The 115,343-nt window shown below is 64.9% G+C and carries 91 protein-coding genes, 5 pseudogenes and 2 riboswitches (1 of these 98 cut by a window edge); of the genes and pseudogenes, 51 read left to right on the forward strand and 45 right to left on the reverse strand.

Features of this window, described 5'->3' with window-relative positions; genetic code table 11:
* The 4 genes from LOY51_RS13910 to LOY51_RS13925 form a co-directional block, all read left to right on the forward strand.
* Window positions 1-148 carry the 3' end of a hypothetical protein gene (locus LOY51_RS13910; RefSeq protein WP_258641665.1) on the forward strand. The gene continues 269 nt to the left of window position 1, outside the view, so the window shows 148 of its 417 coding nt (coding positions 270-417); its start codon lies beyond the left edge, outside the window; it ends in the stop codon at window positions 146-148.
* 219 nt (window positions 149-367) lie between these two features.
* A complete protein-coding gene (locus LOY51_RS13915; RefSeq protein WP_258641666.1) occupies window positions 368-895 on the forward strand; it encodes a DUF3455 domain-containing protein in 528 nt (175 codons plus the stop codon).
* A 103-nt stretch (window positions 896-998) separates the two neighbouring features.
* Entirely contained in the window at window positions 999-1,547 is a 549-nt protein-coding gene (locus LOY51_RS13920) for a sigma-70 family RNA polymerase sigma factor (protein ID WP_258641668.1), read from the forward strand.
* Window positions 1,544-2,242, forward strand: a complete 699-nt coding sequence (locus tag LOY51_RS13925) for an anti-sigma factor (protein ID WP_258641669.1) — start codon at window positions 1,544-1,546, stop codon at window positions 2,240-2,242. The genes LOY51_RS13920 and LOY51_RS13925 overlap by 4 nt, the downstream gene beginning before the upstream one ends.
* Before the next feature lie 193 nt (window positions 2,243-2,435).
* Here LOY51_RS13925 and LOY51_RS13930 read toward each other — a convergent pair whose 3' ends face one another.
* On the reverse strand, window positions 2,436-2,708 hold the full coding sequence (locus LOY51_RS13930) for a hypothetical protein (protein WP_258641670.1): 273 nt from the start codon (window positions 2,706-2,708) through the stop codon (window positions 2,436-2,438).
* 900 nt (window positions 2,709-3,608) lie between these two features.
* Here LOY51_RS13930 and LOY51_RS26985 point away from each other — a divergent pair.
* The 3 genes and pseudogenes from LOY51_RS26985 to LOY51_RS13945 all read left to right on the forward strand — a co-directional run bounded on the left by LOY51_RS26985 (window position 3,609) and on the right by LOY51_RS13945 (window position 7,056).
* Window positions 3,609-4,029 (forward strand): annotated as a pseudogene (locus LOY51_RS26985) (site-specific integrase).
* A 32-nt stretch (window positions 4,030-4,061) separates the two neighbouring features.
* Window positions 4,062-5,648, forward strand: coding sequence for an ABC-F family ATPase (locus LOY51_RS13940; protein ID WP_125464165.1), 1,587 nt, complete (start codon window positions 4,062-4,064; stop codon window positions 5,646-5,648).
* A 217-nt stretch (window positions 5,649-5,865) separates the two neighbouring features.
* On the forward strand, window positions 5,866-7,056 hold the full coding sequence (locus LOY51_RS13945; RefSeq protein WP_258641673.1) for an MFS transporter: 1,191 nt from the start codon (window positions 5,866-5,868) through the stop codon (window positions 7,054-7,056).
* Here the strand turns inward: LOY51_RS13945 and LOY51_RS13950 are convergent.
* Window positions 7,006-8,064, reverse strand: a complete 1,059-nt coding sequence (locus tag LOY51_RS13950) for an alpha/beta hydrolase family protein (protein WP_258641675.1) — start codon at window positions 8,062-8,064, stop codon at window positions 7,006-7,008. The two genes, LOY51_RS13945 and LOY51_RS13950, sit on opposite strands and share 51 nt — an antisense overlap.
* Window positions 8,065-8,199: 135 nt before the next feature.
* A complete protein-coding gene (locus LOY51_RS13955) occupies window positions 8,200-8,811 on the reverse strand; it encodes an FMN-dependent NADH-azoreductase (protein ID WP_110994519.1) in 612 nt (203 codons plus the stop codon).
* Window positions 8,812-8,943: 132 nt separating this feature from the next.
* Between LOY51_RS13955 and LOY51_RS13960 the strand changes: the two genes are divergently transcribed.
* Both LOY51_RS13960 and LOY51_RS13965 read left to right on the forward strand, forming a co-directional pair.
* Window positions 8,944-9,846 carry a LysR substrate-binding domain-containing protein gene (locus LOY51_RS13960; RefSeq protein ID WP_258641677.1) on the forward strand — a complete coding sequence of 301 codons (903 nt, stop codon included), beginning with the start codon at window positions 8,944-8,946 and terminating at the stop codon, window positions 9,844-9,846.
* On the forward strand, window positions 9,839-10,201 hold the full coding sequence (locus LOY51_RS13965; RefSeq protein WP_110994517.1) for an MmcQ/YjbR family DNA-binding protein: 363 nt from the start codon (window positions 9,839-9,841) through the stop codon (window positions 10,199-10,201). The genes LOY51_RS13960 and LOY51_RS13965 overlap by 8 nt, the downstream gene beginning before the upstream one ends.
* Window positions 10,202-10,236: 35 nt before the next feature.
* Here the strand turns inward: LOY51_RS13965 and LOY51_RS13970 are convergent, their stop codons facing one another.
* Together LOY51_RS13970 and LOY51_RS13975 are read right to left on the reverse strand one after the other, a co-directional pair.
* Window positions 10,237-10,659, reverse strand: coding sequence for a DUF1294 domain-containing protein (locus LOY51_RS13970; protein WP_258641678.1), 423 nt, complete (start codon window positions 10,657-10,659; stop codon window positions 10,237-10,239).
* Window positions 10,659-11,489 (reverse strand): undecaprenyl-diphosphate phosphatase, encoded by an 831-nt coding sequence (locus tag LOY51_RS13975; protein ID WP_125466206.1) that lies wholly within the window; start codon window positions 11,487-11,489, stop codon window positions 10,659-10,661. The genes LOY51_RS13970 and LOY51_RS13975 overlap by 1 nt, the downstream gene beginning before the upstream one ends.
* A 387-nt stretch (window positions 11,490-11,876) precedes the next feature.
* On the opposite strand from LOY51_RS13975, the pseudogene LOY51_RS27155 reads away from it, so the two are divergent.
* The 3 genes and pseudogenes from LOY51_RS27155 to LOY51_RS13985 form a co-directional block, all read left to right on the forward strand.
* Window positions 11,877-12,548 (forward strand): annotated as a pseudogene (locus tag LOY51_RS27155) (cache domain-containing protein); the annotation flags it as partial.
* Between the two features lie 138 nt (window positions 12,549-12,686).
* Entirely contained in the window at window positions 12,687-13,421 is a 735-nt protein-coding gene (locus LOY51_RS27160) for a methyl-accepting chemotaxis protein (RefSeq protein ID WP_374045888.1), read from the forward strand.
* Between the two features lie 353 nt (window positions 13,422-13,774).
* Window positions 13,775-14,465: pseudogene (locus LOY51_RS13985) on the forward strand (transposase).
* A gap of 194 nt (window positions 14,466-14,659) precedes the next feature.
* Here the strand turns inward: LOY51_RS13985 and LOY51_RS13990 are convergent.
* Window positions 14,660-15,550, reverse strand: coding sequence for a halovibrin HvnA (locus LOY51_RS13990; RefSeq protein ID WP_258641680.1), 891 nt, complete (start codon window positions 15,548-15,550; stop codon window positions 14,660-14,662).
* Window positions 15,551-15,812: 262 nt separating this feature from the next.
* Here LOY51_RS13990 and LOY51_RS13995 point away from each other — a divergent pair.
* Window positions 15,813-16,503 (forward strand): annotated as a pseudogene (locus LOY51_RS13995) (transposase).
* On the opposite strand, the gene LOY51_RS14000 reads toward LOY51_RS13995, so the two are convergent.
* Window positions 16,500-17,756, reverse strand: a complete 1,257-nt coding sequence (locus LOY51_RS14000) for a DUF2599 domain-containing protein (RefSeq protein WP_190305982.1) — start codon at window positions 17,754-17,756, stop codon at window positions 16,500-16,502. The pseudogene LOY51_RS13995 and the gene LOY51_RS14000 sit on opposite strands and share 4 nt — an antisense overlap.
* A 184-nt stretch (window positions 17,757-17,940) precedes the next feature.
* On the opposite strand from LOY51_RS14000, the gene pnuC reads away from it, so the two are divergent.
* The 9 genes from pnuC (at window position 17,941) to LOY51_RS14045 (ending at window position 27,049) form a co-directional block, all read left to right on the forward strand.
* Window positions 17,941-18,507, forward strand: coding sequence for a nicotinamide riboside transporter PnuC (gene pnuC / locus LOY51_RS14005; protein ID WP_125858758.1), 567 nt, complete (start codon window positions 17,941-17,943; stop codon window positions 18,505-18,507).
* Window positions 18,504-19,055, forward strand: a complete 552-nt coding sequence (locus LOY51_RS14010; protein ID WP_125464173.1) for an AAA family ATPase — start codon at window positions 18,504-18,506, stop codon at window positions 19,053-19,055. The genes pnuC and LOY51_RS14010 overlap by 4 nt, the downstream gene beginning before the upstream one ends.
* 297 nt (window positions 19,056-19,352) lie before the next feature.
* On the forward strand, window positions 19,353-19,790 hold the full coding sequence (gene fapA, locus LOY51_RS14015; protein WP_125464174.1) for a functional amyloid chaperone FapA: 438 nt from the start codon (window positions 19,353-19,355) through the stop codon (window positions 19,788-19,790).
* 1 nt (window position 19,791) lies between these two features.
* A complete protein-coding gene (fapB, locus tag LOY51_RS14020) occupies window positions 19,792-20,364 on the forward strand; it encodes a fibril amyloid subunit FapB (protein WP_125858760.1) in 573 nt (190 codons plus the stop codon).
* A 48-nt stretch (window positions 20,365-20,412) separates the two neighbouring features.
* On the forward strand, window positions 20,413-21,864 hold the full coding sequence (gene fapC, locus LOY51_RS14025; protein ID WP_110994510.1) for an amyloid-like fimbrin subunit FapC: 1,452 nt from the start codon (window positions 20,413-20,415) through the stop codon (window positions 21,862-21,864).
* Window positions 21,865-21,930: 66 nt separating this feature from the next.
* The gene (gene fapD / locus LOY51_RS14030) at window positions 21,931-22,611 is read left to right on the forward strand and encodes a fibril amyloid maturation endopeptidase FapD (protein ID WP_125858761.1); all 681 of its coding nucleotides are present in this window, start codon (window positions 21,931-21,933) and stop codon (window positions 22,609-22,611) included.
* Window positions 22,612-22,643: 32 nt separating this feature from the next.
* Complete coding sequence (gene fapE / locus LOY51_RS14035) at window positions 22,644-23,387, forward strand: fibril amyloid subunit FapE (RefSeq protein ID WP_258641682.1); 744 nt, start codon at window positions 22,644-22,646, stop codon at window positions 23,385-23,387.
* A 46-nt stretch (window positions 23,388-23,433) separates the two neighbouring features.
* Window positions 23,434-24,711 carry a fibril amyloid transporter FapF gene (fapF, locus tag LOY51_RS14040; RefSeq protein WP_125858763.1) on the forward strand — a complete coding sequence of 426 codons (1,278 nt, stop codon included), beginning with the start codon at window positions 23,434-23,436 and terminating at the stop codon, window positions 24,709-24,711.
* A gap of 136 nt (window positions 24,712-24,847) precedes the next feature.
* Complete coding sequence (locus tag LOY51_RS14045; protein ID WP_258641684.1) at window positions 24,848-27,049, forward strand: LTA synthase family protein; 2,202 nt, start codon at window positions 24,848-24,850, stop codon at window positions 27,047-27,049.
* An 18-nt stretch (window positions 27,050-27,067) separates the two neighbouring features.
* On the opposite strand, the gene ilvA is transcribed toward LOY51_RS14045, so the two are convergent.
* Window positions 27,068-28,624: a threonine ammonia-lyase, biosynthetic gene (gene ilvA, locus LOY51_RS14050; protein ID WP_258641686.1), complete on the reverse strand. Its 1,557-nt coding sequence runs from the start codon at window positions 28,622-28,624 to the stop codon at window positions 27,068-27,070.
* Between the two features lie 186 nt (window positions 28,625-28,810).
* The gene (locus tag LOY51_RS14055; protein ID WP_110994504.1) at window positions 28,811-29,248 is read right to left on the reverse strand and encodes a PACE efflux transporter; all 438 of its coding nucleotides are present in this window, start codon (window positions 29,246-29,248) and stop codon (window positions 28,811-28,813) included.
* Window positions 29,249-29,499: 251 nt separating this feature from the next.
* Here LOY51_RS14055 and wecB point away from each other — a divergent pair, with 251 nt between their 5' ends.
* The 5 genes from wecB (at window position 29,500) to LOY51_RS14080 (ending at window position 37,874) form a co-directional block, all read left to right on the forward strand.
* A complete protein-coding gene (gene wecB / locus LOY51_RS14060) occupies window positions 29,500-30,654 on the forward strand; it encodes a non-hydrolyzing UDP-N-acetylglucosamine 2-epimerase (RefSeq protein WP_258641687.1) in 1,155 nt (384 codons plus the stop codon).
* Entirely contained in the window at window positions 30,651-32,825 is a 2,175-nt protein-coding gene (gene nfrB / locus LOY51_RS14065; protein ID WP_258641688.1) for a cyclic di-3',5'-guanylate-activated glycosyltransferase NfrB, read from the forward strand. The genes wecB and nfrB overlap by 4 nt, the downstream gene beginning before the upstream one ends.
* Window positions 32,822-35,824, forward strand: coding sequence for a phage receptor (locus LOY51_RS14070; protein WP_258641689.1), 3,003 nt, complete (start codon window positions 32,822-32,824; stop codon window positions 35,822-35,824). The genes nfrB and LOY51_RS14070 overlap by 4 nt, the downstream gene beginning before the upstream one ends.
* Window positions 35,824-36,663 (forward strand): DUF4434 family protein, encoded by an 840-nt coding sequence (locus LOY51_RS14075; RefSeq protein ID WP_125858769.1) that lies wholly within the window; start codon window positions 35,824-35,826, stop codon window positions 36,661-36,663. The genes LOY51_RS14070 and LOY51_RS14075 overlap by 1 nt, the downstream gene beginning before the upstream one ends.
* 122 nt (window positions 36,664-36,785) lie before the next feature.
* The gene (locus LOY51_RS14080) at window positions 36,786-37,874 is read left to right on the forward strand and encodes a GGDEF domain-containing protein (protein WP_125858770.1); all 1,089 of its coding nucleotides are present in this window, start codon (window positions 36,786-36,788) and stop codon (window positions 37,872-37,874) included.
* 102 nt (window positions 37,875-37,976) lie between these two features.
* Here LOY51_RS14080 and LOY51_RS14085 read toward each other — a convergent pair whose 3' ends face one another.
* Window positions 37,977-39,275, reverse strand: coding sequence for an ATP-binding protein (locus LOY51_RS14085; RefSeq protein ID WP_125464188.1), 1,299 nt, complete (start codon window positions 39,273-39,275; stop codon window positions 37,977-37,979).
* A gap of 6 nt (window positions 39,276-39,281) precedes the next feature.
* On the reverse strand, window positions 39,282-39,983 hold the full coding sequence (locus LOY51_RS14090) for a response regulator (RefSeq protein WP_125464189.1): 702 nt from the start codon (window positions 39,981-39,983) through the stop codon (window positions 39,282-39,284).
* Window positions 39,984-40,141: 158 nt separating this feature from the next.
* Here LOY51_RS14090 and LOY51_RS14095 point away from each other — a divergent pair, with 158 nt between their 5' ends.
* The 3 genes from LOY51_RS14095 (at window position 40,142) to mobA (ending at window position 45,089) form a co-directional block, all read left to right on the forward strand.
* Window positions 40,142-41,317, forward strand: a complete 1,176-nt coding sequence (locus LOY51_RS14095) for an efflux RND transporter periplasmic adaptor subunit (protein WP_258641690.1) — start codon at window positions 40,142-40,144, stop codon at window positions 41,315-41,317.
* Between the two features lie 11 nt (window positions 41,318-41,328).
* Window positions 41,329-44,451 carry a multidrug efflux RND transporter permease subunit gene (locus LOY51_RS14100; protein WP_258641691.1) on the forward strand — a complete coding sequence of 1,041 codons (3,123 nt, stop codon included), beginning with the start codon at window positions 41,329-41,331 and terminating at the stop codon, window positions 44,449-44,451.
* A 62-nt stretch (window positions 44,452-44,513) separates the two neighbouring features.
* Window positions 44,514-45,089: a molybdenum cofactor guanylyltransferase MobA gene (gene mobA / locus LOY51_RS14105; RefSeq protein WP_258641692.1), complete on the forward strand. Its 576-nt coding sequence runs from the start codon at window positions 44,514-44,516 to the stop codon at window positions 45,087-45,089.
* A 125-nt stretch (window positions 45,090-45,214) separates the two neighbouring features.
* Here mobA and LOY51_RS14110 read toward each other — a convergent pair whose 3' ends face one another.
* The 5 genes from LOY51_RS14110 to peaA form a co-directional block, all read right to left on the reverse strand.
* On the reverse strand, window positions 45,215-46,888 hold the full coding sequence (locus LOY51_RS14110; protein WP_258641693.1) for a fatty acid CoA ligase family protein: 1,674 nt from the start codon (window positions 46,886-46,888) through the stop codon (window positions 45,215-45,217).
* Between the two features lie 138 nt (window positions 46,889-47,026).
* Window positions 47,027-48,148 (reverse strand): quinohemoprotein amine dehydrogenase subunit beta, encoded by a 1,122-nt coding sequence (gene peaD, locus LOY51_RS14115; RefSeq protein WP_125858775.1) that lies wholly within the window; start codon window positions 48,146-48,148, stop codon window positions 47,027-47,029.
* Window positions 48,149-48,167: 19 nt separating this feature from the next.
* Entirely contained in the window at window positions 48,168-48,491 is a 324-nt protein-coding gene (gene qhpC, locus LOY51_RS14120) for a quinohemoprotein amine dehydrogenase subunit gamma (protein WP_046855356.1), read from the reverse strand.
* Between the two features lies 1 nt (window position 48,492).
* The gene (gene peaB, locus LOY51_RS14125; protein ID WP_258641694.1) at window positions 48,493-49,923 is read right to left on the reverse strand and encodes a quinohemoprotein amine dehydrogenase maturation protein; all 1,431 of its coding nucleotides are present in this window, start codon (window positions 49,921-49,923) and stop codon (window positions 48,493-48,495) included.
* Between the two features lie 53 nt (window positions 49,924-49,976).
* Window positions 49,977-51,542, reverse strand: coding sequence for a quinohemoprotein amine dehydrogenase subunit alpha (gene peaA, locus LOY51_RS14130; RefSeq protein ID WP_125858777.1), 1,566 nt, complete (start codon window positions 51,540-51,542; stop codon window positions 49,977-49,979).
* 431 nt (window positions 51,543-51,973) lie between these two features.
* On the opposite strand from peaA, the gene LOY51_RS14135 reads away from it, so the two are divergent.
* Together LOY51_RS14135 and LOY51_RS14140 are read left to right on the forward strand one after the other, a co-directional pair.
* Window positions 51,974-53,467 (forward strand): aldehyde dehydrogenase family protein, encoded by a 1,494-nt coding sequence (locus LOY51_RS14135; RefSeq protein ID WP_125858779.1) that lies wholly within the window; start codon window positions 51,974-51,976, stop codon window positions 53,465-53,467.
* Between the two features lie 153 nt (window positions 53,468-53,620).
* The gene (locus tag LOY51_RS14140) at window positions 53,621-54,934 is read left to right on the forward strand and encodes an alginate export family protein (protein WP_258641696.1); all 1,314 of its coding nucleotides are present in this window, start codon (window positions 53,621-53,623) and stop codon (window positions 54,932-54,934) included.
* 197 nt (window positions 54,935-55,131) lie between these two features.
* Here LOY51_RS14140 and qhpG read toward each other — a convergent pair whose 3' ends face one another.
* The 6 genes from qhpG to LOY51_RS14170 all read right to left on the reverse strand — a co-directional run bounded on the left by qhpG (window position 55,132) and on the right by LOY51_RS14170 (window position 63,809).
* Window positions 55,132-56,424 (reverse strand): flavin-dependent monooxygenase QhpG, encoded by a 1,293-nt coding sequence (gene qhpG / locus LOY51_RS14145; protein WP_258641698.1) that lies wholly within the window; start codon window positions 56,422-56,424, stop codon window positions 55,132-55,134.
* Window positions 56,417-57,094: a subtilisin-like serine protease QhpE gene (gene qhpE / locus LOY51_RS14150; protein WP_125858782.1), complete on the reverse strand. Its 678-nt coding sequence runs from the start codon at window positions 57,092-57,094 to the stop codon at window positions 56,417-56,419. The genes qhpG and qhpE overlap by 8 nt, the downstream gene beginning before the upstream one ends.
* The gene (locus tag LOY51_RS14155; protein WP_258641700.1) at window positions 57,084-58,811 is read right to left on the reverse strand and encodes an ABC transporter ATP-binding protein; all 1,728 of its coding nucleotides are present in this window, start codon (window positions 58,809-58,811) and stop codon (window positions 57,084-57,086) included. The genes qhpE and LOY51_RS14155 overlap by 11 nt, the downstream gene beginning before the upstream one ends.
* A gap of 3 nt (window positions 58,812-58,814) precedes the next feature.
* Complete coding sequence (locus LOY51_RS14160; RefSeq protein WP_125858784.1) at window positions 58,815-60,728, reverse strand: sigma-54-dependent Fis family transcriptional regulator; 1,914 nt, start codon at window positions 60,726-60,728, stop codon at window positions 58,815-58,817.
* A 505-nt stretch (window positions 60,729-61,233) separates the two neighbouring features.
* A complete protein-coding gene (gene yiaY / locus LOY51_RS14165; protein WP_125858785.1) occupies window positions 61,234-62,382 on the reverse strand; it encodes an L-threonine dehydrogenase in 1,149 nt (382 codons plus the stop codon).
* 95 nt (window positions 62,383-62,477) lie between these two features.
* Window positions 62,478-63,809: a sigma-54 dependent transcriptional regulator gene (locus tag LOY51_RS14170; protein WP_125858786.1), complete on the reverse strand. Its 1,332-nt coding sequence runs from the start codon at window positions 63,807-63,809 to the stop codon at window positions 62,478-62,480.
* A 333-nt stretch (window positions 63,810-64,142) separates the two neighbouring features.
* Here LOY51_RS14170 and LOY51_RS14175 point away from each other — a divergent pair, with 333 nt between their 5' ends.
* Window positions 64,143-64,409 (forward strand): hypothetical protein, encoded by a 267-nt coding sequence (locus tag LOY51_RS14175; RefSeq protein ID WP_110994481.1) that lies wholly within the window; start codon window positions 64,143-64,145, stop codon window positions 64,407-64,409.
* Between the two features lie 106 nt (window positions 64,410-64,515).
* On the opposite strand, the gene LOY51_RS14180 is transcribed toward LOY51_RS14175, so the two are convergent.
* Genes LOY51_RS14180 through cobW form a run of 4 tightly spaced genes read right to left on the reverse strand, consistent with a single transcriptional unit; the run spans window position 64,516 to window position 71,017 of the window.
* The gene (locus tag LOY51_RS14180; RefSeq protein WP_258641701.1) at window positions 64,516-65,130 is read right to left on the reverse strand and encodes a vWA domain-containing protein; all 615 of its coding nucleotides are present in this window, start codon (window positions 65,128-65,130) and stop codon (window positions 64,516-64,518) included.
* 53 nt (window positions 65,131-65,183) lie between these two features.
* Window positions 65,184-66,182: a magnesium chelatase ATPase subunit I gene (locus LOY51_RS14185; RefSeq protein WP_125858787.1), complete on the reverse strand. Its 999-nt coding sequence runs from the start codon at window positions 66,180-66,182 to the stop codon at window positions 65,184-65,186.
* Window positions 66,183-66,184: 2 nt separating this feature from the next.
* On the reverse strand, window positions 66,185-69,946 hold the full coding sequence (cobN, locus tag LOY51_RS14190; protein WP_258641702.1) for a cobaltochelatase subunit CobN: 3,762 nt from the start codon (window positions 69,944-69,946) through the stop codon (window positions 66,185-66,187).
* 3 nt (window positions 69,947-69,949) lie between these two features.
* A complete protein-coding gene (gene cobW / locus LOY51_RS14195; protein ID WP_258641703.1) occupies window positions 69,950-71,017 on the reverse strand; it encodes a cobalamin biosynthesis protein CobW in 1,068 nt (355 codons plus the stop codon).
* A gap of 101 nt (window positions 71,018-71,118) precedes the next feature.
* Window positions 71,119-71,317, reverse strand: a riboswitch (cobalamin riboswitch).
* 60 nt (window positions 71,318-71,377) lie between these two features.
* Window positions 71,378-71,603, forward strand: a riboswitch (cobalamin riboswitch).
* 97 nt (window positions 71,604-71,700) lie between these two features.
* Between cobW and LOY51_RS14200 the strand changes: the two genes are divergently transcribed.
* The 7 genes from LOY51_RS14200 to LOY51_RS14230 all read left to right on the forward strand — a co-directional run bounded on the left by LOY51_RS14200 (window position 71,701) and on the right by LOY51_RS14230 (window position 78,202).
* Window positions 71,701-71,886, forward strand: a complete 186-nt coding sequence (locus LOY51_RS14200; protein WP_125858789.1) for a CbtB domain-containing protein — start codon at window positions 71,701-71,703, stop codon at window positions 71,884-71,886.
* Window positions 71,887-71,896: 10 nt separating this feature from the next.
* Entirely contained in the window at window positions 71,897-72,592 is a 696-nt protein-coding gene (locus LOY51_RS14205) for a CbtA family protein (protein ID WP_125858790.1), read from the forward strand.
* Window positions 72,592-73,002 carry a cobalamin biosynthesis protein gene (locus LOY51_RS14210; RefSeq protein WP_125464210.1) on the forward strand — a complete coding sequence of 137 codons (411 nt, stop codon included), beginning with the start codon at window positions 72,592-72,594 and terminating at the stop codon, window positions 73,000-73,002. The genes LOY51_RS14205 and LOY51_RS14210 overlap by 1 nt, the downstream gene beginning before the upstream one ends.
* Before the next feature lie 28 nt (window positions 73,003-73,030).
* Window positions 73,031-73,783: a precorrin-4 C(11)-methyltransferase gene (gene cobM / locus LOY51_RS14215; RefSeq protein ID WP_125858791.1), complete on the forward strand. Its 753-nt coding sequence runs from the start codon at window positions 73,031-73,033 to the stop codon at window positions 73,781-73,783.
* 62 nt (window positions 73,784-73,845) lie between these two features.
* Window positions 73,846-74,088, forward strand: coding sequence for a DUF1272 domain-containing protein (locus LOY51_RS14220; protein WP_258641704.1), 243 nt, complete (start codon window positions 73,846-73,848; stop codon window positions 74,086-74,088).
* Between the two features lie 205 nt (window positions 74,089-74,293).
* Window positions 74,294-74,908, forward strand: a complete 615-nt coding sequence (locus LOY51_RS14225; RefSeq protein WP_125464213.1) for a response regulator transcription factor — start codon at window positions 74,294-74,296, stop codon at window positions 74,906-74,908.
* 3 nt (window positions 74,909-74,911) lie between these two features.
* A complete protein-coding gene (locus LOY51_RS14230; RefSeq protein WP_125858792.1) occupies window positions 74,912-78,202 on the forward strand; it encodes a transporter substrate-binding domain-containing protein in 3,291 nt (1,096 codons plus the stop codon).
* Here LOY51_RS14230 and LOY51_RS27165 read toward each other — a convergent pair.
* Window positions 78,177-78,635, reverse strand: coding sequence for a methyl-accepting chemotaxis protein (locus LOY51_RS27165; RefSeq protein WP_374046950.1), 459 nt, complete (start codon window positions 78,633-78,635; stop codon window positions 78,177-78,179). The genes LOY51_RS14230 and LOY51_RS27165 overlap by 26 nt on opposite strands.
* Before the next feature lie 78 nt (window positions 78,636-78,713).
* Window positions 78,714-79,535, reverse strand: a pseudogene (locus tag LOY51_RS27170) (PAS domain-containing protein); the annotation flags it as partial.
* A gap of 309 nt (window positions 79,536-79,844) precedes the next feature.
* Between LOY51_RS27170 and LOY51_RS14240 the strand changes: the two are divergent.
* Window positions 79,845-80,972, forward strand: a complete 1,128-nt coding sequence (locus LOY51_RS14240) for an IS481 family transposase (protein ID WP_258641705.1) — start codon at window positions 79,845-79,847, stop codon at window positions 80,970-80,972.
* 878 nt (window positions 80,973-81,850) lie between these two features.
* Here the strand turns inward: LOY51_RS14240 and gntR are convergent.
* Window positions 81,851-82,870: an HTH-type transcriptional regulator GntR gene (gene gntR, locus LOY51_RS14245; protein ID WP_125858794.1), complete on the reverse strand. Its 1,020-nt coding sequence runs from the start codon at window positions 82,868-82,870 to the stop codon at window positions 81,851-81,853.
* 208 nt (window positions 82,871-83,078) lie between these two features.
* Between gntR and LOY51_RS14250 the strand changes: the two genes are divergently transcribed.
* From LOY51_RS14250 to LOY51_RS14260, 3 genes are all read left to right on the forward strand, one after another.
* A complete protein-coding gene (locus LOY51_RS14250) occupies window positions 83,079-83,618 on the forward strand; it encodes a gluconokinase (protein ID WP_125858795.1) in 540 nt (179 codons plus the stop codon).
* A gap of 113 nt (window positions 83,619-83,731) precedes the next feature.
* Entirely contained in the window at window positions 83,732-85,084 is a 1,353-nt protein-coding gene (locus LOY51_RS14255; RefSeq protein ID WP_125464219.1) for a GntP family permease, read from the forward strand.
* A gap of 106 nt (window positions 85,085-85,190) precedes the next feature.
* Window positions 85,191-85,484, forward strand: coding sequence for a hypothetical protein (locus LOY51_RS14260; protein ID WP_125858796.1), 294 nt, complete (start codon window positions 85,191-85,193; stop codon window positions 85,482-85,484).
* Window positions 85,485-85,495: 11 nt separating this feature from the next.
* On the opposite strand, the gene LOY51_RS14265 is transcribed toward LOY51_RS14260, so the two are convergent.
* The 4 genes from LOY51_RS14265 to LOY51_RS14280 form a co-directional block, all read right to left on the reverse strand.
* Entirely contained in the window at window positions 85,496-86,923 is a 1,428-nt protein-coding gene (locus LOY51_RS14265) for a sigma-54-dependent transcriptional regulator (protein ID WP_258641706.1), read from the reverse strand.
* On the reverse strand, window positions 86,892-88,385 hold the full coding sequence (locus LOY51_RS14270; RefSeq protein ID WP_125858798.1) for a sensor histidine kinase: 1,494 nt from the start codon (window positions 88,383-88,385) through the stop codon (window positions 86,892-86,894). The genes LOY51_RS14265 and LOY51_RS14270 overlap by 32 nt, the downstream gene beginning before the upstream one ends.
* A 280-nt stretch (window positions 88,386-88,665) precedes the next feature.
* Complete coding sequence (locus tag LOY51_RS14275; RefSeq protein WP_258641707.1) at window positions 88,666-90,114, reverse strand: sensor histidine kinase; 1,449 nt, start codon at window positions 90,112-90,114, stop codon at window positions 88,666-88,668.
* A gap of 118 nt (window positions 90,115-90,232) precedes the next feature.
* The gene (locus LOY51_RS14280; protein WP_125464224.1) at window positions 90,233-90,847 is read right to left on the reverse strand and encodes a lytic transglycosylase domain-containing protein; all 615 of its coding nucleotides are present in this window, start codon (window positions 90,845-90,847) and stop codon (window positions 90,233-90,235) included.
* 174 nt (window positions 90,848-91,021) lie between these two features.
* Between LOY51_RS14280 and gspG the strand changes: the two genes are divergently transcribed.
* From gspG to LOY51_RS14295, 3 genes are all read left to right on the forward strand, one after another.
* A complete protein-coding gene (gspG, locus tag LOY51_RS14285) occupies window positions 91,022-91,447 on the forward strand; it encodes a type II secretion system major pseudopilin GspG (protein ID WP_110994457.1) in 426 nt (141 codons plus the stop codon).
* Between the two features lie 11 nt (window positions 91,448-91,458).
* Complete coding sequence (locus LOY51_RS14290; protein ID WP_125464225.1) at window positions 91,459-92,649, forward strand: type II secretion system F family protein; 1,191 nt, start codon at window positions 91,459-91,461, stop codon at window positions 92,647-92,649.
* A gap of 64 nt (window positions 92,650-92,713) precedes the next feature.
* Complete coding sequence (locus LOY51_RS14295; protein ID WP_223811823.1) at window positions 92,714-92,944, forward strand: nucleotidyl cyclase domain-containing protein; 231 nt, start codon at window positions 92,714-92,716, stop codon at window positions 92,942-92,944.
* 194 nt (window positions 92,945-93,138) lie between these two features.
* Here LOY51_RS14295 and LOY51_RS14300 read toward each other — a convergent pair whose 3' ends face one another.
* Complete coding sequence (locus LOY51_RS14300) at window positions 93,139-94,053, reverse strand: site-specific integrase (RefSeq protein ID WP_258641708.1); 915 nt, start codon at window positions 94,051-94,053, stop codon at window positions 93,139-93,141.
* 210 nt (window positions 94,054-94,263) lie between these two features.
* Here LOY51_RS14300 and LOY51_RS14305 point away from each other — a divergent pair, with 210 nt between their 5' ends.
* The gene (locus tag LOY51_RS14305) at window positions 94,264-95,445 is read left to right on the forward strand and encodes an NnrS family protein (RefSeq protein WP_258641710.1); all 1,182 of its coding nucleotides are present in this window, start codon (window positions 94,264-94,266) and stop codon (window positions 95,443-95,445) included.
* 181 nt (window positions 95,446-95,626) lie between these two features.
* Window positions 95,627-96,274 carry a DUF1345 domain-containing protein gene (locus LOY51_RS14310; protein ID WP_258641712.1) on the forward strand — a complete coding sequence of 216 codons (648 nt, stop codon included), beginning with the start codon at window positions 95,627-95,629 and terminating at the stop codon, window positions 96,272-96,274.
* On the opposite strand, the gene LOY51_RS14315 is transcribed toward LOY51_RS14310, so the two are convergent.
* A complete protein-coding gene (locus LOY51_RS14315; protein ID WP_125858804.1) occupies window positions 96,200-97,429 on the reverse strand; it encodes a pyridoxal phosphate-dependent aminotransferase in 1,230 nt (409 codons plus the stop codon). The two genes, LOY51_RS14310 and LOY51_RS14315, sit on opposite strands and share 75 nt — an antisense overlap.
* Before the next feature lie 298 nt (window positions 97,430-97,727).
* Between LOY51_RS14315 and LOY51_RS14320 the strand changes: the two genes are divergently transcribed.
* Window positions 97,728-97,991 carry a DUF1652 domain-containing protein gene (locus LOY51_RS14320; protein ID WP_125858805.1) on the forward strand — a complete coding sequence of 88 codons (264 nt, stop codon included), beginning with the start codon at window positions 97,728-97,730 and terminating at the stop codon, window positions 97,989-97,991.
* Here LOY51_RS14320 and LOY51_RS14325 read toward each other — a convergent pair.
* Window positions 97,988-100,066: a putative bifunctional diguanylate cyclase/phosphodiesterase gene (locus LOY51_RS14325; RefSeq protein WP_125858806.1), complete on the reverse strand. Its 2,079-nt coding sequence runs from the start codon at window positions 100,064-100,066 to the stop codon at window positions 97,988-97,990. The two genes, LOY51_RS14320 and LOY51_RS14325, sit on opposite strands and share 4 nt — an antisense overlap.
* Window positions 100,067-100,390: 324 nt before the next feature.
* On the opposite strand from LOY51_RS14325, the gene LOY51_RS14330 reads away from it, so the two are divergent.
* Window positions 100,391-100,678 (forward strand): hypothetical protein, encoded by a 288-nt coding sequence (locus LOY51_RS14330; protein ID WP_125464231.1) that lies wholly within the window; start codon window positions 100,391-100,393, stop codon window positions 100,676-100,678.
* A 4-nt stretch (window positions 100,679-100,682) separates the two neighbouring features.
* Here the strand turns inward: LOY51_RS14330 and LOY51_RS14335 are convergent, their stop codons facing one another.
* The 9 genes from LOY51_RS14335 to LOY51_RS14375 form a co-directional block, all read right to left on the reverse strand.
* Window positions 100,683-101,366: an alpha/beta hydrolase gene (locus LOY51_RS14335; protein ID WP_125858807.1), complete on the reverse strand. Its 684-nt coding sequence runs from the start codon at window positions 101,364-101,366 to the stop codon at window positions 100,683-100,685.
* Between the two features lie 124 nt (window positions 101,367-101,490).
* Window positions 101,491-102,297, reverse strand: coding sequence for a substrate-binding periplasmic protein (locus tag LOY51_RS14340; protein WP_125858808.1), 807 nt, complete (start codon window positions 102,295-102,297; stop codon window positions 101,491-101,493).
* A 317-nt stretch (window positions 102,298-102,614) separates the two neighbouring features.
* On the reverse strand, window positions 102,615-104,105 hold the full coding sequence (locus LOY51_RS14345) for an efflux transporter outer membrane subunit (RefSeq protein WP_258641716.1): 1,491 nt from the start codon (window positions 104,103-104,105) through the stop codon (window positions 102,615-102,617).
* Window positions 104,102-107,212 carry a multidrug efflux RND transporter permease subunit gene (locus LOY51_RS14350; protein WP_125464235.1) on the reverse strand — a complete coding sequence of 1,037 codons (3,111 nt, stop codon included), beginning with the start codon at window positions 107,210-107,212 and terminating at the stop codon, window positions 104,102-104,104. Before LOY51_RS14350 ends, LOY51_RS14345 begins: the two co-directional genes overlap by 4 nt.
* Entirely contained in the window at window positions 107,209-110,307 is a 3,099-nt protein-coding gene (locus LOY51_RS14355; RefSeq protein WP_258641717.1) for an MdtB/MuxB family multidrug efflux RND transporter permease subunit, read from the reverse strand. The genes LOY51_RS14350 and LOY51_RS14355 overlap by 4 nt, the downstream gene beginning before the upstream one ends.
* Window positions 110,304-111,596: an MdtA/MuxA family multidrug efflux RND transporter periplasmic adaptor subunit gene (locus LOY51_RS14360; RefSeq protein WP_125858811.1), complete on the reverse strand. Its 1,293-nt coding sequence runs from the start codon at window positions 111,594-111,596 to the stop codon at window positions 110,304-110,306. Before LOY51_RS14360 ends, LOY51_RS14355 begins: the two co-directional genes overlap by 4 nt.
* A gap of 289 nt (window positions 111,597-111,885) precedes the next feature.
* Window positions 111,886-112,386, reverse strand: a complete 501-nt coding sequence (gene tpx / locus LOY51_RS14365) for a thiol peroxidase (RefSeq protein ID WP_125464238.1) — start codon at window positions 112,384-112,386, stop codon at window positions 111,886-111,888.
* A 171-nt stretch (window positions 112,387-112,557) separates the two neighbouring features.
* Window positions 112,558-113,838 carry a serine/threonine transporter gene (locus LOY51_RS14370; RefSeq protein WP_258641718.1) on the reverse strand — a complete coding sequence of 427 codons (1,281 nt, stop codon included), beginning with the start codon at window positions 113,836-113,838 and terminating at the stop codon, window positions 112,558-112,560.
* Window positions 113,839-114,106: 268 nt separating this feature from the next.
* Complete coding sequence (locus LOY51_RS14375; RefSeq protein WP_258641719.1) at window positions 114,107-115,306, reverse strand: amino acid aminotransferase; 1,200 nt, start codon at window positions 115,304-115,306, stop codon at window positions 114,107-114,109.
* Window positions 115,307-115,343: the final 37 nt, after the last annotated feature.

The raw sequence follows: 115,343 nt of genomic DNA on the forward strand, positions 1-115,343 counted from the left end.
CGGGTCGATGGTGCTCAGCGACGGCTCCGAGAAGATGATCATGGGGGTCAATCTGGGCCTTGTCGCTTACACGCTGGCCATCCTGCTGGCGGGTATTGCAGTGGCCATTGATCGACGTGCTCGAGGGGGCCGCCAACAGGCGCCATGAATGGATGCAGGCCCTTGGCCCGAACTGCTGACCTGGGCGCGCTCCTCGGCGCTGAGGATGCTGTCTGCGACCTCTCTAGCCTGCTTTGCCACCGTCGCGCGGGTGGCCACGGCGCAGTTTTATTTTTCATATCAGTGCATCCAATCCGGCCGCTGGCGGGTATTGCTCAATGGGCGGCCTTTGACTGCCCAGCCAAATGACCTGTCAGGAGCCCTGCCCATGAACCTCAAATCCTCCGCCTGCCTGCTCGCCTGCGGCCTCGCCTTGGCGCTGCAGCCCGCAAACGCCCAGTCCGCACTGCCAGACGCGGTTAAGGTCCCCGATGGCCATAGCGTCATGCTCGAGACCGTCGGCGTCGGCGAGATCACCTACGAGTGCCGTGACAAGGCCACCCCCCCCGGCCAGACCGAATGGACCTTCGTTGGCCCCAAGGCCATGCTCAATGACCGTGCCGGCAAACCGGTGGGCGACTACTTCGGCCCACCCGCCACCTGGCAGGCCAAGGATGGCTCGAAAGTCACCGGCACCCAGCTGGCAGTGGCGCCGGCGGATAAGGGCGCCCTGCCCTATCAACTGGTCAAGGCCAACCCGGCCGAAGGCAAAGGCGCCATGCAGGGAGTCAGCTATATCCAGCGCCTGGCCACCCGCGGTGGCGTGGCGCCGGCAAGCGGCTGCACGGCACAGAACAAAGGTGCCAGGCAAGTCGTCCAGTACCAGGCCGACTATGTGTTCTGGACCGCCAAGTAAAGCGCACTTGAGCAGACACCTCGCAATCGTTCATCTACGCTCGTTGGCAAGCCCCCGGCTGGATAGCCGGGGTACCTTGCATGACACAAGGAAGCCGCACACGTTGAACTCGCCTGTCGCCCCCTTCGACTTCCACCGCTGCCTGGAGGCCTGTGCACAGGGCGACCGCCGCGCCCTGCAGGCGCTCTACGATTGCGAAGGCGCACGCCTGCTGGGCGTTGCCCGGCGCATCGCGCGTGACGACGCCAGCGCCGAAGACATCGTCCACGATGCGATGATTCGCATCTGGACTCGCGCCGCCAGCTTCGACCCGGCGCGCGGCTCGGCTCGGGGCTGGATCTACAGCATCACCCGCCACCTGGCACTGAATTCGATCCGCGATACCCGCCGAGAAACCGTGCTGGACGAAGCCGATATCGATGCGGCGCCTGCATCGTATGGGGGCCTTGATGACATTGACCTCTGGTCAGGCTCGGCGAAAATCTACCATTGCCTCGAACAACTGCAGCCCGCACCGCAGCGCTGCATCCTGCACGCCTATGTGGACGGCTGCAGCCATGCCGAAATCGCCGGGCTGTTGGGTGCGCCATTGGGTACCGTCAAGGCCTGGATCAAGCGCAGCCTCAAGGCGTTGCGGGAGTGCCTGGAATGAAGCCGGATACTGCCGAAGAATTGGACACTCTTGCTGGCGAGTTCGTACTAGGGACCTTGTCGCCGGCGCAACACGCCACAATGACCGAGCGTTTGAGCCGCGATCCGTCCTTGCGCGCCGCCGTGGATGCCTGGGAGGCACGCTTGCTGGAGCTGACCGCGCTGGCTGAGCCACAACCGCCGAGTGCCCGCCTGTGGGGGCGTATCCAGCGCAGCCTGAACGAACTGGCCCCCCCTTCCACCCAACAGCGTGCCCGCGGTTGGCAACGCCTCGGCCTGTGGCAGGGGTTTAGTGCCGTGGGGCTTGCTGCAAGCGTGCTGCTGGCGTTTGCCTTGTTGACGAGACCTGCGCCCAGCACTCAATTCGTGGTGGTGCTGGTGGCGCCGAGCAGCCAGGCCGCCGGCTGGGTGGTGCAGGCCAGTGACAGCCGCATGATCGAGCTGATCCCGCTGGGCCAGGATGCGGTCCCCGAAGGCATGGCCCTGCAGTTCTGGACCAAGGGCGAGCAGTGGCGCGCACCGGTTTCGCTGGGCCTGGTCAAACCCGGTGAACCCTATCGTGTCCCGCTGCAGAGCCTGCCACCGCTGGAGGCCAACCAGTTGTTCGAGCTGACCCTGGAAAAAGCCGGCGGCTCGCCTACCGGGTTACCGACGGGGCCGGTCAAGTTCATTGGCCGCGCGGTGAAAGTGATATGACTGCGTAGCAAATGCATGTGCTTGCAGCTGCAAAGCCAGAGATGAAGCAGTTGACGGAGGAAGGAGCAATTCTCGCGATGCAAGGGCAACTCCGTCTTCGCACTTGAAGCTCGATATCCTCACCTGGGTCGCTGCCAGCAGATGGCGGTAGGGTTATCACGGTTCCAAAAGCCAAATCGTATGCGCGGCATACCTACCCCCGCCCGCCAGCAACGAACGTTTTTGCCCGGAGCACTCCCCAGACCAATGCCCCAATCATTGATTCATTGGGTCTGGAGCTATAGCTCTCTTCAACAATTCGGTCCCCGGTTTTGGAGTACACCCCGATAAAGAGCTGTGTTTTGCCTGTCCGCGAAAGTCGGGTTTGCACGTCGATACTCCTGCCGTCATCAAGGGTTTCCTCGTGATGACGAAGGTGAAGCGCTGGGTCTACCCAGGCCCGGAATTTCTCGCCGCGAAATCTCATATTTACCTCCTCTAATGACTCCAGTAGGCGCGCTAAAGAGAGAGATAGATATCCATTTCACTTAAATGCGACCGGTGGAAAATGTTCGGCGCTACTCCTTGCTGATAGAAATCAGCGGGACAGTGCCAGTAGAAAACCGAGCCCGATCACTGGGACGGAGATTGAAATAGCAAGAAGCCCAGCGCAGGGCTGAGCTTCGAGTTAGCAATCACCATGAACTGAGCCACTGCAATATTCCTTATTTCCTTATCTCGGCTGTGGAAAGCGAGGAAACAGAGATTGCCCCGGAAAATACAGGCACTCAACACCTACACAGGGCGCCCCGCCCCATCCGTTCGGGCAAATAGTTCACAGGGCGCTCTGCGGTGGTGATGACGGCGTTTGATTAGTACCGGCGATACTCGTGGCCACCACGATCCTCATCGTAGTAATGCCGGTGATGCCTTCCATCGTGCCAATACGGCCAGCATCCGCTCAATAGCACCACCGCTGACAGTATTGAGACCCAAGCAGCTTTTTGTTTCATTTGAATGTCTCCGGCCAGGCGAAGCCAGGCCTTGCATAGTTTTGACCTCCGAAAAATTGCAGGTTCAAACATTGCCGCTCCACTCATCCCCTCACACGCGACCAACCTGGAGGACGCCGTGGGCCCCTATCGCCAAGCCCTGACACCAACCTGCCGCGACCGGCGGCGTGGAGACCAACAGGAATTCAAAAAGGAAGAAGCCAGGCGATGAACACGCCGGGCAGGAACAAGCCGTTGCCCAGGAAATGGACAAGGTAACGGAGGAAAGGAAGGCTGAACTGCTGGGGATCACGCTACGAGCGCTCCAGACACGACGCCAGCGCATCATTGCCGACCGCCAACCAGCAGACCGGACGAAGACGAAATATCACCGAGTGGTGTTACTGAATGATCGAGCGCTCAATGCCATACGACAGGCGCAGCGCCTGGCCGACTTGAGGAGGATGGCTTCAAAGCCGGCCTACCCTACAAGCCCATTTGTGTTTCAGCCGAGCAAAGGTGGGCTGTGGATCAACGAACCAAGTGTTACAATCCGCCACTTCAAATCAGCGCTCAAGGCGCTGGACATCCGTGAACGCCGGCAGTACGACACCCGCCACACCTACGCAACCATGTGCCTGATGGCTGGGATGAACCGAAGCGTTCATCGCGAACCAGCTCGGCCATAGCGTCGAGATGTTGCTCTCTACCTACGCGAAATGGTTCAGCTCCTCCTCGGACTGGAGGGAGCTGGAGAAGCTGCCGCCCCGAGTCGAATTGGCCCAAGATTGGCCCAAAACTGACGAGAGGGCCTAAATACACCTCTGGAACCCCCGCAGGACAAGCACTTGATTTCTACCGCTAACATCACCATGCAATTCGGCGCCAAGCCGCTGTTCGAAAACGTCTCGGTCAAATTCAACAACGGCAACCGCTACGGCCTGATCGGCGCCAACGGCTGCGGCAAGTCGACCTTCATGAAGATCCTCGGCGGTGACCTGGATCCGTCCGGCGGCCAGGTGATGCTCGAGCCGAACACCCGCCTGGGTAAACTGCGCCAGGACCAGTTCGCCTACGAAGAATTCACCGTGATCGACACCGTGATCATGGGCCACGAGCAGCTGTGGAAGGTCAAGGCCGAGCGCGATCGCATCTACTCGCTGGCAGAAATGACCGAAGAGGACGGCATGGCCGTCGCCGAGCTGGAAACCGAATTCGCCGAGATGGACGGCTACACCGCCGAATCCCGCGCAGGCGAGCTGCTGCTGGGCCTGGGTATCCCGCTGGAACAGCACTTCGGCCCGATGAGCGAAGTGGCGCCGGGCTGGAAGCTGCGCGTGCTGCTGGCCCAGGCGCTGTTCTCGGACCCGGACGTACTGCTGCTGGACGAACCGACCAACCACCTGGACATCAACACCATCCGCTGGCTGGAAACGATCCTCACGGCGCGTAACAGCACCATGATCATCATTTCCCACGACCGTCACTTCCTCAACAGCGTCTGCACCCACATGGCCGACCTGGACTACGGTGAGCTGCGCCTGTTCCCGGGCAACTACGACGAGTACATGACTGCCGCCACTCAGTCGCGCGAGCAGCTGCTGTCGGACAACGCCAAGAAGAAAGCCCAGATCGCCGAACTGCAGAGCTTCGTCAGCCGCTTCTCGGCCAACGCCTCGAAAGCCAAGCAGGCCACCTCGCGGGCCAAGCAGATCGACAAGATCCAGCTGGCCGAGGTCAAGCCGTCGAGCCGCGTGAGCCCGTTCATCCGCTTCGATCAAACGAAGAAACTGCACCGCCAGGCGGTGATCGTCGAGAAAATGGCCAAGGCCTTCGACGACAAGGTGCTGTTCAAAGACTTCAGCTTCACCATCGAAGCCGGCGAGCGCGTGGCGATCATCGGCCCCAACGGTATCGGCAAGACCACCCTGCTGCGCACCCTGGTCGGTGAGTTGACCCCGGACAAGGGCGAAGTGAAGTGGACCGACAGCGCCGAAGTGGGCTACTACGCCCAGGACCACGCCCACGACTTCGAAGAGGACGTGAGCCTGTTCGACTGGATGGGCCAGTGGACCAGCGGTGAACAGGTGATCCGCGGCACCCTCGGCCGCATGCTGTTCTCCAACGACGAGATCCTCAAGTCGGTGAAGGTGATTTCCGGTGGTGAACAGGGCCGCATGCTGTTCGGCAAGCTGATCCTGCAAAAGCCCAACGTGCTGGTGATGGACGAGCCGACCAACCACCTGGACATGGAATCGATCGAGGCGCTGAACCTGGCGCTGGAAAACTACCCGGGCACCCTGCTGTTCGTCAGCCACGACCGTGAGTTCGTGTCGTCGCTGGCCACCCGTATCATCGAGCTGACGCCCGAAGGTACCGTGGACTTCAGCGGCACCTACGACGACTACCTGCGTAGCCAGGGAGTGGTGGTCTGAGCTGAACACCGTCAGCTGAATCATCGCGGGGCAAGTCGCAGCGGCGCACCGCCGCTCCCACGTTGGTAGCACGTGGGAGCGGCGGTGCGCCGCTGCGACTTGCCCCGCGATGTTCCTGTGCGCATCGCTCAACGAATAATTCGTTAGCCTGCTTTCTTTTCCCCCGCACAACGGCCATGATGCCGGTACGCCCAACCGCCTACCCGCGAACGTGCCCATGACCGCGCAACAGCCCGCCCCCGGCGACACCTCAAGCATCACCCTGCAAATCCTCGCCATCGTCTTCTATACCTTCATCGCCTTCCTCTGCATCGGCCTGCCGATCGCGGTGCTGCCCAGCCATGTCCACGACCAACTTGGCTACGGCGCAGTGGTCGCCGGCCTGACCATCGGCCTGCAATACCTCGCCACCCTGCTCAGCCGGCCCTTTGCCGGGCGGGTCGCCGACACCCTGGGCGGCAAGCGGGCGATTCGCTTCGGGTTGTATGGCATTGCCGGCTGCGGCGTGCTCACCCTGCTCTCGGCCTGGACCCTCTCCCTGCCCTCGCTGAGCCTGCTGTTGTTGCTCGGCGGGCGCCTGCTGCTGGGCATCGCCCAAGGCTTGATCGGGGTGGCGACCTTGAGCTGGGGGATTGGCCAGGTGGGGCCGGAGCATACCGCGCGGGTGATCTCGTGGAACGGCATCGCCTCCTACGGCGCCATCGCCATCGGTGCGCCGGTCGGTGTGCTGCTGGTGGATATGCAGGGGTTCTGGATATTGGGGCCGGCGCTGCTGGTGCTGGCACTGAGCGCGTTGCTGGCGCTGCGCAAGCGCCCGGACGTGGTGGTGGTGCGCGGCGAGCGCCTGCCCTTCTGGTCGGCGTTCGGCCGTGTGGCGCCCTGCGGCCTGGGCTTGACCCTGGCGTCGATCGGCTACGGCACCCTGACCACCTTCGTCACCCTTTATTACCTGGAGCGCGGCTGGACGGGTGCTGCGTTGTGCCTGAGCGCGTTCGGCCTGTGCTTCATCGTTTCGCGGCTGCTGTTCGTCAACGCGGTCAACCGCTTCGGTGGCTACAACGTGGCGATTGCCTGCATGGCCACCGAGGTGCTGGGGCTGGCCTTGCTGTGGCAGGCGCCGTCGCCGCTGTGGGCGATGGTCGGCGCAGGGCTGACCGGCTTCGGCCTGTCGCTGGTGTACCCGGCGCTGGGCGTCGAGGCGATCAGGCAGGTGCCCAGCAGCAGCCGAGGTGCCGGGCTGGGTGCCTATGCGGTGTTCTTCGACCTGGCGCTGGCCATTGCCGGCCCGCTGATGGGCGCGGTGGCGATACAACTGGGCTACGCCTCGATCTTCGCCGTCGCCGCCCTGCTCGCCTTGTCAGGGGTTGGCCTGACCCTGCTGCTGGCCCGACGCGCCCAGCGCGGCTGATCGCTCTGCAGGCTCGGGCGCCCCCAGTGCCTGGCTGAAGAAGGCCGTGGTTTCGCTGCGCAGCGAGCGGTGGATATGCCGGCGGTCGACACCGTCGGCATCCTTGCACAGCACCGGCATGCGCAGGTGTTGCTCGTCGTCGCACGGCGCCATGAATACGAAATGCCCGGCCCCGGCCAGCAACCGGTAGTCCGGTGTCAGCGGCAGCTTGCGCGCCAGGGCATCGGCATTGTGCTCCAGGGCCAGCAACTGGTCTGAGTCGCCGCTGTAGATCAGCGCCGGCACATGCACCCCGGCCAGGGCGTGGCGGCCGAACATCAGGCTCAGGGGCGCCATCAGCATCACCGCGCCTACCCGCGCATCGGCCCGTGGCTCCAGTTCGCTGTGGTCGGCAATCAGCACACCATGGGTCTTGCAGGCGTCGGCGTCGTTGGGGCGTTGCTGGCAATAACGGCGCAGGCGATCAAGGTCGGGTTGCGCGCCAGACAGGATCAACGCTGTCTCGCCGCCGGCCGAATAGCCGATCACCCCGACTTTGCCGTCATTCAGATAGGGGCCGACCAGTGCATCGGCGCGTGCGGCCGTAATCGCAGCGCTGACCTGCAGCGGCCGGCCATAGAGATTACTGAGCGTCCCGAGACGGCTACGATCGCGGCTGTTGTCGCCGGGGTGGATGACCGCCACCACCACGAAGCCTTGGCGTGCCAGGCCGTTGGCCAGGTCATGCAGGGCCATGGGGCTGCCGGTATTACCGTGGGAGATCACCAACAACGGGAAGCGCCCCATGGCCACAGGTGCGTCCTGGGCAACGCGGGTCTGATAGCCCTCGATACGCACAGGCCGCGCCTCGCCGTTGGAGGGGTAGAACACCAGCGCCTGCATGGGCCTGCGGTCCACTGGGTCGGCCAGGGTGAGCCGGTGCAGGCCGGCGACCCAGGTTGCCGCGTTGGCCTGGGCCAGCAGGCCAGCGAACAGGGCGATGGCCAACAGGGTACGAAACGGAGTCATGCAGGGGCGCTCCCGTGGCCGGGCAGACGTATTTCGTCAGCATAGAACCCGGCCAAGCACAGCTACATGAAAACTGAATGAAAAAAAGCCGATCGGCGCTCAAGGCGACGATCGGCTTTGTCGTGACTCGGCTGATCAGGCGGCAGCGAACAGCTCGCCGGCGATTTGCGCCTGGGCCGCATCGATGGCCTTGGCACGGTGCTCAGGGCCGTAGGCCAGGCCGTGGGCACGGACGGTCTCGACATCGGTGATGCCGATGAAGCCAAGGAAGACGTTGAGGAAATCTTCATGGCCAACACCGGTTGGCTGGCCCTGGTGCAGGCCGCCGGCGGTGGACACCAGGATCACCTTCTTGTCGCCGCACAGGCCTTCAGGGCCAGCTTCGGTGTAGCGGAAGGTCTTGCCAGCCACGGCGATGCGGTCGATCCAGGCTTTGAGCTGGGTCGGCACGCTGAAGTTGTACATCGGCGCACCGATCACCACCGCGTCGGCGGCAAGGAATTCTTCCAGGGTTTCGGCGCTCAGTTGGGCTTCGTGGGCCTGGGCGGCGTCACGCAGGTCCTGCGGGGTACCGGCAGCCACCAGGGTGGCGGCGGAGAAGTGGCTGATGGCGTCGGCAGCCAGGTCACGGTAGACCACTTCGATGCTCGGGTCGGCGGCTTTCCAGGCGTCGACCACTTCGCGGCTCAGCTGACGGGAGGCGGAATTGTCGCCCAGAATGCTCGAATCGATGTGCAACAGTTTCATGGGACTCTCCTGTGAATGAAGACCGCGGTGGTGGGCGATCACGATGGGGAGAATCCTATCGAACCAGCGAATGGCTGATAAGGCAGTAAAAATGCGTTAGTTTGTCCCACTGGTAGAACAGTGAGAATGTCCATGCAAGACCTCAACGACCTCTTCTATTTCGCCCAGGTGGTCGAAGCCGGCGGTTTCGCCGCCGCCGGTCGCCAGCTCGGCATCCCCAAGTCGCGCCTGTCACGGCGTATCGCCGAACTGGAAGAACGCCTGGGCACCCGCCTGCTGCAACGCACCACGCGGCAATTGAAGCTGACCGCTGTGGGTGAACGCTACCTGCACCATTGCCAGGCAATGCTGCTGGAGGCGGAGATGGCCGATGAAGTGGTGGCCAGCATGTCCAGCGAACCCCGTGGGCGGCTGCGGGTGTCCTGCCCGGTGGCCCTGGCCCATGCCTTCCTGCCCGAGGTGATCAGCCGTTTCCTGGCCCAGTACCCGCTGGTGCAGCTGGACATGGTGCTGCTCAACCGCCGGGTCGACCTGATTTCCGAAGGCATCGACGTGGCCTTGCGTGTGCGTGACCTGGGTGACGAAGACCCGGCCCTGGTCACCCGTCGCCTGCGCCAGGCGCAGATGCAATTGGTGGCCGCACCGGGTTTTGCCGACCATATCCGCGAGCCCGCCGAGCTTGCCAGCCTGCCAGTGCTGGGCGCCGCCGAGGCGGACCGGCTGGTGCACCTGCGCCTGCACGGGCCGGACGGCCGCCAGGAGGAGGTGGCCCTGGAGCCACGCCTGGCCATCGATGACTTCGTCGTGCGCAACGCCGCCGTGCGTGCCGGCATGGGCTTCACCGCGCTGCCGAGCATGTTCTGCGAGGAAGAGCTGGCACGTGGAGAACTGGTGCGTCTGCTGCCGGACTGGTCGCTGCCCGGCGGCTTCCTTCAGGCGGTGTATCCGCACCGACGCGGCCTGCTGCCGGCGGTGCGAGCGTGGATCGATCACCTGGCGATTTCGTTCGAGGCCTGTGGAGAGCGCTATGTCTGAGAAAAGGATGACAGAGGAACAGATCGCGCAGTTCTGCCTGGCATTGCCCGGCGCGCGCGAGGATTACAAGTGGGGCGGGATACGGGTGTTTTCGGTGGCCGGCAACAAGATGTTTGCCGTCGCCGACCTGGGCGGTGCCGGCTTGTCGTTCAAGGTGGCCGACGACCTGTTCCTGGGCTACTGCGACCGCCCGGGCATTCGCCCGGCGCCTTATCTGGCACGGGCGAAGTGGGTCAGCATGGTTGCGCCCTACCCCGTGGGCCGTGACGAGTTGTGCGACCTGCTGCGCCGCTCGCACCAGTTGGTGGTGCGGCGCTTGCCCAAGCGCACGCAGGTGGGGTTGTTGCTGGATTGATTCTGCAGCGCGGGGCAAGTCGCAGCGATGGCTACCTACAGCAACTGCCCCAGCCCGCGGCCACCCCGCAGCAGGTGATCGAACCAGAACACCTGGTGCAGCGCGACGATGCCCCAGAACACCAGCTGGTAGGACAGCTTGCGGGTCTTGTGCCGAAACAGCTGCTGGGCCAGCAGCGCCCCGGGCCAGCCACCGAGCAGCTCGCTGGCATGCAGCACTTTCTCCGGGGTGCGCCAGGCCTGGTTGCGCGCCTGCTGCTTGTCCTGCCAGTACAGCAGCAGGCTCACCAGGCTCACCAGCGGGTACAGTGCCAATGGCAGCCACGACTGCCCGCTCAAGCCCATCTGCAGGCCGCCCAATATCGGCAGCAAACAAAGCATGGCCAGAGCGAGCAGCTTCAGGCGTGGATTGCGTACGCCCTGGGCCTCGCCACGGGCAGCGGTTTGCGGGCGCGCCATCAGCCGTGCGCCGTCGACCAGTCGACCCAGCCGAACTCCCAGGTGGCCAGGATCAGCAGACCAAAGACGATGCGGTACCAGGCGAACGCGGCGTAGCTGTGATTGGCGATGAACTTGAGCAGCGCGCGCACCGCGATCATGGCGAAGATGAACGACACCACGAAGCCCAGGGCAAACACCGGCAGGTCGCCGGGCTGGAACAGCTCGCGGTACTTGTAGCCCGAATACACCGCCGCACCGACCATGGTCGGCATGGCCAGGAAGAACGAGAACTCGGTGGCCGCCTTGCGCGACAGGCCGAACAGCAGGCCGCCGATGATGGTCGAGCCGGAACGCGAGGTGCCTGGGATCATCGCCAGGCACTGGACGAAACCGATCTTAAGGGCATGGTGCCAGCTCATGTCATCGACATGGTCCACCTCGATGCGGTGCTGGCGACGTTCGGCCCAGAGCATGATCACCCCACCGACCACCAGGGCCGCAGCCACGGTAATGGGGTTGAACAGGTACTCGTGGATCAAGTCGGCGAACAGCACCCCCAGCACTACCGCCGGCATGAAGGCGATCAGCAGGTTGGCGGTGAAGCGCCGCGCCGGTGCTTGAGTGGGCAGGCCCAGCACCACGTCGAAGATCTTGCGCCGGAATTCCCAGACCACCGCAAGGATTGCGCCCAACTGGATGATGATGTTGAACGCCATGGCCCGCTCACCGCCAAAACCGATCAGGTCGGCGACAATGATCTGGTGCCCGGTGCTTGAAATCGGCAAGAACTCCGTCAGGCCCTCGACAACGCCCAAGATGATTGCCTGCAAGGCACTCCAAAAATCCATCATTCCCCCGATGCAGCACCGCTCCTGGCGGGCCGCTTGTAGTGATTTGCACGTAGTTGCCGCACGCGGCGCGGCTGTTTTACAGCGACAGCAGTGGCAACGCCAGCATAAATGCCCAGCGGCCTAAAGGTTTCATCTGGCACGGCCGAAATCCTAGCAGAGCCCTTGGTTCAAGGCTTGCGTTACCTGCAACACGGATCGCGCGCACTGCGCACTTAGCCGTTGGTCGTGTGGGGCCTGGCGGCAAAGCATGCTTGGATGCTTTCGATAAAAAGAACAAGACCGGAGTAACGCATCATGAAGACCCTGAGGTCGATGTCGATCAGCCGCCGCCTGTGGCTGATCCTGTTGGTGGCCGTGGCCATGCTGTTGGTGCTGGGGTTGCTGATGCTGCGCCAGATCCATGGCGACCTGTACCAGGCCAAGGCCGAGAAGACCCGCCATGTGGTGCAGACCGCCGCAGGGGTGCTGGCGCACTACCAGGGCCTGGAGGCCGCCGGCACACTCAGCCGCGAAGCCGCCCAGCAGCAGGCCCTGCAAGTGGTGCGCGGGCTGCGTTACGACCAGAGCGACTACTTCTGGATCAACGACCTGCAACCGAAGATGATCATGCACCCGGCCAACCCCAAGCTCGACGGCCAGGACCTCTCGGCCATCCGCGATCCCGACGGGTTTGCCGTGTTCAACGAAATGGTCAAGCTGGCCCGTGCCCAGGGCGCCGGCCCGGTCGACTACCGCTGGCCCAAGCCCGGCGCCAGCGAGCCGGTGGCCAAGACCTCCTATATACAACTGTTCGAGCCGTGGGGCTGGGTCATCGGCTCGGGCGTCTACATCGACGACGTGCAGGCCGAATTCGCCCGCCAGCTGCGCGACGCGTCCCTGGTTGGCCTGGGCATCGCCCTGTTGATGGCCCTGGTGGTAATGCTGATTGCCCGCAGCATCGCCCGCCCGCTGCAGGAGGCGGTGCAGGCCATGGGCAACATCGCCAGCGGCGAAAGCGACCTGACCCGGCGCCTGGACACCCACGGCCGCGACGAGATCACCCATCTGGGCGAGCACTTCAACCGTTTCAACGGCAAGCTGCAGGGCGTGATCGGCCAATTGCAGGGCGCCGCCCACGCCCTCGCCGAGTCGGCGGGGCATGTCGGCGACAACGCAGGTGCCGCCCAGGCGCGCAGCACCCAGCAGTCGCTGCAGATGGACCAGGTGGCCACGGCGATCAACGAAGTCAGCTACGCCGTGCACGACGTGGCCAAGCACGCCGAACAGGCTGCCAGCGAGATGCGCGACGCGCAGCAGCAGGTCGGCCATGGCCAGCAGGCGATCCACGGCAGCCTGCAGCAGATCGACCGGCTCTCGGCGACCATCGAGCAGGCGGTCCAGGTGATCCGCGAGCTGGCCAGCCACAGCACCAAGATCGGCGGCGTGCTGGAAGTGATCCGCGCCATCGCCGAGCAGACCAACCTGCTTGCCCTCAACGCCGCCATCGAGGCCGCCCGTGCCGGCGAGCAGGGCCGTGGTTTCGCCGTGGTCGCCGACGAAGTGCGCCTGCTGGCCCAACGCACCGCCCAGTCGACCGCCGAAATCCAGACCATGATCGAGCACCTGCAGGGGCAGTCCGAGGCCGCGGTCAGGGCCATCGACACCAGCAGCGAGGCCTCGCGCCAGACCGTCGACCAGGCCCGCGAGGCGGGCACCAGCCTGGATGCCATCAGCCAGGCACTGAACAACCTGGGCGCACTCAACGCCTCGATCGCCAGCGCCACCCTGCAGCAGTCCCATGTGGTGGAAGAGATCAACCGCAACGTCACCGAAACCGCCGGGCTGTCCCAGCAGACCGCCGAGGCGGCACGCCAGTCCAGCGATTCCGGCGTCGCACTGGCACGCCTGAGCAGCGATCTGGAACAACTGCTGCGCCAGTTCAGAGTCTGAACACGCCAGGGCCTCCCTACCCGGGGAGGCCCTCCCGCCCACGCTAGGCTTTGTAGGAAAAGTGCCTGCGCGACGACCATGCTGCGTTGAAAACAGGCTCAGAATGCTCATTGACTACAGTCAAGTCGAGCGCGACCCCGGCCGTTCCTCGCCTGTTTTCGCCTTGCCTGATCGCCGCTCGGCGACTTTTCATACGAACCCTAGGCTCTGTACGAAATCCCGAGAAACTGAATCGACGCCCCTCAGAAGCTGAAATTCTGTAGGGTTCCCGGCCATCTACGCAAAGGAATTCTGTGATGGCAAAGCGTTACGAACTCTCGGACGAGGCCTGAGATGCTGTCTCCGATCTCTTCATCGAAACTCAAAGCCGAGGGCGGCCACGCCTGAACGACCGCCTGATGCTCGATGGCGTGCTCTGGGTGCTCTGCTCGGGCGCTGCGTGGCGAGATATGCCGGACCGCTTCGGCCCATGGTCAACGGTGTATCAACTGTTTCGCGGCTGGCGAAATCAGGGGACATTCGATCAGATGCTCAAACGCTTACACCTGAGATTGAATGAGCAAGGCTTGATCGATCTGCAAACTTGGATGATCGACTCAACCGCGGTACGTGCAACCCGAGCCTCATCCGGCGCTCGGAAAAAGGGGGGCCTGACGAGCCTGCCGATCACGCTCTAGGCCGCAACTGCTGGACGAAGTCAGCATTCCATCGAGCCAACGTGGCCGCCCGCGCAAGCGCTGCAAGTGGCTGCTCGCCGACAAGGGCTACGACGCTGAAGCGCTGCGCCGCTACTGCGACCAGTACCGAATGCAACCCGTGATCCCATTGCGCTCAATGAAACGCAAACCCAAGCCTGGCTTACCCAGACTGTTTGACCGGCCCAAGTACCGACAGCGCAACATTATCGCGCGCATGTTTGGTTGGCTGAAAGAGAACCGCCGCATCGTGACACGCTTCGACAAGCTCGCGAAAAGCTATGCCGCAATGGTCTCACTGGCTTGTTCCATGCGGTGTTTGCGACATCTCTTTTCGTACAGAGCCTAGGCTCTGTACGAAAAATTTTGTGGGAGCGGGCTTGCCTGCGATGGAGTGCGAAGCACTCCTGTACCCAATATCAAATAGTGTCAAAGACGCCGCGGATTCTGGTTTTGCTGCCGCGTGCGGCAGATCGCGGGGTAAGTCGCATCGGCACACCGCCGCTCCCACAAAGTTGGATGGCCATACTTTTCGTACAAAACCTAGCGAACGACCTGATCAGCAGGATCATAGGAAAACAATGCCGCCCCTTGGTGATTGGCAGGTAATTTCAGCCTGACAATAGGTATCGCTTTACCGGTCGCCGCCTTGAACCGCGTTTGGTCATGGCGCACCTGCGTCAAGCCTGCCGAATTGGCTTCCAGGTAAAATAACGCCTCAATGGGCAGTTGACTGGGAATATTCTGTGCCCAGGTTCTCACCACCAACTCATTTTGATCGTTCAATGCTTCGCGCGGAATCATCTTCATCGACCTGATCATTTGATAGAAGGCCGGCCCGGCCAACGCATTCGAAGCATCACGAATATCGAAGCTGCACTGATAGAACTTTCGATGGCTGGGATTGGTTTGCTGCATGTAATGGGCATAAAACTTTTCCGCTGTCGTTATCCCCAACACACTGCAATATCGACTCTGACTCGGATAATAAGAATGGGGTCCACAGCCGCGATCCGTCCGATTGGCGGTTGCCCCATCTATCGGGAAGGCACACAGATAATCGAATCCCTTTGCGGTTTCGGGGGGGGCCTGCAGGACAGGGTAAGCGATGTAGCCTTTGACCGTTCCCGTCACCGTTGTCGTGAAGTTGGCATCCTTGCGCAGATACGAGAAGGACACCCCTCCTCTTGAAACTGAGCCGGGGCTCGGGTTCCAGAAGTCAAAGCCGGCACTGTCGCCCGTGGCTCGCAGTACAACGCCTGCGCACAAAAAGGCCGGTTTGGAATCATCACCGCAGTTCTGGCGAATATCGTTGTAGCGATTATTGAGTGTCGACGCTATGCCAGGATTAACCAGTGGGGATGACTCGTCAACATGACGCGTGCAGCCCGACACCAGCAAAACCATCAACAACAGGATATGCAGTGCTTTCATCGTTAGACTCCCGAATAGTTAACACGAGTTTTTCATCGCGCACGATCAGGAGCTTAAGCTGGAAGACTGGAGTCCAATACTGGCAAAAATAACAGGTCACACTGATTGGCTAGGCTTTGTACGAAATCCCGAGAAACTGAATCGACGCCCCTCAGAAGCTGAAATTCTGTAGGGTTCCCGGCCATCTACGCAAAGGAATTCTGTGATGGCAAAGCGTTACGAACTCTCGGACGAGGCCTGAGATGCTGTCTCCGATCTCTTCATCGAAACTCAAAGCCGAGGGCGGCCACGCCTGAACGACCGCCTGATGCTCGATGGCGTGCTCTGGGTGCTCTGCTCGGGCGCTGCGTGGCGAGATATGCCGGACCGCTTCGGCCCATGGTCAACGGTGTATCAACTGTTTCGCGGCTGGCGAAATCAGGGGACATTCGATCAGATGCTCAAACGCTTACACCTGAGATTGAATGAGCAAGGCTTGATCGATCTGCAAACTTGGATGATCGACTCAACCGCGGTACGTGCAACCCGAGCCTCATCCGGCGCTCGGAAAAAGGGGGGCCTGACGAGCCTGCCGATCACGCTCTAGGCCGCAACTGCTGGACGAAGTCAGCATTCCATCGAGCCAACGTGGCCGCCCGCGCAAGCGCTGCAAGTGGCTGCTCGCCGACAAGGGCTACGACGCTGAAGCGCTGCGCCGCTACTGCGACCAGTACCGAATGCAACCCGTGATCCCATTGCGCTCAATGAAACGCAAACCCAAGCCTGGCTTACCCAGACTGTTTGACCGGCCCAAGTACCGACAGCGCAACATTATCGCGCGCATGTTTGGTTGGCTGAAAGAGAACCGCCGCATCGTGATACGCTTCGACAAGCTCGCGAAAAGCTATGCCGCAATGGTCTCACTGGCTTGTTCCATGCGGTGTTTGCGACATCTCTTTTCGTACAGAACCTAGCCTTTGCCCTGCTCCAGGATCCGTACCGGATTGCAGCCCGCATTATCGGAGTCCTCTTGGCTCAGATCGTGCCTGAACGGTTCGAGGTTGTAGCGGTCCTTGTCTCTGGCGATGTTCAAATGGCAGACCAGTTGGCGGTACATGCCGCCGCCATCATTCTGCAGCCACTGGTAATCGTTGCCATATTTGCGGCGTATTTCGGCATACATCCTGGCGTACCCTTGCGGCGTGCTCTGCTCCCGCCCCAACGGCGTCGGTTCGAGCGACAGGGACCACTCCACACCCTCACTGCCGACATCGTTGCGCCTGATCCATTCACCTAGCTGGACGTACTCGTTGATCGGAGTCGGCGTGCCCTCGGCGATGGCCTGGTCGCTGCTTTGGCAAACGAATTGGGCCTTGGCACTGCGAGACTGCGGCAGCGTCACGGCGATGATCGGCACCCAGATATTGCTCTGCCTGAAGTAGCGATGTTGCTCGAGCCTGGCGTTGGCCAGGCCTCGCTCGTTACCCGCAATGTAGAAGAACGACTCGATGGGCAACTGCGCCACAGGGGTCGAGGCACTCCAATCCTTGATACGCAGTTCGTTCTCACGGAAGAACAGGCTGCGCTTGTTTCTCATGGCCTGGAGCGCGGCGTTGAAGTTGCTCACCGCCTGCTGGTTGAGGGCGTCATTCACGGCAAACCCACAGGCGTTGCGATTATCGCCCTGGGTGCTTTGTTCATAGTGTGTAACCCAGGCACGCCCATCCAGGATGCCTTGTGTATGGCACGACCGACCAATCGAAGGGTCCGCCGCCTGGGCGAAGGTGCCGCAGCCCGCTTCGCTGCGCTCAGCCGTGCCGCCGTCGACCGGGTATGCGCACAGCACTTCGTATCGATGTTTGGGTGCCTGGAGCTCCATGATCGGGTACAGGATGTAGCCGCTCTGATGGTCCTTGGTCAAACGCTTGAAGTTGGCGTCACTGCGCAGGAATGCGTATGACACCGCATCGTTCAAGCGTGTGGGTGCGTCGGCGTCCCAAGTGTTGTAGAGACCATCCCTGGCGGCGGGCTCCGTGCCTCTGAGCACCACGCCCGAGCAGAGAAAGCCTGGCGCCGAATCACTGCTGCAATAGGCTGGAGTCTGTGCATATCGTCGTTGCAGGTTTTCTGCCGTCTGTTCGCAGGTGGCAGCCAATGCCACTGGTTGTGCAGAATCAAAGGCTGCGAGCACAAGGGTTGTCAAAACGAGTATGGGACGCCCAAGCATGATCGTCGCTCCAAGGAAAGTCTGTCGCCTGGCCTGGCACAACCTTGGCCCGGTGCGTGACTGCATCTTGGCGTGCGCCACCTGTGCAGAAAACTGGCAAAAATGACAGGTCGCTGCATCGTTCCCAATTGCCCCCCTATTGCAGGTTACAATCGCCGCCTTCAATTCCCGTCAAGGATCGCCGATGTCCGGCCTCGAACTCTTCGCCGCCGCGCTCGGCGTCATCGCCGTCTGGCTCACTGTCCGGCAGAACCCCTGGTGCTGGCCGATCGGCCTGGTCATGGTGGTGCTGTACAGCTGGATCTTCTATGAAGTGAAGCTCTACTCGGACATGCTGCTGCAACTGGTCTATGCGGTCCTGCAACTCTACGGCTGGTGGCAATGGACCCGTCCGGACCGCGTGGAAGACGCGCGCCAGGTGTCGAGTCTGGGCCTGGCGCCAATGCTCAAAGGCCTTGGCACCGGCCTAGTCGCCAGCCTTGTGCTCGGTGCGACCATGGCCCACTACACCGATGCTGCCCAGCCTTGGCTCGATGCGGCGCTCACCGGCTTCAGCCTGGTAGCGCAGCTGTGGATGGCACAGAAGCGCCTGCAATGCTGGGTGCTGTGGATGGTGCTGGACGTAATCTTCGTTGGCCTGTTCCTGTACAAGGGCCTGTACCTCACTGCCGCACTGTACGCCCTGTTCACCCTGATTGCCGTGCGTGGCTGGCTTGAGTGGCGCCGCGACCCGGCACTGGCGGCCGCATGAAGACGCTGGTGCTGTGTGGCCCGGAATCCAGCGGCAAGAGTTGGCTCGGCGGTGAGATCCAGGCGCACTTCGGTGGCGTGCTGGTGGGTGAGTACGTGCGCCATTTCATCGAGCAGGAGCAGCGCGACACCTGCTATGCCGACATCCCCGCCATCGCCCGCGGCCAGTTGCAGTGGGAGGATCAGGCGCGCCAGCTGGCGCCGTCCCTGCTGATTCTCGACACCCACCTGCTCAGCAACATCCTCTGGAGCCGCGCGCTGTTCGCAGATTGCCCGCCCTGGATAGAGCAGGCGCTCAACGCACGCCACTACGACCTGCACCTGCTGCTGAGGCCCGAGGGTGTGGCCTGGGTGGGCGATGGCATGCGCTGCCAGCCTGAGCTTGCCCAGCGCCAGCAGTTCTTTGCCGACAGCCTGGATTGGCTACAGGCACAGCAACGACCCTATCAAGTGATCGAGGGCGATTGGCCCCAGCGCAGTGCTGCCGCCCTCGCCGCCGTGGCGCGGCTGCTCGATGGCCAGGTGCCAGCCTGTGCTACCGAATGTTAATGCACTGATACACCCCACCACCCCGCAGCCCCCGCAAATGGGGGCCGCCGCCCAGAAGTGAGGGAAGTGTGTCAGCACTGAGACACTGCCCGACAATCTCTTCACATCCCCCGTACTACGCGGCCTGCGGCACCTGTGCAGAGGGCGCTGTTTCAGCGCTGACACAGTATTCGTGGTGCTTTTCGAGCTAGCTCGAGCAAGCCTCTGATTCACAAAGGAAAACAAAAAGCGGCACAGCTTCTGCTCTCTGTACTCGCAACGCTGAACGACCAGCGCCCGATTGAGGGAGTAGCCATCGTGAGGAAATTCGACAGAGGCGTGTCTTGCCTGCTGCTGGTCGGTTTCACCCTGGGGGCAAGCCTGAGCCTCGAGGCCCAAGCCGATAACGGCCTCATCGTCATCACCCGTGATGTGCAGGTGCGCAACGCAACGCGCCTCCCGGTGATACCAGACCCGTCCCCGACCACGGCCAATGCCAACCCGTCAGCACAGATCATCAGACAGACCCATGAGCTCAGTGATGGTGACTTCGCCAGTATCAGCAGTGGCGCGGGCATCTCATCCCTGGTCAACCAACAGACCAACAACATGGGCGGCAACATCAGTACCCAGAGCCAGTTGCCCAACCTCTCCGCCGGGCGTGGCAGCGGCTCCGGCAGCGGCATCGGCAACATGGTCAACTCCAGCGTGCAGCGCGGCCTTGCGCCTCTGCAAGCCCTAACCCGAGGCCAATGACATGAGGCATTCGCTGCTGATTCTGGCCACCCTTTGCAGTGCACCGGCGTTCGCCCAATCCCCAGTAGTCGACACTGCCATCATCGACAGTTCCGCCAGCCAGTACCTGGGCAACATGGCGGTCAACCAGGCGGCCGGCGACTTCCAGCAACAAGCCAACGCCCGTGCCCTGGCCAACGGCCATTCGGCCAACGCGACGACGCAGATCCGCCAGCGCCTGCAGACCACGGTCGACCCTGCCAGGGACAGCCGCGCCAGTATCCAGGGCGATGCTTTCAGCCGTGGCAGCGGCGTACTGGGCGTGAACCAGAGCGCCGGCGCCGGTACCCAGCAAGCCAACGCACTGCGCATCAGCATCAGTGCCCAACCGCAAAGTCTCGATGACAGCGTCCTGTTGCAACAGAACGTGGCGCTGCGCAACACCTCCGATGCAACTGACTCCATACCCGGCTATCGCCAGGTCAACACCAGCGACCAGGCATTCACCGGTAGCCGTGGGGTGATTCAGTTGAATCAGAGCGCCGGGGTGGGAAACCGCATGGCCAACACCCTAAGCGTCCGGGTCGCGGAATGACCCAAAAAGGTAAGCACAACACTTAACCTAAAAAGACGGAGAAACACCATGAAACCCTCGATGGCAATCAAGCCTCTGGTTTTCGCAATTGCTGCGGTCATGGCTGTTGCTGCACAAGCGGATCAGAACAACCGGCGTGGTCACAATCACGACAGAACGGTCTACACCAACGCCACGGCCAAAGCGACCGATGTGCAAAGAAGCACTGGTAACAAGATCCTCAACGAAGGCACCATCAACAATGCCGAGATGAGCAGTTCCGCCGGTGGCGCCAGCGGTAACGTCGGCATCAACGTGGCGGCCGGTAATGGCAACCAGCAGGACAACGCAGCGGCCATCGCCAACACCGCGTCCGACAACGACTTCGTGTTCGGCACCGCAACCGCCACCGCCAAGGTCGACCAGTACAGCAACGGCAACCGCGTGTACAACTGGTCAACCCAGAACTCCGCAGTCATGAGCGGCTCGGCTGACAACACCAGCGGCAACGTGGGTATCAACGTCGCGGCCGGCGATCTGAACCAGCAGAAAAACACCATGGCCATTGCCAACAACAGTGCGCCCGTCGGCAATTCAACCGCCACTGCTTCGGCCAACCAGAATGGACCTGGCCTGACCGTCGAAAACAGAGCCGATCGCAGCTACACCATCGATACGATCACGCTCACCACCACCAAGAGTGGTTCGTCCTCTAGCAGCGGTTCGTTCGATGCCAGCATCGACAAGAGCTCCAGCTCCAGCTATAGCGCGTCTGGCTCGCAAAGCAGCAGCGCCAGCGGCTCCAACAGCAGCAGCTCGAGCGGTTCGAGCAGCATGACTGCCAGCGGTTCGAACAGCAACAGCTCCAGCGGCTCCAACAGCATGAATGCCAGCGGCTCCCACAGCTCGAATGTCAACGGCACCGCCAGCAGCAACCACAACTCGACCTCGAGCGCTTCGGTGACTGCTTCGCTGGATGCCAGCGCTGCGGGCAGTGCCTCGCAGTCGCAGACCTTCGGCAACCACACCCGCTCCAGCAGTGGTGAGTTCGATGCTTCGCTGACCGCCTCGCTCGACGCGTCGATCGACAAGGCGCACAGCTCGTCCAGCGACTCGGCCTTCGACAAGACGCGCAACTCGTCGTTCGAGAAGGCGTATGACTCCGCGTATGCCAGCAACCATGACTCGTCGTATGACAAGTCTCGCAACAACGCATACGAGAAGGCACACGAGTCGGCATGGGAAAAAGCCAACGCCTCGGCCTACGAGAAATCCGGCGAAAAAGCTTCGCAATCGTCGGACAGCATCTCGAAGAGCTGGAGCGAAGCTAGCGAGTACTCGCTGAGCAACACTGTGTCCTTCCAAGTGCTGACCCCGACCGGCTGGGCCAACCCTGTAACCAACAACGCCACCATGAGTGGTTCGTTGAACGGTGGCAGTGGCAACCTGGGCGTCAACGTGGCCGCCGGTGTGGGCAACCAGCAAAGCAACTCGCTGGCCATCTCCAACACCTCGTTCTGATCGCTGTAGCCAGGAGGCCCCCTTCGGGGGGCCTTCCTTCGAACTGGACCGATGGGGGCATCGAACATGCGAATTTTTGCCTTGGCGTTACTGCTGTGCCTGGCCAGTGTGATCGAAGCCGCCCAGATGCCATTGTCCGTCCTGCCGGGTGGCGCGGTCATCTACAAACCGATCCAGAGCATCCGCGAACGCAAGTTCGCCGACCTTGTGCAGCAGAAGACCGACTTCAGTTGCGGCGCCGCATCGCTGGCAACCATCCTGCGCCAAGCCTATTGGCTGGACGTGGATGAACAACATGTGATCGAGGGCATGCTGGCCAATGCCGACCAGGACCTGGTCCGCACCCAGGGTTTCTCGATGCTCGACATGAAGCGCTACGTGGAAAGCCTGGGCATGCGTGCCCGTGGCTACCGGGTAGCCCCCGAGTCCCTGCATGACATCCGCATCCCGGTCGTGGTGCTGATGGATATCCGTGGCTACAAGCATTTCGTGGTCATGCAGCGGGTCGACAGGGGCTGGGTCTACATCGGTGACCCGGTGCTGGGCCACAAACGCTTCAAGATCGACGATTTCGTCAAGGGCTGGAACGGCATCATCTTCGCCGTCATCGGCCAAGGCTACGACAAGGGCAATGCGCTGCTCGCGCCACCCCTTCCGCTCAGCGCCAAGAACCGCCTCAACCAATTCACCCCGGTAAAGGACGCGGAGTTGCTGGATTTCGGTTTCATCAGAAGCGACTTCTTCTAACAAATCGGGCATGACGCCCAGGGGAACCTCCCATGAAGACTCCGATCTGGCTGATTGCGGCCTGCCTGGCCGCCAGCCTGCCAACCCAGGCAGAAACGTTCAAACCCATCGAACTCAAGGACCAGGAACTGGCGAATCTACGCGGGCGTTACGTGATGCCGGGGCGGATCGTCAGTTTCGGCATCGTCATGTCCAGCACCTGGCAGAACGCCAACGGTGAAGTGATCGGCGCCACCTCCTCGATGCAGATTCAACAATCGACCATCAAGCCACAGTTCTATGTGTCGATCATCAATGAAAAAGGCACTGGCTCGTCGCAGGCCCAAAGCGCCGGTACCGGTACCGTCAGCGGGGGTGCTGGCCTCAATACCACCCAGGGGGTAACCCAAGTGGTACGCGCGGCAGGCGACTACAACAGCGCCTACAACGATGTCCAGATCACCGTTGCCAGGGGCGACCAGCCACAGGCCAGCCAACCGCAAGGCCAGGCGCTGGCTGCAGGCTCGCCGCTGACCGGGGCCAACGGTGCAGGCTCGCTGAGTGTTTCTGCGGCCGGCAACGGCGTGCAGATGAACATCATCGCCGGCAACAACCAGGGCAATACCCTGCAGCGCCTGGGCCAGGGCGGGCTGATGCAGAGCACCACCCTGCTCGGCTCCAGCAACCAGGTGCGCAATATCACCTCGCTCAATGTGGTGCTGCGCGACAACGCCACGGCCGGGCCGATGAACGCCAACCTGGACCAACTCAAAGGCCTTCGCAATCTCGGATACTGATCTACGCTCAGTCTCATCGTTTGCAGTCAGAAGGGACGGCTAATCCATGCATCGTTTGTTGACGTTCAGAACTATCGTCTGTTTGAGTACCTTGGCCCCGGCCACCTTGCTGGCAGCATCGGACCCACAAGTCGAAGCACTGAAACAGGAGCTGGTCCAACTGAAGCAACGCTATGAAGCGCAACAAAATGCCCTGATGGTGCTGGAACAACGCCTGCGGCAAGTCGAGGAAGCCCCGCCAGCACCTGCTCCGAAACGCCTGGTCAAGTCGCCCGCCGAAGGGGTCAAGGGCGCTAAAACCGTGGCCACTGGCGCGCCAGGTACGACCGGGAGCTCCTACGGCCAGTCGCTGCAGGACGACTCCCAACCCGCGCAAAGCGTCTCCAACCTGTACGACGAAGCCAGTGGTTTCTTCGGTGGCGGCAAGTTCAGCGTCGAAACCGGCCTGACCTACACCCACTACGATACCCGTGCGCTGACCCTCAACGGCTTTCTGGCGCTGGACGCGATTTTCCTTGGCAACATCAACATCGACCGCATCAAGGCGGACAACTGGACCCTGGACCTGACGGCACGCTACAACGTCGACCAGCGTTGGCAGTTCGACATCAACGCACCCATCGTGTATCGCGAATCCACCTATTCCTCCGGGGGCGCGGGTGGGGCCGCCGCGGCAAACTCCGAAGGCACTGTCACGCGCGACCCCACCCTCGGCGACGTCAACGTCGGGGTGGCCTACAAGTTTATCGATGAGTCGGAAAACTGGCCTGACGCGGTCGCCACGCTGCGCATCAAGGCACCGACCGGCAAGGACCCTTACGGGATCAAGCTCCGGCAGGACCCCGGCAACGACAACCTGGCGATCCCCGAAGACCTGCCGACCGGCAATGGCGTGTGGTCGATCACCCCGGGTATCTCGCTGGTCAAGACCTTCGACCCGGCCGTGCTGTTCGGCAGCCTGTCCTACACCTATAACGTGCAGGATTCGTTCAGTGACATCAGCCCCCAGGTCAACAGCAAGGTCAAAGGTGACGTAAAACTCGGCGACTCCTGGCAAATCGGCGGCGGTATCGCCTTCGCCCTGAACGAGCGTATGAGCATGTCGTTCTCGGTCACTGACCAGTTCGCCAGCAAAAGCAAGATCAGACCCGACGGTGGCGACTGGCAGTCGATCTCCAACAGCGACTACAACGCGGCCAACTTCAACGTCGGCCTGACCTTCGCCGCCACCGACAACCTGACCATCGTGCCGAACCTGGCCATTGGCCTGACCGAAGATGCGCCGGACTTCTCGTTCAGCCTGAAATTCCCGTACTACTTCTGAGCTTGCCAGCAGAACAGGGCTCGCCTGACGAGCCCGCGTTTTGGTAACCAGCCTTGTCCTACGGCACCTTCCTACCTCCGGCCTGATATCATCACGCACATTTGTGTGACGGTTTCATGGCAAGAGGAACGCTTACGTGAGAAACCTGCTCGGCCACCCCCGCGCCCGGCTGTTTGCCCTGGTGACACTGGTGCTGGTCATCCCCCTGGCGGTCCGTGCCCTGCTGGGCTGGTCCGACCCCCTGGGCTACCTCTCGGACCTGGCCATCGGCAGCTTGCTGGTGATGTTGCTGCGCCGCTGGCCAACCTGGTTGGCCCTGCCCGTACTGCTGGCCTGGGGCGCCCTGCTGATCGCTTCGGCCGAGCTGGTCAGCGCCGTCGGCCGCCTGCCCAACCAGACCGACCTGCACTACCTGTTCGACCCGCAGTTCATGGAGAACTCCACCGGCGGCGCCCTCGCCCACCCCTGGCTGCCCTGGCTGCTGGCCAGTGCGCTGCTGGTGCTGTTGGCCAGCAGCTGGTACAGCCGTGGCCAGCGCGGCACGCCACTGCCACGGGCAGCCTGGGCGCTGCCCGTGGTGCTGCTGGCAAGCCATTGGGGCAGCGAGCAGCTGTTCCCCTCCGACGCCGATCAGTGGCGCCAGTACAACCTGCCGCACCAGTTGCTGTCGGCTGCCACTGGCAACCTGCAGCATCGCGCACGGGTACTGGCCATGGGCGAAACCCCGGTAACGCCACTGCCCAGCGCCGGGCTGACCCAGGCCGACCTCAACGGCCAGAAGCTGCTGGCCGGCCCTGGCAGCGCCCGCAACCTGCTGGTCATCACCCTGGAAGGCATCCCCGGCGCCTACATCCGCGCCAACCGTGAGGCCATCGGCAGCCACTTCGACCAAGACCTGATGCCCAACCTCAGCCGCTGGGCCGAGCGCGGCATGAACACGCCGGACTACGTGCTGCACACCCACCAGACCATTCGCGGCCTGTACGCCATGCTCTGCGGCGACTACGACAAGCTGGCCAACGGCACGCCCAAAGGCGTCGAGCTGCTGACCCAGGACCTGCGCAACCAGGCCTGCCTGCCGGCCCAACTGCGCCAGGCCGGCTTCTCCACCCACTACCTGCAGGGTGCCGGGCTGCGTTTCATGGCCAAGGACCGGATCATGCCGCACATCGGCTTCGACGCGGTGCACGGCCTGGAATGGTTCAAGAACGACAACTACCTGGAATTCCCCTGGGGCAAGGACGACCGCGCCTTCTTCGAAGGGGCCCTGGGTTATGTCGGCGAACTGCGCAAGCAACGCCAACCCTGGATGCTCACCCTGCTCACCGTCGGCACGCACCAGCCTTATTCGGCGCCGGAGGACTACCTGCAACGCTACGACACCGCCAAGCAGGCCGCAGTTGCCTACCTCGACGATGCCCTGGGCAGCTTCCTCGACAACCTGGAACGCCAGGGTGTGCTCAAGGACACCCTGGTGGTGATCACCTCGGACGAGTCCCACGGCATCGATGGCGTGCGCCTGGCGTCATCCTGGGGCTTCAACCTGACCCTCGCCCCCGAACAGGCACAGCTGCCACGGCTCAAGCGCGGCACCTACGGCCATATCGACCTGGCCACCTCGCTGCTCGACTACTATGCCCTGCCGATACCCGCGGCCCTGGCCGGGCGCTCGCTGTACCGCGACTACGACACCGGCCGCGAGATGATCGCCTACACCAACGGCGTGCTGCGTTACCACGATGGCCAGGGCACCCTCAGCGAGTGCGACTTCCAGCAACGCTGCCGGCGTTACGCCAGCGCAGGCTTCATCGCCGAGCAGGCCAGGTTCCTTGGCCGTGGCGAGGACAGCCTCGGGCCGCAGATCAATCTGCTGGCAACCACCCTCGACCAGTCGCTGCTGCAAACCCCGCTCAACCTGCGCTACCAGTTTGGCGGGCCGGCGCCCATCGCCCTGCATGAGCGCATCCGCGACGACTGGGCCGACAACCTGATCGGCGCCCAATACCTGGAGATGCCCGAGGGTTCGCGCACCAAGGTGCGTATCAAGGTCCGCGCGCTCGACCCGCAGCACGACGCCTACATCCGCCTCAAGGCCAAGGAAAGCGAGCAGGACGTGCAGCTTGGCCTGCCTGAAGAAGTGCTGGTGACCGCAGGCCAGCCGCTGGAGATGGAGTTCGACTTCGACAACCCGACCCAGCGCAAGGCGTTTTCCTTCCACTTGCTGGGGTACGGCGGCGGTGAAGTCGAAGTCAGCGACTTCAGTGTCATCACCGCCCTGCCGGGTGAGGAGGAATCTGCGGACGAACTGGTCGAAGGGCATATCGCCCACTCCAGCTAAGCTGCAACCGCCTGGGCCTTACCCCAGGAACAGGCGGTAGGCCGGGTTGTCGGTTTCGTCCCAGTAGCGGTAGCCCATCGCGTCGAGCGCCGCCGGCAGCCCCTGCAACTCGTCATCCGGTACCTCCAGCGCGGCAAACACCCGCGCTTCGGCCGCGCCGTGATTGCGGTAATGGAACAGGCTGATGTTCCAGCGCTTGCCCAGGCGCTCGAGGAAGCCCAGCAACGCCCCCGGCCGTTCGGGGAACTCGAAGCGCAGCACCCGCTCGTTCACCCCTGGCGCGGCATGCCCGCCAACGGTGTGGCGCACGTGCAACTTGGCCAGTTCGTTGTCGGTCAGATCGAGCACCTGGTAACCCTGCCCGGCCAGGCTCGCCAGCAGTTGCTCGCGCGGGTCGTGTTGCGGGTGGGTCTGTACGCCAACGAACAGCCGCGCCTCCTTGCCCGGGTAATAGCGGTAGTTGAACTCGGTGATCTGGCGCTTGCCCAGGGCCTGGCAGAACGCCCGGAAACTGCCTGGCTGCTCGGGGATGGTCACGGCGATCACCGCCTCGCGCTGCTCACCCAGCTCAGCCCGCTCGGCCACATGGCGCAGACGATCGAAATTGACGTTGGCACCCGAGTCGATGGCCACCAGCACCTGACCCTGAACCCCTTCGCGGGCCACGTATTTCTTGATCCCGGCGACCGCCAGGGCACCGGAGGGCTCGGTGATCGAGCGGGTATCGTCGTAGATGTCCTTGATGGCCGCGCACAGCTCATCGTTGCCCACCGTCACCACCTCGTCGACGAAGTGCCGGCACAGTTCGAAGCAGTGGGCACCGATCTGCGCCACCGCGACGCCGTCGGCAAAGGTCCCCACCTGCGGCAAGATCACCCGCTCACCGGCCACCAGTGCGGCCTGCAGGCAGTTGGAGTCGGCCGGTTCCACACCGATCACCTTCACCTCCGGGCGCAAGTACTTCACATAGGCGGCAATGCCGGCGATCAGCCCGCCGCCGCCCACCGGCACGAAGATCGCGTGCAACGGGCCTGGGTGCTGGCGCAGGATTTCCATGGCCACGGTGCCTTGCCCGGCGATCACGTCCGGGTCGTCGAACGGCGGCACGAAGGTGGCGCCGTCCTGGTCGGCCAGGGCCAGCGCATGGGCCAGTGCATGGGGGAAGCTTTCGCCGTGCAGCACCACATGGCCGCCCCGCGAGCGCACGCCCTCGACCTTCAGCGAAGGCGTGGTGGTGGGCATGACGATGGTGGCCTTGATGCCCAGGTGCGAGGCCGCCATGGCCACGCCCTGGGCGTGGTTGCCCGCTGACGCGGTGATCACTCCGCGCGCACGCTGGGCGTCGGTCAGGCGTGACAGGCGGGTGTAGGCGCCGCGGATCTTGAACGAGAACGTCGGCTGCAGGTCTTCACGCTTGAGCAGTACCGAGTTGCCAAGCGCGGCCGACAGCGCCGGGGCCGGTTGCAGCGGGGTCTCGATGGCCAGGTCGTATACCGGCGCGCCAAGAATGCGGCGCACCTGCTCGGACAGCAGTTGCTGGGGCGTGGTACGGGGGCTGACGCTCAGATTGGTCATCGATGACTCCTGGTTTTCTTGATGTTGCCCAGGAGTCAGAGAGAAGAAACCCGCCTCCAGGGCGGGTTCGGTGCACGTACGCGCTAGCCCGCCAATCCGATAATGGCGGTAATAATAATGCTCGCGGTGCGCAGGTGCGGGAATGTGTTCATGGGTCGGAAACTTATCCTGCGCAGTTCTCGCAAGTCAACACCCTTTCGCGGCGTCCTGCGCCGATAGCGGCACATCGAACACCTTGTCGAACCCCCACTGGAAGACAAAGGCATACACAAAAAAGAAGGCGAACAACGCCAGGTTGGTGACCAGCGCCGCCCACAAGCTGATGCCCAGCCAGTACGCCACCAGCGGCAGCAGGATCAGTACCAGCCCGCCCTCGAAACCCAAGGCATGCAGCAGCCGGCGCAGGAAGGTGCGGCTTCGCTGGGGCTGGCGTGCTTCCCAGCGCTCGAAGGCCCAGTTGAAGGCCATGTTCCAGCTCATGGCGATCGCCGACATGAGCATCGACAACACCGCCGATTCGGCCATGCCGGCGCCGAACGCCAGCTCCAGCGCCGGCGCCACGCAGGCCACGGCGATGGCCTCGTAGAGGATGGCCTGGACGATCTTGCGGGCCTTGCCTTGCATGTGCCGCTCCCGAAATCAAAGAGCTACAACATAACAAAATAGGGGGCCTTGGAAAAAGCCTGCAATAAATTTTGAACCCTCTGCGGCCCGCACGCCTCCACAGGTTGCCGTGCAAACCCATGGCATTGACCTGGATCGCTTGCACCCACTCATCCATTGGACAACCACGCGTCCGGCTGCTTCTATCAATCATTCGCAAGGAGCGCTTTGTCCTACAACTTCGTCCAGGGAATCGAACGAGGAGTTAGACCATGGCCTACACCGTCATGATGGTATTCGGTACCCGCCCTGAAGCAATCAAGATGGCCCCACTGGCCCGTGTGCTGCGCAACTGGCCCGAAGTCGACCTGCATATCTGCTCCACCGGCCAGCACCGCGAAATGCTCGAGCAAGTGCTCACCGCCTTCGGCCTGCGGGTCGACCAGGACCTCAAGGTGATGACCCAGAACCAGACCCTCAACGGCCTGGCCCGCGACCTGCTGGACAAGCTCGACAGGGCCTATGAGCAGACCAGGCCCGACATCGTGCTGGTGCATGGCGACACCACCACCAGTTTCATCGCCTCCCTGGCCGCCTTCCACCGGCACATCCCCATCGGCCACGTCGAGGCCGGCCTGCGCACCGGCAACCTGCAGCAACCCTGGCCCGAGGAAGCCAACCGGCGCCTGACCGGAGTGCTCGCCGACCTGCACTTCACCCCCACCCGCGACTCCGACGCCAACCTGATCCGTGAGGGCGTGCCGCCGGAGCACATCGAGGTCACCGGCAACACGGTGATCGACGCCCTGCTGTGGATGCGCGACAAACTGCAGCAGCAAAACTGGCGCCCGGCCGCCGAATCGCCGCTGAACGTGCTGCGCGATGACCAGCGCATGGTGCTGATCACCGGCCATCGTCGAGAAAACTTCGGCAGCGGTTTCGAGCGCATCTGCCTGGCACTGGCCGAACTCGCCCTGCGCTACCCGGACGTACAGTTCCTGTACCCGGTGCACCTCAATCCGCAGGTGCAGCATGCCGTGTACAGCGTGCTGTCCGGCCGCGAGAACATCCACCTGGTCGCCCCCCAGGACTATCCGCACTTCGTCTGGCTGATGAACCGCGCCCACCTGATCCTTACCGACTCCGGCGGTGTGCAGGAAGAAGCCCCCGCCCTGGGCAAGCCGGTGCTGGTACTGCGCAAGGTCACCGAGCGCCCCGCCGTGCTCAAGGGCGGCACGGTGAAGCTGGTCGGCACCCTGACCGAACGCATCGTCCACGAAACCAGCCAACTGCTCGACGACCCCGACGCCTACGCGCGCATGGCCCGGGTCTACACCCCGTTCGGTGACGGCCATGCCAGCGAGCGTATTGCCGAGCGCCTGAGCCGCTGGTTCGCCGAACAACATGCCGCACGGGACAACGCATGAGCCTGGCCTTCGTCGACTTCCTTACCTACGTGCTGTTCGGCCTGAAGATCGTTGCCATCATCCTGGCCACGCTGATGTTCCTGCTGGGCCTGGACGACCTGTTCATCGACCTGTGCTACTGGGGCCGCACGCTGATCCGGCGCTTTCGCATCTACGACAAGCACGACAAGGCCGACGAAAAACGCCTGTTCGAGGTGCCGGAGAAACCCCTGGCGATCATGGTCCCGGCGTGGAACGAAGTCGGCGTGGTCGGCGAGATGGCCCGCCTGGCGGCGTCGACCATCGACTACGAGAACTACCAGATCTTCGTCGGCACCTACCCCAACGATCCGCAAACCCAAGCCGACGTCGATGCCGTGTGCCTGCACTACCCCAACGTGCACAAGGTGGTATGCGCCCGCCCCGGCCCCACCAGCAAGGCCGACTGCCTGAACAACATCATCGACGCCATCCTGCGCTTCCAGCAGGACGCGCGCATCGAGTTCGCCGGCTTCATCCTGCATGACGCCGAAGACGTCATCTCGCCCATGGAACTGCGCCTGTTCAACTACCTGCTGCCGAACAAGGACATGATCCAGATCCCGGTGTACCCCTATGCCCCGGAATGGAAAGGCTTCACCGCCGGGCACTATGTCGACGAGTTCGCCGAGAACCACGGCAAGGACGTGATCGTGCGCGAGGCGCTCACCGGCCAGGTGCCCAGCGCCGGCGTGGGCACCTGCTTCAGCCGGCGGGCAATCAGCGCCCTGCTCGAAGACGGCGACGGCATCGCCTTCGACGTGCAATCGCTGACCGAGGACTACGACATCGGTTTCCGGCTCAAGCAAAAGGGCATGAAATGCATCTTCGCCCGCTACTCCATCACCGACCCGGCCCTGGCCCTCAAGCAGGAGTGGCGCCCCGGCATGAGCCGCGCGTTCGCCCAGGTGATCTGCGTGCGCGAGCACTTTCCCCGCGACTGGCAGCATGCCATCCGGCAGAAGTCTCGGTGGATCGTCGGCATCGTGTTCCAGGGCACCAGCAACCTCGGCTGGAGCCGCACCGGCGCGCTCAACTACTTCCTCTGGCGCGATCGCCGCGGGCTGTTCGCCTACCTGCTGAGTTTTTTGGTCAACCTGTTGCTGCTGGTGCTGCTGGCCATGTGGCTGGTCACGGTGATCGCGCCGCAGGCGTGGCGTTTCATGTCGATCCTCAGCGACAGCAAGCTGCTCAGCCTGCTGCTTTGGCTCAATGGCCTGCTGCTGGTCAACCGGCTGTTCCAGCGGTTCTGGTTCGTCACCCGCTACTACGGCATCTTCGAAGGGCTGCTGTCGGCGCCACGGATGATGTGGAGCAACTTCGTCAACTTCTTCGCCAACCTGCGCGCCCTGCGCCAGGTCATGGAGATGGGCGATTCGCGGCGCGTGGCCTGGGACAAGACCACCCACGAGTTCCCTGCCATCGCCACCCCCGCACGCACGCCGCTGGGGCATCGCCTGATGGAAAAGGGTCTGATCACCGAACAGCAGCTGGAGCAGGCGATTACCAGCCCGGTGCGCCGGCGCCTGGGCCGCGAACTGTTGTTGCGCGGCTGGCTGACCAGCGAACAGTTGGTCGAGACCCTGGCCGAGCAGCTCGACCTGCCGTGGGCGCCCCTCAACCCCTTCAAGATCAACCCGCAACTGATCGACAAGCTGCCGCGCAAGCTCGCCACCCACTACGGCGTGTTACCGGTAGAGGAAGACGGCGACACCCTGGTGCTGGCCAGCGAAAGCCCGGTCAGCCAGGTCTCGCTGGGGGTGATCAGCCGCCAACTCAAGCGCCCGGTGCGTGCCCGCCTGGCCCCCCAGGGCCGGGTCACGCTCGGCCTGCGCTACCACTACCCGAGCCCCTGGCAGCAGCCTGAGACCCGCCAGATGCTCAAGGTGCTGGAGCGCCACCAGGACGATGCCGAGCTGATCGAGAAGGTCTGCACCCACCAGGTCATGCTCGGCACCCTGCTGCAAGTACGTGGCATGGTCCCAACCACCCTGTTCAACCAGGCACTGATCGACTTCGACCCCGAGCGGCAGAGCCTTGGCGAGCACCTGATCGAACGCGGGATCATCACCGAGGCGGTGTTGCAGCAGGCGCTCGACGAACAGGCCAGCGAACAGCAGGCCGCCTATGAACTGACCCGGGAGGTGGCATGACGCCGCGTTTTTCCCTGAGTGTGGCCAGCCTGTTGCTGTGCACCTCTGCCCTGGCCGCCCCCACGGCCCCCATGAGCGACTTCCAGCGGTTCACCAGCTACCCGTTCATGGAGCGTGGCTACCGTGAAGCGCAACGGGACAACTGGGCCGAGGTCGAGCGGCTTACCCGCCACGTGCTCAAGCGCGTGCCCAACAACAACGAGGCCCGCGCCCTGCTGGCCGAGGCCCTCGCCCACCAGCGCCGCTACAAGGAAGCCGAGGCCATCGCCGATGACCTCGACGACAACCCCGAACATGCCAACGCCCTGCTGGAGCTGCGCCTGACCTGGATCGAGCAGGACCCGCCGCCCGCCAGCCAGGTGGAGGGCTGGCTGGCCAGCAGCGACGCCAACCAGCGCATCCGCCTGTGGCAGGCCTACAGCCTGAGCCTGGCCAAGTTCGGTGGCGCACGCCGGGCCCTGGACTGGCTCAACCAGTTGCCGCCACGGGACGACGGCGCAGTGCTGCGCCTGGCCCGGGGCACGTTCGCCGAACAGTTGCGCAACTGGGGGGAAACCATCGAACAGTTGCAACCCTTGGCCGCCAAGGGCCAACTGCCACCGGCAGACTGGCAACGGCTGGCCAATGCCTACATCCAGCAGGTCGACGAACAGGGCCTGACCAAGCTGCTGGCCAGCGCCCCATCACCCCAGGCTGCCACCCAGGCACGCCTGGCCATGGCCGAACGAGCTATCGCCATGGGCCATAACCAGCAAGCCCAGCGCTGGTTGCAGAGCCTGCCCGCGGAACAATTGCAGCAGCCCGAACAGCGCCAGCAATTGTGGGAGCTGGCCCGCGCAGGCAACGACGCCGCACTGGTACGCAGCCTGAGCAACCAGTTGCAGCGCCCCTGCCTGGAAACCGTCGATTGGCTGTCGCGCAAGGACCCGGCGCTGGCCCGCGAGCAGCTGGGCCAATGCCAGGCCAATGACGATGAACGCGCTTACGCCATCCTCAAGCAGCGCTTGTATGGCGACCCGCCCCGCCCACCGCAACCCCACACGCCTGCGCAATGGGAGCAGCGTTACCGCCAGACCGGCGACCTTGCCGCGCTGGAACAAGCCAGTTTCATGTGGCTGGAACAAGGCCAGGCCGAGCATGCCCGGCAACTGCTCGAGCAGGCCTACGACCGCCGCCAGGGCCGCCTCACACCTGCACTGCTGCAACGCCTGGGCAACCTCTACGCCCGCAACGACGGCCCGCTGAACAGCCAACGCATGCTGGCCCTGGTGCCACGGGTGGATGCCGCCACACGCGCGCAACTGCTCGGCCGCCTGGCCGAGAACGGCCAGTGCGATGCCGTGCGCCGGGCGATCCCGGCCAACCCCAGCGAGGCCGGCCAGTACCGCGCCCTGGGCCGCTGCGCCATGCCCGACCGGCCCGGTGAAGCGGTGGTCTACTACCAGGCCGCCGAGCGCCTGGGCGACACCAGCAGCCGGCTGCCCCTGGCCTACGCCCTGGAGGCCTCGGGGGATTCCCAGGCGGCCCTGGCGATCTGGAACAGCCTGCCGGCCAGTGCCTGGACCGACAACGCCCGCCTCACCGCCGCCCGCAGCGCCTTGAATGCCGGCGACGCCAACGCCGCACGCCGCCATTGGGACGCCGCAGCGCACAACAGCGCCGACGACTGGGCACTGGGTGCTGCCATCGCCCAGCGCCAGGGCGACACCTCGCAAGCGCTGGCGTTGCAACGCGAAGCCCTGCGCCACGCGCCACGCGCCGACCACTACTACGCCGCCGCCAACACTGCCCAGCAGGCCGGCGACAACGCCCAGAGCATCGCCTGGCTCGCCGAAGCCGTGCGCCTGGCCCCGGACCAACCGCGCTACCGCGCCGACTACGGCATGCGCCTGGCCGGTTCCGCAGACAAACAACAACGCCGCCAGGCGATCCCCTACCTGGAACGCGCCACCCGCGATTTCCCCGAGGACTACCGCCTGGGCGAAACCCTGGCCCTGCGCTACGACGAAGCCGAGGACAGCGCCTCGGCCCGCCGCGAACTGCGCCGGGTGTTGGACGTCGAGCAGAACCTGGTCGACGGCGACGACGAGTACGGCAGCCTGGAGGCGCGCAAGTACCGCCAGCGCCGCGCCCACGAAACCCTGTCACGGCGCGACAGCATCACCCTGGCCAGTACCTGGTCGCCCGCCGGCACCTCGACCAACGACAAGTTCCTCGACAACGGCCAGCGCAGCGGCAGTTCGCGTCGCGCCCAGTCGCAGAACGTGCAACTGGCCATGTGGGACCACGCCCTGGGCGAGGAGCCCAGCCGCAACGGCAGCACCCTGTCGGTATACGGCCGGGTACTGTTCGGCGGCCAGAGCCGCACCGACTACGCGCAAAGCATGGGCACCGGCGTGGGCCTGCGCTACAAACCCATCGGCCAGGCCAACCTCAACCTGTACGCCGAGCTCTATCACCAGCGCCAGATCGACAGCGACCACTACAACGGCCTGAGCCTGGGCGAGCTGATCAGCCCGGCCAAGGTCGGCGGCAACTGGGGCGACCTGCGCCACCACGCCGAGTCAAGCAACGACCTGCTGCTGCGTGCCACTGCCTCGTTCCTCGACCAGGGCCGCTACCGCAACGACTGGCGTATCGACGAGGACGACTGGGACGAGCGCTTCCTCTACCTCGACGCCGCCTGGTGGACCCGTGCTGGCGACCATGCCTGGTTGTCGCGCTTCCAACAGGGCCACGCCTGGAAACTGCCCAGCCAGTCGCCGCAGACGATCATGCCCTACGGCTTTTTCGAGTTCTCCAGCCAGGACCCAAGCAACGACTGGCGCCAGGACGCTCGCGCCGGGGTGGGCGTGCGCTGGCAGTGGTGGTTCGACGACGACCGCTACAACGCCTACCGGGGCTCGCTGAAAGTACGCGCCGAGTACCAGCAGGCGCTGGGTGGCAACCTCTATGAGCGTGCCAATGGCGTGCTGGTGGGCGTGGAGATGAACTTCTGATGCGTACGCTGCTACTGGCCTGCCTGCTTGCCCTGTGCCTGCCCGCGCAGGCCGACCAGCGCCTGTTCTACCAGCCGCTCAACCGCGATGCCACGGTCACGCCAGCCCAATGGCAGCAGCTGTGGCACGCCACCGTGGCCCAAGGCGGCAAGACCCTGATCGTGCAATGGAGCGCCTATGGCGACAGCGACTTCGGCGGCACCGACGGCTGGCTCGCCAACAGCCTGCGTGAAGCCCGGGCCCAGGGCCTGCAACTGGTGCTGGGCCTGTACATGGACCCGGCCTACTATCAGCGCCTGGAAGAGCTCGACAACGAGGGCCTGAACAACTACTTCAAGGCCCAGCTGGGCCGTTCGCTCAGCCAATACCAGAAGCTGCGCAATGACTGGGCGCTGCCTGTGGAAGGCTGGTACCTGCCGCTGGAGCTGGACGACCTGCACTTTCGCGATGCCGAGCGCCGCGCGGCGCTGCATGCTCAGCTGCAGGCATTCAACCGGCAACTGGACAAGCCGCTGCACATCAGCACGTTCAGTGCCGGGCAGTTGTCGCCAGGGGTCAACGGCGCCTGGCTGGAGGAGCTCGCCGGCCTTGGACTGAGTGTGTGGTGGCAGGATGGCGCCGGCACCGGGCGCTTGCCGTCACTGGTGCGCCAAGGGTACGAACAGGCCCTGCCTTGTCGGGTAGGTATCGTGCGCGAGGCCTTCCGCCAGGTCAGTGCGCCGGGCCAGCCGTTTCGCGCCGAGCCCGCGCAGCCCATGCTGACCGGGGGATGCCATGCCGAAGCGGTGTTTGCCTTGCGTTACAGGCCGTGGGCAAAAGGCGTGCTGTCACCGAATTGAGCCACACGCCCTTTACGGCCTCATCGCTGGCAAGCCAGCTCCCACAGGTTAAGGCGCACACCCTGTGGGAGCTGGCTTGCCAGCGATGAGGCCCGGGAAGTAACAACCAACCAAGAGCCATCATGTACAAAACCCTCGAAGCCCACATCCGCCAGCAGGTCGCCCCGGCCGCCCTGCGCGCCGAGTTCCGCCAGCACGAATACGAGGCCATGCACCGCTTCTGCCTGCTGATCTTCTGCGTCGGTATCGCCATCTGGCTGGTCTTCGACCTGATCATCAGCTACCTCGGCGGCCAGGGCTTCACCTGGATTTCCGGCGCCTTCATCGCCGTGCTGTGCAGCCTCACCGTGGTGCTCGGCTTCACCCGCCGGAGCCGCCATTTCGACGTGCTGCACCTGCTGTTTCTCGGCGTGCTCACCTTGGGCATGCGCCTGGTGATCGACGGCATCCCCATCGCCCTGCGTCCGGTCTGGCTGATCCTGGTGGTGGCCACCGTGCTCTATACCGTGTCGATCCTGCCGATACGGCGCTGGTCGTTCTTCACCGCCATGGCCATCACCTGGCTGATACTCAACCCCTTCTACCACACCCACATCCAGGTCCTGGAGCTCGAAGGCGCCATGCTGCTGAGCTACGCGGTATGCCTCAGCGGCCTGGTGATCTACAGCTACCTGCGCATCCGCCAGGCCAAGCTGCACAACTTCTACCTGTCCAAGGTGCTGCTCGACCAGGCCTATGTGGATGTGCTCACCGAAATCCCCAACCGCCGCTCGTTCATGGCCAAGGCCGAACGCCAGCTGCAAATGGCCGGCCCCGGGCAGTACCTGGCGATGATCGACATCGACAACTTCAAGAAGGTCAACGACCAGTTCGGCCATGACATCGGCGACGAGGTGCTCAAACGCGTGGCCAGGCATATCCGCGCCTCGATGGGTGCCTTCGAGTTCGCCCGCCTGGGTGGCGAGGAATTCGCCATCTTCTTCCAGGGGCTGGACCAGCAGGCCGCCGAGCAACAGGTGGTCGGCCTGTGCCGCCGGGTGCGCGAAGACAGCGCCGAGTACCCAGTGACCATCAGCATCGGCCTGACCGCGGTGGCCAGTGGCGACACCCTGACCATGGCGCTGATCCGCGCGGACCAGGCGTTGTACGCGGCCAAGCACAGCGGCAAGGATAGGTTCGTATTGTGGAGCGCGCCCTTGGCAGGGCAATGACAACCTGTACCGGCCCTATCGCTGGCAAGCCAGCTCCCACAGGGAAACAATGATCCTTGTGAGAGCTGGCTTGCCGGCGATAGGGCCGGTCCGGGTAACCCATCACCCCGCCGGCAATCGAATCCTGAACTGCGCCCCACCCAGCGCCGACTGCGCCACGGTCAAGGTCCCGCCCTGCCCCTCGATGGCTCGCCGGCTGATCGCCAGCCCCAGCCCGAACCCGCCGGTATTGCGATCACGACTACGGTCCAGGCGGTAGAACGGTTGGAAGATCCGCTCGCGCTCCTCCACCGGGATGCCAATGCCGTCATCCTCCACCGTCAGCAGGCAGGCGCCGTCGTCTTCCAGGCGCAGGCGCAGCAGCAGGCTCTCGTCGCAGTAGCGCATGGCATTGCGCACCAGGTTCTGTACCGCGCGGGCGGTCAGCCTGGGGTCGAGCACGAAGCGCGGCAAGTCGCCCTCGCTGCGCACTTCCCACTGGATACCCCGGCCATCGAGCTCTTCGGCAAAACTGCCGAGCACGCTGTCGACCAGCTCCAGCAGCGACACCTCGACCCGCTCGCGGGCCTGATTGGCATTCTCCAGGCGGCTGTAGGACAGCAGTTCCAGCACCAGTTCATCCAGCTCGCGCACATGGCCGACCAGCTCCAGCAGGCGCTTGCGGCTGGCCGGCGGCACTTCGTCGTACAACAGCACCAGGCCGAAATCCAGCCGCGTCAGCGGCGTGCGCAACTCATGGGACACGGCATTGAGCAGCTCGCGCTGCTGGTTGAGGTGGCGCTCCAGGTCGCCGGCCATGGTGTCGAACACCCCGGCCAGCTCGCCGATGTTCGAACGCGGCGGGATGTGCGTGCGCTCGGCCAGGTCACCCTGGCCCAGGCGCCTCGCGGTCTCCTTCAGCCGCTCCAGGTCGCGCCAGTGCGGCCATACCCACAGCAGCAGGCAACCGAGCATGGCGGCGCCGATCAGCACCGTCACGCCCCACGACAGCACGTTGATGTCCAGCGGGTCGGGCGGTGAGTGCAGGCGCACCAGCCACTGTTTGTCCAAGGGGGCCAGCACCGTTTCGTAGTAACCCCAGTCGGCGATCCGCACCGCATGCTGGCCGTGCTCCAGGCGGCCCCGCTCTTCCTGGTCGAGGTCGGCCTGGTCCATCGTCAGCAACTGCACCTCCAACGGCGCAAAGGCTTTGGCCAGCTCCTGCTCCACCGCTGGCCACAGCTCGCGCGGCGCCTGCTGGAACTGGCGCACGATCAACGACTGCACGCCCTTGGTCTGGTCCAGGTTGTAAGCCATGAAGCGCCCGTGGAAGGCGCCGACGATGGCATCGGGGATCAGCAGCAAGGCGCCGGCATAGGCGACGATGATCACCAGGTACAGGCGCACCAGGATCTTCAGCATGGCGTATCAGCACTCCCACTCGACGCGGCTGAACAGGTAGCCCTTGCCCCACACGGTCTTGATCTTGCGCGCTTCGCCAGCGCTGTCGTCGAACTTGCGGCGCAGCTTGGAGATGGCCACGTCCACCGATCGGTCGGTGCCGTTGAACTCGATACCGCGCAGCTGCTGCAGGATGCGGTCGCGGCTGAGCACCTCGCCGGCGTTGCGCGCCAGCACCACCAGCAGGTTGTACTCGCCGCTGGACAGCTCCACCTCTTCGCCACGCCAGCTGACCGTGCGCTCGGCCAGGTCGATGTGCAGGCCGCCGATGAGGATCTGCTCGCTGTCCAGGCGTGGTTCGTGGATGCTGCTGCGGCGCAGCAGGGTGCGCACCCGGGCCAGCAGCACGCGGGGCTCGCAGGGTTTTGTCACGTAATCGTCGGCGCCCATCTCCAGGCCCAGCACCTGGTCGTGGCTGTCGTCGCGGGCGGTCAGCATCAGGATCGGCAGGCTCTGCGACTCCTGGCGCAGCAGGCGGCACACCTGCAAGCCGTCGAGGCCCGGCAGCATCAGGTCGAGGATCACCAGGTCCGGCTTGAGCTGGCGGAACGCATCCAGCACATGGTCGCCACGGGCGATCACCCGGACATGGAAGTCGTTGCGTTGCAGGTAGCTGGCGATCAGCTCGGACAGTGCGCTGTCGTCCTCGACCAAGAGAAGGTTCGGCATAAAGGGCTTTGACGAAGGAGTGAAGGGAGGCAGGATATCGAATCCTGCGCCGGGTGCCGCCGCTGCTTCACACTTTTTCACATACCCCCTACAGAGCTTAACAGCGCCCCCGCGAACGCTTGCCTTAGCATAGGCCCGATCAACCCTGGAAGATCCGTATGTCCATTCTGAGCACTTCGCGCCTGCGCCCCTTGGCGCTATTGGCGCTGTTAACCCTCTCGCTTGCCGGTTGCGATGACGCTGCCGAGCAGGAAGACCAGGCGCCTGTGTCGCAGGTGCGGGTCGAAACCCTGCAGTTGCAGGCGCTGGCCATCAGCAGCGAACTCAGCGGGCGCATCCTCGCCCCGCGCACCGCCGAGGTCCGCGCCCGGGTAGCCGGGGTGGTGCTCAAGCGGGTGTACCGCGAAGGCAGCGACGTCAAGCAGGGCGATGTGCTGTTCCTGATCGACCCGGCGCCGTTCAAGGCCGACCTCGACAGTGCCCGCGCCACCCTGGCCAAGGCCGAGGCCACGGTTTACCAGGCCCGCCTGCAAGAGCAGCGCTATCGCCAGTTGGTCGACGACAAAGCGGTCAGCCGCCAGGAGTACGACAATGCCCGCGCCAGCTTCCTGCAGGCCGACGCCGCGGTGGCCGAAGCCAAGGCCGCCCTTGAGCGCGCCCGCCTCAACCTCGGCTACGCCACCGTCACCGCGCCGATCTCCGGGCGCATTGGCCGGGCGCTGGTGACCGAAGGCGCACTGGTCGGCCAGAACGAGACCACGCCACTGGCGACCATCCAGCAGCTGAACCCGATCCACGCCGACGTCACCCAATCGACCCGCGAGCTCAATGCCCTGCGCCGCGCGCTGCGGGCCGGCGAGCTGCAACAGGTCGGCCAGGGCCAGGTCAAGGCCACCTTGATCCAGGACGACAGCAGCGCCTACCCGCTGCCCGGCAAGCTGCTGTTCTCCGACCTCAGCGTGGACCCAAGCACCAACCAGATCACCCTGCGCAGCGAGTTCCCCAACCCCGACCTCGACCTGTTGCCTGGCAGCTACGTGCGCGTGCGCCTGGACCAGGCCGTGCAACCCCAGGGCATCAGCGTGCCGCAACGGGCGATCCTGCGTGACAGCGCCGGTGTACCCAAGGTGCTGGTGGTCGACCAACAGGACCGTATCAGCGAGCGCCAGGTGCAACTGGGCAGCGCCCAGGGCGACCGCTGGATCGTCAACGACGGCCTCAAGCCGGGCGAACGCGTCGTGGTCGAAGGCCTGCAGCACGTCAAGGCCGGTGACCAGGTGCAGGTCGACGAACAACCGGACGCACTCCCCATCGTCCAGCACAACGGCCAGTGAGGGCCTGATCCATGCCGCAGTTCTTCATTGACCGCCCGGTCTTCGCCTGGGTGGTCGCGCTGTTCATCCTGCTGCTCGGCGGCCTGGCCCTACCGCAGTTGCCGGTAGCCCAGTACCCCGATGTGGCGCCGCCGCAGGTGGAAATCTACGCCGTGTACCCGGGCGCCTCAGCGGCGACCATGGACGAAAGCGTGGTCAGCATCATCGAGCAGGAGCTCAATGGCGCCGACAACCTGCTGTATTTCGCCTCGCAAAGCAGCCTGGGCAGCGCCACCATCACCGCCAGCTTCCAGCCCGGCACCAACCCGGACCTGGCCCAGGTGGACGTGCAGAACCGCCTCAAGGTGATCGAGTCGCGCCTGCCGCGCCCGGTCACCCAGCAGGGCCTGCAGGTGGAAAAGGTGTCCACCGGTTTCCTGCTGCTGGCCACCCTGACCTCCGAGGACGGCAGCCTCGACGAGATCGCCCTGTCGGACATCCTCGCGCGCAACGTGATGAACGAGATTCGCCGGGTCAAGGGCGTGGGCAAGGCGCAGCTGTATGGCTCGGAACGGGCCATGCGGATCTGGATCGACCCGGCCAAGCTGGTCGGTTTCAGCCTCACGCCCAACGATGTGGCCGAAGCCATTGCCGCGCAGAACGCCCAGGTGGCGCCGGGCAGCATCGGCGACCTGCCCGCCCGGCCGACCCAGGAAATCACCGCCAACGTGCTGGTCAAGGGCCAGCTGAGCACCCCCGAAGAGTTCGCCGCCATCGTGCTGCGGGCCAACCGCGATGGCTCGGCGGTGACCGTCGGCGATGTCGCCCGGGTCGAGATCGGCGCCCAGGAATACCAGTACGGCACCCGCCTCAATGGCAAGGCCACCAGCGCCTTCAGCGTCAAGCTGGCGCCAGGCGCCAACGCCATGGAAACCGCCACCCTGGTCAAGCAGAAGCTCGATGAGCTGTCGCGCTACTTCCCGGCCGGGGTGAAATACGACATCCCCTACGACACCTCGCCGTTCGTCAAAGTGTCGATCAAGCAAGTGATCAACACCCTGGTCGAAGCCATGGTGCTGGTGTTCGCGGTGATGTTCCTGTTCCTGCAGAACTTCCGTTACACCCTGATCCCGACACTGGTGGTGCCAGTGGCGCTGATGGGCACCTTCGCGGTGATGAACGCACTGGGCTTCTCGGTCAACGTGCTGACCCTGTTCGGCATGGTGCTGGCCATCGGCATCCTGGTGGACGACGCCATCGTGGTGGTGGAGAACGTCGAGCGGATCATGGCCGAGGAAGGCCTGCCGCCCAGGGAGGCCACGCGCAAGGCCATGGGCCAGATCAGCGGCGCCATCGTCGGCATCACCCTGGTGCTGGTGGCGGTGTTCCTGCCGATGGCCTTCATGAAAGGCTCGGTGGGGGTCATCTACCAGCAGTTCTCGGTGTCGATGGCGGTGTCGATCCTGTTCTCGGCGTTCCTCGCCCTGAGCCTCACCCCGGCGCTTTGCGCCACCCTGCTCAAGCCCATCGGCAAAGGCGAGCATCACCAACGCAAAGGCTTCTTCGGCTGGTTCAACCGCCGTTTCGACGGCATGAGCAACGGCTACCAGCGCTGGGTCACCCACGCCCTGGCGCGCAGCGCCCGCTACCTGCTGGTGTATGTCGCGCTGGTGGGAGTGCTGGTGTATGGCTTCAGTCAGTTGCCCAGCGCGTTCCTGCCCACCGAAGACCAGGGCTACACCATCACCGATATCCAACTGCCGCCGGGCGCCAGCCAGGCACGCACCATCGAAGTGGCGCGGCAGATCGAGGCGCACAACGCCGAAGAGCCGGGCGTGGCCAACACCACGCTGATCCTGGGCTTCAGTTTTTCGGGTAGCGGGCAGAACGCGGCGCTGGCCTTCACCACGCTCAAGGACTGGTCCGAGCGCGGCAGCGACGACAGCGCTCAGTCCATCGCCGACCGCGCGACCATGGCCTTCACCCAGCTCAAGGACGCCATCGCCTACTCGGTGCTGCCGCCGCCGGTCGACGGCCTGGGCGAGTCGAGCGGCTTCGAGTTCCGCCTGCAGGATCGCGGCGGCATGGGCTACAGCGAACTGATGCAGGCCCGCGACCAGCTGCTGGAACAGGCGCGCAAGAGCAAGCTGCTGGTCAACGTGCGCGAAGCCTCGCTGGCCGAAAGCCCGCAGGTGGCGCTGGAAGTGGACCGCCGCCAGGCCAACGCGCTGGGCGTATCGTTCGCCGCCATCGGCGAGGTACTCAACACCGCAGTGGGCTCCAACTACGTCAACGACTTCCCCAACCAGGGCCGCATGCAGCGGGTGGTGGTGCAGGCCGAAGGCGACCAGCGCAGCCAGGTCGAGGACCTGCTGAAGATCCATGTGCGCAACAACAGCGACAAGATGGTGCCCTTGGGCGCCTTCGTCACCGCCCACTGGCAGAGCGGCCCGGTGCAGCTGACCCGCTACAACGGCTACCCGGCGGTGTCGATCTCCGGTGAACCGGCGCCTGGCTACAGCTCGGGCGACGCCATGGCCGAGATCGAGCGCCTGGTGGCGCAACTGCCTGCCGGCGCAGGCCTTGAGTGGACCGGCCTGTCGCTGCAGGAGCGGCTGTCCGGCAGCCAGGCACCGCTGCTGATGGCGCTGTCGCTGCTGGTGGTGTTCCTGTGCCTGGCGGCGCTGTACGAAAGCTGGTCGATCCCCACCGCGGTGCTGCTGGTGGTGCCGCTGGGCGTGCTCGGCGCAGTACTGGCGGTGACCCTGCGCGGCCTGCCCAACGACGTGTTCTTCAAGGTCGGCCTGATCACCCTGATCGGCCTGTCGGCGAAGAACGCCATCCTGATCATCGAGTTCGCCAAGGAACTGGTCGATCAGGGCGTCGATGCCACCCAGGCCGCGATCCAGGCCGCCCGCCTGCGCCTGCGGCCGATCGTGATGACCTCGTTGGCGTTCATCCTCGGCGTGGTGCCCTTGGCCATCGCCAGCGGCGCCAGCTCGGCCAGCCAGCAGGCGATCGGCACCGGGGTGATCGGCGGCATGCTCAGCGCCACCTTTGCCGTGGTGTTCGTGCCGGTGTTCTTCGTGGTGGTTATGCGCCTGGCCGGGCGTGACCGGGCCAGGGTGGGCAAGCCAGTGAGCAGCGAAAGCTGACTGGACAAGCCCCTGGGTTGAATGAGAGGGTTCCCGGCATTGACTGCCCGGAACCCTTTTTCATGCCCGCTGCCCTGCCCCCCTGCTCGATCCTCATCCTCGCCGGTGGCCGTGGCCAGCGCATGGGCGGCCGTGACAAAGGCCTGCTGCCGTGGCGCGGCGAGCCGCTGGTGGCCCATGTGCAGCGTGTGGTGGGAGGGTTGTCCGACGATGTGGTGATTTCCTGCAATCGCAACCAGGAGCTGTATCGGCCCTATGCCGACCAACTGGTTGGCGATGCCGAGGCCGACTTCCCTGGGCCGCTGGCCGGGGTGGTTGCCGGGTTGCAGGTGGTTAGGCATGAGTGGGTGGTACTACTGGCGTGCGATGCGCCGTTGGTTGATCAGGTGCTGATAGAGGACCTGCTGAAGCTGGCTGTAGAGCACGACAGTGCGGCGATGGTCCGTCAGGGGGGCTATTGGCAGCCGATGTTCAGTGTGCTGCCGCGGCGGGTGCTGGCGGTGCTGGAGCAGGCCTGGGCGGCGGGTGAGCGGAGCTTGCAGAAGGCGCTGTTGGTTGAAGCTGTGCAGGGGCTGGAGTGTGCGCAGGATGATCAGCGGCTGAGCAACTTCAACAGCCCGGAACTGCTGCAGGACTGAATCATCTGCTGCCAGTGCCAGCCTCTTCGCGGGTAAACCCGCTCCCACAGGTACAGCGCCGCCCCCTGTGGGAGCGGCGGTGCGCCGGTGCGATTTACCCGCGAAGAGGCCAATGAAAGCAATGCTCAACGCCCGGACAGTTCCCCGATACTGATCTCGCGCATCCGAAACTTCTGCACCTTCCCCGTCACCGTCATCGGGAACTCATCAACAAACCGGAAGTGCCTTGGCACCTTGAAATGCGCAATGCGCGCCCTCGCCCACTCGCGCAGTTCCTCCTCGCTGGCGCTGTGCCCAGGGTGGAAACGAACCCAGGCCACGATCTCCTCGCCATACTTGCTGCACGGAACACCGATCACCTGCACATCAGCCACCGCCGGGTGAGTAAAGAAGAACTCCTCCAGCTCGCGCGGGTAGATGTTCTCGCCGCCCCTGATGATCATGTCCTTGCTGCGCCCGACGATGCGCACATAGCCCTGCTCATCCATCACCGCCAGATCACCCGTGTGCATCCAGCCCTCGCCGTCGATGCTTTCGGCACTGGCCTTGGGGTTGTTCCAGTAGCCGAGCATCACGCTGTAGCCACGGGTGCACAGCTCGCCGATCTCGCCGCGCGGCAGCGTGTTGCCCTCAGCGTCGACGATCTTGTTCTCCAGCCGTGGCTGGGTGCGGCCGACACTGGTCACCCGGCGCTCGAGGTCATCATCGGCGCCGGTCTGCAGTGACACCGGGCTGGTCTCGGTCATGCCGTAGGCAATCTGCACTTCGCCCATGTGCATCTCATCGATTACCCGGCGCATCACCTCGATCGGGCAGGTGGCGCCGGCCATGATCCCGGTGCGCAGGCTGGACAGGTCGAACTCGCCCCGGCGTGGGTGATCCAGCTCGGCGATGAACATGGTCGGCACGCCGTACAGCGCGGTGGCGCGCTCCTCGGCCACGGCCTGCAGCGTCAACAACGGGTCGAAGGCGTCGTTGGGGTAGATCAGCGTGCTGCCGTGGGTCATGCAGCCGAGGTTGGCCATGACCATGCCGAAGCAGTGGTACAGCGGCACCGGCACCACCAGGCGGTCGTGCTCGGTGAGGCCGAGGCTTTCGCCGACCATGTAGCCGTTGTTGAGGATGTTGTGGTGGCTGAGGGTGGCGCCCTTGGGGAAGCCGGTAGTGCCGGAGGTGTACTGGATGTTGATGGCGTCGTCCGGGCGCAGGCTGGCCTGACGGGCGGCCAGCTGCTCGCTGCCGACCTCCCCGGCCCTGGCCTGCAAGGCCGGCCACGGCAGGAAGCCTGCTGGCGGCGCGCTGGCCAGACTGATCACGCCACGCAGCTCGGGCAAGCGCTCGCAGGCCAGAGCACCAGGCTGGCTTTCGCCCAGGCCGGGCACCAGCCCGAGCAGCATCGCGTGGTAATCGGAGGTCTTGAAGGCATCGGCGCAGATCACCCACTGGCAACCGGACTGGCCCAGGGCGTAGTCCAGCTCGCTGCTGCGGTAGGCCGGGTTGATGTTGACCAGGATCGCGCCGACCTTGGCGCTGGCGAATTGGGTGATGCACCACTCGGCGCAGTTGGGCGCCCAGATGCCCAGGCGGTCGCCGGCCTGCACGCCAAGGGCCATCAGTGCCCGGGCGTGCTGGTCGACCGCTGCGGCCAGTTGCCGCCAGGTGTAGCGCAGTTGCTGGTGGCGGACGACCAGGGCCTCGCGGTCAGGGAAACGGGCGACGGTGGCGTCGAAGGCGTCGCCGATGCACTGGGACAGCAGAGATTTGGCCGGGTCGCCCTGGGAGTAACTTGGCTGGGTCATGGGGTATCTCTTGTTGTTCTTGTAGTGGTTGATCCGGCGCCATCGCCGGCAAGCCGGCTCCCACAGGGATCGCGCCAACCTCAAGGCCAGCGCCGTACCTGTGGGAGCCGGCTTGCCGGCGATGGCGCCGACACCGCTCTACCGGACGAACACCTGCGGCGTGGTGGTCGACATGTCACCGCCTGGCAGCTTGATGTTCTTCACCTTCTCCAGGGTATTCGGGTCGAACACCGCCAGGTCATTGAAGGTGCCGCCCAGGTACAGCTTGTCGCCCGCCTTGTCGAAGGTCACGCAGTAGTAGGTATGTTCCAGATTCGCGGCCTTGACCAGTTTCTTCTGCTTGATGTCGTAGCGCGCCAGGCGGTTGAGCACGCCGTACATCTGGTTGCCATCCTTCGGCGAGCGCAGGCCGGTGAAGTACAGCTCGGTCAGCTCGGCGAACTCCTCGGTGTGGGCCTTGCCGGTCTTCAGGTCGATGCTCAGATAGCCGTACAACGGCTCGGCGGTGGCCGGGTCCTGCTTGGCATCCTTGAACTTGGCAATGGTGTAGAGCATCGAGAACTCATGCCGCGAGCTCTGGTGCGGCCAGAAGTACAGCACGTCGGGTGCGCTGTAGCCGGGGCGGTTCCAGTTGCGCAGCGGCAAGGCGACGGTGTATTTGCCGGTCTTCACGTCCATCTTGTAGATGTCCGGCCCGGCCACGTACAGGCTGCCGTCGTCGGCGGCGCGCATCAGGTACACCTGGCGCGGCATCGGGAAGGTTCGCACCGGCTTGGCGTCCAGCCCGTCGCCGGTGCGGAACACCTCCAGGCGCGGCGGCTTGACCACGTAATGGTCGTTCAGGCGCTGGCTGGGGTTGACCGTGGCATAGACTTCCTTGCCGTCGGGGCTGATGGCGAAGGAGTACATGGCCTTGCCCACCTCGCCCGGCACGCTGGACAGGTTGGCGTGGAAGGTGGTCTTGCAGCTGTCCAGGTCGATGCCATAGATATCGGCAAAGTGGTTGTTGAGCACGTAGGCGGTGCGGTTGTCCGGCGCCATCATTGCCGTGCCCGGGCCAAACGAATCGGGCATGCGGCAGGTCTTGTACAGGGTGTCGCTGGCCACCTCGACCACATGCAGGTTGTTCGGGTAGTTGGTGGCGATCAGGTATTCGTGGCCGGCCTGCAGGGCTTTGCCTGCGTCGTCGGCCTGGGCCGCCCAGGCACAGGCCGTGGCGGCGACGCTAAGCGCGAGTTGCGCGCAGAATCCAGGTTTCATGCGGTTTCCCCTTGTCGTTCTATTTGTCTTTCGGGAATACGGTGCCGAGGTTGCGCCAGTCTTCGGCGGAGTTGGTCGCCTGGGCGTTCCAGTCCTGGTAGGTGCTCATCATGTCCGGCACCTGGGCCGGCCACCAGCAAGGGTCGGAACAGCCATACAGGTCGGCCTCCATCGGCTGGCACAGCGAGCTGACGCCACCAAAGGCGTCCACCTCCCAGCCCGGGTCGGTGGTGGCGGTGCAGCCGGCCACGGCGCTCATCGCCAGCACTTCTTCGACGCGGTCCTCGGCGGCGGCCTGTTCAAGGATGCGCGCCTTGTTGTTCAGCGGTTTGAGGTGCTTCATGTCAGTGCGCCTTCCTGGGAGTGATGTAGCGATCGATGAAGGCCGGGTTGGCGGCCATGATGCGGCTGTAGACTTCGATGCCGAAGTCGACCCAGTCGCGCATCAGCTCGCAATAGTGGTAGGTCGGGTGCTGCGGGTCGCCGTAGCGGGCGTAGCTTTCGTGGTAGCAGCCGCCGGAGCACAGGTTGCGGATGCGGCAGCTGTCGCAGCCGGTGCCACTGCGGTCCAGGCGCTGCGACAGGAAGTCATTGAGCTGTGCCTGCTTCACGCCCTGGTGCACGTTGCCGAAGGTCGGCAGGCTGGAGCCGGTGAAGCGGTGGCACAGGTTCAGCTCGCCCTCGTGGTCCACCGCCAGCATCTTCAGCCCGGCACCGCACGGCAGGGCCTTCTTGTGGCCCTCGTGGATGTCGGTGATCAACTGGTGCAAGTTGGAGAAGCCGATGTTGCGGTGCTCCAGCGCCGCCTCCAGGTAGCGCCGGCCGAGGGCCTTCATGTTGGCGAACACCTGCACCAGCTCTTCGCTGCTGAGGTTGAAGTCGGCCATGTCACCGGAGGTCACCGGGGCGAAGCCCACCTCGGCAAAGCCCATCTCGTTGAACAGGTGGTTCCAGATGGTCTCCACATCGGTGATGCCCCGGGTCAAGGTCACGCGGGCCCCCACCGGTCGGCTGTCATAGCGCGACAGCAGCATGTCGGCCTTGCGCCGCACCACGTCGTAGGTGCCCTGCCCGCCCACGGTGATGCGGTTGCGGTCGTGCACGGTCTTGGGCCCGTCGATGCTGATGGACAGCCCGAAACGGTGAGCGTTGAGCCAGTCGACGATCTCTTCGGTGAGCAGCGTGGCGTTGGTGGTCATGATGAACTCCACCTGTTTGCCGGCCTCGGCGAAACGCCGCTCGCAGTACGCCACCATGTGTTCGATCAGCGGACGGTTGGACAACGGCTCGCCGCCGAAGAACACCACGCTGTAGCGGGTTTCGTCGGGCGACTCCTTGAGCAGCATCTCCACCGACGCCTCGGCGGTGGCGGTGCTCATCTTCTTGCCGGCCGAAGGCTTGTCGAGGTCTTCCTTGTAGCAATAGGTGCAGCTGAGGTTGCAACCGGTGTTGACGTTGAGCACCACGGTGTTGAGCGCCGTGCGCTCGACCTGCTTGAGGGCGATTTCCAGGGTCAGCGGCGAGCCGTCGCTGACCACTTCCAGGGCGATCAGCTCGCGCAGGGTTTCCTGGATGTCCTGCCCGTCGAACTGCTGGCCGAGCTGCTGCATCAGCTCCTCGGCAGAGCAGCCTTGGCGGCGCAGGGTGTCGATGATGCCGCCGGTCACCGCATCGGTGGCGAACAGCGAACTGCTGGGGATATGGAACAGCATGCGGTCGGCATCCACCTGCACTTCGTGCAGGTTGCGTTCGACCAGGTTCAGTAGTGCGCCCATGGCGACCTCCCGATAATCGATTCGTCAGGTGTTTACGCGCTGTGCCCCTGCCCTCAAGGCAACGGCGGGTTGTTCCAGCGCTGCACGGTGACGATCATGTGGCCCTCGCCGGTCTGGCCGCCGTCCGCCAGGGTGGCGATAACCTTCAAGTTGCCGGCGTTGTTGGTCATCATCTTGCGTTCAGGGTTGGGCCCTGCACCGCCAGGTACGAACACGCCGTCGGCCTGCATCTGTCCGGCGAACTTGACGTCTTCGTCCTCGACCGCCCGTTCGTTGAACGGCTCGACTTTCCAGGTGGCCGGCAGGTAGCCGATGCGCAGCGGCTGGCCGCTGGCGTCCTTGCCCCAGGCCTCGGCCTCGAAACGGCCCTGGACCTTGGGCACCGAAGCGCCGTTTTCGCCGATGCGAGCGATGGAGAACGCCGGCACCACCTTGACCTCGTCGACCTTGTCATACACCGCCAGTTGCAGGCCCTTGAGCGCGCCCACCGACACCTCGCGCTGGCCGGCGGCGGCATCCTTGGCGGCACGCGCCTTGACCCGGATCAGCGTCGGTGTCGACTCCAGCACTTCGGTCACGGCCACACCCGCGCCCAGGTCCGGCTTGCCGGTCAGGTCGCTGCCCACCAGGGTGATTTCGCTGTCGCTGCCGGCCTTGATGAAGGCCGGCTGCACCGCCAGCAAACGCCCTTGGCCAGCCTTGGCGGCGCTGAAGTCCAGACCGCGCTCGTCATGTTCGGCCTCGAACATGCGGCCCTTCATCTGCCCGTCGATGGCGGCGAACACCTGGCGCAGGTTGGCCTCGCCGACCTTGACGTTGCCGCGCCACTCGTAGCCGTTGTAGAGGATCGCCGAACCGCTGCCGTTGAACGGCGTGCCGTCGGCATAAGCCCCCTTGACCTCGACCTTGAAAGTGTCGCCCTCGCCTGCGCTGACACTCATCACCCCGCGCACATCGCCCTTGGCGAGCATATGCCCGCTGAACGCCCACTGCCCCACCAGCGCGTCGGCCTTGGGCCGGGCCTTGAGCCATTCGGCCCAGGCCGGGTTGTCGAGGGGGAAGCGCTTGGCCAGGTCCGGCACCATCTGCTTGAGGGCGATGTCCAGCCAGTCGCGGTCGCGGGCCTGGGCCTGGTATTCGAGGGACGGCCACTGGCTCAGGTGGAAGTTGACCAGATGCTCCCATTCCTGGGCCGGGCGCCGCTGCAACGCAACCCGGGCACCGGAGTGGCAACGCCCGCACATCTGGCTGAGCTGATCGTCGAAGTGCTCGACGGTGTTGAGCCTGCGCTCCATGGCGTAGCGCACGCCGTCGGTCTCGCTGGGTGCCAGGCCCTGCTTGTCGGCCAGGTACTTGACCAGGGTTCGGCGGTCGTCGTCGCTGATCGAAAGGCCGTGCATCACCTGCATGCGGGCGATGCTCATCAGCCAGCCTTCGGGGGTCTTGCGCTGGTGGCTGATACGGCTGTAGCTGTCGTTGCCCTCGGGGATATGGCACCCCATGCACTTGTTCTGCAACAGGCTCGGGCCCTGCTCGGCCGCCATGGCCTGGGCGGACAGCAGTGCGGTGGCGACCAGCGCCAGTGTGCCCGCCTGCCGCCGGAGTCGAGTCGTCTTCAAGGTCAGACCTCCACGGTGTTGTTCTTATCGTTATTGCACGCTTGGGTACTGCGGTGTGCATGTGACAGTTGCGATACAGGAAGTGTGCCAGTTGCAGCAAAAATGTTTTGGATCAGTGAGTTGCCTGGGTTTTGCGAGTATGGGCCAGCGATTGAAATTGTAGGTGAACGTCCCATTTCGCGACTGGGTGTTTCACCTTGAGACACCCGCCGGGGGCTGGCAATGCCGGGGCCGCAAAGCGACCCCAAGCGCCCGTGAATCTGTGTCACATGTCGTCTCACTCGATCTCAATATGCAACAGATCAACCCTGGTTCCTTTAACTCCCAATAAGGCAAAAGCCACCGCTGGCTAGGCCTCACCCAGCATCTGAGTCCATTGGCACGGCCATTGCCCCTGCCCTGCTCACAACCATGACAAGAGGCACCGCCCCATGCATTCCGAACTGCCGATCCTCCCCGCCACACGCGATTTCCTCGCACGCAAGCTCAGGATGCGCATCGGCGCCGACTGGCAGGACGCCGTCAGCGGTCGCACCTTGACCTTTCGCAACCCGGCCAGCGGCGAAGTCCTTGGCGAGGTGCCCGCGGCCGACCCGGAGGATGTCGACCGCGCCGTGCGCGCCGCGCGCCAGGCCTTCGACGATTCGGCCTGGAGCCGCACACGCCCGCGTGAACGGCAGAACCTGCTGTGGCGCCTGGCCGACCTGATGCAGCGCGATGCCCAGCAGTTGGCCGAACTGGAATGCCTGAACAACGGCAAGAGCGCCGCCGTGGCGCAGGTGATGGACGTGCAACTGGCCATCGACTTCCTGCGCTACATGGCCGGCTGGGCCACCAAGATCGAAGGCAGCACGGTCGAGCCTTCACTGCCGCTGATGCCCAACGACCAGTTCCATGGCTTCGTGCGCCGCGAAGCCGTGGGCGTGGTCGGCGCCATCGTCGCCTGGAACTTCCCGCTGCTGCTGGCCTGCTGGAAGCTCGGCCCGGCCCTGGCCACCGGCTGCACCATGGTATTGAAGCCCGCCGACGAAACCCCGCTGACCGCGCTCAAGCTCGCCGAACTGGTGGACGAAGCCGGCTACCCGGCCGGGGTATTCAACGTGGTCACCGGCACCGGCCTGAACGCCGGCGCCGCGCTTAGCCGCCACCCGGGCGTGGACAAGTTGACCTTCACCGGCTCCACCGAGGTCGGCAAGCTGATCGGCAAGGCGGCCATGGACAACATGACCCGCGTCACCCTGGAGCTGGGCGGCAAATCGCCGACCATCGTGCTGCCCGACGCCAACCTGCAGGAGGCCGCCGCCGGTGCTGCCACGGCGATCTTCTTCAACCAGGGCCAGGTATGCTGCGCCGGCTCCCGGCTGTACGTGCACCGCAAGCATTTCGACAACGTGGTGGCCGACATCGCCGGCATCGCCAATGGCATGAAGCTCGGCAACGGCCTGGACCCGTCGGTGCAGATGGGCCCATTGATCTCGGCCAAGCAGCAGGACCGGGTCACCGGCTACATCGAGCTGGGGCGTGAACTGGGCGCCACCATCGCCTGCGGCGGCGAAGGCTTCGGCCCGGGCTACTTCGTCAAGCCGACGGTGATCGTCGATGTAGACCAGCGCCACCGCCTGGTGCAGGAGGAAATCTTCGGCCCGGTGCTGGTGGCCATGCCGTTCGATGACCTCGATGAAGTGCTGCACATGGCCAACGACAACCCCTACGGGCTGGGCGCGAGCATCTGGTCCAACGACCTGGCCGCGGTGCACCGGATGATCCCGCGCATCAAGTCCGGCTCGGTCTGGGTCAACTGCCACAGCGCCCTGGACCCGGCGCTGCCGTTCGGCGGCTACAAGCTCTCGGGCGTTGGCCGCGAGATGGGCGCGGCGGCGATCGAGCATTACACCGAGCTCAAGTCGGTGCTGATCAAGCTCTGATCATTTGCCTGTACCGGCCTCTTCGCGGGTAAACCCGCTCCCACAGGATCACCACAGGCCTGAAAACCCTGGGGGCCTTGTGGGAGTGGGTTCACCCGCGAAAGGGCCGGCACATGCCACCCCAAAAACAACAACAAAAACATGGAGCACACCATGAGGCATACACTCGCCTGCACATTGGCCCTGCTGTTGAGCGCACCCGCCACCCAGGCCTACGAGCTGTACAACCACAACGGCACCACCCTCGACGCCAACCTCGAAGCGCTGTTCGGCATCTTCCACAGCGACGAAAGCTACAACCAATTCGGCAACCGCGAGCCCGGCAGCAGCAACTGGCGCGAGGGCTACGTCAAGTACGGCCTCAGTGGCAGCCAGGCCATCGCCGACAGCGGCGCGCTCTACGGCGCGTTCAGCCTGCTCAGTTCCGCCACCTGGGGCGATGGCGACGCCGCCGGTTTCACCCTGGGCGACGAACGCCGCACCGCCGTCGAAGACCTGTACCTGGGCTGGCGCTCCGGTACCCTGTTCCCGGCGCTGGGCGAAGACGGCATCGATATCTCCGGCGGCCGCCAGTTGGTTACCCTGGGCGATGGTTTCCTGATCCAGGGCGACCCGGTCAACGCCGGCAACGTCGACCTGGGCGCCAACTTCGACCGGGGCGGCGCCTACTACCTGGCCGCGCGCAAGGCCTTCGACCGCACCGCCGTGCTGCGCCTGGGCGGCAAGCAGGGCTGGCGCGGCGACCTGATGTGGCTCAAGTCCGACAACCACTTCCAGGCCGACAGTTCCATGGCCGTGGCCAACCTTGAGCATGTGGCCGACGCCGGCACCGTCGGCCTGAGCTGGATCCACGGCCTGGACGTGGACCGGCGCTACGCCGAGATCCTCGGCCTCGAGCACCGCGATGGCATGGACACGGTGAGCCTGCGCGGGCGCGGCAACCTGGGGGTGAAGGACCTGGAGCTGGCAGCGGAATATGTCACCCAGGACCGTACCGGCGGGCGTGAAGATGCGTGGTACCTGGAGGGCAACTGGACCTTCTCCGGCCTGCCCTGGTCACCCACCGCCACCTACCGCTACAGCCGCTTCTCGGAACACTTCGACCCGTTGTTCTATGGCCTGAGCCGCGGCTACGGCACCTGGTTCCAGGGCGAAGTGGCGGCCAACTATGCCGGGCCGTTCAACAGCAACAGCCAGGTCCACCATGTGGCGCTCAAGGCCACGCCCCGCGAGGGGCTGACCGTGGGTGCGCTGTATTTCGACTTTGACCCGCTGAGCACCGACAAGAGCAATCTTGGGGGGCGCGAGCTGGACCTGTACCTGGAATGGATGGTCAACGAGCACTGGCTGATCAGCCCGTTGGTGGGGTTCTACAAACCTGAGCGCAATGCCGACAACGGCGGCGTGCAACTGGGCAGCCGGGATACCGGGACCTATCTGCAGTTGGTGGTCGGAACCTTCTTCTGACGATACTTCGGCGTTGCCTATGCCCTCGCCATCGCCGGCAAGCCGGCTCCCACCCCGACCGCGGAGTCCTGGGCCATGCGTTAACTCTGTGAGCGCTGCGGTACAAGACAGTTGCTCCCACGATTGCGCATGGCTTGGGTCGATGCGGTTGGGGTGGGAGCCGGCTTGCCGGCGATGGGGCGCAAAGCGGCCCCTGGTTATCCGCGATAACCTTGCTCGCCCAGCCACCGCCGCACCATGGCCTGCGACTCCCCGGCCAGCACCTGTTCCAGCGCGAGCCCCGCCTGCAGGCCGCGGACCACAGGCGCCAGCTCAACCCCTTGCAGGTGCCACACCCCCAACGGCTGGTCTGCCGTCACTACCACCTCGGCCTCCTCCACGAAACCATCACGCAACACCGGCCGACGCTCCACCGTCACCGCGCTCCAGGCGGCCTGGGCATGGATCGGCTGCGCATCCGGCCACCTGCGGCGCGCAGCCCAGAACGCGCCCGACGCCCTTGCCTGCTCCTGAGCGTAGAAATCCCGGCCAATGCGGGCAAAGCGCAGGAACAGCTGCTCGATACGCTCCTGATGAAAACGCTGCGCCAGCGCGGCGCTCTCAGGCCGCCGCAACAAGGTGTTGATCACCACCGGCGCCTGCAACGCCGACGACAACGACTGGAAAATCCCGTTACCCGACAGCGGGTCTACCGCCATCGCCGCATCCCCCACCCGCAGCCAATCGTCGCCTGCGCAACTGCCGGCCAGGATCGCCGTGCTGCTGCGGGCATGAACCTGGGCAGGGGCGAAGGCCTGTTGATCGAAGATTGCCCGTACCTGCGCCGAAGTACGCCGGCGTTCGGCGCAATACGCCGCCAGCTGTGCCTTGCCCGGCAGGCTGGCCGTGCCAGCATCCAATGTCACTTGCCAGTAGCAACGGCCATCGTCCAGCCGCGCCATCCACGCCCAGCCATCGTCCAGGCTCTCCACGGCCGAGGCCGCTGCCCCTGGCGTGCCCTGCCAGAGGTTCAGCAGGCTGACGGTCTCCGGCCCGCGCAGGCGCCCTTCGGCCAGCGGCGCCTGGCGGCCACGGGCCTCGACCAGAAAGTCGCCATGCACCACCTGGCCATCGTCCAGGCGCACCCGATGGCCGGCATCGCGCATCACCTCGCGCACCCGGCCTTCGATCAACTCGACCCCGGCCCGACGCAGGTCGTCACGCAAGGCCCGGTCGAAACGCTGGCGATCGAGCAAGCACTCCTGGTTCAAGCGCAGCTGTTCACCATTCCAGTGCACCTGCCGTTCAGCGGGGGTGGTGGCCTGCGCGAGTGCTGCCCCAAGCCCGGCATGCTGCAACCCGTCGAGCACGCGCTGGGAAACCCCTTCGATGGCGGCGAAGCGGCGCCAGTCGCTGACCACGGTCACGGCATAACCCAGGCGTCGCAGCCCCAGGGCCGTGGCGGCGCCGGCAGGGCCCGCGCCGAGTACCACAATGCGCGCGTCAGCCATCAGCCTGCCCCTTGCGCTCCGGGCCGGTGAACGCCGCGTGGTGCTTTAACCAGTGGACCAACGCCAGGTGTTCCAACTCGGGCCGGTTGCGCAATACGCCAGCAACCAGGCCGCTGAACGCGCCACAGGCAAGGCTGGCACCCGCCCCGCCGGTGGTGCCGACATGGGCGCCGAAATCGGCCTGGGCGGTTCCCAGCCATGACCATTCACCCGGCGCGCAGCGGGCATCACCCGTTACCCGAATCACCCCTGGGTAGCTTGCCGGATACACCGGTTCGCCCCGCGCCGGGCTTGAGGCACACAGCAGCACCCCGGCGGCCTGGGCTTCGGCGCAGGCCTGGCGCAGCACCGGGCGGTCCTGGTGCAGGCCCAGGCTCAGGTTGATCACCGCGGCGCCCTGCTCCACCAGCCACAACAGCGCGGCGGCCACTTGCAGGGCGCTGGTGCTCCATTGGCGGTCGAACACCTGGGCCAGCAGCAGCGGCATGGCACCGGCCTCAGCGCAAATACGCTCGAGCACGGCGCTGCCATGGCCAAGGGCATCGGGCAGCGCTTCGCCTTCCTGCAACACGCCGTCGGCCAGCCAGAAGCGCCGGGCATCGAGCAGCATGGCGGCCTGCCCGGGCGAGCAGCCGCTGTCGATCAGGCCAACGCGCAGTTCACTGGTCATGCCCGGCCGGCTCCTTGCTGCGCAGCAGCCCGTCGCTCAAGTGCAGGTGCACATCGGCATCGGCCAAGGTCGAGGCGCGGTGGCTGATCAAAATGCGCGTGCGCCCGGCAAACAGCTGGTCGATGGCGGCGATCACTTCGCGCTCGGTGGCTTCGTCCACCGCCGAGGTGGCTTCGTCGAGCACCAGGATCGCCGGTTGCTGCAGCAGCGCCCGAGCGATGGCGATGCGTTGTTTCTGGCCACCGGACAACTGCTGGCCACGCTCGCCGAGCATCCCGTCCAGGCCCAGCGGCAGATTGCCGACCAAGCTTTCCAGGCGGGTCAGGCGCACCACTGCTTCGAGCTGTTCACGGGTCGCTTCGGGCGTGCTGTAGGCGAGGTTCTGCGCCAGGGTGCCACGGAACAGCACGATGTCCTGGCTGACCACCGCGATGCGTCGGCGCAAGGCCTGCAAATCGAGTTGGCGCAGGTCGATGCCGTCGAGCAGGATGCGCCCGACATCGGGGTCGTAGAACCGCTGCAGCAGGTCGATCAGGGTCGATTTGCCGACGCCCGAGGCGCCGCTGATGGCGACCTTGAGCCCGCCCGGCAGGCTGGCATCAACGCCGCGCAGCACGCCGCCCTGGCGCTCATCGTGGGCAAAGTGCACCGCCTCCAGGCGCAATTCGCCGGGCCCGTCGGCGATGGGCAGCGGCGCTTCGGCTGGCTGAACCGCGACCGGCTCACGCTTGAGTTCCATCACCCGCCCCAGGCTCACGGCCATGCGCTGCACCGCCACGTACAGCCCCAGCAGGCTCTGCACTGGCCCGACCGCCATGCCCAGGTAAGTGGAAAACGCGATCAGTGCGCCGAGCTGCCAGGTGCCTTGGATCACCCACCAGCCGCCGACCAGGAAGGCACAGGCACGGCACCACGAGGTCAGGGTGCCGGGCACCGCCTGGGTGAAGAATTCGGTGAGCTGTACCTTCAGCAGCTGGCTCATGTAGCCCTGCCCCAGGCCTTCCAGGCGTTCGGCCTCGCGGCCCTGCTGGCCGGCGGCCTGGATGAACTTCATCGCCGGCAGGGTTTCGACCAGGAACGACGACACGTCCGCCGAGCGCTCGCGCAGGCTGCGCACCTCGCGCTCCACCTTGCGGCGCATCCAGCGCAGCCACAGCACTTCGAGCGGGATGAGCAGCGCCAGCAGCAACGACAGTTGCCAAGACAGCAGCAACATCAGGGCCAGCGCGCCGACCAGGCCGATCACCGCCGACACCGCCGAGAACAGCGAGTCCACGGCAAAGCGCTGGATCTCGGCGACGTCACCGTCCAGCCGCGACAGGATATCGCCGGTGCGCCTCCGCCCGTAGAAGGTCGGCGACAGCTGCTGCAGATGCCGGTACAGGTCATCGCGCAGGGCAAACAGGATGCGCCCGGACAGCCGCGTGTGCAGGTAGCGGTTCACCCCCGCCAGCACGGTGCCGAGCAGGCCGGCGCCGATCATGATCGCGGCCATGTGCCAGAGAGTCTGGTAATCCTTGGCCAGCAGGCCCTCGTCGATCAGGGTCTTGACCAGCCAGGGTTGCGCCAGGGCCAGCAACGAAGCGCCCAGCGACAACCCCAGCAATACGCCGATGGCGCGCCGTTGCGGGCGCACGAAACCGTACAGCCAGGCCAGGGCCTGGCGCATCAGCAGCGGGTCACTCGATTCGATCAAGCGTGAGAACAGTCCGCCCATGGTTCAGCCGCGCAACTGTTTGAGTTTGCGGTACAGGGTGGCGCGGCTGATGCCCAGCGCCTCGGCCGCCGCCGAGACATTGCCCTGGTGACGTGCCAGGGCGCCGCGGATCAGTTCCAGTTCGTTGTCGCGCAGGCTGCCGGAGGGCGTCGTGCCGCTGGCCAGCTCGTCGAGCAGGCAGTCGGTGAGGTGATCGAGGGTCAGCACCTGCTCGCCGTCCTCGCGCATGGCCAGGGCGGTGCGCAGCACCATTTCCAGCTGGCGGATGTTGCCCGGCCAGTCGAAGCCTTCGAGCAGGCCGGCCAGCGCCGGGTCGAGGCTCACGCCACGGGCGCCGAACTTGCCCAGCAGGGTTTCGATGATGCTGGCCAGGTCGTCGCGCTCGCGCAGCGCCGGCAGGCGCAGGGACACGCCGTTGACCCGGTAGTACAGGTCTTCGCGAAAATGCTGTTCGCTGACCAGGCGCTTGAGGTCGCGGTGGGTGGCGCAGATCAACGCCACGTCGATCTCCTGCTCGTCGCCCGCGCCCAACGGCGCCACCCGGCGTTCCTGCAGCACGCGCAACAGGCGCGCCTGCAGGGCCAGCGGCATGTCGCCGATCTCGTCGAGGAACAGCGTGCCGCCGTGAGCCTGCATCAGGCGCCCGACCATGCCGCCACGGCGCGAACCTGTGAAAGCGCCTTCGCGGTAGCCGAACAGCTCCGACTCGATCAGCCCCTCGGGGATCGCCGCACAGTTGACCGCGATGAAGGCTTTGTCGCCACGCGGGCTGGCCTGGTGCAGAGCCCGGGCGATGACTTCCTTGCCGGTGCCGGTTTCGCCCAGCAACAGCACCGGCAAGCCATTGGCCAGGCCCTGGCGGGCCATGCGCAGGCCACGGGCCAGGCGCGCATCAGCGCCGGCCAGCGCTTCCAGGGCCTGGGCCCTGGCCGGTTCTGCGGCCCTGGCGTTCGCCGTGGCGCCGTTGAGCTTGGCGTGGCGCGGTAGCTGCACGGCGCGGAAGAAGAAGTCGCCCTTGGCGGTCTGCACGCTGCTGACGCCGCCTTGCCACAGGCGAGAGATGAAGGCTGGCGAACGTTCGCCGAGCAAGTCGCTGCAGCGCCTGCCGAGCAGCGCTTGCCGGCTCAGCTGGAGCAATTGGCAGGCGTTGTCATTGGCGGCCAGCACTTCGCCATCCAGGCTCAGGGCCAGCAGGCCCTGCCAGGCACTGGCCAGGTATTGTGGGCGGCTGTGAAACGCCAGCACCAGGTGCTCGGGGTGGCACAGCCCGAACAGGCGGCACTCGATGTTGCCGGCGGCCAGCATCAGTGCGGTGAGGCTGTCCTGGGGCTGGGCCATGACCCCTTCGCGGGTCACGTCGAGCACGCCGATCACTTCGCCATGGGGGTCGCGCAGCGGTACCGAGGTACAGGAAAACGGGCTGAGGCGGTCGAGGTAATGCTCGCCGCAGTTGATCAGGGTGGGCTGGCCTTCGACCACGGCCGTGCCGATGGCGTTGGTCCCGCGCAGCGCCTCGCTCCAGCAACTGCCGGGGTGCAGGTCGCGCAGGCCCTCGCGTTCCAGCGCATGCTTGTGCCCTTCGATGGCCAGCACGTTGGCCTGGGCATCGCCAAGGATGACGATGCCGCTCTGGCCCTGGCGGCGCACCAGGTAGTCCAGCTCGGGGGTGACCGCGTCGATCAGCAGCCGGTTGTGCTCAAGCAGCGTGCGCAGGTCGAGGCCGTGACGAATGCCCAGGCCTACCTGCTCGCCCTGCAGGCAGTCCAGGCCATGGCTGAGGCTGCGCCGCCAGGAGGCGTCGATTTCGTCGCGCAGCATCCCCGAGGGCAGTTCGCCCTCGTTGGCCAGCTTCAGGCGGACCAGGCGGGATTGCTGCAGCGGGTCATGGGCGTTTGTTGTGAGTGTTTGTCGCGCCATTGCGTGCTCCAGCTGTGCCCCGCTAGATCGGGGCATCGGGCATCGGAATTTTCGGCAGTGTGCGTCAGAATTCGTCAGCCGTCATCAGGGGGGCAGGCAAAAAGGGGTGTGGGGCGGCTAGTTTGTGGCGCTCTCAAGGGGGATCGCATGTGGGCCACGAGGTGCAGGGCGACAGGTTTGCAGCGCTCTCAAGATCGAGCGCCGCCCGCGCGGCGCTTCGCGGGTAAACCCGCTCCCACAGTTTGTTTCGGGCCAGTCTCTCCTGTGCCATCACCTGGTCAGCCTTGTTGGTACGACGCGGTTTCAGTGCGGGCGTTGCCGCCGCCCCACATGGCTCAAGGCATGCACCAAGGCAGGCGCCGGTACTTTCACAGGAATAATTGGCCCGAAATAAACTGTGGGAGCGGGTTTACCCGCGAAGCGCCGCGCGGGCGGCGCTCGATCTGATAGGCGCTGCAAAAACACCGGCAAACACCTGGTGGCCCTCACGCGATCCCCCCTGCGCCTAAAACGCCGCCTTGAAGATCGCCTCGATCTCCGCCTGGCTGGCCACCCGCGGATTGGTCAACCCACAGGCATCCTTCAGCGCATTGGCCGCCAACACCGGCACATCCTCAACCTTGGCCCCTAGCTCGGCGAGCCCGGCCGGGATGCCGATCGCCGCCGCCAGGTGCTCGATGGCAGAAATCGCCGCACCAGCCCCCTGCTCCGCCTCCAACCCACACACTTTCACGCCCATGGCCTTGGCTACATCGCGCAGGCGCGCGGCGCTGACCTTGGCATTGAAGCGCTGCACATGGGGCAGCAGCACCGCGTTGCACACCCCATGGGGCAGGTCGTAGTAACCGCCCAGCTGGTGCGCCATGGCATGCACGTACCCCAGGGAGGCGTTGTTGAAGGCCATGCCGGCAAGGAACTGCGCGTAAGCCATGTTCTCCCGGGCCTGCAGGTCGCTGCCGTCGGCCACCGCCTGGCGCAGGTTGTCGCTGATCAGGCTGATGGCCTTGAGCGCGCAGGCGTCGGTGATCGGCGTGGCGGCAGTCGACACATAGGCCTCGATGGCGTGGGTCAGCGCGTCCATGCCGGTGGCGGCGGTCAGCGACTTGGGCATGCCGACCATCAGCGCCGGGTCGTTGACCGACAGGATAGGCGTGACGTTGCGGTCGACGATGGCCATTTTCACGTGGCGCGCCTCGTCGGTGATGATGCAGAAACGGGTCATCTCGCTGGCGGTGCCGGCGGTGGTGTTGATGGCGATCAGCGGCAGTTGCGGCTTGCTCGAGCGGTCCACCCCTTCGTAGTCACTGATATGCCCGCCGTTGGTGGCGCACAGCGCAATGCCCTTGGCGCAGTCATGGGGCGAGCCACCACCGAGCGAGACCACACAGTCGCAACGCTCGCGCTGCAGTATGGCCAGGCCAGCCTCGACGTTGGCGATGCTCGGGTTGGGCTTGGCGCCATCGAACACCACCGAGTCGATATCGCGCATGGCCAGCAGCCCGGCGATGCGTTCGGCCACGCCAGCGCGGGCCAGGCCCTGGTCGGTCACGATCAGCGCCTTGCGCAGGCCGTAGCCGGCGATGGCAGCCATGGCTTCGTCCAGGCAGTCGATGCCCATGATGTTCACGGCGGGGATGAAGAAGGTGCTGCTCATGGCCGGGTCCTCTCAAGCTGTCGGTAGGGCTTGAGCATCCGCCTGCAGCAGTGACCGGGTGTTGATCCAGGGCAATGGGGGCGCGGGAACGGGCCTCAGCGGATCTGATGCTTGTGCAGCAGCCGATAGAAGGTCGGCCGGGAGATCCCCAGCACCTTGGCCGCGATGCTGAGGTTGTCGCTGTGCCGGTTGAGTACGTCGCACAGGGCCTGGCGCTCGGCGCGGTGCTTGTAGTCCTCCAAGGTGCCCAACAGCGCTTCCTGTTCCACCTGGTCGTGCAGGCCCAGGTCCGGGGCTTCGATCTGCCGCCCTTCGGCCAGCACCAGGCCCCGGCGCACACGGTTGGCCAGTTCACGCACGTTGCCCGGCCAGTCGTGGCGGCCCATGGCCGCCAGCGCGCTGTCGCTGAAGGAGCGCGGCCGGCGGCCGGTCTCCAGGCTGTAGAAACGGGCGAAATGGCTGGCCAGCATCGACAGGTCGCCATGCCGGTCGCGCAGCGGCGCGGTCACCACCTGCAGCACGTTGAGCCGGTAATACAGGTCTTCACGGAAACGGCCGAGGGCGATGGCCTTTTCCAGGTCGACGTGGGTCGCCGCCAGCACCCGCACATCCACGCCGATCGGCTGGGTGCTGCCCACCCGTTCGATGTGCCGTTCCTGCAGAAAGCGCAGCAGGTTGGCCTGCAGCTCCAGCGGCAGGTCGCCGATCTCGTCGAGGAAAAGGGTGCCGCCATTGGCCGCCTCGATACGCCCGACCTTGCGCTGGTGGGCGCCGGTGAATGCACCCTTCTCGTGGCCGAACAGCTCGGACTGGATCAGGTGTTCGGGAATCGCGCCGCAGTTGATGGCGACGAACGGCTGGTCATGGCGCTGCGACAAGCGATGCAGGGTGCGCGCCACCAATTCCTTGCCGGTACCACTCTCGCCACGGATCAGCACCGGCGATTCGGTGGGTGCCAGTTTGCCGAGCAGTTTGCGCAGTTCGCGGATCGGCCGGCTCTCGCCCAGCAGTTCGTGCTCGGGCTCGGCCTCGCCATCGCGCACCGCGCCGCGGCCACGCAGGCGCGCCATGCCGAAGGCCCGGCCGAGGGTGACCTGCACCCGCGACACGTCGAACGGCAAGGTGTGGAAGTCGAAGAACCATTCGCAAACGAAATCGCCGACATTCTGCATGCGCAGCTCTTCGGCGCTGAGCACGGCGATCCATTCAGTATTGCTGCGTTTGATCATGTCCTTGACCGCGTCGGGGTGACGCAGGTGCGAGGCCTGCAGGCGCAGCAGGCCGACATCGCAGGGGTGCTCCAGGGCAACGTCCAGGCTGCAACTACGCACATCCCAGCCGACGCCGCGCAGGCCCGGTAACAATCGATGACAATCGTCGCAGGGGTCGACGATCAGCAAGCGACGTTGGGCGGCAGGCTCGAGCATGACCATTCCTTGGCGCCGGAATAGGGTTTTTTATCTATAAACAGTAAGTTGCGACGCCAAAAGTAACAGTAGCAATGAACTTGACAGCCCCCACTACCGTTGGTCAGCCCGATACGGCCGTGTTTGAGCCGTCCGGGAATTTTCGTATTTTATTGACGTCACAGACGGCACGCAGAAATACCTTGCAATGCGTCCAGATAAAAAAATTCTTGGATTGTGTGACTCATCCCCTGACCTGGAGCATCAGTACGATTAACACCGCGCTGTAACCTGTACCGGAATAACACCGCGGAAACACTTTTCGCTGTTTGGGACCATAGAGAGACCGAACCCATGAACGCCCCGCTCCGTGTCAACGAAGCACTGCTGATTGCCGACCACGCCTTCGAACCCTTCCAGTGCGTCGCCTGGGATGCACCCAACGGTACTGGCGAACTAAGCCTGGCAGTGATCGACCGGACCAGCGCCCGCATCGGCGCCAAGCAAGTCTCTTCGCGGGTCTATTCGGACCCTGCGCAGTGGGCCAGCCTGATCGAGGAAGTGCGTGCCGAACTGTGCCAGAAGGGCTATGACCTGCAACCCTGGTCGATGCCTGAATAAGCAAAGCACGGTGATTCCTGTGCGTGCCCGGCACGCACAGGTGCAACTTCAAAGTTCCCCTCGCTACAACTTTCTTTCATGCGACATCCCGTCGCAGTTATTCCATTCAATTGACGGTATCGAACTGCTCGATATGCCGATAATCGGCATGAAGTTGTTCGGCAAGTTGCCGTGCGCGGCCCACACGTACCGCAGCCAATTCCATATCCACCAGCAATGTATTGCACGGTAGCGGTTGCGCTGCTTGCCACCCCTGCAGCCGACCATCGGTCAGCAACAGGCAGCGCTGGACCTCGTGGGGCAGCCGTTTGCCCCGCGCCAGCAACCAGTGCCGTGCCTCTTCCAGGGCCGCCAGCAGCGGTGTGCCACCGCCGGCACCCAGCTGCTGCAGCCAGGGCTGGAGCGCCTGCGAAGCCTTGAGCCCGTGGCGTTGCCACTGCGGTTTGCTGCCACTGGCGGTCAACAGCGCCAACCGCGCACGCTGCCGGTAGGCCTGGTCGAACACCCCGGCCAGCAGGCCCTTGGCCTGGGCCAGCGCCTGGTGGCGACGGGTGGAGGCCGAGGCATCGACGATCACCAGCCACAGTTCTGGCGCCTGGGCCTTGCGCTGCTGCCAGCACAGGTCGCGGCGCTGGCGGGGGCGGCCTTTGAGCAGGGTTGGCAGCCAGGCGATGCGGCCATCTTCGGCTGCCCGGGCGCGGCCACGGGAAACACCGTTCAATTGGCCGACGCGGGGTCTGGCATCTGCCGCCTGGGCGTCGTGGCGGCGGATGCTCAGGGCTTTTTTGCCCAGTTCGGCACCTCGCGCCGAGCACCGCTGGCCACTGGCTGCGGCGGCAAGGCGCCCCAGTCGCCCTGCCCCTGCCCCTGGGCCTGCGACTGCTCGGCGGTACCGGACGGGGTGGCCTGCGGCTGCGCAGAGTCCTGCCGACGACGGTGACGCAGGGCAAATTCGGCGACGGCATCCACATCCTGCTCTTCGATGGCAGTGTGGCCACGCCAGGCCGCATGGGCGCGGGCGGCGCGCAGCCACACCAAGTCGGCGCGCAGACCATCGACCCCGGCGGCGAAACAGCGTTCGGTGATCCAGGCCAGCGCCTGGTCGTCCAGGGCGATCGCCGCCAGGCGCTCGCGGGCGGCCCGGCAGCGCTCGCGCAACTCTGTCTGGGCAGTGGCCCACTGGGCGCAGAAGGCTTCAGGGTCGCTGTCGAACGCCAGGCGCCGGCGAATGATCTGCTGGCGCGCCTCGGGTGCCGGCAAGCCGTCGAGGGCGACGTTCAGGCCAAAGCGGTCGAGCAATTGCGGGCGCAGCTCGCCCTCCTCCGGGTTCATGGTGCCGATCAGCACGAAACGCGCGGCGTGACGATGGGAAATGCCATCGCGCTCGATGCGGTTGGTGCCGCTGGCGGCCACATCCAGCAGCAAGTCCACCAACGGGTCGGGCAGCAGGTTGACCTCGTCCACATACAGCACGCCGCCATCGGCGTGAGCCAGCACGCCCGGGGCGAAGCGCGCCTGGCCCTGGCCCAGCGCGGCGTCCAGGTCGAGGGTGCCAACCAGTCGTTCCTCGGTGGCGCCGAGCGGCAAGGTGACGAACGGCCCATCGCCCAGCAGGTCGGCCAGGCCTCGAGCCAGGGTGCTCTTGGCCATGCCGCGCGGGCCTTCGATCAGCACACCGCCGATCTTCGGGTCGATGGCGGTCAGGCACAGGGCCAGCTTCAGTTCGTCGGCCCCCACCACGGCGGCCAGGGGGAATTGCACAGGTTCGTTCATGTTCAGCAGTCTTCCTCGCCTTCGAGCAACTGTTGCTCGAGGCTCTCGCGGTAGTCGCCCGGGTCCTGCCACAGGCCGCGCTGCTGGGCTTCCAGCAGGCGCTCGGTGAGGTCGCGCAGGGCTTCGGGGTTGTGCTCGCGCATGAAATCACGGGTCGCCGGGTCGAGCACGTAGGCGTCGGCCAGGCCTTGGTAATGATGGTCGTCGATCAGCCCGGTGGTGGCGTCGAAGGCAAACAGGTTATCGACCGTCGCCGCCAGCTCGAAGGCACCTTTATAGCCATGGCGCTTGGCGCCGTCGATCCACTTGGGGTTGAGCGCGCGGGCGCGGATCACCCGGTTGAGCTCTTCCTTCAAGGTACGGATACGCGGCCGGTCGGCCTGGCTGTGGTCACCGTGGTAGCTGGCCCGGGTGGTGCCAGCCAGGGTCTCGGCGGCGGCCAGCATGCCGCCCTGGAACTGGTAGTAGTCGTTGGAATCGAGCAGGTCGTGCTCGTGGTTGTCCTGGTTCTGCAGCACCGCCTGCACCTGGCTCAGGCGCTGGGCGAAACGTGCGCGGGCCGGGGTGCCTTCGTCGCTGGCGCCGTATGCGTAGCCGCCGTGGTTGAGGTAGACCTCGGCCAAATCGTCGCGGCTGTGCCACAGGCGACCGTCGATGGCGTTCTGCACCCCAGCGCCATAGGCGCCGGGCTTGGCGCCGAACACGCGCCAGCCGGCCTGGCGTGCCGCCAGCTCTTCATCCAGGCCGTCATCGAGCAGCGCCTGACGCTCGGCACGCACGCGGGCGGCCAGCGGGTTGAGGTCATCCGGCTCGTTGAGCGCGGCCACCGCCTGCACCGCCGCGTCGAACAGGCGAATCAGGTTACCGAAGGCATCGCGGAAGAAGCCCGAGACCCGCAGCGTGACATCGACCCGTGGGCGATCGAGCAGGCTCAGCGGCAAGATCTCGAAGTCGTCGACGCGCTGGCTGCCGGTTGCCCATACCGGGCGTACGCCCATCAGCGCCATGGCCTGGGCAATATCGTCGCCGCCGGTGCGCATGGTGGCCGTGCCCCACACCGACAGGCCCAACTGGCGCAGGTGGTCGCCGTGGTCCTGCAGGTGGCGTTCAAGAATCAGGTTGGCCGAGGCGAAGCCCAGGCGCCAGGCGGTGGTGGTGGGCAGGTTGCGTACGTCGACGGTATAGAAGTTGCGCCCGGTGGGCAGCACGTCCAGGCGGCCACGGCTCGGCGCGCCGCTGGGCCCGGCGGGGACGAAACGCCCGGCCAGGGCCGCCAGCAGGCCGTCGATTTCGGCAGCGCCGCAGGCGTCCAGGTTGGGGGCGACCTGCTCGACCAGCGCTTGCAGCACCTCGCGCACCGGTTGCCAGTCAGCCTGCCCATCAAGTGGGCAGTCGCCTTCCAGCGCCTGTTCGATCAATGTCAACGCCAGCAGTTCGAGCCGTTCACGGGTATCCCCGGCCGTGCGCCACAGCGCCGCGTCCAGCTGCTGTAGCAGCGCCGGGCGTGGACCCTCCCAGGCCTGGCCGAGGTCGCAATCGAGCGGGTCGAAGCCCAGCCCCAGCGCCCGGGCCAGGGCGCGGATCAGGCTGGCATTGCCGCCCTTGCCGTCACCGCGTTCCACCCGCAGCAGCGCCAACAGCGTGTCGCTGCGCAGCCGGCCCTGGGGCGACTGGCCGAACACATGCAGGCCATCGCGGATCTGCGATTCCTTGAGGTCGCACAGGTAGGTGTCGAGCCGCGGCAGCCACACCGCCGCGTCGTCCAGCTGGCCTTCGAGCTGCAGGTCGCGGTCGATGTGGTTGGCCTTGAGCAGTTCGAGGATGTCGCGCTGCAGCTCCTGGGCACGGCGCGGGTCAAGCAGCTGCGCTTCGTAGTATTCGTCAGCCAGCTGCTCCAGCTGGCGCAGCGGGCCATAGGTTTCGGCACGGGTCAGCGGCGGCATCAGGTGGTCGATGATCACCGCCTGGGTGCGCCGTTTGGCCTGGGCGCCCTCGCCCGGGTCGTTGACGATGAACGGGTAGATGTTCGGCAGCGGGCCGAGCAAGGCGTCTGGCCAGCATTCATTGGACAGCCCGACCCCCTTGCCCGGCAGCCACTCCAGGTTGCCGTGCTTGCCGACGTGAATCAGCGCATCGGCGGCATAGCCGTTGCGCAGCCAGAAGTGGAACGCCAGGTAGCCGTGGGGCGGCACCAGGTCGGGGTCGTGGTACACCGCGCTGTGGTCGACCTGGTAGCCGCGCGCGGGCTGGATGCCGACGAAGGTCAGGCCGTAGCGCAGGCCGGCCACCATCAAACGCCCGCTGCGGTACATCGGGTCCTGTTCGGGCGGGCCCCAACGTTCCAGCACGGCGCGCTGGTTGGCTTCGGGCAAGGCGGTGAAGGCGCTGTGGTAATCGGCCAGGCTCAGGCTCTGGGCACAGGGGCGCTGGTCGAGGTGGTCGAGGTCGTTGGTCACCCCGCCGAGCAACTGGTGGATCAGTTCGGTGCCACTGTCGGGCAGGCCGGCCACCGGGTAACCCTGCGCCTGCAAGGCCTTGAGAATGTTGAGTGCGGCGCCGGGCGTATCCAGGCCGACGCCATTGCCGATGCGTCCATCGCGGGTCGGGTAGTTGGCCAGCACCAGCGCCACGCGCTTCGCCTGGTTGTCAAGGCGCGCCAGCTCGACCCAGCGCCGCGCCAGTTCGGCGACGAAGTCCATGCGTTCAGGGTGGGCCCGGTAGCAGACCACGTCGGACTGGCTGCGCTCGCTGCGCCAGGCCAGGTCCTTGAAGCTCACGGGGCGGGTGATGATGCGCCCGTCCAGTTCCGGCAAGGCGATGTGCATGGCCAGGTCGCGAGCGCCCAAGCCCTGTTCGCTCTGCTCCCAGGCCGGTTGGTTGTCCTGGGCGCAGATCGCCTGCAGCACCGGTACATCGCGGCGCAATGGGCGCAGGTTGGGCTGTTCGGGGCTGGACAAGGCAAAGCCGGTGGTGTTGATCACCACTTCAGCCTGCACTTCATCGAGCCAGGCCTCGACCTGGTCGAGGCAGGCGCGCTCCTTGAGGCTGGCCACGGCAATGGGCAGCGGGTTCAGGCCACAGGCTTGCAGGCGTTGGCAAAACACGTCGATGAAGGCGGTGTTGGCCGCCTGCAGGTGCGAGCGATAGAACAACAGTGGCGCCACCGGCTGCTCGGGATGCCAGTCGGCGTACCAGTCCTGCAACTGGGCGCTGGCCTTGGCCGGGTGGTAAACCGCAGTACGCGGCAACGGCTGCGGTTCATCCCAGGCGTAGTCACGCCCCAACCACTGGCTGGCCAGGCAATTGAACAGGCTGACCGCGTTGGCCTTGCCACCCTGGCGCAGGTAGTGCCAGAGGCGTTCGGCCTGCTCGCCACGCACCGTGCCCAGGTCGGTCAGTTCCGGGTCGGGGCGGTCATCGCCGGGCACCAGGATCAGTTGCACGCCGCGCTGGCTGAGTTCCACCAGTTGCTCGACGCCATAGCGCCAGTAACCGACGCCGCCGTGCAGCGACACCAGGATCACCTTGGCGTGGCGCAGCACCTCGTCTACATACAGGTCGACCGAGGCGTGGTTCTGCACCTGCATGGGGTTGGCCAGGCGCACGCTGGGGAAGTCGTCCGGCAACTGCTCGGCGGTTTCGGCGAGCAGCGCCAGGTGCGAATCGCCGCTGCAGAGGATCACCAGCTCGGCGGGAGTCTGGCCGAGGTCGGCAATGCTGTCGTCCGGCACGAAGCCGCCGGGCTGGGTCCTCAGCAGGTGCATGGGTCAGGCGCCCAGGGACTGGCGCAGGCGCGCTTCCAGGTGCACGGCATCGAGGTCCTGGCCGATCAGCACCAGGCGGGTGATGCGCGGCTCGTCAGTGCGCCAGGCGCGGTCGAAGTGCTTGTCGAAGCGCGTGCCCACGCCCTGGATCAGCAGGCGCATCGGCTTGCCGGGAATGGCGGCGAAGCCTTTGGCGCGCAGGATGCCGAACTCGGTGACCAGTTGCGTCAGGGCATCGAGCAGCAGGCTTTCGTCGGCCTCTGGCAGGTCGATGGAGATCGAGTCGAAGGCGTCATGGTCGTGATCGTCGTGGTCATCGCCGTCGTGGTGCGAATCGTGGTGGGTGCGACGGCCGTCGATGTGCGCCTCGGATTCGGCACCGACGCCCAGCAGCACTTCCAGCGGCAGGCGGCCACTGCTGGCTTCGATCACTTTCACCGCTGGCGGCAGCTCTTCGGCGACTTCGGCACGAACCTTGGCCAGGCCTTCGGCGTCGATCAGGTCGGCCTTGTTCAACACCACCAGGTCGGCGCTGGCCAGCTGGTCGGCGAACAGTTCATGCAGCGGCGACTCGTGGTCCAGGTTGGGGTCGAGCTTGCGCTGGGCGTCGACCTGGTCCGGGTAGGCGGCGAAGGTGCCGGCGGCCACTGCCGGGCTGTCGACCACGGTGATAACCGCATCGACGGTGCAGGCGTTGCGGATTTCTGGCCACTGGAAGGCTTGCACCAGGGGCTTGGGCAGGGCCAGGCCGCTGGTTTCGATAAGGATGTGGTCGAGGTCGCCGCGGCGCGCCACCAGTTCGCGCATCACCGGGAAGAACTCTTCCTGCACGGTGCAGCACAGGCAGCCATTGGCCAGCTCGTAGACGCGGCCGTTGGCTTCTTCTTCAGTGCAACCAATGCTGCACTGCTTGAGGATTTCGCCATCGATGCCCAGCTCGCCGAACTCGTTGACGATCACCGCGATGCGGCGGCCCTGGGCGTTGTCGAGCATGTGGCGCAGTAAGGTGGTCTTGCCCGAGCCGAGGAAGCCGGTGACGATGGTGACGGGGAGCTTGGCCAGTGTTTTCATGTCGCGATGCCCTTGGCAGCAATGGCGCGGGCATGCGGGACGACAGCCTCGGGCGTTGCCGGCCGGGCGCGTTCGCCACCGGATCACCCCGCCCGGTTGATAGTCGAAAACGTTGCGAGGCAGGTCTCCTGGCTTGCACTGTTCCGGCAGCGGTGCCGGGGGGATGGCGCCTTCCCGCGCTTGCGCAGTGGCTGTGCCGATCCTTTTGAGTGCTTACAGTTGCGGGGGCAGCCGCGGCTTGGACCGCGTTCCCGTCTTAGCTCCGGCCTGGGCCGGAGAACCTCGAAGCGGCAAGGCTACGCATCCGCCCGACACCGGTCAACCGCTGGGGCGATTGACGCAAGCCACGCCCCATGATTTGCTAGCGCACTGCGTTCAGGTGCCCCCATTGGGGGTGAAACGGGAAACCGGTGCGTCCAGCGTCTTTAATAGACAGCGGACAAGGCCGGTGCTGCCCCCGCAACGGTAAGCGAGTGAAGCGTCTTGACCACTGTGCCGGTTCAACAGGCATGGGAAGGTGACGCCAATAGATGGAGCACCGCTCCACCTCGCCAGCCCGGAGACCGGCCTGACACCACATCAACACCCCGCGGTGGGCGGGCGCTGTCGTATTCCCTGGGCTGTCCTGCCCGGGAGCGCCGCGCCTGCCCGTTGCCCCAATAAAAGCAGCAGAGGAACGCGTCATGCCGATTACCAGCACAAAACACAGCATCTCCACCCCCGCCACACTCAGCCAGCGCATGGTCATCGCCATCGGCGCCAGCCTGCTGGGCCTGTGCCTGGTTTACTTCGCCGGCTTCTCGCACATCGAGGCGGTGCACAACGCTGCCCACGACACCCGCCACAGCGCCGCCTTCCCCTGCCACTGAGTAGCCCCGCATGATTACCCGTATTGCCCGCACTGCGGGCTTCAGTGGGCTGCTCGCCGCCCTGCTGCTGACACTGCTGCAAAGCTTCTGGGTCGCACCGCTGATTCTGCAGGCGGAGACCTATGAAAGCGCCGCCCCGGCAGCCGAGCACCATGAGCATGGCGAAGCCGCCGCCCCCCACGAGCATGAGCACAGCGCCGAAGCTTGGGCGCCGGAAGACGGCTGGCAACGCGTGCTGTCCACCACCGGTGGCAACCTGGTGGTAGCCGTCGGCTTTGCGCTGATCCTCGTCGCGCTGTATAGCCTGCGCGAGCCGGGCCGGGTCAGCACCGGCGCGCTGTGGGGCCTGGCCGGCTTTGCGGTGTTCTGCCTGGCGCCGACCCTGGGCCTGCCGCCGGAGCTGCCGGGCACCGCCGCTGCCGACCTGGGCCAACGCCAGACCTGGTGGATCGGCACCGCCGCCGCCACCGCCACTGGCCTGGCATTGCTGGTGTTCGGTCGCCACTGGCTGTTGAAGGTACTTGGCGCGGCGCTGCTGATTGTGCCCCACGTGATCGGCGCGCCACAGCCAGCGGTGCATGAAAGCCTGGCACCCGAGGCACTGGAAACCCAGTTCAAGATCGCTTCCTGGCTGACCAATGCCGCCTTCTGGGTGGCCCTGGGCCTGCTCAGCGCCTGGCTGTACCGTCGCTACAGTCAAGCCTGATGCTGGAATCTGCAAAGCCGCCGGCGCTGTATGCCGGCTTTGGGTGCCGCCGGGGTTGCCCGGTGGAGACCCTGGCGGTCCTGCTGCGCCAGACCCTGGCCGAGCATGCCCTGCCGCTCAGCGCGCTGCGCGGCATCGCCAGCATCGCGCCAAAGGCCCGGGAGCCAGGCCTGCTGGCCTTGGCCGAGCGCCTCGGGCTGCCGTTCATCTGTTTCGATGCCGGGCAACTGCTCGGCTTCGAGCCGCTGCTCAGCCAGCGCTCGGCCATCGCCTTCGCCCAGACCGGCTGCTGGGGTGTGGCCGAAAGCGCCGCATTGGCCCTGGCTGGCCGCGAATCGCTGCAGCCTGGCCTGCGCGTACCGCGCCAGCGACTCGGCGGCGCTACCCTGGCGCTGGCCATCGGCGGATAATCCGCCCTTTTACCTGCAAGGACTCCCCATGACGGTCTACTTCATCGGCGCCGGCCCCGGCGATCCGGAACTGATCACGGTCAAGGGCCAGCGTTTGATCCGCCAGTGCCCGGTGATCATCTATGCCGGCTCGCTGGTACCCGCTGCCGTGCTCGAAGGGCACCGTGCCGAGACAGTGATCAACAGTGCCGAACTGCACCTGCAGCAGATCGTCGAGGCCATGCGCCAGGCCCACGCCAACGGCCAGGACGTGGCCCGGGTACATAGCGGCGACCCCAGCCTGTATGGCGCCATCGGTGAGCAGATCCGCCAACTGCGCGAACTGGGCATCGACTACCAGATCATCCCCGGCGTGACGGCCACCGCCGCCAGCGCCGCGCTGCTGGGTTGCGAGCTGACCCTGCCAGAGGTGTCGCAAACGGTGATCCTGACCCGTTACGGCGACAGCTCACCGATGCCGGCCGGCGAACAACTGGCCGACTTGGCCCGGCATGGCAGCACCCTGGCCATCCATCTGGGCATCAAGAACCTGGCGCGGATCGTCGAGGAACTCCTGCCCCATTACGGCGCCGACTGCCCGATCGCCGTGGTCCATCGCGCCACCTGGCCCGATCAGGACTGGGCCAGGGGCACCCTGGCGGACATCGTCGAGCGCGTGGCCAGCAAGGGCTTCCGGCGCACGGCGCTGATCCTGGTCGGCCATGTGCTGGGTGATGCACCGTTCGCCGAATCGGCGCTGTACCGCGCCGGCCACGCCCACCTGTACCGCCCGGGCAACTGAAGCGATTGCCGCCAGACGTGGCGACGGCGCACACTGCCCTTCCACGTCACGGAGCCACGCCCATGCTCGAACTACGCCCCAACTGCGAGTGCTGCAACAGCGACCTGCCGGGCGACAGCCCGGACGCCTTGATCTGCTCGTTCGAATGCACCTTCTGTCGCAGCTGCAATGACCAGCACTTGCACGGCCGCTGCCCCAACTGTGGCGGCCCGCTACTCAGCCGCCCGCCCCGGGTGGGCCAGGCCCTGAAGAACAACCCCGCCTCCAGCGAGCGCATCCTCAAGGCACATCCCGCCTGCAACTGACCCGCCTGCCTCAGTACCTGTCCCGGGGCGTTCCCGCGCCCCTTTTGTAGTCCTTTTCTACAATTCCTTGTTGTCTTTTCAACGCGCCTATACTCGCCTATTACCAAGGGTTCGGAATCACCGTAATGTGCGCGCTGCCCAATTGATCCGCAGGCGTGAGCCCGACGGAAGACAGGACATGGGCTCAATCCGACAGGAGTTTCACATGACATCCGTGCTGTTGGTCGATGACCATCACATTGTTCGCCTTGCTGTACGCATGCTGCTCGAGGGGGAGCGCTTCACCGTCGTCGGCGAAACCGGTAAAGGCAAGGATGCCGCACGCCTGGCCGAGCAGACCAAGGCAGATGTGGTCATCCTCGATATCGGCCTGCCCGACCTCGATGGCATGGAAGTGATCAAACGCCTCAAGCTGCTCACCCCCTCCCCCAGGATCATGGCGTTGACCGGCCAGCCGGCCGACTTGTACGTACGCCGGTGCATGGACGCCGGCATCTCGGCCTTCGTCAACAAGGACGAAGACCTCGACGCCCTGGTCTTTGCCCTCAAGGCACTGGTCAAAGGCTATTCGACCTTCCCGCAGATGGCAGTCAACAGCAACACCCTGGAAAGCGAGGGTGACCGACTGGGCAGCCTGTCGAACCGTGAAATGGAGGTGCTGCGCCGCCTCTGCGCGGGGCAGAGCAACAAGCTGATCGGCGAGCAGATGCACCTCAGCGCCAAGACCATCAGTACCTACCGCGGCCGGATCATGGAGAAGCTCAAGGTCGAATCACTGGTGGAAATGGTCGACCTGGCCAAACGCAACAACGCGGGCTGAAGCATGAGCAAGGGCACACTGCTGTGCCTGGTGCTGACCTTGCTGGTGCCCGTGCAGGGACTGTCCCAGACCACCAGCGAGGACCGTCACCTGCTGGCCCGCGCCCAGAGCGCCGCCGCGCCACTGCCCCTTGACGACAACGACCGGCAATGGCTGCGCGAACGCCAGGTACTGACCTTGGGGGGCTCGCGCCCCGACTACCCGCCTTTCGATATCAACACCAGCCAGGACGACTACGAGGGCCTGAGCGCCGATTACGCCGGCCTGATCGCCGAGCAACTGGGGATACCCATCAAGGTACGGCGTTACCCTACCCGCGCGCAGGCCATCGCGGCCCTGCACCGAGGCGAGATCGACCTGCTGGGCACTTCCAACGCTTTCGAAGCCGCCGACGCCGAACTCGCCCTGAGCCTGCCCTATGCCGATGACCTGCCAGTACTCGTCAGCCGACAGGGCGGCGCCCTGCTGGAGGGCAGCGACCTGGCCGGCCAGCGCCTGGCCCTGGTCGATCACTACCTGCCCCTGCAGGCCGTCCAGCAGCTCTACCCCAACGCCCAGATAACCCTGTACCGCTCTACCCTGGCTGGGGTCGCGGCGGTCGCGCTGGGCCAGGCAGATACTTACCTGGGCGACGCCATCAGCAGCGACTACGTGATCAGCAGAAGCTACCAGGGTGCAGTCAAGATCGATCACCTCGTCAAACTGCCGGCCGGCACTTTCGCGTTTGCCCTGGACCGCGACAACCAGCGCCTGCGCGCACTGATCGACCGGGCCTTGGAGCGCATCGCCGACAGCGAACGGCTGAACATCCTGCGGCGCTGGACCAGTGGCAGCACCAGCATCCTGCTTGATCGCCGGCTGGACGCCCTCACCGCCGAAGAACGCGCCTGGATCACCCAGCACCGCACGGTGAAGGTGATGATCAATACTGCCCTCGCACCGCTGACATTCACCGACAGCCAGCAGCAACCACGGGGCCTGACCATGGACGTGCTGGAGCAGATCAGCCTGCGCACCGGCTTGCGTTTCGACGTGGTCGGGGCACAGTCGTTCGGCGAGATGGTCGATGCCGCGACGCAGGGCAAGGTCGACATGCTCGGCGCCATTGGCTATGACCCGCGGCTGGCCACTCGCTTGCGTTACAGCCGCCCCTACCTGGCCAGCCCGCAGGTTCTGGTGATGCGCGCCAGCTCACCGCCATTGGACCCGGCACAACCGCTGAGCGACCAGCGGGTGGCGCTGTTGCGCGGCTCTCCGCTGCTCGACGGGCTCCTGCAGCAGGCACCTCGAGTGCGCCCGGTCGAGGTGGACAATCCACTGCAACTGATGGAGTCGGTGCTCCAACGCAATGCCGATGTCGCGCTCAGCCCCTATATCAACGCCAGCTACTTCATCAGCCAGGTGTTCAAGGGCGACCTGCGGGTCGCGGCGCAACTGGGTGATGAGCCCGCGCTCGCGGCCTTCGCCGTCGACCCTGCACAGCCTCAATTGCAAGCCATCCTCGACAAGGCGTTATTGAGCATTGCGCCTGACGAGCTTGAACAACTGGTCAATCGCTGGCGTACCAGTGCGGTGGTCAGCGACAGCCCCTGGCGCAACTACCGGACCCTGGCACTCCAGGTGCTGGTGCTGGCCAGCGTCTTGCTGGCGGGCGTGGTGTTCTGGAACAGCTACCTGCGCAAACTCATCAGTCAGCGCACCGAGGCCCAGCATGCGCTGCAGGATCAACTGCAGCTCAGCCGCGGGCTGTTGGAGCAGTTGCGCCAGGCGAAAGAGGATGCCGAGCAGGCCAACCAGGCCAAAAGCACGTTTCTCGCGGTCATGAGCCATGAAATCCGCACGCCGATGAACGCGGTCATCGGCTTGCTCGAACTGGCCCTGGAGGACAGCCGTCATGGCCGCATCGATGGCCAGGCGCTGGAAACCGCTCATGGTTCGGCAACCGGACTGCTAGAGCTGATTGGCGACATTCTCGATATTTCGCGCATTGAAGCCGGGCACATGACCCTGCAACCGGTGGCCGTCGAACTGGTCGGCCTGGTGCGCGCCACACTGCGGGTATTCGAGGGCAATGCCCGGACCAAGGGCATTCACCTGCGTGCCGCGCTGCCCACCGAACACTGCTGGGTGCTGGGCGACCCACTGCGGCTCAAGCAGGTGTTGTCCAATCTGTTGAGCAACGCGATCAAATTCACTGAGGAGGGGCGGATAGACGTTGCACTGGAAGTGGCTGCGCACGGCGAGCAATCGATGGGCGTCATGCTGCAGGTGAAGGACAGCGGCGTGGGTATCAGCAGCGCTGACCAGGCGCGACTGTTCCACACCTTTGCCCAGATGGACGGACGCCAGGCCCGCCAAGGCGCAGGGCTAGGCCTGGTGATCTGCCGCGACCTGTGCGAGCTGATGGGCGGCACCCTGACCCTGCAAAGCCTCGAGGGTCTGGGCACCCAGGTGGATGTCCACCTCGATCTGCCGGTCGCCGTTGCGCCCGCGGGCCAATCACCCAAGCCTCCTGCGCCCCCGGCCGACAGCCCCGCATTGAGAGTGCTGGTGGTCGATGACTACCCTGCCAACCTGTTGCTGCTCGACAAGCAGTTGCGCACGCTGGGCCACAAGGTAGTGCTCGCCGAACAGGGCCAGGACGCGTTGGCATTGTGGCGAAAGCACCCTTTCGATGTGCTGATCACCGATTGCAACATGCCGATCATGGACGGCCACGAACTGACCCGAAGCATCCGCGCGCTGGAACGTGACCAGGGCCTGCCCGCCTGCGTGATCATCGGCGTCACCGCCAATGCCCAGGCGCAAGAACGTCAACGCTGCCTGGACGATGGCATGGACGAGTGCCTGTTCAAGCCCATTGACCTGCAAGCTCTGCGTTCAGCCCTGGCGTCGGCGAGCGTGCTCCCGGCGGCTGTCGCCACGGTTGCCACGCAGTTGCCTGGCCACAGCGGTTTTGCGCTGGAGCAATTGCGCCATCTCACCCAGGATGACGAGCAACTGACCCTGCGCCTGCTGCGGCAACTGGCCGAGAGCACTCGAGAGGACCTGCAAGCGCTGCACGAACTGGGAGCCTCGCCGCCACCTGATCCGCTCGCCATGGCCGTTCACCGCATCAAGGGCGGCGCCAAGATGCTCAAGGTGCGGGGCGTGGTGAAGGACTGCGAGGCCATTGAGCGGGCCATGGCCCTGGGCCAGCCAACCGAGCAATTGCTTGCCCGCCTGCTGGCCAGCCTGCAGAGCCTGGAGCAAGAGCTGCGCCAGGGTATCAATGCAATTGAAGGGTCGAACTGATCTGGCTGATCGCGTCCACCACGTGCCGTGAGCCCTGCTGGATCTCCATGATCACCGTGCCTGCTTCATTGGCCAGCTCCACCCCAAGCCCGGTGCGGGTCAGGCTCGACTGCATGCTGGCCACGGCATTCAATGACAGGTCATGGTTCTGCCGCACCACTTCGACGATTTCCAGCGTTGCCTTGCTGGTGCGCGCGGCCAGGCTGCGCACTTCATCGGCGACCACGGCAAAGCCACGCCCGTGCTCGCCAGCCCGAGCGGCTTCGATCGCTGCGTTGAGTGCCAGCAGGTTGGTCTGATCGGCAATGCCACGGATGGTCAGGACAATCTGGCCGATCAACTCGGACTGCTTGCTCACCGCATCGAGGCTGAGCGCGGCCTGGTTGAGCTCGGCAGAAATCTGCTCGATCACCTCGACCGTCTGCTGCACCACCTGGGTGCCCTTGCGCGCGCAGGCGTCGGTTTGTACCGAGCTTGCGTGGGCAGCATCGGCAGCGGTCTGTTGGGTGCTGACCTGGTTGGTGATGTCGCTGGCGAACTTCACCACTTTGGTCAATCGCCCCTTGTTGTCGAAGATCGGGTTGTACGAGGCCTCCAGGTACACGGTCTGGCCTTGCTTGTTGACCCGTTCGAAGCGGTGCGAGTGGTATTCGCCGCGGTTCAGCGAAGCCCAGAACTCGCGGTACTGGGCCGATTCACGTTCGTGGGCCAGGCAAAACAGGCCGTGGTGGCGGCCCACCACTTCCTCCAGGCGATAACCCATGGTGTCGAGGAAGTTCTGGTTGGCCTTGATCACTCTGCCGGCCGGGGTGAACTCGACCACCGCCATGGAGCGGCCGATGGCCTTGAGCAGGCTCTCGCTCTCGTGTTCTTCGATCACATGGCGGGTGATGTCGGATGCCACCTTGATGACGCTGGTGACCTGTTGGCGGTCGTCGATCACTGGCATGTAGCTGGCTTCGAGCCAGACTTCGCGGCCGGCCTTGTCCAAGCGTTCGAAGGTGCCGCTGATGGCCTTGCCCTGCCCCAGCTCACGCCACAGTTGCTGGTACTCGGCGCTTTTGGCGTAGGTGGGGTCACAGAACATTCGATGGTGCTTGCCGCGGATCTCGTCAGCGCTGTAGCCCATCGTCGTGCAGAAATGGTCGTTGGCTTCGAGGATGGTGCCATCGGGGGCGAACTCGATCATGGCCATGGAGCGGCTAATGGCGGCGAGCTTCGCTTCCATGGATGCCAGGGCCTGGCGGCAGCGCTGGATTTCGACGAGGTCGGACTTGCGGTGGTACTCGAACATGCGCTGGGACTCCTGTGCCCCCCGGGATGTCCTGAGCATAGATGGGCGTTATCGGCGTGCAAGCGCTTTGATATCACTTTTGGATTAGGTATTTGAGCCGTTGGTCGGGTTCGGGTTCGGGTTCGGGTTCGGGTTCGGGTTCGGGTTCGGGTTCGGGTTCGGGTTCGGGACTCAGTGTGTTTGTTTTGATGGATGTAGGCGCATTCATTTGTGATGTCGACGCTTAGTCACCTTTCCGCCCTTACGGCGGCCTACTTTGGTCTTGGTGTATGGACCGGACACATGGTGGACACGTGTGCGGAGACATGGTGGACACTTTTCGGCAAGCAATCTGCCGGGAATACGACCATGCCTTGGAACGCGAGAGATGCCATGAGCTTGAGAGAAGAGTTCGTTAACCTGGCCAATCACCCGGACGCCAACATGAGGGAGCTGTGCCGCCGGTTCGGCATTAGCCCTCAGACGGGTTACAAATGGCTCAACCGATTTCGACAGGACGGCCTGCCTGGCTTGCAGGAGCGCTCTCGAAAGCCGGCCGTCAGCCCTCGCAAGACTCAGCCTGGGCTAGAAGAGGAAGTGATTGCCATCCGTAAGGAGCACTCCACGTGGGGTGGCCGAAAGATCAGTCATCTGCTTGATCAGCGAATCTGTGCCAGCACCGTAACCAATGTCCTGCATCGGCATGGATTGATCACCGCAGAGGCCTCTGAGGCTGCTAAACCATGGACACGCTTTGAGCGCGAAGCCCCAAATGATCTGTGGCAGATCGATTTTAAAGGCTTCTTCCAAACGGCCCAGGGACCTTGTTATCCGCTGACGCTGATTGATGACCACTCTCGCTTCAACCTTGTGATACAGGCCTGCGCACATCAGCGCACAGGGTTGGTCATGGAGCACCTGACCGATCTATTCAGCCGGTATGGACTGCCTGCGCAGATCAACGCGGATAATGGCTCGCCCTGGGGAGCACCAAGAAATCCTGGAGAACTCACACCGCTAGGTATCTGGCTGGTTCGCCTGGGAATTCGACTGACTTTCAGCAGGCCAGGCCACCCACAAACCAATGGCAAGGATGAGCGATTCCATCGGACGCTCAAGGCCGAGGTACTGACAGGGCGCAGCTTTCGGGATCTGCGAGAAGCGCAGGAAGCTTTCGACCTCTGGCGGGGCATCTACAACTACAAGCGTCCTCATCAGCAACTGGACTACAAAGTGCCGGCAGATCGCTACCAGATGAGCAGGCGGGCTTTCCCAAGCCGTCTACCGACCATTGAATACGGTCCCGACGATATTCTGGTGAAGCCCTACAGCAGTCAGTTCCGCTTCAAGAAGCGCTCATTTCGGATAGCGAAGGCGCTAGCGGGCTATGTGTTAGCGCTCCGCCGTAGCGATCAAGGAGCTGACCATTTTGATGTTTACTTCTGCCAACACAAGCTGCGAACCATCGACTTCAACAACCCCGACGGTAAGCGATAATGTGTCCACCATGTCCCCGCACAGGTGTCAACGATGTCTCAAGTCCATACATCTTGGCCAAAGTAGGCAAAGCCGCCTGCTCCCATCATACGGCCCCTGCGCTGCGCTCCGGGGTCCCCTCGCTCCGGTGCCTTCCGGGCCCGCGCGGCCTACGACTTGCTGCGCAAGTCTACATCTCGCGCCTTCGGCTTACGCCGAAGGGTGCTGCGCACCAGGGCCCTACAGTCACCTCCACTCGGCCTCCTGAAGTCGCAATTTGTGTTGCCTGGACTATCGCGCGCTTAGAAGCAAAATCAAGAGCAGATCAAGAGCAGTAATGCGGCTATCTAGGTTTGGCTGTTGTTTATGTGTTGTTTATTCGGGCCCTATCGCCGGCAAGCCGGCTCCCACAGGTACAGCGCAAGTTTAAAAGTTCGCACTAACCTGTGGGAGCTGGCTTGCCAGCGATTGCAATCCTGAGCTCCCAACCCATCCAACTAGCGACAGCTAACGCCAGCCCAGGCGCCGCCCCTAACTTCGCGACTTCAGGAGGCTGAGCGTAGGCGTCTGGAGGGCCCTGGTGCGCAGCACCCTTCGGCGTAGCCGAAGGCGCGAGATGTAGACTTGCGCAGCAAGTCGGAGGCCGCGCGGGCCCGGAGGACGCCGGAGCGAAGGGACCCGGAGCGCAGCGGAGGGCCGTATGAATGGAGCGAGCGGTTTTTGGTTACTTTTTTCCAAGAAAAAAAGTAACCCGCCGTAAGGGCGGAAAGGTGACTATGCGTCGATAAATCTAATGAATGCGCATACCTTATAAAAACAAACCAATTACCAAACAAACAATTCAATATTCAATATTCAATATTCAATATTCTCGGCCCAAGTCAAAACCACACCAACGATCAAGAACTCTCCCGCTGCATCAACTCAAACCCCAGATCCTGCTGCTCAGTCACCACCCGCTTACCATCAAGCATCGCCAGCAACGCCTGCGCCGCCCCCCGCCCAACCGCCGCCCGCGGCGTACGAATCGACGTCAACGGCGGCACCATATGCGCCGAAGCCGGCAGATCGTTGAACCCGATCATCGCCACCCGCCCAGGCACCGCAACCCCCTCACGCAGCGCCTGCAGCACCGCCCCCTGCGCCAGGTCATCGTTACAGAAGAAAATCCCATCCACATCCGGCGCCTGCGCCAGCAAACGGCTGAACAACTCACCGCCCAAACCAATCGACGAAGGCTGCGGGTCAAGCATCTCCAGCTCCGGCGCCTGCAACCCAGCCTCCGCCAGGGCCTGACGGAAGCCCTCGGCACGCTGCATCACCCTCGGGTCCAGTTGCGCCGCGATGAACCCCAGCCGCCGCCGCCCACGCGCAATCAGATGCTGCGCCGCCGCACGGCCGGCCTGGTGCTGGGAGAACCCCACCGACAAGGCCCCCGCATCACCGCCCAGCTCCATCATGTGCACGCAGGGCACATGGCTGGCCGCAAGCAACTGCCGCGCCCCCTCACTGCGCTCGAAACCAGTGAGCAACATGCCGCAAGGTTGATAGGCGAGATAGTTGCGAATCAGGTTCTCTTCCTCGGCAATATCGTAGTGATAGTTGCCGATCAGCACTTCCAGGCCACGCGGGCGCATCACCTCGTGAATGGCTTCGAGGGTGTCGATGAACAGCTGGTTCGACAATGACGGAATCAGCACCACCACCGATTGGCTGCGCGCCGAGGCCAAGGCCCGCGCCGCCGGGTTGGCGACGTAGCCCAGGCTGCCTGCTGCCGCCACGACCTTGGCCACCAATTCCGGGGCGACAGTGCTCACCCCGCGCAAGGCGCGAGAAGCGGTAATAGGGGATACCCCGGAAAGCCTGGCGACTTCCGCCAGAGTGGGACGACCTGTGGTACGCGAGCCGATGCGAGACATGAATGTTGTAATTTTACTACTTGCAGGAATGGGGAACGGTCACTAAGGTAGCGCTGTCTCTGGATGCAGGCAATGCAATCTTGGTAGCAGCCATGCATGCAGCGTCCATACTGCCTAAGACAAAATCAATAACACCCGGGAGGGTGGCGCTTGCACTCTCGTTTCGCCCTGGTCGAGACAGCGCTATCTCACCCAGCAGGAGGTACCGATGAACTTTCCCCTGTCCGCGATAGTGGTGATGGGTGTGGCTGGATGCGGCAAAAGCAGCATCGGCGCCGCCATCGCTGCGCGCAGCGGCGGTCGCCTGGTCGAAGGCGATGCTTTCCACCCCGCCAGCAACATTGCCAAGATGAGCGCCGGCATCCCCCTGGACGATGACGACCGCGCCGGCTGGCTGGTGCGCCTCGGCGAAGAGCTGCAGGCCATCATCAAAGCCGGCGAACGCCCGATCCTCACCTGCTCGGCACTCAAGCGCCGCTACCGCGAAACCTTGCGCCAGGCCGTGCCCGAGCTGGGCTTCGTATTCCTCGAACTGACCCCGCAGGAAGCCGAAAAGCGCGTACTCGCCCGCCCCGGCCACTTCATGCCGGCCAGCCTGATCGACAGCCAGTTCGCCGCCCTGGAATCACCACTGGGCGAGCCACTCACCCTGGCGCTGGATGCCACCCGCCCGATCGAGACCCTCGCCGAGACCGTGCATGACTGGCTAAAGCCCTGCGGTGAGCGGCCCCTGGCGCGGACTGCCTGACCCGGCGGTTTTCCGGCTCACCAAAGATAGCGCTATCTCGCCACCTGAAAGTGGCGAACGCTCAAAACCAAGCTACGCCAAAACAACAACGACAAGACCGAGGCATACGAACCATGTTCGGACTGGCTACTGATACCTTCCTGTTGCTCGACGCGATGGTCACCATCATCGGGCTCATCCTGCTGATCACCCATTTCAAGGTCCACCCCTTCGTTGCCCTCACCCTGGCCGCAGGCTTTCTTGGCCTGACCTCCGGCATGCCGGTGGCCAAGGTGATGAAATCGTTCCAGGACGGCTTTGGCGGCGTGCTGGGCTTTGTCGGCATCGTCCTTGCGCTGGGCACCATGCTCGGCAAGTTGATGGCCGACTCCGGCGGTGCCGACCAGATCGCCCAGACGCTGATTCGCGCGTTCGGCAAGCAGAAAGTGCACTGGGCAATGATGTTCGCCGCCTTCCTGGTGGGCATCCCGCTGTTCTTTGAAATCGGCTTCGTGCTGCTGATTCCCTTGGTGTTCATCGTCGCCCGCCGCTCCGGGGTGTCGCTGGTGAAGATCGGCATCCCGCTTCTGGCCGGCCTGTCGGTGGTGCACGGCCTGGTGCCGCCGCACCCAGGGCCATTGCTGGCGATCGGCATCTTCCATGCCGACATCGGCAAGACCATCTTTTACGGCCTGCTGGTGGCCCTGCCCACCGCCGTCATCGCCGGCCCACTGTTCGGTAACTTCATCTCGCGCTACATCCCCGGCAACCCTTCCCAGGAGCTGATGGACCAGATCGCCCGTGAGTCCGACCAGAAGAACCTGCCCAGCTTCAGCGTGACCTTGATCACCGTGCTGCTGCCGGTGGTGCTGATGCTGCTCAAGACCTTCGCCGACGTGGTCCTGCCGGCCGAGCACATCGTGCGCCAGTGGATGGACCTGATCGGCCACCCGATCACCGCCCTGCTCGCCGCCCTGCTGCTGGCCTTCTATACCTTCGGCTCGGCGCGCGGTTTCAGCCGCCAGCAGATCATGAAGATGCTCGACCAGAGCCTTGCCCCCACTGCTGCGATCGTGCTGATCGTCGGCGCCGGCGGCGGCTTCAAACAGATGCTGGTGGATACCGGCGTGGGCAACGTGATCGGGCAAATGGCCGTGCAGGCCGAGATTTCACCGATCATGCTGGCCTGGCTGGTGGCGGCGGTGATCCGCATTGCCACAGGTTCAGCGACAGTCGCCACCATCACCGGCGCGGGCATCGTCGCGCCGGTGATCGACCTGGTGCCGGGCGTCAACCGCGAACTGCTGGTGCTGGCCACCGGCGCGGGTTCGCTGATCCTGTCCCACGTCAACGACGCCGGTTTCTGGCTGGTCAAACAGTACTTCAACATGACCGTGGCCGAGACCTTCAAGACCTGGAGCATGATGGAGACCATCCTGTCGGTGGTCGGCATCATCTTCATCATGTTGCTGGCCCAGGTGGTGTGACCGTTGATCAGGGCCATGGCAACTTGCTGACGAGGACGTGGCCCAAGTGAGACAGCGGCCCCGCGCAAGCGGGGCCGATCTCTTTCTGTCGCGAGGAGCTTGCCCGATGAACCGATCCTTCCTGTTCGCCGCCCTGCTTGCATCGCCCCTGGCGTTCGCCGCCGGCACCGGCGCCACCTACCCCGACGATCCGCACAACCCGGCACCACAGCCGGGCGTGGACAGCACCCTCAACCCGATCGAGAAGCCCATGCCTCGGGACACCGACCCGCGGATCAAGGGCTATGACCCTGACAGCCCTGCGGCCCGGCAGAATGTTGATCAGGATCTGCCGGGGCTGGGGGAAAGTGGCTCAGAGGGCATGGGGCGCCAAGGTGAAGGCGCCAGCGGCAAGCCCTGAGGCGCGCCGCCTCACCACTGCCGCTTGTCCGGCCGCGTCAACCCCAGTTTTTCGATCTTGTAGCGCAGCATGTCCCGCGACAGCCCCAGCAGGCGTGCCGACTTGGTGACATTCCAGTCGGTGCGGTCGAGGGTGCGGCACACCATGTCGCGCTCCATGTCCGGCAGGCTGCCAGCGGTTTCCGGTTCATGCCGAGGCAGTTCGAAGATGGCCGCCGGCACCGGTTGGGCTACGGGTTCGTCAACCAGGGTCAGGCACAGGTTCAACTGGTGCGCACCAATCACCTCGCTGGGTGCCAGCAATACGGTCTGTTCAAGCATGTTGCGCAGTTCGCGGACATTGCCCGGCCAGCTGTAGCCGAGCATCATCGCCTCGGCCTCGGCGGAGAAACGCAGCCCAGGCTTGCCGTAGCGTCGCCCGTGATGGGCGAGGAAGTGCCGCGCCAGGCGCAGGATGTCCTGGCCACGGGCATACAGCCGGGGCACCTTGAGGGCGATGATGCGCAGGCGGAAGAACAGGTCGCGACGGAACTTGCCCTGCTGCACCATCTGCTCGAGGTTGCAGTTGGTGGCGCTGATCACCCGCAAATCGACCTTGCGCTCCTTCACCGCGCCAATGCGGCGAATGCTGCGATCTTCGAGCAGCTTGAGCAGCTTGGCCTGCAGCACCAGGTCCATCTCGCCGATCTCGTCGAGGAACAGGGTGCCGCCATCGGCCGCCTCGACCAGGCCCACACGGCGCTCCTTGGCATCGGTGAAGGCGCCCTTCTCATGGCCAAACAGTTCGGCTTCCAACAAGTTGGCCGGGATCGACGCGCAGTTGAACTCGATAAAGGGCCCCTTGGCGCGGCTGCCGTCGAAATGCAGGGCACGCGCCACCAGCTCCTTGCCGGTGCCGGTTTCGCCTTCAACCAGCACAGGCGGTAGGTCGTCGCTGGCCATGCGCCGTTCGGCATCGAGCACCTGGCGCAGGGTGTGCTTGAGCTCGAGCATGACGGGTGACTCGCCGATCAGCGCCTGCAAACCGGACTTTTGTGCCTCGCGCTCCTGGTAGAACGACAGCGTACGTTCCATGCGCTCGGTGGCCAGGGCCTTGTCCAGCATCAGCTTGAGCTCGGCCAGCACCACCGGCTTGGTGAGGTAGTGGAAGGCGCCCTCCTTCATGGCCAGCACGGCGTCCTCGACGTTGCCGTAGCCGGTCATCATGATCACTTTGAGCTCCGGGGCCTGGGCCACCAGGGTGCGCAACAGGTCATGACCACTCATGCCGGGCAGCGAGTTGTCGGTGAGGACCGCGTCAGGCTGGGCCCGCTTGATCTGCTCCAGGGCCAGCTCGGCGCTGTGGCATACCGTCACCTCGAAGCCTTTGAGTTTCAGGTAGGTGCAAATGTTGTCGGCGAGGATTTCGTCATCCTCTACCACCAGGATGCTGTGATCCATGGTCCCCTCCCGCTGCAAGATTGAAAGTAAGGCTGACGCGGGTTCCTTCCTCTTCGCGGCTGCTCAGCTCGACCGAACCGCCAAAGCGCTCCATGATGCGTTTGACCAACGCAAGGCCGACACCCAGGCCGCCCTGCTTGGTGGTGAAAAAGGGTTTGAACACCATGCGTTTCTGCTGCTCGGTCATGCCTTTGCCGGTGTCGCTGAGCAACAGCTGGGCCTGCTGCCCATCCAGCGTCAGCACCTCGGCACGCAACTCGCCGCCCTGGGGCATCGCTTCCAGCGCGTTGGCGAACAGGCTGTTGAGGATCTGCGTCAGCTGCAACGGCTGGCTGGCCACCCACTGCTCGGCGGGCCCGCTGAAGCTGAAGCGCACAGCGTTACGCTGGATCTGTGGGGTGAACATCTGCCGCGCATCCTCGATGGCGGCGACCAGGTCGACGGCCTCGGGCTCGTCACTGACCGGGCGCAGCGACACCAGCAGGTCGCGTACCCAACGTGACATGCGGTCGACCTGGGTAACGATGTCACCGATATTCTTCTGCGCCGCCGGGTTGGCGATCTCCTGGGCCAGCTCGGCGCTCGAGCGTATGTTGGCCAGCGGATTGCGCAGGCTGTGGGCCAACGCCGAGGACATCTCGCCAAGGGCGGCATAGGTTTCGCTCGCCACCAGGCGATCCTGCTGGTGGTGCAGCATGCCCGCAGCCCGGCGCACGATCCAGAACAGCCCGAAGTAGATCAGCCCACCACCTGCCAGGGTCGAGCCCCAGATCAGCACATAGCCACGCTGGATGCGTCGCACCAGGTCCTGAGGCTCCTTGTAGATCTCGACCATGGCAAGCACTTGCTCGCCCTGGCTGTCGAACAAGGGAATGTAGTTCTCGATGAACAGGTGGCGCGGCTCGTGCTCGAACTTCTGCTCCTCGCGATCCTCGTCTGCCTTGTGGTAACTGGCCGAGACCGATTTGCGCGAGCGGAAGGCATGCTCGAGGTCGTCATCTTCATCGATGCGCTTGCCGATCAGTTGCACATTGGTCGACCAGATCACCGTACGGTCACGGGCATAGACGTTGGCCAACAGCGTGTCGGGCAGGTGCTCGACATGGTCGAGGAACTCCACCCGGGTCGACTCGGCGAGTTGCGGAGTGAACTGCAGGTGCTGCTGGTCGAGCCGAGGGTCGAGCAGCTCGCCCATGGTGACGCCCGGCGGCAATTGCGAATGGCGTACCTCGGCCTGGGCCATGGCCTGGATGAACTGGGCGGTGAGCATGGCATCGCGCTCGACGCTGTCACGCACCACGAAGCGTGTCGACGCATAGCCAAGGCCAATGGCCACTGAAGCGATGATCAGCAGGCTGACCAGTGAAAACCAGCGCAGCAGGTTGAAGTCGCGTAGCGGCGCAGCCTGCCCGGTCGAGGGCGCAGCGGATTTGTCGGGGGCTTCGTCCTGCAGTGTCTGCATCGCCTGATTCCCGCCTGGATACTGCCGAGGATGGCCTGCGCTACGCGCAGTAGCACATTGATGGCTGCCGACCATGATGCCGGCCTTGGCCGAAGGTTAGATGATGGAAAGCAAGATTTTGGCCAGCACTTGTCTCATTTAAATATTCATTGATAATCAGGTAGTTAGCGAATATTCATAAAGTAAGTTAGAGAAATGTTCCCCACATTTGGGTAATCTTCACCCATCATTTGCAACCCCAATGAAACCATGTGCCTGCGCAATGCCACCGGTATCCATGTCATGACTGGGCCAGGCGGAAGTTGAGCGACACCCGGGTACCGACGCCTTCATAACTGCTCAACCGCACCGAGCCGCCAAAGCGCTCCATGATCCGCTTGACCAGCATCAACCCCACCCCCAGGCCTCCCTGTTTGGTGGAGAAGAACGGCCGGAAGGCCAGGCGCTGTTGCTGCTCGCTCATCCCCCGGCCGGTGTCCGAAAGGCGCAGCGTCAGGCTGCGTCGATCGTGGCGCACCAGCTCCACCCGCAGCTCGCCGCCCTGCTCCATCGACTCCAGGGCATTGGCGATCAAACTGTTGAAAATCTGCCCGAGCAACACCGGCTGCCCAAGCACCTGCACCGCTGGCAATTCGGCCAGGCGCACCTGCACGCTGTTGCGCCGCAGCGCCGTGTCGTAGGCTTGCAGGCTGGTCTGCAGGGCCTGGCCCAGGTCCACCGGCACCGCCTCTTCACTCAACGGGCGCAGCGACTGCAACAGCTCACGCACCCAGTGCGACATTCGGTCGACCTGGTTGATGATGTCGTTCACATGCTTTTGCGCCGGGCCCTCATCGAAGGCCTGGGCCAGCTCGGCGCTGGAGCGGATGCTGGCCAGCGGATTGCGCAGGCTGTGGGCCACCGCCGAAGACACCTCGCCCAGGGCAACGAAGGTCTCGTTGCCGATCAGCCGCTTCTGCTGCACGGCCAGCAAGCGCGCGGCCCGGCGCATGATGCCGTACAGCCCGGCATAGACCAGCCCGGCGCCCACCACCACGGCCAGCCAGATCAACAGCAGGCCATGCTCGATGCGCACGATCAGGTCGTGGGGCTCCTTGTAGATCTCCACCATGGCGGTGACTTGATCGTTATCGGCATCGAACAGCGGAATGTAGTTCTCGATGAACAGCTGTTCAGGCGGGGTGACGAACTTCTGTTCACTGCGCGCTTTATCGAAGTCGTGGTAACTCGCCGACACCCGCATCTTGTACTCGAAGGCCCGGTCGAGGTCGTCGTCGCCCTCGATCAGCTTGCCCACCAGCGCCGGGTTGCTCGACCAGATCACCGTGCGGTCGGGGGCATAGATGTTGGCCAGGAGCATGTCCGGCAGGTGGGCGATATGGTCGAGAAACTCGCCTCGGGCCCTACGCCGGGCCTCGGGGTCGACATCCGGCATGCCGTGATCGGTACGCGGGTCGAGCAGCTCGCCCATGGTGCGCACATTGGGGATCGACACATGGCGCACCTCTGCGTCCGCTATCGAGGTGATGAACTGGGCGGTCAGCAACGCATCGCGCTGGACGCTCTCGTCGATGATGTAGCGGCTGGAGATCAACCCCAGCCCCACGGCCACCGAAACGATGAATGCCAGGCTGACCCAGGCATACCAGCGCAGCAGGTTGAATGGCCGGCGCGCCGTGCTGGCCTCGGCGGCAGGCATGAGTGTGTCGGGACGGGGGGCGAGGTCCATGGCGGGCTCCGCGGCTGGGCACCTGTTTGAAGGTTATAGCCCAGTGTTGGGGAAACCATGATGGTTTTACGCCACTGCCCGGTACTTTCGCGACCAAGGGACCCGCCAGCCCACCTGGCTACAGCGGCGAATCTTCGGCCAACCCCCGCAACAGGCGGTAATCACGCAGCACGTTGGGCACATAACGCCGCGTCTCGGCAAACGGCGGCACCACCTTGCCGCGGCTGAGCACCGCTTCGGGCCCGGCGTTGTAGGCGGCGACGGCCAGGGTGATGTCGTTGTCGAACAGGGTCAGCATGCGTTTGAGATAGCGTGCCCCGCCCTGCACATTGGATTTCGGGTCGAGCACGTCCTTGACCCCCATTTCCTTGGCCGTATCCGGCATCAACTGCATCAGCCCCGCCGCGCCCTTGGGCGAACGCGCCTTGGGGTTGTAGCCCGACTCGGCCTTGATCAGCGCATGCAGCAGTGCCTGGGGCACATCATTGGCCAGGGCGGCGGCGGCCACCAGATCGGCGTAGGGCCGGCCGGTGACCAGTTGGGCGTTGGCCGGCCCGCCGTCCGCCGTCGACTCACTGATCACCCGCTCGTACTGCCGGCCTGGGCGGTGCACGTTGGACAGGATGAAGCCGCCCTTGCCGTCGCTGGCGATGTACACGTCGGCTATTGCCTCCGGCATCACCACTGCCGACATCAATCCTGCTGCCAGGCCAAGAAAACTCAGTCCACGCATGTCGTTCGCCTCCCACCGTGGCCCCCGATGTGGGGGAAATGCCCCGGAAAACCCGGATGTACGGAGCACGACGCAAGCAGCGTGCCGCTTGCCATCCCGCATGGCGCAAGGCCCCGGCGCAGACGTGCACGGCTGTTGCATGGCAGCTGTGCACACGCAACGGAGGGTTTCCCCATGCAGCGCAGAATCCATGCCCAACAGGGTTTCACCCTGCTCGAACTGCTGGTGGTGCTGGTGGTACTCGGCCTGCTGGCCGGTATCGTCGCGCCCAAGTACTTCAGCCAGCTCGGCCGTTCCGAGGCCAAGGTGGCGCGAGCGCAGATCGAGGGCCTGGGCAAGGCCCTGGACCTGTACCGCCTGGAAGTCGGCCATTACCCCAGCAGCGAACAGGGCCTGCAGGCGCTGACCGTAGCCCCCAGCGGCGAGGCGCGCTGGTCCGGGCCCTACCTGCAGAAAGCCGTGCCCCAGGACCCCTGGGGCCGCCCCTACATCTACCGGCAACCCGGCGAGAACGGCGGCGAGTACGACCTGCTGTCGATGGGCAAGGACGGCCAGCCCGGCGGCGATGGCGAGAACGCCGAGATCACCAGCTGGCAATAAGGAGCCCGGCCATGCGCTATCAGCTCAAGGCCCTGGGCAGCCAGGGCGTGGTGCAACTGCAGGTGGAGGCCGAAGACCTCGAACAGGCGCGGCGCCAGGCCGAGGACCAGGGCCTGCGGGTACTCAGCGCGCGCAGCATGGGCCTTGGCCTGCGTGCCCTGCCCTGGCGTCGCGCGCCAGCGTTCGACCTGGTGCTGTTCAGCCAGGAGCTGACCACCCTGCTCAATGCTGGCCTGCCGCTGATCGACGCGCTGGAAAGCCTGGCCGAGAAATCGCCAGCAGGCGGCGCACGCAAGACCCTGGAACAGCTGGTGCGCCAGCTCTATGAAGGGCGCTCGTTGTCCCAGGCCCTGGCCCAGCAGCCACGGGTATTCCCCACGCTGTATGTGGCGCTGGTGCAGTCCAGTGAACGCACCGGGGCGCTGGGCGATGCGCTGACGCGCTACATCGGCTACCGCCAGCGCCTGGACCTGGTGCGCCAGAAGCTGGTGGGCGCCTCGGTCTACCCGCTGCTGCTGTTGCTGGTGGGCGGTGGCGTGGTGCTGTTCCTGCTCGGCTACGTGGTGCCGCGTTTCAGCCTGGTGTTCGAGGGCATGGGCACCGAGTTGCCATGGCTGTCACGGGTGCTGATGCAGATCGGCTTGTTCCTGCACGCCCAGCAACTGCCCCTGGGGCTCGGTACGCTGGGCGCCATCACGCTGCTGGTCACCCTGCGCCGCCACCCGGCCGTGCGCCGCTGGGCCAGTCGCCAGCTGCGCCGTGTCCCGGCCCTGCACCAGCGCCTGGTGATGTACGAACTGGCGCGCTTCTACCGCTCGCTGGGGATTCTGCTGCAGGGTGGTATCCCCATCCTCACCGCCCTGGGCATGGCCCGGGGGCTGCTGGGCAGCGCCGCCGCCGAGGGCCTGGAACAGGCCAGCCGTCGCGTGGCCGAAGGCTTGCCGCTGTCCGATGCACTGGAAGCCGGGCAACTGGTGACACCGGTGTCGCTGCGCCTGCTGCGGGCCGGCGAGCAGTCGGGCAACCTCGGCGAGATGCTGGAGCGCTGCGCCGACTTCCACGACCAGGAGATCGGGCGTTGGGTCGAGTGGTTCGTCAAGCTGTTCGAGCCGCTGCTGATGACCTTCATCGGCTTGTTGATCGGCCTGATCGTGATCCTGATGTACATGCCGATCTTCGAACTGGCTTCGAGCATTCACTGAGCGCAGTAGCAAATGGCCACACACCTGGCTTGGCATTCGCGGCTTATCCCCAGAGCCCCGCCACGTGCCGCTTAGCCTGCCGCCCCTGATGCTGGTCGCCGTGGCGCAACGGATCTGCGCCGGGTTTGCCGGGCTGCCGATGCTGGACTGCGGGAGGCTGGGGGTGAGCATCGGCATCGTCAGCCGGCTGGCACCGGAATGCGATCTGTCACGGCTGCTGTCGATGGCCGACCATGCGCTGTATGCGGCCAAGCAACAGGGGCGCAGCCGGGTGTTGCAATACGCCGGGGCTTGAGCGCCCCCTGCGCAAGATGATCCTGTGCAGGCGACAGTCTTGGCTTGCCTGCACTGGCCTCATCGCCGGCAAGCCGGCTCCCACACAATCAACTTGCACGCCCACTGTAGGAGCGCATAAGGGGTGGTCAGCACGGTCCAGGTGGGAGCTGGCTTGCCAGCGATGGGGCCAGCAGTTGCGCCGACCGGCACTGCTCAATAGTCGAAGCGCTCCACCGCCCGTCGCCGCTCGTTGTCATCGCGCCGGTCATAAATCGCCGTGGTCTGGATATTGGCGTGGTGCGCCAGCTTCTGGGCGATCGACAGGTCATGTTCCTCGATCACCCGGGTGATGAACGCCCGACGGAAGTCGTGGGGCATGATCTTCGCCCCCACCTGCGCCCCGCGCTGGCGGGCGATGTAGTAGATGGCGTGCTTGGTGATGCGCGCGCGGGTGATGTGGCTGCCGCGGCGGATGCGGTTGAACAGGAAACTGTCGTCACGCTCGCCGGCCGGCAGGTGCTGGCGGCGCAGCTCGAGCCAGGCCGAGAGCTTGTCGAAGGCCCAGGCCGGGGCGTACTTGAGCAACTGGCGGTTGCCCTTGCCCAGCACCTGCACGCAGCGCTCCTGGAAGTCCACCTGGGCCAGGTCGATGTCCACCGACTCCGACTTGCGCATGCCGGTGCCATACAGCAGCGCGAGGATCGCCGCATCGCGCACGCCCTGGGGCCGCGGGTCGGCGGCGCAAACCTCCATCAGCTCACGAATCAGGCTACGCCGCAGGTTGCGCCCCGGGGGCAGGCGGCTGCCGCTGGCTGGCTTGATCTCGCGGATCTTCAGCAGTTGTTCATGCTCGATCAGCCCCAGCCGCCAGGCCTCGTTCATCACCCCGCGCACGGCATTGACGTACAGCGAAGAGGTGTTTGGGGCATAGCCGTCGGCACGCAGGGCGGCAACCAGGGCGATCACATGGCCGGGCTCAAGGCGGTGCCACGGCACATCGGCGATGTCGGCATCGACAAAACCCAGGCGGTCAGCAGCGTCCTGGAGGATATAGCGCATGGTCAGCTGACTGGACGGGGCCAGGCGGGCCAGGTACTGCAGCAGCGGGTTGCGCGCGAGGTCAATCACAACGGGGATCCTGTAGCGAAGCCTTGCTCGTGGTGAAGCAAAGCGTAAAGCGAGTCGTTATGACACACGAAGATGTCAAAACGACAACAAAATAATCTGGTCAATATGACTCAGTGATGTGCCATCACCTTGATATTCAAGGGTTTGAGCGCTGGCACGGTTCGTGATGTTACCCCATTCAACCTCTGTGATCGAACCAAGGGTCCTGCCATGCTTGTCCAGCCGATTGCCGCCCGTCCGCGCCAGGCCCTCTGGGCCCTGGGTTTTCGACCATTCTTCCTCGGCGGCAGCCTGTTCGCCCTGCTCGCCCTGTTGCTATGGGCCGGCGTGCTCAGTGGCGCCCTGCACACCACCGCCCCTGGCGGCATGCTCGCCTGGCACCGACACGAAATGCTGTTCGGCTTTGCCGTGGCGATCGTCGCCGGCTTCCTGCTCACGGCAGTGCAGAACTGGAGCGGCCTGCCTGGCCTCAGCGGGCGCTGGCTGCAGGGCCTGTTCCTGCTCTGGCTGCTGGGGCGCGCCAGTTGGTTCCTGGCGCTGCCGCCAGCACTGCTGGTGGCCGTGCATGGCGCATTCCTGCCGCTGGTGGCGCTGGCCCTGGCGCGGCCGATCATCCAGCGGCGTTTGCGCAACAACTACCCGATCGTGGCGCTGGTGCTGCTGCTCGCCAGCTGCCAGTGGATCACCCTGCTCGGCTGGCTGAACCAGGACGAGGCGTGGCAACGGCGTGGCGTGCTCGCCGGGTTGTGGCTGGTGGCGGCGATGATGAGCGTGATCGGCGGGCGGGTCATCCCGTTCTTCACCTGTCGCGGCTTGGGCAACATGAGCCCCGCCCCGTCTCGGCCCCGGCTCGACCGCGCCTGCCTGCTGGGCAGCGTAGCCCTGCCGATCAGTTATGTGCTCGGCCTCAACGACACCCCACAACCCGCCATGGCGGTGCTGTTCGCTGCCCTCGCCGTGCTGCACGCGGTGCGCCTGGTGCTGTGGCACGACCGTGGCCTGTGGCGGCTGCCGCTGTTGTGGTCGCTGCACCTGGCCTATGCCTGGCTGATCCCGGCCTGCCTGGGCCTGGCCATGTGGCATGCGGGCGTTGCGTTCAACCCCAGCCTGCCAGCCCACGCGCTGACGGTAGGGGCGATGACCGGGCTGATCGTGGCGATGATGGCGCGGGTCAGCCTGGGGCATACCGGGCGGCCTTTGCAGGTGCCGCGAAGCATCGGCTGGGCGTTTGCCCTGATCCAGCTGGCCGCGGTTGCACGGGTGCTGGTGACGCCCTTCTCGTCACTGGGGCTGGGGCTTTCGGTGATGTTTGGCTGCGCGGCGTTGCTGCTGTTCGTTTGGCACTACCTGCCGATTCTGATGCGGCCCCGTGTAGATGGGATGCCGGGTTAGTCCTGCTGCTGGTTGGTCAAGCCGGATCGGGGCTGCTTCGCAGCCCTTCGCGGGCAAGCCCGCTCCCACAGGTACAGCGTACAGGTCAGGAAATACGCCTCCTGTGGGAGCGCCGAAGCGCCGCGAAGGGAGGCAGACTGGGCTACAGTTGAACGGCACTCTTCTTCAACAACGAGACCGCATGGCCCTCCACCACCTGACCCGCACCCACCCCCGTCTCACCCTCGCCACCTTGGCCGGCCTTGCCGGCGCCTGGCTGATCCCGGCCGACGACATCGTGCAGCACATCCTCGCCGGCTGGAACCTCGGGGTCTGGCTGTACCTGCTGATGGTCCTCTGGCTCAGCCTGCGGGCCACGCCCGACAGGGTGCGCAGGGTGGCCCGCATCGAGGACGAAAACGCCGGCCTGGTGCTGATCACCGTGAGCGTCGCCGCCATCGCCAGCCTCGCCGCGGTGACCCTGCAACTGGTTTCAAGCCGGGGCCTTGCGGGCAACGCCCTGGCCCTGCACTACCTGTACACCGGCCTCACCGTCGCCGGCTCGTGGCTGATGATCGGCTGCATCTTCAGCCTGCACTACGCCCGGCTGTTCTACACCGGCAACCGCCACGAACCACCGCTGCGCTTCGCCGATGGCGAGCGCGACCCGGACTACTGGGACTTCCACTATTTCTCGTTCACCATCAGCGTCGCCGTGCAGACCTCGGACGTGGGGGTCGGCGGGCGCGCCATGCGCCGGGTGGTGCTGGCCCACTCACTGGTAGGCTTCGTGTTCAACACGGCGATCCTCGGTTTCACCATCAACATCGCCGCTGGCCTGCTCGCCTAGCAGGCGCCGCGCACAGGCGGCGATCCGTCGGCATACCTGCTCCAGCACCTCGGCTTCCAGCACCAGGCCCAGGCGTACATGCCCGGCAGCGCTCGGCCCGAAGGCATCCCCCGGCAGCAGCGCCACGCCTTGCTCGTCGAGCAGGCGCTGGGCGAAGGCCTGGGCGCTGAGCCCGGTGGCGCGAATGTCCAGCATCACGAACATGCCCCCGGCCGGCCGGTGGGCCTGCACCCCAGGGCAGCCTTCGAGCACCGCGCACACCCGATCGCGCCGCTGGCGGTAAGCCTCGCGCATGCACGCCACTTCCGGCAGTTGCTGTTGCAGCGCCACGCAGGCGGCCTGCATCACGAACTCCGGCAGGCCGAACAGCATCGCCATCGCCAGGTTGGTCAGGTGCTCGGCCAGCGCCGGCGGCCCGATCACCCAGCCAATCCGCCAGCCGCTCATGGCATGGGTCTTGGACAGGCTGTCGATCACCACGCAGCGCTCGGCCATGCCCGGCAGGCCCAGCGGGCTGGTCGCCTCGCCTTCATACAGCAGGCCCCGATAGACCTCGTCGCACACCAGCCAAAGGTCATGCTTGCGGCACAATTGCGCCAGACGGCGCAGGTCTGCCGGAGGGATAACCGCACCGGTGGGGTTGTGCGGGCTGTTGAGCAGCAGCCCGCGGGTGCGCGGGGTGATGGCTCGGGCCACCGCTTCGGGATCGAGGCGAAAGCCCTGCTCCGGCTGCACGGCCACCTGCACCGCCTGCGCCCCGCAGGCACCGAGCACGCCGTGATAAGTGACATACATGGGCTCGGCGACAATCACTTCGTCACCCGCCTCGAACAGGCACTGGAAGGTTGCATACAAGGCGCATTGGGCGCCAGCGGTGACCACCACCTGGTCCGGGTGCAGCGCCAGCCGGCGCTGGCGCACGATCGCCTCGCGCAGGGCCAGGCTGCCGCGCACATCGCTGTAATGGGTGTCGCCCCGGCGCAGGCTGCTCACGGCGGCTTCAACCACCGCTGCGGGGGTATCGAAATCCGGGTCGCCCACTGACAGCAGGAAAACCTCACGGCCTTGCTTGCGCAGGGCCTGGGCCTGGTAGTGGATGTCCCAGGCGGCAGCCGCGTCGCCGGCAATACGTTGGGTGAGCGTGGCGTAACGCATGACTGTCTCCCTGTCTGCCCGGCAGCGCCGCTGGTCCGAAACGCGCTGTCGGTAAACATAGCAGAGCAAGCACCGGCGTCAGCCCCCGCCCCCGCGGGAAAACGTTTGCCCAGGCAGGCGGCCGCCAGCCGGTCGCCAACAGGCCACTGTGACGGCTGTCATGCATTAACACATTTGTCATGTTTTGCGCGGAAGGTTGCCGTGGCGACTGCTATGGTTAGATTCCGACGGCCAGGTAAGGCTCGTCTGACCTCTAGCGTCGACATCACCCCGTTCAGCAACGAACAAGGAGGCTGGCATGAACAAGATGACGTTCCCCAACGCCTGCCAGGTGATGCGCTGGCATTTCCATCCTCTGGGTTTCGAAGCCAGCATGGATGCGCCACGCAGCATGGTCGCCCGTCTTTTCGACCGTGCCAGCGGTGAAACCCTGCTGGCCATCGCTGGCATCCCCTGCGCGGCCATCATGGCCGCCACCGATGTCGAGCGCATCATCGAAGCGGTAGAGGCCGAGATGGAGACCTTCGACCTGAGCGTCAACCCGCTACGCGACGCGGTCTAGCCTACCGTCTCCCGCCGTGCGTCCAGCCCATTCATGAACTGCTCGGGCGGTACCGGCTGGCCCAGCAGGTAACCCTGCAGCGAGTCACAGCCCAACCGGGTCAGGAAATCCTGCTGACGGTCCGTTTCCACCCCCTCGGCGACGATCCGTAGCCCCAGTGCCTGGCCCAGCGCAACGATGGCCGAGACGATCGCCGCATCATCGCTGTCCTGCTCCAGGTCGCGGACGAAACCTCGGTCGATCTTCAGCTCGTTGGCCGGCAGGCGCTTGAGGTACATGAGGCTGGAATAGCCGGTGCCGAAATCATCGATGGACAGGTCCACACCCATGTCCGACAGGCGCTGCAGCACCATCAGGCTGGCATCGGCGTCACGCATGGCGGTGGTTTCGGTGATCTCCAGGGTCAGCCGGTTGGCCGGCAGGCCGTTATCGGCGAGGGCCTGGGCGACGCTGTCGACCAGCCCGGCATGGCAGAACTGGATCGCCGACAGGTTGACCGCGATACGCCAGTCCTCCCGCCCCTCGCCCAGCCATTGGCGCATCTGCCGGCAGGCCTCGCCCAGCACCCACTCGCCGATGGGGATGATCAGCCCGGTCTTCTCGGCAAGGCCGATGAAGCGGTCCGGCAGCATCAGGCCATGTTGCGGATGCTCCCAGCGCAGCAGCGCCTCGGCGCCGATGGGTTGGCGCGCGACGGCGTCGAACTTGGGCTGGTAATGCAGGCGGAACTGGCCATGCTCCAGCGCCGTGCGCAGGTCCTGCAGCAATTGCAGCTGCTGGCGTGCGTTGCTGTTCATCGACGCGTCGAAGAAGCTGTAGCCGTTCTTGCCGGCGCTCTTGGCGTGGTACATCGCCGCGTCGGCGTTGCGCAGCAGCTCATGCTGATCCAGGCCGTTGCCCGGATAGAGCACGATGCCCAGGCTGGCCGACAGCATCAGGTCATGCTCGGCCACCCGGAACGGCTTGGCCATCAGGTTGACCTGCTTGGCCGCGACGTTCATGGCATCGTCCGGCTCGCCAAGCTCGACCAACAGTACGAACTCGTCACCGCCGATACGCGCCAGGGTGTCCTGGCTGTGCAGGTGGCCGCGCAAGCGCGCCGCCACCGCCTTGAGCAGCAGGTCGCCGATATGGTGACCAAAAGCATCGTTGACCGGCTTGAAACCGTCCAAGTCGATGAACATCAGGGCAAAGCAGCCGCCCTGCTCCGCCACCCGGCCCATGGCCTGCTCGATGCGGTCGGCCAGCAGTGTGCGGTTGGGCAGCCCGGTGAGGGTGTCATGCAGGGCCAGTTGAGTCAGTTCCTGGTTGGCCAGCGTCAGCGAACGCGCCAGCTCCGCCGTGCGCGCTTCCAGGCGCGCATCCAGCACCGAGGTGAGCAGTGCCACGGCCAGTACCGCCAGGGTGGTGATCAGCACCAGGTAATCAAGGCCATCGCCGGCCAGGCCATCGGCCAGCGCGCCGCAGAAGCTGCCCTCGGGGAAGTTCGCCGCCGCCATGCCGGTGTAGTGCATGCCGACGATGGCGATACCCATCACCACCGCCGCCACACCACGCACCTGCCGTACATACGGGGTGTGCTGGCGTAGGCGGAAGGCGATCCACAGTGCCGCAGCCGATGCGCCTACCGCGATGGCCAGGGAGGCGCCAAACAGGGTCGGGTCATAGTCGATCCCAGGCTGCATGCGCAGCGCGGCCATGCCCATGTAGTGCATGCAGGCGATGCCGGTGCCCATGATCAGCGCACCGAAGCCCAGCTGCAGCCACGGCAGCTTCGGCTGGCTCACCAGCCACAGGGCAAAGCCCGACGACAGCACCGCGATCAGCAGGGACAGCGCCGTCAGCGTGGTGTCATAACCCAGGCTGATCGGCAGGCTGAAGGCGAGCATGCCGATGAAGTGCATCGACCAGATGCCGATGCCCATGGCCAGTGCCCCGCCCCCCATCCACAGATGCACCGCGCGCCCTTTGGCCGTGGCGATGCGCCCGGTCAGATCGAGGGCCGTATAAGAGGCAAGAATGGCCACGCACAGCGAGATCAACACCAGCGAGGAGGAGTAACTACCGATCAGCATTTGCACTTCCAGGAGCGGGGCGAAGGGGTGCCCGGAAAAGCCGATGATTGTACTCAAGCTTTGACGAAACGCACGGGGTTTTCGCGAGCGAGAATGGATCCAATGACTAGCCGAAAGCGACGTAATAGCTGCGCTAGAGCCTCTGGGATAGCGGATACAGGCAGATTGCCACTTGTCGTCTGTTGCACCACTGCCAAAGCCATCCGCCATTGCAGGGCTTGCACTTGGCGGCGCTGGTCGGGCACCCTCACGCGCCAAGCGAAGCGACTCCAGCTAGTCTGTACAAGCCGCCACAACCTTTTACCACTGTTTCAGGAGCTCACGATGGCCACCCGGTCCGGGCCCATGCCCTTGCTCGCCCTCCCCCTGCTCGCCCTGAGCCTGGCGCTCACAGCCGGCTGCTCGAGCAAACATGCCAGTACCCGCTACGCCGCCCAAGGCTCCAACTGTTACGCCAAGGCCATGCCCAGCAGCGGCGAAGGCGGCCTGGCCTTCGGCCCGACCCTGGCCACGGCCAGCCGCAAGTCGCTGGACAGCTGCATGCGCTATGCCGGCCGCTCCGGCGGTGCACCGAAGACCTGCCAGGTAGTGCTGGCCAAGTGCAAGAGCTGAACAGCTAACCGAGCGCTTCCTCGATCAGTGCCGCCACCTCCCGTGCGTGGGACGCCAGCGAGGCATGGCTAGCGTCCAGGGTGATGACTTTGCGCGCGTTCAGCCGCGCCGACATCATCTGCTGGTTGGCCGGTGCGATCATGTGGTCTTTGCTGGAAATCTGGTACCACGAGGGCTTGTGCTTCCACGCCGGGTCGCTGATGTTGTCGCCAAAGGTACTGGCCAGCGGCGCCTTCTGCGTCACCGCCATCACCAGGGCATCGTCAGCCGACAGGTCCTGGCAGAAGCTCTCGTGGAACTTGTCGGCCTTGATCCACAGGTAGCCGTCGCTGTCCGGCTCAAGGTTCGGCGCCGCCACCGGCAGGTGCTGTTGCGTCAGGCCGCCGGGGCTCTCCCCGGCATCGGGCGCGAAGGCTGCGATATAGACCAGCCCCATCACGTTTGCCGCATTACCCGCCTCGGTAATCACCGCGCCGCCGTAGGAATGCCCCACCAACAGCACCGGCCCCTGTACCTGCGCGACCATCTTGCGCGTGCGCTCGGCGTCATCGGCCAGGGAGGTCAACGGCAGCTCCACTGCCCGCAATTCACTGATCCCTTTACGTGACAGTTCGACGATCACTCGGCCCCAATGGGCGGCGCCGCCCCAGAAACCGTGGACGAGAACGACTGTAGGCTTTTTGCTCATGGGCTTGCCTCTTCGCTGGGTGATCGAGGGACATGGATGTCGCTGAAACAGCATAGGCGACCGTCAGCCACGCTTTAGATGAAAGGTGGCAGGCGCCAGCCCTGCTCATGACCAAAGCGCTGCTTCATTCCCCTGATTGCTGGCGCTTCCAGCGTTCCAGGTTCTCGCTCATCAGTTGCTCGGGCAGCGGCCCTGCGACCAGCGCTTTGAGCTTGAGCGCCAGTTGCTCACGCAGTTCGGGCGTGTTGCAGGAGGACTTGTGCGACAGCGCCAGGTACAGCCCTTCGCTGGAGACCGGCGGCTCCAGTACCTCCAGCTGCTGCTCCTGGTCCAGCGTACGGGCCAGGGCCAAGCCCGGATAGCGCTCGAAAATCACGTAGTCATTGCGTTTGCGCAGCAGCTTTTCGAAGGCCTGGGTGGCGCTGGGCACCGCTTCGAGGCTGAGTTGCGCGCGGGCATAGTCGTCGAAGGCCTGGCCATGGCTGTTGTTGACCAGGGTCCCACCGCGCCGCCCCTTCAGGTCGGACCAGTCGCTATAGGCAAAGCCTTCGCCCTTGCGAACCCAGACCACACTGGAGTTGAACAGGAACGGCGGGCTGACGAAATCGACCCACTGCTCCCGGGCCTGGGTATGAAAGTAGCCGGCCATCAGGTCGATACGCCCGGTGTTCAGCTCTTCCTGGGCCCGCGACCAGGGGCCGGTGTAGAGGACCTGCACCGCAAGCCCGAGCTCACTGGCCACGTGCTTGAGCAGGTCGGCATTGGCACCGATCAGTTGCTGGGGGTTGTGTGGGTCGCGCCAGAGGTAAGGTGGGTATTCCGGGTTGCCGGTGGCGGTCAGTTGCCGGCACGGCTCATGTGCAAGGGTGAGGGTCGGCAGCAAGGCCAAGGCGAGCCATAACACCGACCGGTACCGACGCTGTGCGCTCATCGCGACCCTCTCGCTCCTGCGTGCCTGACAGAAATGGCCTGGGGCGCTCCATGCTCCGACCTGGTCAAAGTGCCCAAACTGCAGTAGCAGTAAGTCAAACGGGCCCGATACAGTGTGCACCAGAAATGGCAGATCGCCACGCACTCATTTGGATTGGCGGGGGTTTCTGCATTTGGTGGGTCTGGGGGGCTGCGAGGTGTTCGCCTTTAGAGGTTTGGCGCCTATGAGATCGAGCGCCGCGCGGGCGGCGCTCGATCTCGAAGTCGCTGCCGCTCGCCCGTCATGCACCAGGAAGCAGTCCCTTTAATGCGATCAGCTCAGTCCCCTTGATCCGCCAGCGCCTGCTGCTCATCCCAGCCCCCACCCAACGCCGCAATCAACTGCACACTCGCCAACAACCGCCCCTGCAGCAGCGTCAGCACGCTACGCTCATTGCTCAGCGCCGTAGTCTGCACGCTCACCACATCCAGGTAGCCGATCAACCCGGCCTTGTACTGGTTCTCGGTAAGGCGCAGCGACTCACGTGCCGCATCCAGTGCTTCCTGGCGCACCACGGCCTCGTCGCCGTACACCTTGAGCTGCACCAGGAAATTCTCGACCTCCTTGAACCCATCCAACACGGTCTGCCGGTACTGGGCCACGGTCTGGTCATAGACAGCCACGGTGCGGTCCACCTCGGCGCTGCGCTTGCCGGCATCAAACAGTGTCAACGCCAACTGCGGCCCCACGGACCAGTAGCGGTTGGGCAATTCGATCCAGTTGTTGAAGCTGCTGCTGGAATAGCCACCGCTCATGCTCAGCGACAGGTCGGGGAAGTAGGCCGCGCGGGACACGCCGATGTTCGAGTTGGCAGCCATGACCTTGCGCTCGGCCGAGGCGATGTCCGGGCGGCGCTCCAGCAACTGCGACGGCAGCGCTACCGGAATATCGGGCAATGCCGGAATTTCCTCGGTCGCGGCCAGGGCAAAGTCGGCCGGCGCCTTGCCCATCAGCACCGCGATGGCGTTCTCGTACTGGGCCCGCTGCCAGGCCAGGTCGATCAGGTCAGCCTGGGTGCTCTTGAGCTGGGTGCGGGCCTGGGCCACGGCGTCCGGCCCGACCACGCCAGCGCGGTACTGGTTTTCGTTCATCTTCAATGAACGCTCATAGGCGGCGACGGTAGCTTCGAGCAGGCGTTTCTGCGCATCGATCACCCGCAACTGCAGGTAGTTCTGCACCAGCTCCGACTGCTGGCTGAGGCGAATCGCGGCCAGGTCGGCGAGGCTGGCCTGGGCGCTGGCCTCGTTGGCATTCAGGGTTTCGCGCAGCTTGCCCCACAGGTCGATCTCCCAGCTGACACCAAGCTGGGCGTTATAGGTGTCGCGGATACCACTGCTGTTGTTCGACAGGCTGGAACTGGAGCTGCCGGTGCCCTGGGCCGAGCGAGTCTTGCCAACGGACAGGTCCAGCGAGGGGAACAGCGAAGCGCGGCTGCTGCGCACCAGGGCCTGGGCCTGGCGGTACTGGGCCGCGGATTGCGCAACGGTCTGGTTGCTGCGATTGAGTTCCTCGACCAGCGTATTGAGCTGCGCGTCGCCGTAGATCTCCCACCAGGCGCCGCGGGCGATGGCGTCGGACGGTTTGGCCTGGGTCCAGCCTTTGGCCTGCTTGAACTGCGCCGGGGTGCTCAACTCAGGGCGATGGTAGTCGGGGCTCAGGGTACAGGCGCTGAGCATCGCCACGCACAGCCCCGCGCCAACCAGGCGCGAGCCGCGCCCCTGGGTCAGGCGCATGAGAGCACGGTGCAGGCGGGTATGGGCAAAGTTCATAGCGGAGTATCCAGGGCAGCGTCGGTGCGCACGCCGCGCCAACGGTTGAAACGGTGGCGCAGGCGGTCGAGGTAGAGGTAGACCACAGGCGTCGTGTACAGGGTGAGCATCTGGCTGAAGACCAGGCCGCCGATGATGGTCAGGCCCAGCGGCTGGCGCATTTCGGCGCCTTCGGCCTGGCTGAGCAGCAGCGGCAGCGCGCCGAGGATGGCGGCCAGGGTGGTCATCAGGATCGGCCGCAGGCGCAGCAGGCAGGCGCGGCGGATAGATTCTTCGGGCGACAGGCCTTCGTTGCGCTCCAGTTGCAGGGCCAGGTCGATCATCAGGATGGCGTTCTTCTTCACCACGCCGATCAGCAGGAACAGCCCCAGCAGCGAGATCAGGCTGAACTCGCCGCCGGTCAGGTACAACGCGAGCAACCCGCCGACGCCGGCCGAAGGCAGCGTGGACAGAATGGTCAGCGGGTGGATGTAGCTCTCATAGAGGATGCCCAGCACCAGGTACACCAGCACCAGGGCGCCGAGGATCATCAGCGGCTGGCCTTCGGCGGTCTTGGTAAAGGCATTGGCAGTACCGCCCAGCTTGGCGATCACCGACTCCGGCAAACCCAGCCTGGCCACCGCGCGTTCCAGCGCAGCCAGGGCCTGGTCGGTGCTGTAGCCTTCGGCCACATCGAACGAGATGTCTTCGGAGGCGAACTGGCCTTCGTGGCTGACGCGGTCGTTGGCCAGGCTGTTCTCGTAACGGGCGAAGCTCGATAGCGGCACACGGGCACCGTCGGCGGTGATCACCTGCACCTGCTCCAGGGTGCTCGGGTCCCAGGCGTATTTGGGGTTGATCTCCAGCACCACCTGGTACTGGTTGAGGCTGTCGTAGATGGTCGAGATCTGCCGCTGGCTGTAGGCGTTGTTGAGCACCGAGGTGACCATGTTCATGTCGATGCCCAGGCGCTTGGCCTGGTCACGGTCCACCACCAGGGTCACTTGCTGGGTGCCGGCGCCGTCGCGGGCATCGATGGCGGTCAGTTCGGGCAGCTTGCGCAGCTCGGCGGCCACCTTCGGGAACCACTCGCGCAAGGCGGCCAGGTCACCGCTCTGCAGGGTGTAGAGGTACTGCGAAGTACTCTGGTCGCGGCCACCGCCGCCCAGTTGCAAGTCCTGGTCGGCCATCAGGAACAAGCGGCCGCCGGGCACCTTGGGCATTTCCTTGCGCAGGCGCTCGATGACCTTTTGCGCATTCTCCTTGCGCTGGGTGATGGGCTTGAGCCGCACCAGCATGAAGGCGTTGTTGGTGCCGCTGTTGCCACCGATGAAGCCGGCGACGCTCTCCACGGCCGGGTCCTTGAGCAGCGCCCGGCGGTAGATCTCCATCTTCGGCTGCATCACGCTGAACGACAGGCCGTCGTCGCCACGTACGAAGCCCTGCAGCTGGCCGGTGTCCTGTTGCGGCATCAGGGTCTTGGGCACCACCACATACAAGGCAACGTTGAGGGCGATGGTGGCCAGCAGGCTGAACAGCGTCAGGCGCTTGTGGCGCAGCGCCCAGCCCAGGCTGCGATCGTAACCGGCGACCATGCGCTGGTGGATGCGGTCGCTCAGGCGCTGCAGGCGGGTCTGCTGCTGCGGGCCATGCACCTTCAACCAGCGCGAACAGAGCATCGGCGTAAGCGTCAGCGACACCACCAACGAGACGATGATCGCCGCCGCCAGGGTAATCGAGAACTCCTTGAACAAGCCACGCACGATGCCGCCCATGAACAGGATCGACACGAACACCGCCACCAGCGAGACGTTCATCGACAGCAGGGTGAAGCCGACCTCCTGCGCCCCCTTGTAGGCGGCGCGCATGGGGTTCTCACCGTTCTCGATATGCCGGGAGATGTTCTCCAGCACCACGATGGCATCGTCCACCACCAGGCCGGTGGCCAGGATCAGCGCCATCAGCGACAGGTTGTTCAGCGAGAAGCCGCACAGGTACATCACCGCAAAGGTGCCCACCAGCGACACCGGCACGGCCAGGCTTGGAATCAGCGAGGCGCGGAAGTTGCCGAGGAACAGGTACACCACCAGTATCACCAGCGCCACGGCGATCAGCAGGGTGTGCTCGGCCTCCTTGAGGGTGGCCTTGATCACCGGCGAGCGGTCCATGGCCACGTCCAGCTTGACGCTGGCCGGCAGCAGCGACTGCAATGCCGGCAGCTCGGCCTTGATCTGCTCGACGGTCTGGATGATGTTGGCGCCGGACTGGCGGTTGACCACCAGCAGCACCGCGCTTTCGTCGTTGAAGAAGCCGCTGTTGTAGCGGTTCTCCACGCCATCGGTGACCTTGGCCACGTCGGACAGGCGCAGGATCGCGCCGTTCTGCTGGCGGATCACGATCGGTTTGTAGTCTTCGGCTTTCTCCAGCTGATCGTTGGCGCGCACCTGCCAGTTGCGTTCCTTGTCCTCGACAAAACCCATGGGCCGGCGCTGGTTGGCGTTGGCCACGGCGGTGCGCACATCGTCCAGGGCCAGGTTGTACTGGTTGAGCAGCTGTGGCTCCAGCTCGATGCGCACGGCGGGCAGCGAACTGCCGCCGATCTGCACCTCCCCTACCCCGCTGACCTGGGACAGGCTCTGGGACAGGATGGTGTCGGCCAGGTCGTACAACTGCCCTTTGGACAGCACTGAGGAGGTCAGCGACAGCACCATGATCGGCGCTTGTGAAGGGTTGATCTTCTTGTACGTGGGCATGCTGCGCATGCCACTGGGCAACAGGTTGCGGGTGGCGTTGATCGCCGCCTGCACTTCACGCGCGGCGCCGTCGATGTCACGGCCCAGGTCAAAGCCGATGATCACCCGGGTCGAGCCCTGGTTGGAGCTGCTGGTCAGGGTGGTGACACCGGCAATCGCACCGAGCTTGCGCTCCAGCGGCGTGGCCACGGTGGACGCCATGACCTCCGGGCTTGCACCAGGCAGGCTGGCCTGGACCACGATCACCGGGAAGTCCATCTGCGGCAATGGCGACACCGGCAACAGGCCGAAGCTCACCCCACCCAGCAGCATGATCGCCAGGCTCAGCAGCATGGTCGCCACTGGCCGGCGGATGAAAGGACCGGACAGGTTCATGCGTCGGCCTGCTGTGCGTCAGCCGCTGGGCGCCAACGGCGGGCCAGGCGGTCGAAGAACAGGTAGATGACCGGGGTGGTGAACAGGGTCAGCACCTGGCTCACCAGCAGCCCGCCGACCATCACCAGGCCCAGCGGCTGGCGCAGTTCGGCACCGGAACCGGTGGCGAGCATCAAGGGCACGGCGCCGAACAGCGCGGCCAGGGTGGTCATCAGGATCGGCCGGAAACGCAGCAACGCCGCCTGGTAGATCGCATCGCGCGGGCTCATGCCCTGGTGGCGCTCGGCCTCCAGGGCGAAGTCGATCATCATGATCGCGTTCTTCTTGACGATGCCGATCAACAGGATGATGCCGATGATCGCGATCATCCCCAGGTCATTGCCGCTGAGCAACAATGCCAGCAAGGCGCCTACCGCCGCCGAGGGCAGCGTCGAGAGGATGGTCACCGGGTGGATATAGCTCTCATAGAGCACCCCCAGCACGATGTACATGGTCACCACCGCGGCCAGGATCAACAGCAAGGTGCTCGACAACGAAGCCTGGAACGCCTCGGCGGCACCCTGGAAGCGGGTCTGCACGCCGATCGGCATGCCGATCTCTTGTTGCACCTGTTCGATCACCTGCACCGCCTCGCCCAGGGACGCGCCATGGCCGAGGTTGAACGACATCATCACCGCCGGGAACTGGCCGATGTGCGAGATGGCCAGCTGGGCCTGGCGCTGTTCGATGCGCGCCAGCGCCGACAGGCGCACCTGGCCGCCGTCGGCGGCCTTGACGTGGATCGACTCCAGGGCCTGCGGGCCAAGGCTGGCCGCGGCCTGCGACTGCAGCACCACGCGGTACTGGCTGGCCTGGGTGTAGATGGTCGAGATCTGCCGCTGGCCGAAGGCGTCATACAGGGCGTTGGTGATCTGCGACACGCTGATGCCCAGGCGGCTGGCCATGTCACGGTCGATCACCAGGTAAACCTGCAGGCCCTTGTCCTGCAGGTCGCTGGCCACGTCCTGCAATTCGGGGCGCTGCTGCAGGGCCTGCACCAGCTTGCCGCTCCACTGCGCGAGCAGCTCGGCGTCGGGCGAACTGAGGCTGAACTGGTACTGGGTGCGGCTGACCCGGTCCTCGATGCTCAAGTCCTGCACTGGCTGCATGAACAGGCGGATCCCCACCAGCCGGTCGAGCTGTGGCTGCAGACGGTTGATCACCTGACTGGCGGTGACGTCGCGCTCGCCGTGGGGTTTGAGGTTGATCAGCAGACGGCCGCTGTTGAGGGTGGCGTTATCGCCGTCCACGCCGATGTACGAGGACAGGCTCTGCACCGCCGGGTCCTTGAGGATCACGCCGGCCAGCGCCTGCTGGCGCTCGCTCATGGCGGCGAATGAGGTGGATTGCGGGGCTTCGGAGATGCCCTGGATCACGCCGGTGTCCTGGGCCGGGAAGAAGCCTTTGGGCACCGCCAGGTAAAGCACCACGGTCAGCGCAAGGGTGGCCACCGCCACCAGCAACGTCAGTGGCTGATGCTTGAGCACCCAGGTCAGGGCGCTGCCGTAGTGCTTGATCAGCCAGTCGATCCACGCGCCGCTGGCACGGTAGAAGCGGCCCTGCTCTTCTTCCTTGGGCTCGCGCTTGAGCAGGCGCGCGCACATCATCGGCGTCAGGGTCAGCGATACCACCAGGGAAATCAGGATCGCCACCGCCAGGGTGATGGCGAACTCGCGGAACAATCGCCCGACCACATCGGCCATGAACAGCAACGGGATCAATACCGCGATCAAGGAAAACGTCAGCGAGATCAGGGTGAAGCCGATCTGTTTGGCGCCCTTGAGCGCAGCCTGGAAGGGTGTCTCGCCCTCTTCGATATGCCGAGAGATGTTCTCCAGCATGACGATGGCGTCGTCCACCACGAAACCGGTGGCGATGGTCAGGGCCATCAGCGTGAGGTTGTTGACCGAGAACCCGGCCAGGTACATCACCCCGAAGGTGCCGATCAGCGACAGCGGCACGGCGATGGACGGAATGATCGTGGCGCTGACCCGGCGCAGGAACAGGAACGTGACCATCACCACCAGGGCGATGGCGAACAGCAGTTCGTGCTGCACGTCGCGCACGGCGGCGCGGATGGTTTGGGTGCGATCGGTGAGCACCATGACGTCGAGGCCGGCGGGCAGGTTGTCGGTGATCGACGGCAGCAGTTCCTTGATCCGGTCGACCACTTCGATGACGTTGGCCCCGGGCTGGCGCTGGATGTTCAGCAGCACCGCCTCGTTCTGGTTGGCCCAGGCGGCCAGGCGTTCGTTTTCGGCGCCATCGACAATCTCGGCGACGTCCTTGAGGCGCAACGGCGCACCGTTGGCGTACTTGAGGATGAGGTTGGCGTATTCCTCGGGCGAGCGCAGCTGGTCGTTGGCGTCGAGCATCGACACCCGGGTGGGGCCGTCGAAGTTGCCCTTGGGCTGGTTGACGTTGGAAGCGCCGATCAAGGTACGCACGTCATCCAGGTTCAGGCCGTTGGCGGCCAGGGCATCGACGTTGACCTTGATCCGTACGGCCTGGCGCTGGCCGCCGGCAATACTGACCATGCCCACGCCGCTGATCTGGGCGATCTTCTGCGCAACGCGGGTGTCGACCAGGTCGTTGAGCTTGGGCAACGGCATGGTTTTCGACGAAATCGCCAGGGTCAGCACCGGGGTGTCGGCCGGGTTGACCTTGTTGTACACCGGCGGTGCCGGCAGGTCGCTGGGCAGCAGGTTGCTGGCGGCGTTGATCGCGGCCTGCACCTGTTGCTCGGCAACGTCCATGTTCATGTCGAGGTTGAAGCGCAGCGTGAGGACCGAAGCGCCACCGGAGCTGGTCGAGGCCATCTGTTCCAGGCCCGGCATCTGCCCGAACTGGCGCTCCAGCGGTGCGGTGACGGCACTGGTCATCACCTGCGGGCTGGCGCCGGGGTACAGGGTCATGACCCGGATGGTCGGGTAGTCGACCTGGGGCAAGGCCGCCACCGGCAGCATTTTGTAGGCGATCAGGCCGGCCAGGACGATGGCCAGCATGCTCAGCGTGGTGGCGACCGGCCGCAGGATGAACAGGCGGGAAAGGTTCATGCGCCCGCCTTGGAGCTCGATTTACCGGTGGTCTGTGCCGCGCCCTTGGCGTCCTGGCCCTGCAGGTGCTGGCCGGGGGTGGTGGGCACTTGCGAGCTGTCTTCGACCACATCGACCTTGGTGCCTTCGCGCAGGCGGTCGGTGCCTTCCAGCACCAGGCGGTCGCCGGCGGACAGGCCTTCGAGGATCACGCTGTGCTGGCCATCGCTGGCCCCTACCTTGAGCTTGCGGATATTGACCTTGCTGTCCTGGTTGACCACGTAGGCGAAGGTGCCGTCGTTGCCGAACTGGATCGCCGCGGCCGGGGCCAGCACCACCTGTTTGAGGGTGTCGGCCAGCAGGCGCACGTTGACGAACTGGTTGGGGAACAGCGCGTGGTCCTTGTTCTGGAACGTGCCCTTGAACTTCAGGGTGCCGGTGGTGGTGTCGATCTGGTTGTCGAGGCTGCCCAGCACGCCGGTGGCCTGGAGCTTGCGATCGCCACGGTCCCAGGCTTCGACCGGCAGGCTGGCACCGCTGCGGTAGCGGGCCAGCACGGTGTCCAGTTCGGTTTCCGGCAAGGTGAAGGCGACGTTGATCGGCTCGGTCTGGGTGATCACCACCAGCGCGGTGGTGTCGTTGGCGGCGACCAGGTTGCCCAGGTCCAGTTGGCGCAGGCCCAGGCGGCCGTTGATCGGTGCACGGATCTGGGTGAAATCGAGGTTCAGGCGGGCATCGTTGACAGCGGCCTGGTTGGTCTTGACCAGCCCCTGGAACTGCGCCACCTGGGCTTCAGCAGTGTCGAGGGTCTGCTTGGCGATGCTGTCTTCGGCGTACAGGCCTTTATAGCGGGCCAGGTCGACCTGGGCGTTCTTCAATTGCGCCTGGTTCTGCGCCAGGGTGCCTTCGGCCTGCTGCAGGGCAATGCGGTACGGGCGCGGGTCGATCTCGGCGAGCAGGTCGCCGGCCTTGACCTGCTGGCCTTCCTGGAAGTGGATCTTGACCAGCTCGCCGGCCACCCGGCTGCGCACGTTGACGGTGTTGGTCGCGGTGACGGTACCCAGCGCCTTGTAATACAGCGGGAAGTCGCCGACGCGCACCGGCTCCACGCGCACCGGCACCGGGTCGCTCGAGGCGCCGAAGCCCGGGCGCCCGCCCATGCCCATGCCTTTGCCCGGCCGGCCAGCGCCCGTCGCGTCCTTGTGGACGGGCGCTGCAGGCCACAGCCACCAGGCCAGCAGGGCCACCAGCAGCAGGATCAGCAGGCCGAACAGCCAGCGACGGGGGGAACGGGAATTGGACACTTGCATGGGACGAACGAACCTTGTTCAGAGAATGACGGCGGGAAGAGCGTGAACGATAAGCACTGGCATCGGATTAGCAAAGGAGCTTTACCGGTGCTTTACCTTCGGCTGACGTTGGTCAGGGAGTGCACTTTAAATGAAAACGGCCTGGAACGTTGTCCAGGCCGTTACCGGGTGTAACCCGCAGGGGCCGCTTTGCGGCCCTTTCGCCGGCAAGCCGGCTCCCACAGGGTTAGGTGATCGCCTGTGGAAGCCGGCTTGCCGGCGATGGGCTGCGCAGCAGCCCCAATGACACTTACTTCAGAACAGCCAGCGCCGCGTCGTAGTTCGGCTCATCGGCGATCTCGCCAACCAGCTCGGAGTGCAGCACCTTGTCGTTTTCATCCAGCACCACCACGGCGCGGGCGGCCAGGCCGGCCAGCGGGCCGTCGGCGATGGCCACGCCGTAGTTTTCCAGGAACTCGCGGCCACGCAGGGTCGACAGGTTCTTCACGTTCTCCAGGCCTTCGGCGCCGCAGAAGCGTGCCTGGGCGAATGGCAGGTCGGCGGAGATGCACAGCACCACGGTGTTGGCCACGTCGTTGGCCTGGGCGTTGAACTTGCGCACCGAGGTGGCGCAGGTGGGGGTGTCGACGCTTGGGAAGATATTCAGCACCTTGCGCTTGCCGGCGAAGTCTTTCAGCGAGGTGTCAGCCAGGTTGCCGGCAACCAGCGAGAAGGCAGGCGCCTGGGCGCCGACTTGCGGCAGATTACCGCTGACCTGAACCGGGCCGCCTTTGAGAGTCACTTGAGCCATGGGGAAATCATCCTTAGTACGGGGTTGGTAAAAGACCCCGAGTTAAGCATGAAGCTGCGCAAGTGCCTATAAGCAAACATGAAATTGTTCTATTGCCAGACAATTCCTGTGGACAAAAAAATGTCCGGGTGGCGACAACCAACCCGGACACTTCTGTTGCAGGCGGTCGAATCAGCCCATCAGGCCATACACCACCGAGGTCAGGGCCACCAGGCCGATGACAACCACGAACAGGTTCGACAGCGCGCCGCTGTACTTGCGCATCGACGGCACGCGACGGATGGCGTACATCGGCATCAGGAACAGCAGCACGGCGATGATCGGGCCACCGAGGGACTCGATCATGCCGAGGATGCTCGGGTTGAGGGTGGCGACGATCCAGCACACCACCAGCATCAGAGCGGCGACCATGCGGTCCAGGGCCTTGGCGCCCGGGCGCAGGCCGGTCTTGACGATCATGCCCTTGAGGCCTTCGCTGGCACCGATGTAGTGGCCCAGAAACGACTTGGCGATGGCGATGAACGCGATCAGCGGCGCGGCAAAGGCGATGGTCGGCTGGTCGAAGTGGTTGGCCAGGTACGACAGGATCGACAGGTTCTGCGCCTTGGCTTCGGCCAGCTGGGCGCTGCTCAGGGTCAGCACGCAGCTGAACACGAAGAACAGCACCATCAGCACCATCAGCAGGTGGGCGCGGCGCAGGATCTGGCCGCTGCGCTCGTCGGCATGGTCACCGTAGCGGCGCTTCTGGTCGACGGCGAAGGCCGAGATGATCGGCGAGTGGTTGAACGAGAACACCATCACCGGAATGGCCAGCCACACGGTGTGCAGGAAGGCAGAACCCGACGGTACTTGCGACGCGGTGTCCAGGATACCGCCGGTCCAGTGCGGCACCAGGTACAGGGCCAGCAGCGCCAGGGCGACGATGAACGGGTAGACCAGCAGGCTCATGACCTTGACCGTGGCCTGTTCACCGCAACGCACGATCGCCAGCAGGCCGAGGATCAGCACGAACGACAGGATCGCCCGCGGCGGCGGCGCGATGTGCAGCTGGTGCTCCATGAAGCTGCTGACGGTGTTGGTCAGGGCCACGCTGTAGATCAGCAGGATCGGGAAGATGGCGAAGAAGTACAGCACGGTGATCAGCGCACCGGCCTTGATGCCGAAGTGCTCTTCCACGACCTGGGTGATGTCGCCGCCGCTACGCCCGGACAGCACGAAACGGGTCAGGCCGCGGTGGGCGAAGTAAGTCATGGGGAACGCCAGCGCCGCGAGGATCAGCAGCGGCCAGAAGCCGCCGAGGCCGGCGTTGATCGGCAAGAACAGGGTTCCGGCGCCGATGGCTGTGCCGAACAGGCCCAGCATCCAGGTGGTGTCGTGACGCGACCAGCTGCCAAGGGTGGCGGGGGTCGATTCTGCAAAGCGTTGTTCAACGCTTGGGGCCTGCTCATTCATTCCGGGTGAAGCTCCACTCGCAAGACTGCAACAGGCTGAGAATGGCGAAATAGACGTTTCGCCCAACTCAACCGGGGAAGAGGGGCGCGATTGTGCATGCAAAGGTTGCACTTGGGGAAGCCCCGTCCGAGGGACGGTTGCACTTGTCTGTACAAGAGGCCCGGTTTTGCGAGGGTGAAAGCATCGCGGGGCAAGCCCGCTCCCACGCCACCCCATGCAACGAGGTTTGGCGTGGGAGCGGGCTTGCCCCGCGATTAGGCCGATTCGCTCAGCCCTTGTGCACCGCCGCAAACGCCTCAGCCACCTGGCGCAGGTTGGCCGGACGCAGCCCGGACATGCACACCCGACCGCTGTCGATCAGATACACGCCGAACTCGTCACGCAGGCGACGCACCTGCTCGACGCTGAAGCCGGTGTAGCTGAACATGCCGCGCTGGCGCAGGAAGAACTGGAAGTCCTGGCCCGGCAGCAGCTTGCCGAGCAGGTCGACCAGGCCTTGGCGCATGTCGAGGATACGCTTGCGCATCACTTCCACTTCCGCCACCCACTGGGCATTGAGCGCGTCATCGCCGAGCACGCCGGCCACCAGCTGGGCGCCGAACGCAGGCGGGCTGGAGTAGTTGCGGCGCACCGTGGCCTTGAGCTGGCCGAGCACGCTGACCGCGGTGGCGGCGTCGTCACAGACCACCGACAGGCCCCCTACCCGCTCGCCGTACAGCGAGAAGATTTTCGAGAACGAGTTACTGACCAGGCACGGCACGCCGGCACGGGCCATTTCGCGGATGGCGTAGGCATCCTCGACCAGGCCTTCGCCGAAGCCCTGGTAGGCGATGTCGAGGAACGGGATCAGCTGGCGTGCCTTGACCACTTCGACCACTTGCTGCCACTGGTGCTGGTCCAGGTCGACGCCGGTGGGGTTGTGGCAGCACGGGTGCAGCAGCACCACGCTGTTGGCCGGCAGGGTCTGCAGGGTCGCCAGCATGCCGGCGAAGTCGACGCCACGGCTGGCCGAATCGAAGTACGGGTAGGTATGCACCTTGAAGCCCGCGCCTTCGAAGATCGCCCGGTGGTTGTCCCAGGTCGGGTTGCTGACCCAGACTTCCGAGCCTGGGAAGTAGCGCTTGAGGAAGTCGGCGCCGACTTTCAGCGCGCCGGAACCGCCCACGGTCTGCACGGTGGCCACACGGCCATCGGTCACAGCCGGGTGATCGCTGCCGAACAGCAGCGCCTGGATCGCCTGGCGATAGGCAGCCAGACCTTCCATCGGCAGGTACAGCGACGCTTCATGGGGCTGGCCGGCCAGGCGTTTCTCGACTTCAGCCACCGCCGCCAGCTGCGGCACCACGCCGGCTTCGTCGTAGTACAGGCCGATACTCAGGTTGACCTTGTCGGCGCGCGGGTCGGCCTTGAAGGTTTCCATCAGCGAGAGGATCGGGTCGCCGGCATAGGCATCGACATGTTTGAACACAGCGTGCAGCTCCTTGGAAATCAGGACAGTTCAGAAA

Origin of the sequence: Pseudomonas sichuanensis, from assembly GCF_024749065.1 — a bacterium.
GTDB classification, from domain to species: domain Bacteria; phylum Pseudomonadota; class Gammaproteobacteria; order Pseudomonadales; family Pseudomonadaceae; genus Aquipseudomonas; species Aquipseudomonas sichuanensis.

Excerpts from the sequence above, each read along its gene's own strand:
- LOY51_RS13925 (WP_258641669.1), top strand. The coding sequence starts at position 1,544 with ATGAAGCCGGATACTGCCGAAGAATTGGACACTCTTGCTGGCGAGTTC.
- LOY51_RS14340 (WP_125858808.1), bottom strand. The coding sequence starts at position 102,297 with ATGAGCGCACAGCGTCGGTACCGGTCGGTGTTATGGCTCGCCTTGGCC.
- cobW (WP_258641703.1), bottom strand. The coding sequence starts at position 71,017 with ATGAAAACACTGGCCAAGCTCCCCGTCACCATCGTCACCGGCTTCCTC.
- LOY51_RS14170 (WP_125858786.1), bottom strand. The coding sequence starts at position 63,809 with ATGCTCGAGCCTGCCGCCCAACGTCGCTTGCTGATCGTCGACCCCTGC.
- LOY51_RS14000 (WP_190305982.1), bottom strand. The coding sequence starts at position 17,756 with ATGCTTGGGCGTCCCATACTCGTTTTGACAACCCTTGTGCTCGCAGCC.
- LOY51_RS14155 (WP_258641700.1), bottom strand. The coding sequence starts at position 58,811 with ATGGGCGGACTGTTCTCACGCTTGATCGAATCGAGTGACCCGCTGCTG.
- LOY51_RS14055 (WP_110994504.1), bottom strand. The coding sequence starts at position 29,248 with ATGCAAGGCAAGGCCCGCAAGATCGTCCAGGCCATCCTCTACGAGGCC.
- LOY51_RS13915 (WP_258641666.1), top strand. The coding sequence starts at position 368 with ATGAACCTCAAATCCTCCGCCTGCCTGCTCGCCTGCGGCCTCGCCTTG.
- qhpE (WP_125858782.1), bottom strand. The coding sequence starts at position 57,094 with ATGACCAGTGAACTGCGCGTTGGCCTGATCGACAGCGGCTGCTCGCCC.
- LOY51_RS14135 (WP_125858779.1), top strand. The coding sequence starts at position 51,974 with ATGCATTCCGAACTGCCGATCCTCCCCGCCACACGCGATTTCCTCGCA.
- fapC (WP_110994510.1), top strand. The coding sequence starts at position 20,413 with ATGAAACCCTCGATGGCAATCAAGCCTCTGGTTTTCGCAATTGCTGCG.
- LOY51_RS13970 (WP_258641678.1), bottom strand. The coding sequence starts at position 10,659 with ATGGCGCGCCCGCAAACCGCTGCCCGTGGCGAGGCCCAGGGCGTACGC.
- LOY51_RS14240 (WP_258641705.1), top strand. The coding sequence starts at position 79,845 with ATGCCTTGGAACGCGAGAGATGCCATGAGCTTGAGAGAAGAGTTCGTT.
- tpx (WP_125464238.1), bottom strand. The coding sequence starts at position 112,386 with ATGGCTCAAGTGACTCTCAAAGGCGGCCCGGTTCAGGTCAGCGGTAAT.
- LOY51_RS14290 (WP_125464225.1), top strand. The coding sequence starts at position 91,459 with ATGCGCTATCAGCTCAAGGCCCTGGGCAGCCAGGGCGTGGTGCAACTG.
- peaB (WP_258641694.1), bottom strand. The coding sequence starts at position 49,923 with ATGGGCGCACTACTGAACCTGGTCGAACGCAACCTGCACGAAGTGCAG.
- pnuC (WP_125858758.1), top strand. The coding sequence starts at position 17,941 with ATGTCCGGCCTCGAACTCTTCGCCGCCGCGCTCGGCGTCATCGCCGTC.
- LOY51_RS14070 (WP_258641689.1), top strand. The coding sequence starts at position 32,822 with ATGACGCCGCGTTTTTCCCTGAGTGTGGCCAGCCTGTTGCTGTGCACC.
- cobN (WP_258641702.1), bottom strand. The coding sequence starts at position 69,946 with ATGCACCTGCTGAGGACCCAGCCCGGCGGCTTCGTGCCGGACGACAGC.
- LOY51_RS13945 (WP_258641673.1), top strand. The coding sequence starts at position 5,866 with ATGACCGCGCAACAGCCCGCCCCCGGCGACACCTCAAGCATCACCCTG.
- LOY51_RS14370 (WP_258641718.1), bottom strand. The coding sequence starts at position 113,838 with ATGAATGAGCAGGCCCCAAGCGTTGAACAACGCTTTGCAGAATCGACC.
- mobA (WP_258641692.1), top strand. The coding sequence starts at position 44,514 with ATGCCCGCTGCCCTGCCCCCCTGCTCGATCCTCATCCTCGCCGGTGGC.
- LOY51_RS14325 (WP_125858806.1), bottom strand. The coding sequence starts at position 100,066 with ATGCTGATCGGTAGTTACTCCTCCTCGCTGGTGTTGATCTCGCTGTGC.
- LOY51_RS13960 (WP_258641677.1), top strand. The coding sequence starts at position 8,944 with ATGCAAGACCTCAACGACCTCTTCTATTTCGCCCAGGTGGTCGAAGCC.
- cobM (WP_125858791.1), top strand. The coding sequence starts at position 73,031 with ATGACGGTCTACTTCATCGGCGCCGGCCCCGGCGATCCGGAACTGATC.
- LOY51_RS14345 (WP_258641716.1), bottom strand. The coding sequence starts at position 104,105 with ATGAACTTTGCCCATACCCGCCTGCACCGTGCTCTCATGCGCCTGACC.
- LOY51_RS14225 (WP_125464213.1), top strand. The coding sequence starts at position 74,294 with ATGACATCCGTGCTGTTGGTCGATGACCATCACATTGTTCGCCTTGCT.
- LOY51_RS14305 (WP_258641710.1), top strand. The coding sequence starts at position 94,264 with ATGCTTGTCCAGCCGATTGCCGCCCGTCCGCGCCAGGCCCTCTGGGCC.
- LOY51_RS14140 (WP_258641696.1), top strand. The coding sequence starts at position 53,621 with ATGAGGCATACACTCGCCTGCACATTGGCCCTGCTGTTGAGCGCACCC.
- LOY51_RS13930 (WP_258641670.1), bottom strand. The coding sequence starts at position 2,708 with ATGAGATTTCGCGGCGAGAAATTCCGGGCCTGGGTAGACCCAGCGCTT.
- LOY51_RS14090 (WP_125464189.1), bottom strand. The coding sequence starts at position 39,983 with ATGCCGAACCTTCTCTTGGTCGAGGACGACAGCGCACTGTCCGAGCTG.
- LOY51_RS13955 (WP_110994519.1), bottom strand. The coding sequence starts at position 8,811 with ATGAAACTGTTGCACATCGATTCGAGCATTCTGGGCGACAATTCCGCC.
- LOY51_RS14075 (WP_125858769.1), top strand. The coding sequence starts at position 35,824 with ATGCGTACGCTGCTACTGGCCTGCCTGCTTGCCCTGTGCCTGCCCGCG.
- LOY51_RS14220 (WP_258641704.1), top strand. The coding sequence starts at position 73,846 with ATGCTCGAACTACGCCCCAACTGCGAGTGCTGCAACAGCGACCTGCCG.
- LOY51_RS14200 (WP_125858789.1), top strand. The coding sequence starts at position 71,701 with ATGCCGATTACCAGCACAAAACACAGCATCTCCACCCCCGCCACACTC.
- LOY51_RS27160 (WP_374045888.1), top strand. The coding sequence starts at position 12,687 with ATGGACCAGGTGGCCACGGCGATCAACGAAGTCAGCTACGCCGTGCAC.
- LOY51_RS14010 (WP_125464173.1), top strand. The coding sequence starts at position 18,504 with ATGAAGACGCTGGTGCTGTGTGGCCCGGAATCCAGCGGCAAGAGTTGG.
- LOY51_RS13950 (WP_258641675.1), bottom strand. The coding sequence starts at position 8,064 with ATGACTCCGTTTCGTACCCTGTTGGCCATCGCCCTGTTCGCTGGCCTG.
- ilvA (WP_258641686.1), bottom strand. The coding sequence starts at position 28,624 with ATGACCAATCTGAGCGTCAGCCCCCGTACCACGCCCCAGCAACTGCTG.
- LOY51_RS14280 (WP_125464224.1), bottom strand. The coding sequence starts at position 90,847 with ATGCGTGGACTGAGTTTTCTTGGCCTGGCAGCAGGATTGATGTCGGCA.
- gspG (WP_110994457.1), top strand. The coding sequence starts at position 91,022 with ATGCAGCGCAGAATCCATGCCCAACAGGGTTTCACCCTGCTCGAACTG.
- LOY51_RS14250 (WP_125858795.1), top strand. The coding sequence starts at position 83,079 with ATGAACTTTCCCCTGTCCGCGATAGTGGTGATGGGTGTGGCTGGATGC.
- LOY51_RS14230 (WP_125858792.1), top strand. The coding sequence starts at position 74,912 with ATGAGCAAGGGCACACTGCTGTGCCTGGTGCTGACCTTGCTGGTGCCC.
- LOY51_RS14175 (WP_110994481.1), top strand. The coding sequence starts at position 64,143 with ATGAACGCCCCGCTCCGTGTCAACGAAGCACTGCTGATTGCCGACCAC.
- yiaY (WP_125858785.1), bottom strand. The coding sequence starts at position 62,382 with ATGAGCAGCACCTTCTTCATCCCCGCCGTGAACATCATGGGCATCGAC.
- nfrB (WP_258641688.1), top strand. The coding sequence starts at position 30,651 with ATGAGCCTGGCCTTCGTCGACTTCCTTACCTACGTGCTGTTCGGCCTG.
- LOY51_RS14260 (WP_125858796.1), top strand. The coding sequence starts at position 85,191 with ATGAACCGATCCTTCCTGTTCGCCGCCCTGCTTGCATCGCCCCTGGCG.
- LOY51_RS14160 (WP_125858784.1), bottom strand. The coding sequence starts at position 60,728 with ATGGCGCGACAAACACTCACAACAAACGCCCATGACCCGCTGCAGCAA.
- LOY51_RS14255 (WP_125464219.1), top strand. The coding sequence starts at position 83,732 with ATGTTCGGACTGGCTACTGATACCTTCCTGTTGCTCGACGCGATGGTC.
- LOY51_RS14270 (WP_125858798.1), bottom strand. The coding sequence starts at position 88,385 with ATGCAGACACTGCAGGACGAAGCCCCCGACAAATCCGCTGCGCCCTCG.
- LOY51_RS13965 (WP_110994517.1), top strand. The coding sequence starts at position 9,839 with ATGTCTGAGAAAAGGATGACAGAGGAACAGATCGCGCAGTTCTGCCTG.
- LOY51_RS14085 (WP_125464188.1), bottom strand. The coding sequence starts at position 39,275 with ATGCTGAAGATCCTGGTGCGCCTGTACCTGGTGATCATCGTCGCCTAT.
- fapF (WP_125858763.1), top strand. The coding sequence starts at position 23,434 with ATGCATCGTTTGTTGACGTTCAGAACTATCGTCTGTTTGAGTACCTTG.
- LOY51_RS14330 (WP_125464231.1), top strand. The coding sequence starts at position 100,391 with ATGGCCACCCGGTCCGGGCCCATGCCCTTGCTCGCCCTCCCCCTGCTC.
- fapB (WP_125858760.1), top strand. The coding sequence starts at position 19,792 with ATGAGGCATTCGCTGCTGATTCTGGCCACCCTTTGCAGTGCACCGGCG.
- LOY51_RS14350 (WP_125464235.1), bottom strand. The coding sequence starts at position 107,212 with ATGAACCTGTCCGGTCCTTTCATCCGCCGGCCAGTGGCGACCATGCTG.
- LOY51_RS14310 (WP_258641712.1), top strand. The coding sequence starts at position 95,627 with ATGGCCCTCCACCACCTGACCCGCACCCACCCCCGTCTCACCCTCGCC.
- LOY51_RS14095 (WP_258641690.1), top strand. The coding sequence starts at position 40,142 with ATGTCCATTCTGAGCACTTCGCGCCTGCGCCCCTTGGCGCTATTGGCG.
- qhpC (WP_046855356.1), bottom strand. The coding sequence starts at position 48,491 with ATGAAGCACCTCAAACCGCTGAACAACAAGGCGCGCATCCTTGAACAG.
- LOY51_RS14265 (WP_258641706.1), bottom strand. The coding sequence starts at position 86,923 with ATGGATCACAGCATCCTGGTGGTAGAGGATGACGAAATCCTCGCCGAC.
- LOY51_RS14205 (WP_125858790.1), top strand. The coding sequence starts at position 71,897 with ATGATTACCCGTATTGCCCGCACTGCGGGCTTCAGTGGGCTGCTCGCC.
- gntR (WP_125858794.1), bottom strand. The coding sequence starts at position 82,870 with ATGTCTCGCATCGGCTCGCGTACCACAGGTCGTCCCACTCTGGCGGAA.
- wecB (WP_258641687.1), top strand. The coding sequence starts at position 29,500 with ATGGCCTACACCGTCATGATGGTATTCGGTACCCGCCCTGAAGCAATC.
- LOY51_RS14320 (WP_125858805.1), top strand. The coding sequence starts at position 97,728 with ATGAACAAGATGACGTTCCCCAACGCCTGCCAGGTGATGCGCTGGCAT.
- qhpG (WP_258641698.1), bottom strand. The coding sequence starts at position 56,424 with ATGGCTGACGCGCGCATTGTGGTACTCGGCGCGGGCCCTGCCGGCGCC.
- LOY51_RS14185 (WP_125858787.1), bottom strand. The coding sequence starts at position 66,182 with ATGAACGAACCTGTGCAATTCCCCCTGGCCGCCGTGGTGGGGGCCGAC.
- LOY51_RS14210 (WP_125464210.1), top strand. The coding sequence starts at position 72,592 with ATGCTGGAATCTGCAAAGCCGCCGGCGCTGTATGCCGGCTTTGGGTGC.
- LOY51_RS14080 (WP_125858770.1), top strand. The coding sequence starts at position 36,786 with ATGTACAAAACCCTCGAAGCCCACATCCGCCAGCAGGTCGCCCCGGCC.
- LOY51_RS14100 (WP_258641691.1), top strand. The coding sequence starts at position 41,329 with ATGCCGCAGTTCTTCATTGACCGCCCGGTCTTCGCCTGGGTGGTCGCG.
- LOY51_RS14360 (WP_125858811.1), bottom strand. The coding sequence starts at position 111,596 with ATGCAAGTGTCCAATTCCCGTTCCCCCCGTCGCTGGCTGTTCGGCCTG.
- fapD (WP_125858761.1), top strand. The coding sequence starts at position 21,931 with ATGCGAATTTTTGCCTTGGCGTTACTGCTGTGCCTGGCCAGTGTGATC.
- peaD (WP_125858775.1), bottom strand. The coding sequence starts at position 48,148 with ATGAAACCTGGATTCTGCGCGCAACTCGCGCTTAGCGTCGCCGCCACG.
- fapE (WP_258641682.1), top strand. The coding sequence starts at position 22,644 with ATGAAGACTCCGATCTGGCTGATTGCGGCCTGCCTGGCCGCCAGCCTG.
- LOY51_RS14275 (WP_258641707.1), bottom strand. The coding sequence starts at position 90,114 with ATGGACCTCGCCCCCCGTCCCGACACACTCATGCCTGCCGCCGAGGCC.
- LOY51_RS14335 (WP_125858807.1), bottom strand. The coding sequence starts at position 101,366 with ATGAGCAAAAAGCCTACAGTCGTTCTCGTCCACGGTTTCTGGGGCGGC.
- LOY51_RS14110 (WP_258641693.1), bottom strand. The coding sequence starts at position 46,888 with ATGACCCAGCCAAGTTACTCCCAGGGCGACCCGGCCAAATCTCTGCTG.
- LOY51_RS14315 (WP_125858804.1), bottom strand. The coding sequence starts at position 97,429 with ATGCGTTACGCCACGCTCACCCAACGTATTGCCGGCGACGCGGCTGCC.
- LOY51_RS13975 (WP_125466206.1), bottom strand. The coding sequence starts at position 11,489 with ATGGATTTTTGGAGTGCCTTGCAGGCAATCATCTTGGGCGTTGTCGAG.
- LOY51_RS13990 (WP_258641680.1), bottom strand. The coding sequence starts at position 15,550 with ATGAAAGCACTGCATATCCTGTTGTTGATGGTTTTGCTGGTGTCGGGC.
- LOY51_RS14355 (WP_258641717.1), bottom strand. The coding sequence starts at position 110,307 with ATGAACCTTTCCCGCCTGTTCATCCTGCGGCCGGTCGCCACCACGCTG.